Origin of the sequence: Streptomyces sp. NPDC048696 (genome assembly GCF_043198895.1) — a bacterium.
GTDB lineage: Bacteria > Actinomycetota > Actinomycetes > Streptomycetales > Streptomycetaceae > Streptomyces.
Genome location: NZ_JBICVJ010000012.1, coordinates 1 through 112,554 on the forward strand (window position 1 = coordinate 1; position 112,554 = coordinate 112,554).

The 112,554-nt window shown below is 69.9% G+C and carries 119 protein-coding genes, 1 tRNA gene, 1 pseudogene and 1 riboswitch; of the genes and pseudogenes, 85 read left to right on the forward strand and 36 right to left on the reverse strand.

The annotated features are described in order from the left end of the window. Positions 1-84, forward strand: a pseudogene (locus ACGFRG_RS24625) (IS5/IS1182 family transposase); the annotation flags it as partial. Positions 85-220: 136 nt separating this feature from the next. On the opposite strand, the gene ACGFRG_RS24630 reads toward ACGFRG_RS24625, so the two are convergent. After that, a complete protein-coding gene (locus ACGFRG_RS24630; protein ID WP_393267254.1) occupies positions 221-532 on the reverse strand; it encodes a hypothetical protein in 312 nt (103 codons plus the stop codon). A 599-nt stretch (positions 533-1,131) separates the two neighbouring features. Between ACGFRG_RS24630 and ACGFRG_RS24635 the strand changes: the two genes are divergently transcribed. The 21 genes from ACGFRG_RS24635 to ACGFRG_RS24735 all read left to right on the forward strand — a co-directional run bounded on the left by ACGFRG_RS24635 (position 1,132) and on the right by ACGFRG_RS24735 (position 20,565). Beyond that, complete coding sequence (locus ACGFRG_RS24635) at positions 1,132-1,557, forward strand: hypothetical protein (protein WP_393267256.1); 426 nt, start codon at positions 1,132-1,134, stop codon at positions 1,555-1,557. A gap of 29 nt (positions 1,558-1,586) precedes the next feature. Beyond that, positions 1,587-1,874 carry a hypothetical protein gene (locus ACGFRG_RS24640; protein WP_229851623.1) on the forward strand — a complete coding sequence of 96 codons (288 nt, stop codon included), beginning with the start codon at positions 1,587-1,589 and terminating at the stop codon, positions 1,872-1,874. A gap of 36 nt (positions 1,875-1,910) precedes the next feature. Then, the gene (locus ACGFRG_RS24645; RefSeq protein ID WP_393267259.1) at positions 1,911-3,236 is read left to right on the forward strand and encodes a terminase; all 1,326 of its coding nucleotides are present in this window, start codon (positions 1,911-1,913) and stop codon (positions 3,234-3,236) included. Between the two features lie 35 nt (positions 3,237-3,271). Further along, positions 3,272-4,696 (forward strand): phage portal protein, encoded by a 1,425-nt coding sequence (locus ACGFRG_RS24650; RefSeq protein ID WP_393267262.1) that lies wholly within the window; start codon positions 3,272-3,274, stop codon positions 4,694-4,696. Beyond that, positions 4,693-5,817, forward strand: a complete 1,125-nt coding sequence (locus tag ACGFRG_RS24655; RefSeq protein ID WP_393267265.1) for a hypothetical protein — start codon at positions 4,693-4,695, stop codon at positions 5,815-5,817. Before ACGFRG_RS24650 ends, ACGFRG_RS24655 begins: the two co-directional genes overlap by 4 nt. A 3-nt stretch (positions 5,818-5,820) precedes the next feature. Further along, a complete protein-coding gene (locus ACGFRG_RS24660; protein WP_393267268.1) occupies positions 5,821-6,321 on the forward strand; it encodes a hypothetical protein in 501 nt (166 codons plus the stop codon). 139 nt (positions 6,322-6,460) lie between these two features. After that, on the forward strand, positions 6,461-7,462 hold the full coding sequence (locus ACGFRG_RS24665; RefSeq protein WP_393267270.1) for a hypothetical protein: 1,002 nt from the start codon (positions 6,461-6,463) through the stop codon (positions 7,460-7,462). Positions 7,463-7,535: 73 nt separating this feature from the next. Beyond that, a complete protein-coding gene (locus tag ACGFRG_RS24670) occupies positions 7,536-7,991 on the forward strand; it encodes a hypothetical protein (RefSeq protein WP_393267273.1) in 456 nt (151 codons plus the stop codon). Beyond that, entirely contained in the window at positions 7,988-8,323 is a 336-nt protein-coding gene (locus tag ACGFRG_RS24675) for a phage head-tail adapter protein (protein ID WP_229851618.1), read from the forward strand. The genes ACGFRG_RS24670 and ACGFRG_RS24675 overlap by 4 nt, the downstream gene beginning before the upstream one ends. After that, a complete protein-coding gene (locus ACGFRG_RS24680; protein ID WP_393267276.1) occupies positions 8,323-8,706 on the forward strand; it encodes a DUF5403 family protein in 384 nt (127 codons plus the stop codon). Before ACGFRG_RS24675 ends, ACGFRG_RS24680 begins: the two co-directional genes overlap by 1 nt. Further along, positions 8,706-9,203, forward strand: coding sequence for a hypothetical protein (locus ACGFRG_RS24685; RefSeq protein ID WP_189295048.1), 498 nt, complete (start codon positions 8,706-8,708; stop codon positions 9,201-9,203). The genes ACGFRG_RS24680 and ACGFRG_RS24685 overlap by 1 nt, the downstream gene beginning before the upstream one ends. Before the next feature lie 77 nt (positions 9,204-9,280). Next, a complete protein-coding gene (locus ACGFRG_RS24690; protein ID WP_393267279.1) occupies positions 9,281-10,021 on the forward strand; it encodes a hypothetical protein in 741 nt (246 codons plus the stop codon). Positions 10,022-10,118: 97 nt separating this feature from the next. Further along, entirely contained in the window at positions 10,119-10,457 is a 339-nt protein-coding gene (locus tag ACGFRG_RS24695; RefSeq protein ID WP_393267281.1) for a phage tail assembly protein, read from the forward strand. A 65-nt stretch (positions 10,458-10,522) separates the two neighbouring features. Continuing rightward, complete coding sequence (locus ACGFRG_RS24700) at positions 10,523-10,834, forward strand: hypothetical protein (RefSeq protein ID WP_393267284.1); 312 nt, start codon at positions 10,523-10,525, stop codon at positions 10,832-10,834. Between the two features lie 3 nt (positions 10,835-10,837). Continuing rightward, positions 10,838-14,845, forward strand: a complete 4,008-nt coding sequence (locus ACGFRG_RS24705) for a hypothetical protein (protein ID WP_393267287.1) — start codon at positions 10,838-10,840, stop codon at positions 14,843-14,845. After that, positions 14,845-15,690, forward strand: coding sequence for a phage tail family protein (locus tag ACGFRG_RS24710; RefSeq protein WP_393267290.1), 846 nt, complete (start codon positions 14,845-14,847; stop codon positions 15,688-15,690). The genes ACGFRG_RS24705 and ACGFRG_RS24710 overlap by 1 nt, the downstream gene beginning before the upstream one ends. A gap of 22 nt (positions 15,691-15,712) precedes the next feature. Continuing rightward, on the forward strand, positions 15,713-17,884 hold the full coding sequence (locus ACGFRG_RS24715; protein ID WP_393267293.1) for a siphovirus ReqiPepy6 Gp37-like family protein: 2,172 nt from the start codon (positions 15,713-15,715) through the stop codon (positions 17,882-17,884). Between the two features lie 19 nt (positions 17,885-17,903). Continuing rightward, entirely contained in the window at positions 17,904-19,160 is a 1,257-nt protein-coding gene (locus tag ACGFRG_RS24720; protein ID WP_393267296.1) for a tail fiber domain-containing protein, read from the forward strand. Continuing rightward, the gene (locus ACGFRG_RS24725) at positions 19,150-19,503 is read left to right on the forward strand and encodes a hypothetical protein (RefSeq protein WP_189295034.1); all 354 of its coding nucleotides are present in this window, start codon (positions 19,150-19,152) and stop codon (positions 19,501-19,503) included. Before ACGFRG_RS24720 ends, ACGFRG_RS24725 begins: the two co-directional genes overlap by 11 nt. Before the next feature lie 76 nt (positions 19,504-19,579). After that, the gene (locus ACGFRG_RS24730) at positions 19,580-20,347 is read left to right on the forward strand and encodes a peptidoglycan-binding protein (protein WP_393267299.1); all 768 of its coding nucleotides are present in this window, start codon (positions 19,580-19,582) and stop codon (positions 20,345-20,347) included. Further along, a complete protein-coding gene (locus ACGFRG_RS24735; RefSeq protein WP_189295029.1) occupies positions 20,347-20,565 on the forward strand; it encodes a hypothetical protein in 219 nt (72 codons plus the stop codon). The genes ACGFRG_RS24730 and ACGFRG_RS24735 overlap by 1 nt, the downstream gene beginning before the upstream one ends. Before the next feature lie 49 nt (positions 20,566-20,614). Here the strand turns inward: ACGFRG_RS24735 and ACGFRG_RS24740 are convergent, their stop codons facing one another. From ACGFRG_RS24740 to ACGFRG_RS24750, 3 genes are all read right to left on the reverse strand, one after another. Continuing rightward, a complete protein-coding gene (locus ACGFRG_RS24740; protein WP_393267302.1) occupies positions 20,615-21,028 on the reverse strand; it encodes a hypothetical protein in 414 nt (137 codons plus the stop codon). Between the two features lie 72 nt (positions 21,029-21,100). Further along, complete coding sequence (locus ACGFRG_RS24745; protein WP_393267305.1) at positions 21,101-21,820, reverse strand: hypothetical protein; 720 nt, start codon at positions 21,818-21,820, stop codon at positions 21,101-21,103. Positions 21,821-21,868: 48 nt separating this feature from the next. Next, positions 21,869-22,744: a hypothetical protein gene (locus ACGFRG_RS24750; RefSeq protein WP_393267308.1), complete on the reverse strand. Its 876-nt coding sequence runs from the start codon at positions 22,742-22,744 to the stop codon at positions 21,869-21,871. A gap of 277 nt (positions 22,745-23,021) precedes the next feature. On the opposite strand from ACGFRG_RS24750, the gene ACGFRG_RS24755 reads away from it, so the two are divergent. The 17 genes from ACGFRG_RS24755 (at position 23,022) to ACGFRG_RS24835 (ending at position 31,403) form a co-directional block, all read left to right on the forward strand. Continuing rightward, positions 23,022-23,471, forward strand: coding sequence for a hypothetical protein (locus ACGFRG_RS24755; protein ID WP_393267309.1), 450 nt, complete (start codon positions 23,022-23,024; stop codon positions 23,469-23,471). 239 nt (positions 23,472-23,710) lie between these two features. Beyond that, positions 23,711-23,983, forward strand: coding sequence for a hypothetical protein (locus ACGFRG_RS24760; RefSeq protein WP_189295020.1), 273 nt, complete (start codon positions 23,711-23,713; stop codon positions 23,981-23,983). A gap of 101 nt (positions 23,984-24,084) precedes the next feature. Continuing rightward, positions 24,085-24,921, forward strand: coding sequence for a hypothetical protein (locus ACGFRG_RS24765; RefSeq protein ID WP_393267312.1), 837 nt, complete (start codon positions 24,085-24,087; stop codon positions 24,919-24,921). 49 nt (positions 24,922-24,970) lie between these two features. Then, positions 24,971-25,435, forward strand: coding sequence for a hypothetical protein (locus ACGFRG_RS24770; RefSeq protein WP_393267314.1), 465 nt, complete (start codon positions 24,971-24,973; stop codon positions 25,433-25,435). 166 nt (positions 25,436-25,601) lie between these two features. Further along, positions 25,602-26,039, forward strand: a complete 438-nt coding sequence (locus ACGFRG_RS24775) for a hypothetical protein (protein ID WP_393267317.1) — start codon at positions 25,602-25,604, stop codon at positions 26,037-26,039. 79 nt (positions 26,040-26,118) lie between these two features. Then, positions 26,119-26,985 (forward strand): AAA family ATPase, encoded by an 867-nt coding sequence (locus ACGFRG_RS24780; protein ID WP_393267319.1) that lies wholly within the window; start codon positions 26,119-26,121, stop codon positions 26,983-26,985. Between the two features lie 59 nt (positions 26,986-27,044). After that, positions 27,045-27,419 (forward strand): hypothetical protein, encoded by a 375-nt coding sequence (locus ACGFRG_RS24785; RefSeq protein WP_229851605.1) that lies wholly within the window; start codon positions 27,045-27,047, stop codon positions 27,417-27,419. Further along, positions 27,416-27,562 carry a hypothetical protein gene (locus tag ACGFRG_RS24790; protein ID WP_393267322.1) on the forward strand — a complete coding sequence of 49 codons (147 nt, stop codon included), beginning with the start codon at positions 27,416-27,418 and terminating at the stop codon, positions 27,560-27,562. The genes ACGFRG_RS24785 and ACGFRG_RS24790 overlap by 4 nt, the downstream gene beginning before the upstream one ends. Then, on the forward strand, positions 27,559-27,699 hold the full coding sequence (locus tag ACGFRG_RS24795) for a hypothetical protein (protein ID WP_393267325.1): 141 nt from the start codon (positions 27,559-27,561) through the stop codon (positions 27,697-27,699). The genes ACGFRG_RS24790 and ACGFRG_RS24795 overlap by 4 nt, the downstream gene beginning before the upstream one ends. After that, positions 27,696-28,112 carry a CHC2 zinc finger domain-containing protein gene (locus ACGFRG_RS24800; protein ID WP_393267328.1) on the forward strand — a complete coding sequence of 139 codons (417 nt, stop codon included), beginning with the start codon at positions 27,696-27,698 and terminating at the stop codon, positions 28,110-28,112. Before ACGFRG_RS24795 ends, ACGFRG_RS24800 begins: the two co-directional genes overlap by 4 nt. Positions 28,113-28,146: 34 nt before the next feature. After that, on the forward strand, positions 28,147-28,614 hold the full coding sequence (locus ACGFRG_RS24805) for a hypothetical protein (protein ID WP_393267331.1): 468 nt from the start codon (positions 28,147-28,149) through the stop codon (positions 28,612-28,614). Further along, positions 28,611-28,946, forward strand: a complete 336-nt coding sequence (locus tag ACGFRG_RS24810; RefSeq protein WP_393267334.1) for a hypothetical protein — start codon at positions 28,611-28,613, stop codon at positions 28,944-28,946. The genes ACGFRG_RS24805 and ACGFRG_RS24810 overlap by 4 nt, the downstream gene beginning before the upstream one ends. Then, on the forward strand, positions 28,943-29,149 hold the full coding sequence (locus ACGFRG_RS24815; RefSeq protein WP_393267336.1) for a hypothetical protein: 207 nt from the start codon (positions 28,943-28,945) through the stop codon (positions 29,147-29,149). Before ACGFRG_RS24810 ends, ACGFRG_RS24815 begins: the two co-directional genes overlap by 4 nt. Before the next feature lie 4 nt (positions 29,150-29,153). Further along, entirely contained in the window at positions 29,154-30,347 is a 1,194-nt protein-coding gene (locus tag ACGFRG_RS24820; protein WP_393267339.1) for a hypothetical protein, read from the forward strand. Continuing rightward, the gene (locus ACGFRG_RS24825) at positions 30,344-30,664 is read left to right on the forward strand and encodes a hypothetical protein (protein WP_393267342.1); all 321 of its coding nucleotides are present in this window, start codon (positions 30,344-30,346) and stop codon (positions 30,662-30,664) included. The genes ACGFRG_RS24820 and ACGFRG_RS24825 overlap by 4 nt, the downstream gene beginning before the upstream one ends. Next, positions 30,661-31,044, forward strand: a complete 384-nt coding sequence (locus ACGFRG_RS24830) for a hypothetical protein (RefSeq protein ID WP_393267345.1) — start codon at positions 30,661-30,663, stop codon at positions 31,042-31,044. Before ACGFRG_RS24825 ends, ACGFRG_RS24830 begins: the two co-directional genes overlap by 4 nt. Continuing rightward, complete coding sequence (locus tag ACGFRG_RS24835; protein ID WP_393267348.1) at positions 31,041-31,403, forward strand: hypothetical protein; 363 nt, start codon at positions 31,041-31,043, stop codon at positions 31,401-31,403. Before ACGFRG_RS24830 ends, ACGFRG_RS24835 begins: the two co-directional genes overlap by 4 nt. A 159-nt stretch (positions 31,404-31,562) precedes the next feature. On the opposite strand, the gene ACGFRG_RS24840 is transcribed toward ACGFRG_RS24835, so the two are convergent. Then, on the reverse strand, positions 31,563-31,778 hold the full coding sequence (locus ACGFRG_RS24840; RefSeq protein WP_189294990.1) for a hypothetical protein: 216 nt from the start codon (positions 31,776-31,778) through the stop codon (positions 31,563-31,565). Positions 31,779-32,118: 340 nt separating this feature from the next. Here ACGFRG_RS24840 and ACGFRG_RS24845 point away from each other — a divergent pair, with 340 nt between their 5' ends. From ACGFRG_RS24845 to ACGFRG_RS24890, 10 genes are all read left to right on the forward strand, one after another. After that, a complete protein-coding gene (locus ACGFRG_RS24845; RefSeq protein ID WP_189296139.1) occupies positions 32,119-32,346 on the forward strand; it encodes a hypothetical protein in 228 nt (75 codons plus the stop codon). Beyond that, entirely contained in the window at positions 32,324-32,836 is a 513-nt protein-coding gene (locus ACGFRG_RS24850) for a DUF6879 family protein (protein ID WP_189294988.1), read from the forward strand. Before ACGFRG_RS24845 ends, ACGFRG_RS24850 begins: the two co-directional genes overlap by 23 nt. 27 nt (positions 32,837-32,863) lie before the next feature. Next, positions 32,864-33,709 (forward strand): helix-turn-helix transcriptional regulator, encoded by an 846-nt coding sequence (locus ACGFRG_RS24855; RefSeq protein ID WP_189294986.1) that lies wholly within the window; start codon positions 32,864-32,866, stop codon positions 33,707-33,709. Positions 33,710-33,803: 94 nt separating this feature from the next. After that, positions 33,804-34,196, forward strand: a complete 393-nt coding sequence (locus tag ACGFRG_RS24860; protein WP_393267353.1) for a hypothetical protein — start codon at positions 33,804-33,806, stop codon at positions 34,194-34,196. Further along, the gene (locus ACGFRG_RS24865; protein WP_189294982.1) at positions 34,193-34,732 is read left to right on the forward strand and encodes an NUDIX domain-containing protein; all 540 of its coding nucleotides are present in this window, start codon (positions 34,193-34,195) and stop codon (positions 34,730-34,732) included. Before ACGFRG_RS24860 ends, ACGFRG_RS24865 begins: the two co-directional genes overlap by 4 nt. A gap of 392 nt (positions 34,733-35,124) precedes the next feature. Further along, positions 35,125-35,925, forward strand: coding sequence for a diaminopimelate epimerase (dapF, locus tag ACGFRG_RS24870; RefSeq protein ID WP_393267356.1), 801 nt, complete (start codon positions 35,125-35,127; stop codon positions 35,923-35,925). Further along, on the forward strand, positions 35,922-37,007 hold the full coding sequence (locus tag ACGFRG_RS24875; RefSeq protein WP_393267358.1) for an ATP-grasp domain-containing protein: 1,086 nt from the start codon (positions 35,922-35,924) through the stop codon (positions 37,005-37,007). The genes dapF and ACGFRG_RS24875 overlap by 4 nt, the downstream gene beginning before the upstream one ends. 43 nt (positions 37,008-37,050) lie before the next feature. Beyond that, positions 37,051-37,575 (forward strand): C39 family peptidase, encoded by a 525-nt coding sequence (locus tag ACGFRG_RS24880; protein ID WP_393267361.1) that lies wholly within the window; start codon positions 37,051-37,053, stop codon positions 37,573-37,575. After that, on the forward strand, positions 37,572-37,943 hold the full coding sequence (locus ACGFRG_RS24885) for a glutamate ligase domain-containing protein (RefSeq protein WP_189294973.1): 372 nt from the start codon (positions 37,572-37,574) through the stop codon (positions 37,941-37,943). Before ACGFRG_RS24880 ends, ACGFRG_RS24885 begins: the two co-directional genes overlap by 4 nt. A 9-nt stretch (positions 37,944-37,952) precedes the next feature. Beyond that, complete coding sequence (locus tag ACGFRG_RS24890; RefSeq protein WP_393267364.1) at positions 37,953-38,264, forward strand: DUF6087 family protein; 312 nt, start codon at positions 37,953-37,955, stop codon at positions 38,262-38,264. Positions 38,265-38,267: 3 nt separating this feature from the next. On the opposite strand, the gene ACGFRG_RS24895 is transcribed toward ACGFRG_RS24890, so the two are convergent. Both ACGFRG_RS24895 and ychF read right to left on the reverse strand, forming a co-directional pair. After that, positions 38,268-39,323, reverse strand: coding sequence for a hypothetical protein (locus tag ACGFRG_RS24895; protein ID WP_393267367.1), 1,056 nt, complete (start codon positions 39,321-39,323; stop codon positions 38,268-38,270). Positions 39,324-39,822: 499 nt separating this feature from the next. Further along, positions 39,823-40,911: a redox-regulated ATPase YchF gene (gene ychF, locus ACGFRG_RS24900; RefSeq protein ID WP_361422339.1), complete on the reverse strand. Its 1,089-nt coding sequence runs from the start codon at positions 40,909-40,911 to the stop codon at positions 39,823-39,825. A gap of 283 nt (positions 40,912-41,194) precedes the next feature. Between ychF and ACGFRG_RS24905 the strand changes: the two genes are divergently transcribed. After that, positions 41,195-41,791 (forward strand): DUF6542 domain-containing protein, encoded by a 597-nt coding sequence (locus tag ACGFRG_RS24905; RefSeq protein ID WP_393267370.1) that lies wholly within the window; start codon positions 41,195-41,197, stop codon positions 41,789-41,791. A gap of 190 nt (positions 41,792-41,981) precedes the next feature. Here the strand turns inward: ACGFRG_RS24905 and ppgK are convergent, their stop codons facing one another. Further along, entirely contained in the window at positions 41,982-42,722 is a 741-nt protein-coding gene (gene ppgK / locus ACGFRG_RS24910; protein ID WP_361422336.1) for a polyphosphate--glucose phosphotransferase, read from the reverse strand. Positions 42,723-42,800: 78 nt separating this feature from the next. Next, the gene (locus ACGFRG_RS24915) at positions 42,801-43,802 is read right to left on the reverse strand and encodes a 4-hydroxy-3-methylbut-2-enyl diphosphate reductase (protein ID WP_361422333.1); all 1,002 of its coding nucleotides are present in this window, start codon (positions 43,800-43,802) and stop codon (positions 42,801-42,803) included. A 210-nt stretch (positions 43,803-44,012) separates the two neighbouring features. Here ACGFRG_RS24915 and ACGFRG_RS24920 point away from each other — a divergent pair, with 210 nt between their 5' ends. From ACGFRG_RS24920 to ACGFRG_RS24935, 4 genes are all read left to right on the forward strand, one after another. Then, on the forward strand, positions 44,013-45,380 hold the full coding sequence (locus tag ACGFRG_RS24920; RefSeq protein WP_393267372.1) for an APC family permease: 1,368 nt from the start codon (positions 44,013-44,015) through the stop codon (positions 45,378-45,380). 141 nt (positions 45,381-45,521) lie between these two features. Then, positions 45,522-46,736 carry an exodeoxyribonuclease VII large subunit gene (xseA, locus tag ACGFRG_RS24925; RefSeq protein ID WP_393267375.1) on the forward strand — a complete coding sequence of 405 codons (1,215 nt, stop codon included), beginning with the start codon at positions 45,522-45,524 and terminating at the stop codon, positions 46,734-46,736. A 10-nt stretch (positions 46,737-46,746) separates the two neighbouring features. After that, on the forward strand, positions 46,747-47,037 hold the full coding sequence (locus ACGFRG_RS24930; protein WP_393267377.1) for an exodeoxyribonuclease VII small subunit: 291 nt from the start codon (positions 46,747-46,749) through the stop codon (positions 47,035-47,037). Between the two features lie 1,042 nt (positions 47,038-48,079). Beyond that, the gene (locus ACGFRG_RS24935) at positions 48,080-48,670 is read left to right on the forward strand and encodes a malonic semialdehyde reductase (protein ID WP_361422321.1); all 591 of its coding nucleotides are present in this window, start codon (positions 48,080-48,082) and stop codon (positions 48,668-48,670) included. 75 nt (positions 48,671-48,745) lie between these two features. Here the strand turns inward: ACGFRG_RS24935 and ACGFRG_RS24940 are convergent, their stop codons facing one another. After that, complete coding sequence (locus ACGFRG_RS24940; RefSeq protein WP_361422317.1) at positions 48,746-49,285, reverse strand: DUF4245 domain-containing protein; 540 nt, start codon at positions 49,283-49,285, stop codon at positions 48,746-48,748. Positions 49,286-49,421: 136 nt separating this feature from the next. Here ACGFRG_RS24940 and glpX point away from each other — a divergent pair, with 136 nt between their 5' ends. After that, complete coding sequence (gene glpX / locus ACGFRG_RS24945) at positions 49,422-50,453, forward strand: class II fructose-bisphosphatase (protein WP_361422314.1); 1,032 nt, start codon at positions 49,422-49,424, stop codon at positions 50,451-50,453. A 73-nt stretch (positions 50,454-50,526) separates the two neighbouring features. On the opposite strand, the gene ACGFRG_RS24950 is transcribed toward glpX, so the two are convergent. Then, positions 50,527-50,883, reverse strand: a complete 357-nt coding sequence (locus ACGFRG_RS24950) for a WhiB family transcriptional regulator (RefSeq protein WP_361422311.1) — start codon at positions 50,881-50,883, stop codon at positions 50,527-50,529. Between the two features lie 149 nt (positions 50,884-51,032). Further along, positions 51,033-51,749: a DUF1707 domain-containing protein gene (locus ACGFRG_RS24955; protein WP_393267382.1), complete on the reverse strand. Its 717-nt coding sequence runs from the start codon at positions 51,747-51,749 to the stop codon at positions 51,033-51,035. Between the two features lie 218 nt (positions 51,750-51,967). On the opposite strand from ACGFRG_RS24955, the gene ACGFRG_RS24960 reads away from it, so the two are divergent. Then, complete coding sequence (locus tag ACGFRG_RS24960; protein ID WP_393267384.1) at positions 51,968-53,638, forward strand: fumarate hydratase; 1,671 nt, start codon at positions 51,968-51,970, stop codon at positions 53,636-53,638. 588 nt (positions 53,639-54,226) lie between these two features. Here the strand turns inward: ACGFRG_RS24960 and ACGFRG_RS24965 are convergent. Continuing rightward, positions 54,227-56,938, reverse strand: a complete 2,712-nt coding sequence (locus ACGFRG_RS24965) for a GNAT family N-acetyltransferase (RefSeq protein WP_393267387.1) — start codon at positions 56,936-56,938, stop codon at positions 54,227-54,229. Between the two features lie 87 nt (positions 56,939-57,025). Beyond that, positions 57,026-58,567 (reverse strand): ricin-type beta-trefoil lectin domain protein, encoded by a 1,542-nt coding sequence (locus ACGFRG_RS24970; protein ID WP_361422302.1) that lies wholly within the window; start codon positions 58,565-58,567, stop codon positions 57,026-57,028. A 107-nt stretch (positions 58,568-58,674) separates the two neighbouring features. Here ACGFRG_RS24970 and ACGFRG_RS24975 point away from each other — a divergent pair, with 107 nt between their 5' ends. The 4 genes from ACGFRG_RS24975 (at position 58,675) to ACGFRG_RS24990 (ending at position 64,698) form a co-directional block, all read left to right on the forward strand. Next, entirely contained in the window at positions 58,675-60,066 is a 1,392-nt protein-coding gene (locus ACGFRG_RS24975) for a class II fumarate hydratase (protein ID WP_393267390.1), read from the forward strand. Between the two features lie 59 nt (positions 60,067-60,125). After that, positions 60,126-60,800 carry a DUF402 domain-containing protein gene (locus ACGFRG_RS24980; RefSeq protein ID WP_361422296.1) on the forward strand — a complete coding sequence of 225 codons (675 nt, stop codon included), beginning with the start codon at positions 60,126-60,128 and terminating at the stop codon, positions 60,798-60,800. 261 nt (positions 60,801-61,061) lie between these two features. After that, a complete protein-coding gene (locus ACGFRG_RS24985) occupies positions 61,062-63,116 on the forward strand; it encodes a SpoIIE family protein phosphatase (protein ID WP_393267393.1) in 2,055 nt (684 codons plus the stop codon). Positions 63,117-63,240: 124 nt separating this feature from the next. Continuing rightward, entirely contained in the window at positions 63,241-64,698 is a 1,458-nt protein-coding gene (locus ACGFRG_RS24990; RefSeq protein WP_393267396.1) for a catalase, read from the forward strand. 64 nt (positions 64,699-64,762) lie between these two features. On the opposite strand, the gene ACGFRG_RS24995 is transcribed toward ACGFRG_RS24990, so the two are convergent. Then, positions 64,763-67,156, reverse strand: a complete 2,394-nt coding sequence (locus tag ACGFRG_RS24995; RefSeq protein WP_393267399.1) for a transglycosylase domain-containing protein — start codon at positions 67,154-67,156, stop codon at positions 64,763-64,765. A gap of 259 nt (positions 67,157-67,415) precedes the next feature. Here ACGFRG_RS24995 and ACGFRG_RS25000 point away from each other — a divergent pair, with 259 nt between their 5' ends. The 5 genes from ACGFRG_RS25000 to ACGFRG_RS25020 are packed head-to-tail and all read left to right on the forward strand — an operon-like array spanning position 67,416 to position 74,067. Beyond that, entirely contained in the window at positions 67,416-68,147 is a 732-nt protein-coding gene (locus ACGFRG_RS25000; RefSeq protein ID WP_393267401.1) for an ABC transporter ATP-binding protein, read from the forward strand. Then, positions 68,144-70,486 (forward strand): FtsX-like permease family protein, encoded by a 2,343-nt coding sequence (locus ACGFRG_RS25005; RefSeq protein ID WP_393267404.1) that lies wholly within the window; start codon positions 68,144-68,146, stop codon positions 70,484-70,486. Before ACGFRG_RS25000 ends, ACGFRG_RS25005 begins: the two co-directional genes overlap by 4 nt. Positions 70,487-70,529: 43 nt before the next feature. Continuing rightward, positions 70,530-71,054: a PadR family transcriptional regulator gene (locus ACGFRG_RS25010; RefSeq protein ID WP_361422278.1), complete on the forward strand. Its 525-nt coding sequence runs from the start codon at positions 70,530-70,532 to the stop codon at positions 71,052-71,054. Beyond that, complete coding sequence (locus tag ACGFRG_RS25015; RefSeq protein ID WP_361422275.1) at positions 71,051-71,743, forward strand: ABC transporter ATP-binding protein; 693 nt, start codon at positions 71,051-71,053, stop codon at positions 71,741-71,743. The genes ACGFRG_RS25010 and ACGFRG_RS25015 overlap by 4 nt, the downstream gene beginning before the upstream one ends. After that, positions 71,740-74,067, forward strand: coding sequence for an FtsX-like permease family protein (locus ACGFRG_RS25020; protein ID WP_361422272.1), 2,328 nt, complete (start codon positions 71,740-71,742; stop codon positions 74,065-74,067). The genes ACGFRG_RS25015 and ACGFRG_RS25020 overlap by 4 nt, the downstream gene beginning before the upstream one ends. A gap of 275 nt (positions 74,068-74,342) precedes the next feature. On the opposite strand, the gene ACGFRG_RS25025 is transcribed toward ACGFRG_RS25020, so the two are convergent. Both ACGFRG_RS25025 and ACGFRG_RS25030 read right to left on the reverse strand, forming a co-directional pair. Further along, positions 74,343-74,471, reverse strand: coding sequence for a hypothetical protein (locus tag ACGFRG_RS25025; RefSeq protein ID WP_361428814.1), 129 nt, complete (start codon positions 74,469-74,471; stop codon positions 74,343-74,345). Between the two features lie 254 nt (positions 74,472-74,725). Continuing rightward, positions 74,726-75,292: a hypothetical protein gene (locus ACGFRG_RS25030; RefSeq protein ID WP_361428816.1), complete on the reverse strand. Its 567-nt coding sequence runs from the start codon at positions 75,290-75,292 to the stop codon at positions 74,726-74,728. A gap of 124 nt (positions 75,293-75,416) precedes the next feature. On the opposite strand from ACGFRG_RS25030, the gene ACGFRG_RS25035 reads away from it, so the two are divergent. After that, positions 75,417-75,920: a GNAT family N-acetyltransferase gene (locus tag ACGFRG_RS25035; protein WP_361428818.1), complete on the forward strand. Its 504-nt coding sequence runs from the start codon at positions 75,417-75,419 to the stop codon at positions 75,918-75,920. Between the two features lie 28 nt (positions 75,921-75,948). Here the strand turns inward: ACGFRG_RS25035 and ACGFRG_RS25040 are convergent, their stop codons facing one another. Next, on the reverse strand, positions 75,949-78,087 hold the full coding sequence (locus ACGFRG_RS25040) for a DHA2 family efflux MFS transporter permease subunit (RefSeq protein ID WP_393267410.1): 2,139 nt from the start codon (positions 78,085-78,087) through the stop codon (positions 75,949-75,951). Positions 78,088-78,236: 149 nt separating this feature from the next. Between ACGFRG_RS25040 and ACGFRG_RS25045 the strand changes: the two genes are divergently transcribed. Further along, complete coding sequence (locus ACGFRG_RS25045) at positions 78,237-79,292, forward strand: peptidoglycan-binding protein (protein ID WP_393267412.1); 1,056 nt, start codon at positions 78,237-78,239, stop codon at positions 79,290-79,292. A gap of 189 nt (positions 79,293-79,481) precedes the next feature. Beyond that, positions 79,482-80,147, forward strand: a complete 666-nt coding sequence (locus ACGFRG_RS25050; protein WP_393267415.1) for an HAD-IA family hydrolase — start codon at positions 79,482-79,484, stop codon at positions 80,145-80,147. Between the two features lie 237 nt (positions 80,148-80,384). On the opposite strand, the gene ACGFRG_RS25055 is transcribed toward ACGFRG_RS25050, so the two are convergent. Then, the gene (locus ACGFRG_RS25055; protein ID WP_361428826.1) at positions 80,385-80,966 is read right to left on the reverse strand and encodes a TMEM165/GDT1 family protein; all 582 of its coding nucleotides are present in this window, start codon (positions 80,964-80,966) and stop codon (positions 80,385-80,387) included. Between the two features lie 321 nt (positions 80,967-81,287). Next, the gene (locus ACGFRG_RS25060) at positions 81,288-82,031 is read right to left on the reverse strand and encodes an ABC transporter permease (protein WP_361428828.1); all 744 of its coding nucleotides are present in this window, start codon (positions 82,029-82,031) and stop codon (positions 81,288-81,290) included. Between the two features lie 139 nt (positions 82,032-82,170). Here ACGFRG_RS25060 and ACGFRG_RS25065 point away from each other — a divergent pair, with 139 nt between their 5' ends. From ACGFRG_RS25065 to ACGFRG_RS25075, 3 genes are all read left to right on the forward strand, one after another. Further along, a complete protein-coding gene (locus ACGFRG_RS25065) occupies positions 82,171-83,973 on the forward strand; it encodes an alkaline phosphatase D family protein (RefSeq protein WP_393267659.1) in 1,803 nt (600 codons plus the stop codon). Between the two features lie 251 nt (positions 83,974-84,224). Then, positions 84,225-84,707: a DoxX family protein gene (locus ACGFRG_RS25070; protein WP_393267417.1), complete on the forward strand. Its 483-nt coding sequence runs from the start codon at positions 84,225-84,227 to the stop codon at positions 84,705-84,707. 146 nt (positions 84,708-84,853) lie between these two features. Then, complete coding sequence (locus ACGFRG_RS25075) at positions 84,854-85,486, forward strand: VTT domain-containing protein (RefSeq protein WP_361428832.1); 633 nt, start codon at positions 84,854-84,856, stop codon at positions 85,484-85,486. Between the two features lie 49 nt (positions 85,487-85,535). On the opposite strand, the gene ACGFRG_RS25080 is transcribed toward ACGFRG_RS25075, so the two are convergent. Continuing rightward, entirely contained in the window at positions 85,536-85,772 is a 237-nt protein-coding gene (locus tag ACGFRG_RS25080; RefSeq protein ID WP_361428834.1) for a DUF2277 domain-containing protein, read from the reverse strand. Between the two features lie 90 nt (positions 85,773-85,862). Between ACGFRG_RS25080 and ACGFRG_RS25085 the strand changes: the two genes are divergently transcribed. From ACGFRG_RS25085 to ACGFRG_RS25095, 3 genes are all read left to right on the forward strand, one after another. Beyond that, complete coding sequence (locus tag ACGFRG_RS25085) at positions 85,863-86,306, forward strand: PaaI family thioesterase (RefSeq protein WP_361428836.1); 444 nt, start codon at positions 85,863-85,865, stop codon at positions 86,304-86,306. 66 nt (positions 86,307-86,372) lie between these two features. Then, positions 86,373-86,771 carry an RNA-binding S4 domain-containing protein gene (locus tag ACGFRG_RS25090; protein ID WP_361428838.1) on the forward strand — a complete coding sequence of 133 codons (399 nt, stop codon included), beginning with the start codon at positions 86,373-86,375 and terminating at the stop codon, positions 86,769-86,771. A 198-nt stretch (positions 86,772-86,969) separates the two neighbouring features. Then, complete coding sequence (locus tag ACGFRG_RS25095) at positions 86,970-87,254, forward strand: hypothetical protein (RefSeq protein WP_361428840.1); 285 nt, start codon at positions 86,970-86,972, stop codon at positions 87,252-87,254. Positions 87,255-87,362: 108 nt separating this feature from the next. Here ACGFRG_RS25095 and ACGFRG_RS25100 read toward each other — a convergent pair whose 3' ends face one another. Then, positions 87,363-88,133: a CbtA family protein gene (locus ACGFRG_RS25100; protein ID WP_361428842.1), complete on the reverse strand. Its 771-nt coding sequence runs from the start codon at positions 88,131-88,133 to the stop codon at positions 87,363-87,365. 18 nt (positions 88,134-88,151) lie between these two features. Continuing rightward, positions 88,152-88,376: a CbtB domain-containing protein gene (locus ACGFRG_RS25105; protein WP_361428844.1), complete on the reverse strand. Its 225-nt coding sequence runs from the start codon at positions 88,374-88,376 to the stop codon at positions 88,152-88,154. A gap of 36 nt (positions 88,377-88,412) precedes the next feature. After that, positions 88,413-88,560, reverse strand: a riboswitch (cobalamin riboswitch). 76 nt (positions 88,561-88,636) lie between these two features. Between ACGFRG_RS25105 and ACGFRG_RS25110 the strand changes: the two genes are divergently transcribed. Further along, a complete protein-coding gene (locus ACGFRG_RS25110; protein WP_361428846.1) occupies positions 88,637-89,200 on the forward strand; it encodes a histidine phosphatase family protein in 564 nt (187 codons plus the stop codon). A 67-nt stretch (positions 89,201-89,267) separates the two neighbouring features. Here ACGFRG_RS25110 and ACGFRG_RS25115 read toward each other — a convergent pair. Beyond that, positions 89,268-89,339, reverse strand: a tRNA-Val gene (locus ACGFRG_RS25115). A 185-nt stretch (positions 89,340-89,524) separates the two neighbouring features. On the opposite strand from ACGFRG_RS25115, the gene ACGFRG_RS25120 reads away from it, so the two are divergent. From ACGFRG_RS25120 to ACGFRG_RS25130, 3 genes are all read left to right on the forward strand, one after another. After that, complete coding sequence (locus ACGFRG_RS25120; protein ID WP_393267422.1) at positions 89,525-90,928, forward strand: hypothetical protein; 1,404 nt, start codon at positions 89,525-89,527, stop codon at positions 90,926-90,928. Positions 90,929-91,043: 115 nt separating this feature from the next. After that, positions 91,044-91,583: a DUF4383 domain-containing protein gene (locus ACGFRG_RS25125; protein WP_361428849.1), complete on the forward strand. Its 540-nt coding sequence runs from the start codon at positions 91,044-91,046 to the stop codon at positions 91,581-91,583. A gap of 39 nt (positions 91,584-91,622) precedes the next feature. Continuing rightward, positions 91,623-91,841: a zinc ribbon domain-containing protein gene (locus ACGFRG_RS25130; RefSeq protein ID WP_361428851.1), complete on the forward strand. Its 219-nt coding sequence runs from the start codon at positions 91,623-91,625 to the stop codon at positions 91,839-91,841. A gap of 216 nt (positions 91,842-92,057) precedes the next feature. On the opposite strand, the gene ACGFRG_RS25135 is transcribed toward ACGFRG_RS25130, so the two are convergent. The 4 genes from ACGFRG_RS25135 to ACGFRG_RS25150 are packed head-to-tail and all read right to left on the reverse strand — an operon-like array spanning position 92,058 to position 97,214. Then, a complete protein-coding gene (locus ACGFRG_RS25135; protein ID WP_361428853.1) occupies positions 92,058-92,717 on the reverse strand; it encodes a class I SAM-dependent methyltransferase in 660 nt (219 codons plus the stop codon). Positions 92,718-92,737: 20 nt separating this feature from the next. Continuing rightward, positions 92,738-93,589 (reverse strand): HAD family hydrolase, encoded by an 852-nt coding sequence (locus ACGFRG_RS25140; protein ID WP_361428855.1) that lies wholly within the window; start codon positions 93,587-93,589, stop codon positions 92,738-92,740. Continuing rightward, complete coding sequence (locus tag ACGFRG_RS25145; protein WP_393267662.1) at positions 93,586-96,012, reverse strand: phosphoribosyltransferase; 2,427 nt, start codon at positions 96,010-96,012, stop codon at positions 93,586-93,588. Before ACGFRG_RS25145 ends, ACGFRG_RS25140 begins: the two co-directional genes overlap by 4 nt. A gap of 38 nt (positions 96,013-96,050) precedes the next feature. Beyond that, positions 96,051-97,214, reverse strand: coding sequence for an HpcH/HpaI aldolase/citrate lyase family protein (locus ACGFRG_RS25150; RefSeq protein WP_393267425.1), 1,164 nt, complete (start codon positions 97,212-97,214; stop codon positions 96,051-96,053). Positions 97,215-97,440: 226 nt separating this feature from the next. Here ACGFRG_RS25150 and ACGFRG_RS25155 point away from each other — a divergent pair, with 226 nt between their 5' ends. Beyond that, positions 97,441-98,289 carry a TerD family protein gene (locus tag ACGFRG_RS25155; protein ID WP_361428859.1) on the forward strand — a complete coding sequence of 283 codons (849 nt, stop codon included), beginning with the start codon at positions 97,441-97,443 and terminating at the stop codon, positions 98,287-98,289. Positions 98,290-98,347: 58 nt separating this feature from the next. Here ACGFRG_RS25155 and ACGFRG_RS25160 read toward each other — a convergent pair whose 3' ends face one another. The 6 genes from ACGFRG_RS25160 to ACGFRG_RS25185 all read right to left on the reverse strand — a co-directional run bounded on the left by ACGFRG_RS25160 (position 98,348) and on the right by ACGFRG_RS25185 (position 102,808). Further along, on the reverse strand, positions 98,348-99,079 hold the full coding sequence (locus tag ACGFRG_RS25160) for a Tellurium resistance (protein WP_361428861.1): 732 nt from the start codon (positions 99,077-99,079) through the stop codon (positions 98,348-98,350). A 130-nt stretch (positions 99,080-99,209) separates the two neighbouring features. Next, on the reverse strand, positions 99,210-100,358 hold the full coding sequence (locus ACGFRG_RS25165; RefSeq protein ID WP_393267428.1) for a DUF475 domain-containing protein: 1,149 nt from the start codon (positions 100,356-100,358) through the stop codon (positions 99,210-99,212). Positions 100,359-100,445: 87 nt separating this feature from the next. Continuing rightward, entirely contained in the window at positions 100,446-101,021 is a 576-nt protein-coding gene (locus ACGFRG_RS25170; RefSeq protein WP_361428865.1) for a TerD family protein, read from the reverse strand. Between the two features lie 89 nt (positions 101,022-101,110). Further along, positions 101,111-101,686 carry a TerD family protein gene (locus tag ACGFRG_RS25175; RefSeq protein ID WP_361428866.1) on the reverse strand — a complete coding sequence of 192 codons (576 nt, stop codon included), beginning with the start codon at positions 101,684-101,686 and terminating at the stop codon, positions 101,111-101,113. 121 nt (positions 101,687-101,807) lie between these two features. Continuing rightward, complete coding sequence (locus ACGFRG_RS25180) at positions 101,808-102,266, reverse strand: peroxiredoxin (RefSeq protein ID WP_361428868.1); 459 nt, start codon at positions 102,264-102,266, stop codon at positions 101,808-101,810. Between the two features lie 119 nt (positions 102,267-102,385). Continuing rightward, positions 102,386-102,808, reverse strand: coding sequence for a DUF3052 domain-containing protein (locus ACGFRG_RS25185; protein WP_361428870.1), 423 nt, complete (start codon positions 102,806-102,808; stop codon positions 102,386-102,388). A gap of 393 nt (positions 102,809-103,201) precedes the next feature. Between ACGFRG_RS25185 and aceE the strand changes: the two genes are divergently transcribed. The 4 genes from aceE to ACGFRG_RS25205 all read left to right on the forward strand — a co-directional run bounded on the left by aceE (position 103,202) and on the right by ACGFRG_RS25205 (position 109,339). Next, entirely contained in the window at positions 103,202-105,949 is a 2,748-nt protein-coding gene (gene aceE / locus ACGFRG_RS25190) for a pyruvate dehydrogenase (acetyl-transferring), homodimeric type (RefSeq protein WP_361428872.1), read from the forward strand. 136 nt (positions 105,950-106,085) lie between these two features. Beyond that, positions 106,086-106,901, forward strand: a complete 816-nt coding sequence (locus ACGFRG_RS25195) for a potassium channel family protein (protein WP_361428874.1) — start codon at positions 106,086-106,088, stop codon at positions 106,899-106,901. A 233-nt stretch (positions 106,902-107,134) separates the two neighbouring features. Next, on the forward strand, positions 107,135-108,328 hold the full coding sequence (locus ACGFRG_RS25200; protein WP_361428876.1) for an alpha/beta hydrolase: 1,194 nt from the start codon (positions 107,135-107,137) through the stop codon (positions 108,326-108,328). 147 nt (positions 108,329-108,475) lie between these two features. Continuing rightward, on the forward strand, positions 108,476-109,339 hold the full coding sequence (locus ACGFRG_RS25205; RefSeq protein ID WP_393267434.1) for a DUF4429 domain-containing protein: 864 nt from the start codon (positions 108,476-108,478) through the stop codon (positions 109,337-109,339). 260 nt (positions 109,340-109,599) lie between these two features. On the opposite strand, the gene ACGFRG_RS25210 is transcribed toward ACGFRG_RS25205, so the two are convergent. Continuing rightward, positions 109,600-110,619 (reverse strand): aldo/keto reductase, encoded by a 1,020-nt coding sequence (locus ACGFRG_RS25210; RefSeq protein ID WP_361428880.1) that lies wholly within the window; start codon positions 110,617-110,619, stop codon positions 109,600-109,602. Positions 110,620-110,625: 6 nt separating this feature from the next. Continuing rightward, positions 110,626-111,087 (reverse strand): MerR family transcriptional regulator, encoded by a 462-nt coding sequence (locus tag ACGFRG_RS25215; RefSeq protein WP_393267436.1) that lies wholly within the window; start codon positions 111,085-111,087, stop codon positions 110,626-110,628. An 87-nt stretch (positions 111,088-111,174) separates the two neighbouring features. Here ACGFRG_RS25215 and ACGFRG_RS25220 point away from each other — a divergent pair, with 87 nt between their 5' ends. Together ACGFRG_RS25220 and ACGFRG_RS25225 are read left to right on the forward strand one after the other, a co-directional pair. Then, positions 111,175-111,645, forward strand: coding sequence for a GNAT family N-acetyltransferase (locus tag ACGFRG_RS25220; protein WP_361428884.1), 471 nt, complete (start codon positions 111,175-111,177; stop codon positions 111,643-111,645). 20 nt (positions 111,646-111,665) lie between these two features. Beyond that, on the forward strand, positions 111,666-112,475 hold the full coding sequence (locus ACGFRG_RS25225; protein WP_393267440.1) for a serine hydrolase domain-containing protein: 810 nt from the start codon (positions 111,666-111,668) through the stop codon (positions 112,473-112,475). Positions 112,476-112,554 lie beyond the last annotated feature (79 nt).

Here is a 112,554-nt window from a genome sequence, read left to right on the forward strand (position 1 = left end):
CGAATCTTCCGCCGGGCCCGCTGCAGCCCCAACCGCATGACCGCCATCGCCGCCGCAATCCTCACCCTGGAGCGTCAACGCTGAAAATGCTCAGTCAGGTGGAGAGCCCGGTCGCTGACCACGGGCAGGTCACACGAGTGGCCGAGTGCTGCGGCTCTCCCTCTGTCTCGACCACGAGCGGGCAACACCACCCGACCATCACTGCCCCTGCAAGCAGGTGTTACCGGCATTCGCTGGCGAGAGCCACCCGATCAGGTGAAGTCCTCCGCACGGCATTGCCATCGGCAGCCTGAGCCTCCCGGTCGGCCTTCCGCTGGGTCCGCTGGCGGCGCGGCTTCAGCTCCGTAGCGGCGGCCTCCGCCAGTTCCTCTTCGATCTCGTCGACTAGGTCGGCGGCCGGCTCGTCAACGATCTCTGCCAGTTCATCGCACCCGTTGGCGACGCCGTGGCTCTTCGAGACGAGCTGGCGGCCTGCCAAGTTGAGTGCCTCCGCCAGTTCGCCCGCCAGATAGGCCGCCGAGGGGCTTGCCACTTCGCAGAAGTACGTAAGGCGTCTTCACCAGGTGCCGCCCGGCAGGGCGGCCACTTCGTCTTCGCCGCTGGGCACCCTCCGGGTGCCTCGTCTCCTTCGCCGTCGCCTCACACGCGTGTGAGCACGATCACGCGCTTTCGTCTTTCCAAAAGCAAGACGTTTTTGCGACTTATAAGTGTAAGTACGTAAGTTGCAAGGCTTGAGCCCCTGCCGGGGCTCGCCTGATGAAGACGAAGTACGTACATACGTACTTCGCAAGGTGAGGTTTTCCATTCCTCATTGGAAGGACTCAGGCAGACGTGATCGCCTTCCGTCTGACTGGCCCAAGATTCGTCTTCGCATTCTTCGACGTGACGGCTATCGGTGTACCGAGCGCAACCAATACGGAGAGCGCTGTGCCGAGCCTGCTACGGACGTCGATCACATTCTCCCTGGTGATGACCATCGAGAAGCCAACCTACGAGCACTCTGCGGGTGGCATCACCAGGTCAAGTCCTCCCGTGAAGGGGCGGCGGCGCGGCATCGAGCCCGGCGCCGGCATGCGCAGAAGTTCCGCCGGACGGAGGCTCACCCCGGCTTGATCGAGTAGGAGGTGAGCCGTGCCCGGACCGGTACCCCATCGCGAGTCCGATCTCGCTCGCCCTCGTGAGCGCAAGGGCCTCGATGTGCAGCCGGTGACGCGAGGCGTCGCCCGGCCTGCCAAGGTTCCGAACGGGGATCGGAACTGGCACCCGATCGCAAAGCGCCTGTGGGACTCCCTGAAGGAATCCGGGCAGGCCGACTTCTACCAGGCGAGTGACTGGGCTCTCGCCTACTCCCTCTGCGAAGACCTCTCCTTCTACAAGAAGTCGGGGAAGCGGTCGGGTCAGATGCTCCAGACCATTTACAGCGCCTTCGAGCGACTCCTCGTCGCCGAGGGCGACCGGCGCCGCGTGCGTATCGAACTGCATGAGCCCGAGCCGGAAGAGCAGTCCGCGGCCGTGCTCGCCATCGCCGACTACAAGCGGGATCTCGGACTCGACTGACCGCAGCTCCCCCCGAGTTACCCGAGGGGGTGAGACCAATCGCAGCCCTGACCGCTGAAGAGATCGACGCCCTCGAACCGTCCTTCCTCGGCCCCACCTGGCAGCGCGAGCCGGACGGCTCGTGGACGCTGCCCGAGCACACCCTTGGGTGGCAGATCGCCGGGTGGTGCGCCGAGTACCTGAAGGCCGAGGACGGCGGACCCTGGCGCTTCACGCGCGAGCAGCTCCGCTTCGTCCTTCACTGGTATGCCGTTGACGAGTCCGGCCGGTTCACACACCGGAAGGGCGTTCTTCAGCGGCTTAAGGGCTGGGGTTGACCCGGCAAGGACCCGCTCCTCGCCGTCATCAGCCTGGTGGAGTTCGTCGGCCCCTCCCGCTTCTCCGGCTGGAAGGACGGGCAGCCGGTCGGCGTCCCGCACCCGCAGGCGTGGGTGCAGATCGCGGCCGTCTCTCGGGATCAGACGCGCAACACCATGACCCTGATGCCGAGCCTTATGAGCGACAGGCTCATCGAGACCTACGGCATCAAGGCCGGGGCCGAGCTGATCCGCGCGAACAGGGGCCGGCAAAGGCTCGAAGCGGTCACCAGCTCCTTCCGCGCGCTGGAAGGTGGCCGGGTCACGTTCACGGTGCTCAACGAGACGCACCACTGGGTGAGCGGCAACAACGGCGACCGCATGTACGAGACGATCGACGGCAACGCCACCAAGAAGGACAGCCGTTATCTCGCGATCACGAACGCTTTCCTCCCCGGCGAAGACTCCGTGGCCGAGCGGATGCGGGACGCCTTCGAGAAGATCCGCGAAGGCCGGGCCTCGGACATCGGCTTCATGTACGACTCGATCGAAGCGCATCCGGCAACGCCGTTGACGCCCGAGGCGATCCGGATCGTCCTGCCGAAGATCCGCGGTGACGCGGTATGGCTGCGGGTCGAGACGATCCTTCAGTCCATCCTCGACACGACGATTGCGCCCAGCCGCTCGCGGCGTATGTGGCTCAACCAGATCGTTGCATCCGAGGACGCCTTGTTCGGCCCGGCTCAGTGGGACGTGCTTCGGGACGACTCGAAGACTCTCCAGCCCGGTGACGTGATCACCCTCGGGTTCGACGGCGGCCTCCGCGACGACAGCACTTGCCTCATGGCGCTGCGCGTCAGCGACATGTGCGCCTTCGTGCTGGGCCTGTGGGAGAAGCCGGACGGCCCGGCCAGTAAGGACTGGGAAGTCCCCCGTGAGCAGGTAGACAGTGCTGTGCACGAAGCGGTTCGCACCTTCGACGTGCAGGGCTTCTACGCCGACGTCGCTCTCTGGGAGAGCTACATCAGTGAGTGGTCCGAGGCGTACGGCGAGGGCCTGGCGGTGAAGGCGCCGGGGAAGGACGCGATCAGTTGGGACATGCGTACCAGCCTGAAGGCGTCGACCCTGGCGAACGAGCGGCTCATGAGGAGCATCTTCGATCGCAAGCTCGCCCACGACGGCGACCTCAAGCTTCGTCGGCATGTCCTGAACGCCCGGCGCCGGACGAACAACTACGGCGTGAGCTTCGGCAAGGAGTCCCGGGAGTCGCCGCGCAAGGTGGATGCCTACGCGGCGCTGATGCTCGCGCACGAGGCCCTCTTCGATCTTCGTGCCCGTGGCCGGAAGGTCCGCAAGCGGACTGGTCGCGGCTATTTCCTCTGACCCACCTGTAAACCTGTAACTGAGGGCGGTGATCCATGGCCGACCCTTCCCCGCTGGCGCTCGCGCGACAGCTCCTGGCCATCCTGCATCGAGACGGCGATCGGCTGCGTCACATCGACGACTACCTCCACGGGCGCCACGCGGACCCCTATATGCCGGCCATGGCGGACGACGAGTACCGGCTCCTCGCGCGCCGTGCGGTATCGAACTGGCTGCCCTTGCTCGTCGGAACTCCGGCGCAGGCGCTGTACGTTGACGGCCACCGACCGGGCAAGGGCACTGAGTCAGCGTCCGCCCCAGACTCGGCTACCCCAGAGTGGGAGCACTGGCAGCGGTCCCGCCTCGACGCGCGGCAGGCGGCCGTCTACCGGGGAGCCCTGGCCTACGGGCACAGCTTCACTGTCACAGAGAGGAACCGGTCCGGCGCCATCGTCACCAAGGGCCTGTCGGCTCTCAAGACGAGCGCGCTCTACGAGGACCCGGCGAACGATGACACCCCGTACGCGGCGCTGACGGTGACGGCCTGGCCGAAGGACGACCAGCCGGGCTCCGCCCGGCTGTGGGACTCGCGCCGCGAGTACGCGGTCAGCTTCCTGTCCTTGGACGACGAGAAGTCGGTGCGCGTGCAGGCCGGTTCGCTCCACGGATCGGCCGAGTGTCCCGTGACCCGCTTCGCAGCCTACGTCGACCTGGAAGGCCGGACGCTCGGAGTGATCGAGCCGATGATCTGCCTGCAAGACCGGATCAACCAGACCGTCTTCGACCTGCTCATCGCCCAGACTTACGGCAGCACGAAAGTGCGGACCGTCACCGGCATGGCGCCGCCGATCCAGCGCAATCCGGAGACGGGCGAGCCGGTGCTCGACGAGTTGGGCAACCCCATCCCGCTGCGTGTGAACCACAACTCGCGCAGATTCCTGTTCGCTGAAGATCCAGACGTCCGCTTCGGATCGCTGGACGAGACGCCCCTCGGGGGCTTCATCGAGTCCATCGACATGTCGGTCCGCCACCTCAGCGCGCTCGCGCAGGTACCGCCCCATCACCTTCTGGGGCAAATCGCCAACCTGAGCGCCGAGGCCCTCCAGGCGGCCGAGGTGGCACTGAGCCGCAAGATCGCGGAGTTCCGGACGAGCTTCGGCGAGTCCTGGGAGCGAGTCTTCCGGCTTGCCGCCGAACTGGCCGGCAACGCCGCCTCCGCCGAGGACCACCGCGGCGAGGTCGTATGGCGCGACATGGAGTCGCGCTCGTTGGCGCAGGCCGCAGACGCTCTCGGAAAGCTCCGCGAACAGCTCGGCATCCCCGAACGCGGCCTGTGGCGGCGCGTACCCGGGGTCACGCAAACCGAGCTGGAGGACTGGGAGCAGATGCGCGAGGACGACGATTCGGTGGCACAGCTTGCAGGTGCCCTCACTCGGGCAACACCCGACGTCGAGGTCCCCGTCGAGAAGGTCGCGGCGTGACACGTCCCCCTCGGCAGGCCGAGACGGACAAGGTCTCTGCCGCCTTCCACGCAGCGCTGACGCAGATCGGCGCGCAGACGACTGCTGGTGCCCTGGCCCTGTGGGCGGACGTGCCGGCCGACCTGCGCGCCGCCACAGCCGGTGGCTGGCTTCGTCGAGCAATCACGCTCGTCGTGAGCCACAGGCGGCAGGCCCGGGACCTGGCCCGTGCGTACTACCGGCTCGCCAGGGCCCTTCAGACGGGTACGACGGTGGCCGATCCGTACCACCCGGAGCCGACGCACATCACGCTCGGCGACCTGCGGCGCGAGTTCTCTGCTCTGGCCGGCACCTACAGCCCGCGCAGCGGGGCGAGCGCGGACGAGGCCGCGACCGGCGAGTCCGGGGAAGCCTCAACCCGTCCGCCCGACGAACCACGCTCTGTGGATCGCGACGCCCCGACGGCACCCGGCGGCAAGGGCCAGGACCTCGACGATGACGCCGACGACTGGGAGAAGGTCCTCGTCGAAGAGTTGGAGGGGCTCCGCGAAGAAGAGGAACGGACGGAGCGCGAAGCCGAAGACGAGCTGCGCACCGTCCTCGACGCTCTCGGCACGCAGAACCTGAACCGGCGCCTGGCCGAAGTCGACGACCAGCAGCCCGCACGGGACGCCGACGCCGCTCGGGCCAAAGCTCACCAGCAAGCCGGTGCGCGGCAGGCAGCCGCAGCCTCCCGCGTGGCGATGAACGGCGCCCGGTCTTCGACCTGGACGCACATGCGCCGCGACCGGCGGGCCCTGGGGTACGTACGCCTCTCGCGCACGGGCACCCCGTGCGGCTGGTGCGCCATGTTGATCAGCCGAGGTCCGGTCTACAAGAGCTGGGCGTCCGCCACGTTCAACGACGGCGACAAGTACCACGACAACTGCCACTGCTACGCGATGCCGGTCTGGAGCTGGGGTCAGTACCAGTCGAGCGAACTGACCGCGCTATCGCGGCAGTACGAGGCCCTGTGGCCAAAGGTCACCAAGGGCCATACCGGCAAGGACGCGGTGTCTGTATGGCGCCGGTTCATCCGCCAAAAGCAACGAGCCGCAGCCCTGGAGGCGCGGCAGTCCACGAACACGACCCAGGAGGCGTGACCCGTGCCCGAAGAGATCAGCACCCCGGCCGAGGAGACCGCGCCCAGCGGGGAGCAGCCCCCGGCTGAGCAGCCGGCATCCGCCGAGACGACCGAGTCGTCCAGCGAAGACGCGCTGCCCGAGTGGGCGCGCAAGGAGCTGGCCAAGGTTCGCGGCGAGGCCGCGAACTACCGCACCCGGCTGCGGGACGCTGAGACGAAGCTCGGCTCCGCCAAGGGCCCCGAAGAGGTCGAGGCAGCACTTGCCGACCTCCGGACGCAGAACGCGGCGCTGGAGCGGTCGATCCTGCGAGCCACCGTTGCCCGCAAGTACGAGCTCCCCGACGACCTCGCGGACGCCCTGCACGGCGAGGACGAGTCCGCTCTTGAGGCGCACGCGAAGGTGCTGGCGAAGTACGTCCCGGTTCCCGGCCCTCAGTCGCTGGGCGGCGGCCTGACGCCTGATGACAGCGGAGACGGAGAGATGGACCCGCGCAAGCTGGCGCGGCTCTCTCGACGCTTTTAGCACATTCACAGAAACGTTCCCCCCTTGAACCCCCGAGCTGACTGGCCGGGGGTTTTATTATGCCCCGGAGTTGCACCACTTGCCCACTGTTCAGCATCAGGTAGTAAAGCCTCAGAAGCTCGTCAACACTGCGGTCGGAATGCTTGAGCAGGAGCTCATCATCCCGAACCTTTTCACCAAGCAGGGGATCGACGCCTTCAAGGGCGCCGAGAATGACACTATTTCCATGAAGGTGGAAGGGATTCTCCCTTTCCACGACTACGCATGGCGTAACGATCGAAGCTCCCCGATTCAGTTCGATGAGTATTCGGAACGAACCATCGCCGTTTCCTTCGGCGGCAACGTGTATTCGGCCGTCAAGCTCACGGACGAGCAGTACGACTTCGACATCGACGGCTGGGCGAAGCTCCTGCGCCCGCAGTCCAAGGCGATCGCCCGAGGTCTTCAGCGCCGCGCCGTCAAGCTCCTGACCGGCCAGAACTACAACGTGACCATCGGCAACGCCGCGAAGAACCTGCGCGGTGCGCTGATCGAGGCACGTCGCGTACTGAACGCCTTCCATGCTCCACGCGAGGGCCGCTACCTCCTGGTCGGCACGGAATTCGAGTCGGCACTTCTAACCGATCCGGCCCTGAATCTGGCACAGAATGTTGGCGACTCGGAGGCCGAGACAGCGCTTCGCACCGCCTCGATCGGTGAGCGCTTCGGCTTCAGGATCATCGTCGACCAGACGATTCCCTCCGATGCGGCGTACGCGTTCGCCAAGTCGGGCTTCATCTTCCTCTCCGGCGCCCCGAGCGTTCCTCAGTCCGTACCGTACGGCGCGACCACGAGTTTCGAGTCCATCGCCCTTCGCTGGGTGCGCGACTACGACTCGCTTTACATGCAGGACCGTAGCGTTGTGAACACCTACGCCGGTTTCCGCAGCGTTCCTGACATCCTCGTCGGCTGGGACGAGAAGAGCGAGAAGGAAGTCATCTCCTCCAAGGAGCATTTCGTGCGCGGGATCAAGCTCCAGCTCGACGGCAAGTCGGACTACCCGGAGGTCGGCTCGGAACTGGCCACCATCACCGGCATCTCGGCGGCGAAGGTCTGGACTCCGACCGGCCCCGCTGTTGAGACCGATCCAGCGAACGCCTGATCCACTCGGCGGCCGTGTAAACCTGTAACAAGGTGCTGCATGGCCGCCGACCCTTTCCACGGAAGGAGGCTTCTTGGCGTACGCCACACTCGACGACCTCAAGGCCCGCCTGGACTGGGACCTCGACGCGGACGAGCTGCGCATCGCGACCGGCGCCCTGGAAGACGCCTCAACGCTCGCCGCGGCCTACGGCCGTAACTGGCCGGAGGCCGTCGCCCCCCGGCTGGTGCGGACGCTGGTCCTCAAGGCCGCATCGCGGTACATGACCAACCCCAACGGGTACACGCAGTCGCGTGCCGGGGACGAGACGCTCGCCTGGTCGGACGTCGGCCACGACGCGGGCACGGTCTACTTCACCACCGAGGAGAAGCGACTCCTCGAAGGGCTGGCCGGCACCCGGCCCGGCCTGGCCAGCGTGATCGTCAGTTCCTGGGAGTCGAACACCCGGCGGTTCGACGGGGGGAGGGTCCCTGTCGACTACGGCGGCGACCGGTTCCCCCTGTACGGGGACGGGGTGAGCCCCTGGTGAGCGTCCAGCGTAGGCGCGGCCAACGGGCCCGGGTCTGGAGAACCGTCGAGGTCACCGACTCGCGCGGCAACACCGTGACCATGGCCGACCCGACCGGGTCCATCGAAGTCCGGGCCGCGTTCATCCCCCAACGCTCGGCCCGCGCCGAGGTCCCCGGTCAGCAGCAGATCAACGTGGTGAGGATGATCGTGGACCCCCACCTCGACGGCGTGAACCTCTGGTCCAGGGTCGAGTACGCCGGGCGCCAGTGGGACATCGTCTCCCCGCCCGCGTATCACCACGGCGACCGCAAGTCCCGGCACTGGTCGATCGACATTCGGGAGCGGCCCTGATGGCAAAGGTCTATCAGAGCATCGGCGGGCGTTCGATCGAAAAGGTCATGGCCGTCAACGACGGCGTACAGGCCGAGCTCACTGTCCGCGCATTCGAGATCGGCGTCCGCGCCGAAGAAATTCTCCTGCGGCACCGCGCGGACGGCCATGCCGAGATCGACATCGAAGCAGGCGACAACAACCGGTACGTCATCCTCTCCGACGATCGAGGCCAAAAAGCCGCCCTCGCCATCGAATACGGTCGCAAGGCTTCCGTTGTTGTCCGTGAGGACAAGTACGGCAAGAAGTACCTCGACGTGATCCCCGAGATGGACGGCCTTTACGTCCTCGCCACCGCCTCGAACCTCCCCAAGAAGAGGAAAGGCAAGGTGAAGCTCGACTAGTGGCCGGCATCCCCGATCACATCAAGGCCCTGGCCGAGCTCTCCCCCGTCGAAGACCTCCTGCTGGCAGTCCTACGTAAAGGGCTTCCCGGGGTCCGCGTAAAGTCCCTCATCGACCGGCACGAGCAATTCCCCCTCGTCCTGGTCCGTCGCGATCCGACGTTCGGTAGGTGGGCAGCTGATACGCGTTTCACCGACTCGGCGCGTGTGGTTGTGAACTGCTTCGCGTCGGACCCTGACGGCGACTCCGACGCCGCGATCCTCTCCGAGGCCGTGCGTGTCGTTCTGCGGGATGCGTGGCTCAACCAGGAAGTAATCCCAGGCCGGGGCCATATCACGCGGGTCGACATGAACTCGTCCCCACGCCGGGCCTCGGACTGGGCCACGGCCACCGGGCCGGTCCAGTATGCGGATCTACCTACTGGCGTGTGGCGCTACGAGTCGATTTTCGACATCCAGATCCGCAAACCGCGGCAGCGCCCCTTCCCTCTTCAGTAATCCATCCCGCACGCACCCCGATCTGCCACTGGAGCAGCCGGGGCCTCTGGCGTGCACATTAGGAGAAACGTTCTTCTTTGGCGCTTAACGACAATTCCACCCTTGTCGTCGGCTCCGGTAATTACCTGACCGCTCCGGTCGGTACGGCCATGCCCGATGACCTTCTCGTGCCCGTCTCCCCGTGGCAGAACGTGGGCCACACCTCGCTGGAAGACGTTTTTGGAATTACTTCCGAAGGCGGCGAGGCGACGACGATCGGCACTCTTCAGAACAAGTCCCTCCGCACCAAGTATTCGGCGCGTGTGGAGACGATGACCTTCACCTTGCAGCAGTTTGATACCGCTGCACTGCGGCTCTACTTCGGCGCGAATGCCCCCCTCCTTCCGGATGGGTCGATTGGCGTTCCCGCCGACCCGCAGCCTACCCAGTCAGCGTTCCTCGCCGTCTTCGTCGACGGTGAAAGCCATTTCGCTTTCTACGCCCCGAAGGCTGAGATTTACCGGGCCGACGACATGGCGATTGCCGACACGGAATCCCTTGCCGGCCTGCCGCTCGGAGTCAAGCCGATGGTCCACGGCAACAACGTCTGGACCTATGCGGTCACCCCGCTCGGCGGCACCCCCGCGACGGGGGCCAGCGCCGGTTCACCCGGCACCTTCACCCCCACGGGAGCAGTCGTCCCGGCCGACCTTGCCGCTCTCCGCTCGGTGATCGCGGCGCCGACCGCGAAGTGGACGACCGGCCAGCACGTCGTGCTCGGCGACGCCTCGAAGGCGCACTGGAACGGCTCCGCCTGGGCGGCCGGTACCGCGGCCTGACCTCAACTCCCGGCGCGAACGCGCGGACCCGTTCGCGCCGGGCCCTCCCCCTCCCTGGTCCGCCTCCTTGTTCTTCTATCCGGAGGTCCGCACCCCCATGGCTTCTTTCTCCCTCGACGACATCCGCACCGCCGCTGAGGCAAAGTACGGCTCGACCGACATCGAGCTGGGTGACACCACGATCCGCCTGCTCAACCCGCTCCGCCTGCCCAAGGCCGCACGTACGGAGCTTGCCCAGCTCCAGGACCGCATGGGCGGCGAGGACGCTGACCAGGAAGAGCTTCTGTCCGAGGCGATTCGTCTGGTCGCCGAGCACCCGAAGGCAGCTGACACGCTCCTCCAGGCCGTGAACGGTGATCTCGCCCTCCTCGCCGAGATCTTCGACCGCTACGGCCGGGCCACCCAGGTGGGGGAAGCCTCGGCCTCGCGCGACTGATCGACGACTACGGCGAGGGCCTCTACCCCGACCTGCTCTTCCATTTCGGCGTCGACCTCGCCGAGGTGATCGCAGGCCGGGGCCCCTCACCCGCGCTCTGTCTGCTCCTCGTCGCGAGGCTGCCCGACACCTCCTTGACCGTCGCCCTCGCGTCCGGCGGCAGGCACATCTTCGGCTGGGGTCAGGACCGGCACCTGGCCGCCGATCTCTACGACGCGATCAACAGCAACACCCGGGCGACCGGCCAGTGGGGCAAGGGCAAGGCCCCGAAGATCCCCGCCTTCCCGCGCCCGAAGGCCGCCAAGGCCCCGGCGAAGAAGGCCGGCAAGCAGCCCGCCACGGTGGCCGCCCTCTATCAGCACTTCCAGCGGAGGTAGCCCTTGTCAGCGGGCCAGATCATCGGCCGTGTCGCCGTCAAGGTCTCCCCCGATACCCGTGATTTCAGGCGGGAAGCGGAGCGGCAGCTCAACCGCATCGAGCAGCAGCTCGACGCCCTCAAGGTGTCGACGAAGATCGACATGTCCGGTGCCTCGCGCGAGTTCGTCGAGGAACTCCGGAAGATCAACCGCCGGAACAAGCAGATGGATGCGCGGAAGATCCGCTTCTACACGACCATCAGCACCGACGGCATGGCGACGGCCGTACGCAACGCCGCCCGCGAGCTTCAGCAGCGGGCCAACAGCCAGAAGGTCGACTTCAAGGTCAACGACCTCAAGGCCACGGGCAAGGTCGAGCTGGAGCTTGACCAGCAGTCCGCGGACCGCGTGAAGCACAAGCTCAAGGACTGGGCCAACGACCTCTCTCCGCTCAAGGTGAAGGTCGAGCTGGACATCGCCAACGGCACCGGGGCCCGGATCTCCGCCCGGCTCCAGATGCTGACCCGCCCGCGTACGGTCCCGATCATCCCGGACCTGGACAACGCGGCCGTGGCCAAGGTCGGTGCTGCGCTCGCCGCCCTGTCCGGCGCACGAGTGCTGAACAACATCTTCGAGAAGCTCAGCAACACGCTGCGCAACCTCGACAAGAACATCCCGGTCATCGGCTCGCTCGCTCTGGCGATTGCCGGCCTGGCCGGGTGGGGCCTCTCGGCCGCGAGCAACCTCGCCGCACTGTCGAGCTCTCTCGCCTCGATCGGCGCAGCGAGCCTTCTCCTGCCCGGCCTGTTCGGCGGCATGGCGGTCGGCCTCGGCGTCACCGTCGCAGCCTTCAAGGACTTCAACAAGGTCCTGCCCGAGGTCAAGGGCGCCCTGTCCGGTCTCCAGGACGCGATCTCTGCGAACTTCTGGGAGCAGGCTAAGAAGCCCATTCAGGAGCTCGTCGACGGGCTCCTTCCGAAGTTCACGGCGGGTGTCCGGCAGACCGCCACCGAGCTCGGCCAGTTCTTCGGCGCGTTCGCCAAGGGCCTCCAAGGCGCCCTTGACCCCGCGCTGAACCAGATGTTCACCGACCTGTCGCAGTCGATCGACATCGCGACGAACGGCACGGGCGCCTTCGCGAACATCATCGCCGTCCTCGGCAAGGTCGGCACGTCCTACCTGCCCTCCTTGGCGCAGTGGTTCGTCGACATCTCGACGCGCTTCTCGGACTTCCTCAACGCCACCGCGTCGGACGGCCGCCTCAAGGGCTGGATCGACGAGGGCATTCAGAACCTCCAGGACCTCGGCCGGGTCCTGAGCAACCTCGGCGGCATCTTCGCGGGCATTTCCCGCGCCGCCGAGGCGGCTGGGGGCTCCTCGCTCGGCATGATGGCCGACACCCTCGAACGTATCCACAAGACTGTGGACAGCGAGGGCTTCCAGTCCGGCCTGACTGACGTCTTCCGCTCGGCCCACGAGGCGATGAACAACATCGCCACCCAGTCGGGCCCGGCCGTCAAGAGCCTGTTCACTGAGCTCGGTCAGCTCCTGACCGAGGTCTTGCCACAGGTCGGCACAATCATCGGCACCGCCCTGAGCGCCATTGCCTCGGCCCTGGCGCAGCCCGAGGTAACCAACGGCGTCAAGGCGATGTTCGACGGCATTCAGGCTGCCGTCGTTGCCCTCGCCCCGGCGATGGCTCCGCTTGGCCAGGCGCTCGGCGCCCTGATGCAGGTCATCGGCGCGTTCGCGGCCATGCTCGGCCCGCTGGTGGCCGCTGCGCTGGTCCCGCTCGCCGACGCGTTCACAGCGCTGGCGCCGTCGATCATCCCGATCATTCAACTCCTGGGCGGCGCGCTCACCGGAGCGATCCAGGCCCTCGCGCCGATCATCGCTCAGCTCGTCCCGGTCGTTGGCGAGATGCTCGGGACGGCGTTCAGCGTCCTCCAGACGATTCTCCCGGTCGTCGCTCAGCTCTTCCAGCAGATCGTCACGGCGGTTGCCCCGCTGGTGGAGCAGCTCCTCGCGGGGCTGGCTCCGATCCTGCCGGTGATCGCCCAGTTCATCGCGCAGGTCCTGACGGCGATCACGCCGTTGGTCGCGATCCTGATTCAGATCGTGTCGGCGGTGATCACACCGCTGATCCCGATGCTTCAGTCGATCGTCGAGGCGGTACTGCCTCCGCTCGCGGAAGCCTTCACCCGCCTCGTCGAGGCGATCCAGCCGCTTCTTCAGGCGCTGCTCAAGGTCGTTGAGTTCCTGATGCCGGTCCTGGTACCGGTCATCCAGTTCGTCATCGAGATCCTGGCCGGCGCTCTGGTCGGCGCGATCAACGGTGTCGCGCTGGTGCTGGAAGGTTTCGTCGAGATCTTCCGAGGCGTCTGGGACGCCATCAAGGGAATCTTCGAGATCTTCTGGGGCCTCTTCGAGGGCATCTTCACCGGCAACTGGTCCACCTTCAAGCAGGGCTTCGTAGACCTGTGGAACGGCATCACGTCGTTCCTGAAGGGCATCTGGGACGTCATCGTCGGCGCGCTGGGGGTCTTCCTCAACGTCGGCATCCTGGGAACGGCCGGCAAGGTGCTGAGGGCTGTCGGTGCGCTGTGGAAGGCGGCTTGGGGCGGCATCCGCATGGCGGGCGTCGTCATTTGGGACACCATCAAGGGCCTCTTCTCCGGCTTCGGCTCGACCCTGTCCGGTCTCGGAAGCTCGATGATGTCCGGTCTCGGCCGCCTCTTCTCGGCAGGCTGGAACGCCATCAAGGACACCGCCAGTTCGGCGATGTCCGCGCTGGGACGTGCCATCTCCACGGGCGTCACCGAGACGATCAAGTTCGTCAAGGAGCTGCCCGGCAAGGCCAAGGACGCACTCAGCAATCTCGGCTCGACCCTGGTGGATGCGGGCAAGTCCCTTATCCGCGGCCTGATCAGCGGCATCACGTCCATGTTCGGTGCGGTGAAGGACAAGCTCGGCGAGCTCACGTCCAAGCTGACGGACTGGAAGGGCCCGGCCCCGAAGGACGCCGTGCTGCTGTACGACGCGGGACGGCTCATCATCCAGGGCCTCGTCAAGGGCCTGGAGAGTGAGTTCCCCAGCGTCAAGCAGGCCCTCAACGAGCTGACAGAGAAGATCCCGAACGACGCCTCACAGGGCCTGAAGGACCGGATCAACGCCGACCGGACCGCCATGCTCAAACTGGCCGCCCAGTGGGACGCCGGGGCCGACCGGCTCAAGGCCGCCCGCGACAAGCTCGACAAGATGCGCGAGGAGGCGGCCTCCTACGCGCAGAGGGTCACGGACCGGATCATCGACACCGGCGATGTGACCAAGGCGAAGAGCTCCTCCTTCAACGGGATCACGAGCGCCCTCCAGACGGCCATCGACAAGGCGAAACGCTTCGCCTCCGCACTCAAGAAGCTCAAGGACATGGGCCTTGGCCAGACGGCCATGGACCAGATCGCTTCGGCCGGACCCGACGCGGGCCTGGCGGCGGCTGAGTCGATCGCGGCGGCCGGCAAGAACGGCATCGCCGAGATCAACCGTCTTCAGGCCGAGCTCGCCAAGTACGCGGGCCAGGCCGGAGCCACCGCTTCGGATGCGATGTACGCCAACGGCGTCCACATCGCCGAGGGCATCGTGAAGGGCCTACAGAGCCAGCAAGCGGCGATCGAGAAGCAGATGCTCCAGATCGCCGACTCGATGGTGGCGGCGATCAAGAAGAGCCTCGGCATCCACTCTCCGAGCCGGGTGTTCGCCGAACTCGGCACTTACGTCGGACGCGGCTTCGCGAAGGGCATCGAGAGTGAAGCCGACCGCGTGGCGGCTGCGGTCGATGCGATCACCGACCGGCCCAGCACGGCGGACTACACCACTGCCGCCCGCGCCGCCTCGGCAGCCGTCTCAAGCGGCCTCAGCACGACAGGCGGCGGCGTGACCCGGGTCCTCAACTACTACGCGGCGCCGAACAGTTCGCTCGACTCGCAAGAGGAACTGTTCGCCGCGGCAAGCCGATCACGAATGGTGGGGTGGTAATGACATCGCTCCTGTTGGAGACCGAGCGCGACGTGCTCGACCTCGCCGGGCAGGCAATGACAGGGGTCGGGTATCAGGCCACGGCCGGGATGACTGGCCGTGGCCTGCCGGCCGTGGATGTCCAGTGGCTCAGCGGCGCCGGAGACGGCGCCCGCTGGCGCGGCCAACGCGTACAGCCGCGAGACTTGGACATCCCGCTCGACATCCTCGGCCGCAACCGCAGCCACCTGTCCGAGTTGGTCTCCCGGCTCGCGCAAGCGGTCGCAGGCGAATGCCAACTCGTCCTGGTCGACGATCAGGGTGTCCGGTGGTCCACGTCCGTCTACCGCACCGGAGGCGGCGACCTCACCGACGACGGTGGCACCAGCCTTCAGACAGTGATCAGCTTTCGGGCGCCGGACCCCTACTTCGTCGCGTCGAGCGTCTCCACCCAGTCGGTCGGCGGCGACCCCGGCAAGAAGCCGTTCCTGTCCAACTTGGCAGCACTGCCGCTTGCGGCCTCACAGGCAATCGGTGACGTGCAGCTCGACAACTCCGGCGACGTTGCCGCCTACCCAGTCTGGGAGGTGTACGGACCGGGCCGGGACCTGACGGTGACGGCACCGACCGGCGAGACCCTGCGCTGGCAGGGCAGTCTCCCGGCGGGCGAACGACTGATCGTCGATACCCGTAACGGCTCGGTGCGGGACGGCAAGAACGCCAACCGGTATGCCGACCTCGCGGCGGCGCCGCGCTTCTGGACAGTGCCTCCCGGCACCTCGACCGCGAGCGTAAGCCTGCTCGACACCACTGCGGATTCCCGCATCGTGTGCTCCTGGCGCCCCCGCAAATGGATGGTGATCTGACCTGCGCCTGCAAGACCTGACCGTGGAGGTCCGGGACAAGAACCTCACCCGGCTCGGCCTGATACGCCCCGAGGATCTCTCCCTGGAGCTCACCGACACCTTCAACAACGTCGGCACCTGGAAACTGGTCCTCGCCAGCGAGCATCCGCTCGCCGACACCCTGCGCACCCCCGGTTCGGGCCTGATCATCACCGGGCACGACGACGTGCTCATGTCCGGGCCCGTCGTCTCCTCCGAGTACGCGGCCACCCCCGAGGACCGGCGCGGAAGCATCGCCTTCGAGGGCGTCTCCGACACGGTCATCCTGTCCGACATGCTCGCCTGGCCCGAGCCCACCAACCCCGACGTGAGCAAGCAAAAGGCCGGGCACGACGAGCGAACCGGACCGGCCGAGACCTTGATGCACGCGTACGTCACCGCGAACTGCGGTCCGTCCGCCCCACCCGCTCGTCGCAGGGCAGGGCTCGTGATGGGGCCGAACCAGGGCCGGGGCCCGATGGTCAAGAAGAGCGCGCGATTCCCCGCACTGGGCGAACTGCTCACCGAGATCGCGAGCGTGGCCGCGCTCGGCTTCCGCATTGTCCAGCGCGGCAACCAGCTCGTCTTCGAGACGTACGCGGTCGCGGACCGCACGCGGGAGGTACGCCTTGACGTCCTGGCCGGCACGCTCGCCGGACAGCGCGTCTCTGTGTCGACGCCCGGCGCGACCCGCGTCATCGTCGCGGGTCAGGGCGAACAGGAAGACCGGACGCTCGTCCCCGTCGACAACACCACCTCCATCGGCGCCGAAGCAGACTGGGGGCGCCGCATCGAGAAGTTCGTCGACCAGCGCAACACCGACGACGAGAAGGAACTCACCCAGGCCGGCAACGAGGTCCTGGCCGACGCGGGCAGGACCTCAACCGCCGTACAAGCGGTGCCCGTTGAAGATTCGACGATGGAATTCGGCGTCGACTGGCGACTGGGCGACCGCGTGACCGTCGTCGCGGGGGGCCAGGAACTGACCGCACCCGTTACGGGTCTGGTCATCAAGGCCAGCGAAGACGGCTTCCACGTCGGCACTCTGCTCGGCGACCCGAGTTCCTTCGACCCCAACGCGGCAGCCACCGCGCAGGCGGCCACCACCCAGTCGCGAGTCTCCGCCCTGGAGCGAACAGCCGAGGCGTCTCCGCCTGGGCCCAGAGAAGTTTGGCCGGAGATCTTCACCCAGGCCAGTCCGCCCACCGCCTATCCAGACGGCGCCAGCGTCATGTTCCTGTCCGCCGAGCAGGCCACGGCGGGCGGCTGGGACTTCGGCGGGAAGTACGGGCACGTCACCACCCGCAAAGAGTCGTGGGGCGACGCCTCCCAGACATGGAGTCGCGTCCACGCCGCCACCACCCCGCACGAGGAGTGGGTACGGGGAGGCAACGCCAAAACCGGCTGGTCTCCCTGGCGCATGATCACGTACAAGCAGATCCTCTCGCCCGACACCATCACCCAGGCCACCGACCCGGCCGCCTATCCGTACGAGGACTCACGCCTGTACCTCGACTCGGCCGCGTCCAAGGCCGGGGGCTGGAGCTTCGCTCCGATGGGCGGCTACGTGTGGACCACCGGCACGACGACCGGTTACACCACCCAGCGCTGGTCCCGCACCCATGGCGGCGCCGAGCCGCATGAGGAGTGGGTCCGCGGTGGCTCCCCTTCGTCTGGCTGGTCACCCTGGCGCCAGACCGCCTTCCGCGACAACACCGCGCGCGGCCTGGTCGCCCTCGCTCCCCTGAGCGCCTCCGCCTACGTGGGCGACACCCCCGCCCTGATCTACTACTGGACCTTCCCAGCCGAAGCCCGTCGCCTGTACCGCTTCGGGCTGCGCATCACCTCGGTCGACACCGACGGCACGGGCGACTCCGGGTCGGGCACCCGGTACGCGAAGCAGTCTGGATACACGGCCGTGCGATGGGCCTCCGGAACCTCCGTCACCGCATCCAGTCCCGCACTCGGCGACATGCTGACCACGACCTTCAACGACGACTCGGACTCCTCCAGCGGCCTGTCCGCCACCTTCCACCTCAACGGACCGCCCGCCGGAATGACCACCATCGGCGTCTTCTTGAACGCCCGACGCTCGGCGGCCACCTACGGGCAGGTCCGCTACCTCACCGGGGCCGGGTCGGAGCTGTTCATCGAAGACGTGGGTCCGGCCTTCTGACACAAAGGAACACCTCTTCTTGGCAATCACGTCCTTCCCCTTCGACTCCCAGGCCGTCACGGAGAGCCAATATGGCTACCTCTTCCGGGAGTTCCAGGACTCCGGCGTCGTCGCCGCGTACGACAGCCCCGGCTTCCATGTCAGCGCAGGCAACGGCATGACCGTGACCGTGCAGCCCGGTCTCGCGATCCTGCGCGGTCACATGGTGCAGTCCACCGCGACCGAGACGCTGGCCATACCTGCGGCCGGCACGAACACCCGCGTCGACCGGGTAGTCCTGCGGCTCGACCCCGCCTCCAACTCGATCACCTTGGCCGTCAAGGCGGGCTCGGCAGGGTCGTCCACTCCCTCAGCCCTCAGCCAGACCGACACCGGCATCTACGAGATGGCGCTCGCCAACGTGGCCGTGTCCGCCAGCGTCACGACGATCACGAGCGCGGATGTCTCCGCGACTCGGCCCGTGGTCGGCCACCGGGTCGGCGTCTGGGCCACGTCCACCCGCCCGTCCTCTCCGCGCAAGGGGCAGCTCGGCTTCAACAACACCCTGGCTCGGTGGGAGTGGTGGGACGGCTCAGCCTGGGCCGATCTGGCACCGACCGTCTCGTGGGCGTCCCTCACGGGCAAGCCCTCCACGTTCGCGCCGTCTGCCCACTCGCACGCGTGGGGGGACATCACCGAGAAGCCCGTGGTCTTTCCCGTGGCCGAGCACGGCCACCATTGGGAAGGCGTCTATGGCAAACCGTCGTACTTCCCCCCGACGTCCCACAGCCACTCATGGGGACAGATCTCCGACAAGCCCGGGTCGTATCCCCCGTCCGGACACTCGCACGGTGAGTACCTCACCTCCGGCAGCACGATCTCCTGGGCCAACGGCTCGAAGATGCCGCACAACAACAGCGCGAGCGGCTCCGGTACTTGGTACGCGGTGTGGGTGGAGGGGGACGGGACGTTCTGCCGGAACACGTCCTCCATCCGTTACAAGGAAAACGTCCGGGACATCGGAATTGACCCGGCCGCCGTCCTCGCATTGCGTCCCCGCGTTTACGACCGGAAGCCGACCGAGGACAAGCCGCAGTCACGCAAGGACGAGTACGGCCTGATCGCGGAAGAGGTCGCAGAGACACTTCCCGAGATCGTCACGTACGACGAGGAGGGACGTATCGACGCCCTCCGGTACGACCTGCTTGGTGTTGCCCTGCTGCCGGTCGTTCAGGACCAGGCCCAGCGAATTGAGCGCCTGGAGGCCCTCGTCGAGGAACTTGCCCGTGCAGCTTGAGCCCTCCGTGCAGGTGGCTCTCGTCTCGGCTGGCGGCGCTGTCGTCGCAGCCCTCGTCGGAGTCCTCGTCGAGCTCGTACGGAGACAGGGCACCGCTCTGGCCGAAGTGCGCGAGCACGCGCAGGAGGCGCGCGAGCAGGTCTCCAACGACCACTCGACGAACCTGCGGGACGACGTGGACCGCGTGATTCGGGGACTCGATCGCGTCCTCGACGGCCAGGCCCAGCACAGCCGGGACATCGCTGCCCTGCGTACAGACCTCGCCCACGAGAGGACAGAACGCCTCGTGGTCGCCGAGCGACTCGATGCGCACATCACTACTTCTGTCCCCAACCCCATCTGAGTCAAATCCCCTGCATTTGGGCCCCGTTCCGCACTTGCGGACGGGGCCTTCGTCATGTCCCGAAGGAGTAAGTCACTTGGGCAACGCCCAGACCGTTATCAACATCGCCAAGGCTGAGGTCGGCTATCACGAAGGCCGATCCAATGGGCACTGGAACAACTGGCAGAAGTACAGCCCGGCCGTCCCCGGCCTGGAGTGGAGCCAGAACCAGGCGTGGTGTGCCACGTTCGTTTCCTGGTGCGCCATGAAGGCCGGCCTCTCCGGCCTGTACCCGCGTACCGCCTCGTGCTCCACGGCCGTCGACTGGTTCAAGAGCCGCAACCGGTGGAGCGCCTACCCGGCGGTCGGCGCCATGGTCCTGTTCGGGGCTGGGGGCGGCACCCACACCGGCATCGTGTACGCCTACGACTCCACGTACGTCTACACCATCGAAGGCAACACCAACGACTCCGGCAGCGCGGAGGGCGACGGCGTGTACCTGAAGAAGCGCGAGCGCCGCAGCTCGTACGTTTACGGGTACGGCTACCCGGCCTTCGCCGAGGGCATCGACTCTGCGGACCCCGCCTGGAAGAGCAGCAAGGACCAGGGGGACAACACCCCGTTCCCTGGCCGGCAGGCGTTCCGTCTCGGCCAGTCCCACCCGGCCGTGACCGTCCTCGGCAAGCGGCTCGTCGCGCACGACTTCGGCCGCTTCTACTCCGAGGGGCCGGGACCGCGCTTCACCGAGGCGGACCGCAAGGCGACCGAGGCGTTCCAGCGGGCGCAGGGTTGGAGCGGCTCGGACGCGGACGGCTATCCGGGCCCGTCGACCTGGGCCCGCCTGACGGCTCCGGCAGGTCGCTGATGAGCAAGATGCAGATGCCCGGTTCCAAGCCCATCTCGCTGGTGAGCCTGCTGCCCGTCCGCTACCGCACGCGCGTCGGTGCGGTGCTGTCCGCGGTGGGTGTCGCGGTGTCCATCGCCGCCATCGTCTACGCCGACAGTCCCGAAGTCGCCGTCATCGTGCAGATCCTGACGGCGCTGGGGGTGGTCGCTCCGAGCGATGACGACACCGAGGAGTAACCGAATCCCCCCGCTGACCCGTGTGGTCGGCGGGGGGATTTCCTGCGTTTCAGCTACCGTCCTTGGCCCGTGCTGCGGCCTTCTCTGCTTCGATCTGCTCCGGGGTCAAGGTGCGGGCACCGAGACTCTTCCGACGGGTGGCCGTCTTCTTAGCCGTCGTCTTCTTCGCGGTGGCCTTCTTCGCTGGCGCCCTCTTGGCAGCCGCCTTCTTGGCCGGGGCCGCCGGTTCGCGTGCCGGCCGGGCCGTCTCCCTATCGTGCCCTTGCGGCCCGTCGAGGGTCACCGCGGCTTCCGGGGCAGCGGCCTCGGGCTCGAAGAAGAGCGCGACGACCGGGGCAGCGTCTTCGACGCAGAGATCCTTACGGACGGGCTCCGTGTCCCCCACGGCGAGCAGGTACTTCTGCGCGGGCCTGTCCTGTCGCTTGCAGACATCGCAAACAACCATGGTCACTGTTACTTCCACTTCTCCGCGTCTCCTCGCCGTGCGGGACTCATCGTGAGGATTGTCCCGCACGGCGAAGGTTGGCGGCGTTGATCAGCCGGTCGGGGCGTCGTTGAGCATGGCGAGGTAGCGGGAGCCCTGGCGGCGGTGCCGTCCCATGGCCTTCGCGAGATTGGGGCCGTTCACTTCCTCGCCCTGGGCTCGGAGGGTCTCGGCGGCCTTCTTCAGATCCTCGATCGAGGGCCCGGGGCGTCCGGGGCGGCGCCGGGCGCGGGCCTGGGCCACCTCGTCGACGGGGACCTCGATGTCAAGGGCCTCCTGCTGGGGCTCCTCCTGCGGCTCGTCCGGCCGGGGCTCGTGCGACACCTCCTCCAGGTACTCGCTCGCGTGCGTGTCGAGCTGCGGCTCGACGACGGCTTCCTGGCGGGCGGCCCGGATGATCATGTGGGCGACGTGGCCGACAACGATCGCGGGCACCGAGGAGACGGCGGCGGTCAGCGCCATGGAGGACTGCATGTCTCCGGCGGCGATCCAGTGGGCCACGACCTGACCGGACAGTGTCATCGTCAGCGCGCAGATCGCCCCGACGATGGCCGTGCCTCGGCCTTTCTCGCCCTTGCGCCTGGTCTCGACGAACCAGACGGCGAAGGCCGTGTAGACGGACATGCAGACCGGCATGCCGGCCGCGACGAGTTCGCCCCATCCGGCGACGCGGGCGAGCTGGTACTCACCGGGGGCCGACATCATCAGGGCGACGACGAGGACCAGGCCGCCGAGGACGTAGGCGTACCAGGGCAGGCGGGAGCTGGGCATTGGGTGTTCCTATCGGGGTGCGCGGTGAGAGGTGTGCGGGGGCGCTGGTCAGGCGCGGGCGGTCTTGCGGGCGCGGATGGCGGCGATCAGTTCGGCCCCAGCTCCGGTGACGTGGCCCAGGAGGTCGCCGTCAGGCTCGGCGTCACGGGCGAGCTCAGTGAAGAGCGGCGGCGGCGCGATGCCAGCGCAGACGGCGCAGATGCCGGAGTCCTGTCCTGCGGGCAGGAGTCGGCCGCAGCCGTCCGCGCAGTCGGCGTAGGTCTTCCACTGGCGGCGCGGCTCGGGCATCTTGCGCTGAAGCCGGTCGGCGACGAGCTTCGCGGCGGAGTACACGCGCTGCGGGAGGCCCTGGGTGGTGGCGTCGGTGATCTCGGCGATGGTGGCGCCACGGCTGAGCCATTCGGCCGCAAGGGGTGCGAGCGCGGTGGTCTGCTTGGTGGTGAGCTTCAGGCGGCTGTCGACGGAGCCGAGGCGGGCCAGGAGCCGTACGGCCTCTCGTGTGTGCTGCGCGCCCCCTTCCCCGCGGTCAGCCGGAGCGCCCTCGGGCTCAGCGTCCGGGGAAGCGGGAGGGGTCTTGTCTTCGTTCTTAGAGACAAGATCCTTAACTCCCGAAGGGAGGCTTCCCGCAGGGCCAGGCGTCGGGGCGCCGGTTCCCGGCATGGCGGGAGTCGGAAGGAAGGTCTCCTGCGGCGTGTCGAACACATAGGTGTCCGTACGTACGCGGCCTCGATCGTCCCGGTAGGTGTGCCGGAAGTAGTAGCCCTTGGAGATCAGCTCGTCCACGGCGTCCCGGATGCCTTTGCGGCCGATCTTGGGGTTCTTGTCGGCGAGCTTGCGTACGTCTTCGTCGGCGCCGTCGGGAAGGCTCAGCAGGTAGCCGAGGATGCCTCGGGCTGTGAAGGACAGCTCACGGTTGCGGAGCACGTCATTGCCCACGATCGTGAAATGGGCACGTCGAGGGGTACGCTGAATACGCACTGGGAGCTCATATCTCCTGGTGTAGTACCCGAAAGCGTTCGCGCGCTGCCGGGTAGAGGCCCCGGACAGCGTTGGAGCGCTGACCGGGGTCATTTCTGTGTGCCGTCAGCGTTGGAGCGCTGACGATCATGGTCTTGTTACAGTTTGACAGCTCAAAGACCGCTGCGCAACTATGTAACAAGAGTTGGACCCTGAGCAGGACTTCACCTGAGACGAGAGACCAGTGGGAGCCAAGAAGATCGTCGACGAGTCCGAGGTACTTCGCTGGTTCGAGGAGAACCGCACGTACGACTGGATGATCGAGACGTACGAGAAGAAGTACGGGATCGAGACCACCCGAGGCATGTGGGCGACGTTTCGCCGTCGTCGCGGGCTGGACCGTCGCAATGTTCGAGATGACGAACTGATCCCCTGGAAGGTGAACGAGGAGCATCGGTACGCGTACCCCGTACTGATGCTGCGCGCCGAGGCGCGCCGGAAGGCCGGCAAGGAGCTGACCCCGGAGGACACCAAGCGCCTAGCCTCCTGGAAGGCCGACCTGAAGGCGGAGGACGTCGTTGTCCACTACGACCCGGAGCACCCGGACGGCTGGTTCTACGTGCCCCGCACCGAAGGCGACGCGGAGCTGATCCATCCGCCCGCAACGAAGACGGGCAACAAGGCGCAGGACTGATCCTGTCGTACTCGAACGAATGTTCGCATCATCCCCCTGTCGGAGATCCGGCGGGGGGCTTCTCGTTCTCGGGGTGGACATCGGACGTAGTCCTTCCGTATAGCCTTAAGTCGCCCTTAAGGGGCAGGTCAGGGGCGTGTGGGGGATCACAGACTAAACGCAGAAATCCGACTTGACGGAAATTTTCCCTAGACATAGAACTGGGTTAGTTACAGATTTACAGAAGGAACATAGCTGCCATGAGCGCAACTGTGTCCCGGGGGGACACTTCGCGCGTCGCCGAAGGCGCCGTGCTGTACGTCAACGAAGAAGAGTGGGACTACCACCTCACCTTCGACCAGGACGTGACGACCACTGTGGTGCGCTCAGCTCTCGAAGCCATCCGAGCCCGCGGCCTGGAGCCTCTCGACGAGAGCGAGGGTGAGCCGTTCTTCCTTGGTGACGGGCGTATCCGCATGGACCTCGCCCGATGCGTTTTCGATCAGGACACCTACCTCGAAGGAGCCGCTTAACCATGAGGTTTGTCGACATCATCGCTCCTTCCCCAGGGGTACCCCGCGACGGCTGGGACCGCCCGCTCGTCGTCCCCAAAGGGGGTGGGAAGCCAACCGCCTTGACCCGGACGACCACCTTCATCGACGCGATCGAGGACAAGAGCTCCTTGACCGCCTGGGGCAAGCGCATGACCCTCGTGGGCGCCGCCCGACAACCCTCCATCCTGAACGCCGTACGCGACCTCAACCCCGACGACGCAGCCGACAAGCGGCAGCTCAACGCACTGACCGAGCGGGCCGTCAGCCTTTCCGGCGCCAACGCCAAGCGCGAGCGCGGAACCCACCTCCACACCTTGTCCGAGTACGTTGACCGCGGGGACCCTCTGCCCGCCGCCACCTCGGAACTCGACCTGCGGGACATGTCCGCCTACATGGCCGCGACAGTCGACTTCGACATCCGGGGCGTCGAACAGTTCGTCGTGGTACCCGAGTTGGCCGTCGGCGGCACGTTCGATCGACTGCTGTCCTACAGCGGGCCCGGCCCGGACGGCGAACCCCTCGACGGGCTCTTCATCGGCGACCTGAAGACGGGCTCCGTCCAGTACGGCGCACTGAAGATGGCGTCCCAGCTCGCGGTGTACTCGCACGGCGAGTTCTACGACCACACCCTCTTCCCCGTGGACAACTCGGACCGCAAGGCGCTGGCGGCCTGGAAGAAGGCGTCCGTGCCGGCCGAGGAGGCAGTGACGGCGTACGCGCCACTGCCCGAGGTATCGCAGCAGTGGGGCATCATCATCCACCTGCCTGCGGGCTCTGGCGAATGCACCCTGTACTGGGTGAACTTGGAGATCGGTTGGCGTGCCGCCAAGCTGTCCCGCGACATCCGGCAGATGCGTGGTGTGCGCGACGCCATGCGCCCCTGGGTGACCCGGATCACGCACTCCACGGCCGCTTGACTCGACCACAGGTGTTAACCTGTAACAGAAGATTGGAGAGAACGACGGAGTGAGTGAGTCGCACGAGTACGGCATCGCCGTAACGATCAAGTACGGCAAGGGCTACGAGGACACCTGGGCAGTCTTCCGCGGACCCTCGGAGGTCGTCCGCAAGCAGATCATCGACTACTTCGGGTTCGAGTGTGAACCTGTTACTAGCCTAACGCTCAGCGAGTTGGTCGTCGAGGCGACGAGCATCGCGCACAGCACCGGCAACATTGCCGGCCTGCTGGGCGGGCGGATCGTCGCCACCGAGGCCCCTTTGGGTGAGGACGACCCGTGGGCGGCTGCAAGTGCCACACCGGCGCCAGCGGCGAAGGAAGAGCCGAACGGCTGGATTCTCGGCGAGATCGCCAAGCAGACCAGCGTGGCCGACCTCCAGAAGGTGTGGGCCGCCAACCAGTCGTTCTTCGCCGACCCGGCTGTCATGACCGCCTACAAGGCCAAGGGCCGGGCGCTGAAGCAGGTCGAGTGAGAGCCGCTCGCCCCGCCCTCGCCGTGACCATCGCCGCAGCCTTGCTCGCGGCATCCATCTGGACCTGGGTCGCAGCCCCATGCGGGCTGTGCACCCCCCTGAAGGCGGGCGACGTACCCGCCCGCTGCATCAACGAGTGAATCCCCAGAACCAGGAGACAGACTTAGTGACTCTGAACTTCATCGACATCCCCACCCAGGGCGGCGGCTGGTTCAAGCCGAAGGACAACGTGGACGCCATCGCGATCCTCGTTGAGGTGAACTCCTTCGACCGGCAGCGCCCCACCCCGAACGGGCCGAAGGACTCGGCCCTCTGCGACATCTCCGTCTTCAAGTCCCGCGAGCAGCTCGCAGCGCTCAGCCCCGAGATCACCAAGGGCACCCGCGTGGAACAGACGCTCCTCGCCCGCGACCTTGAGACCGTCGTCGGTGGCGCGACCATCGTCACCGTGACCCAGGTGCCCCCGAAGCGTCCGGGCGCACATCCGGCATGGGTCTGGCGTCCGGTTGCGGACGCCTCGGTCCGCCAGGCCGTCATCGACTACGCCACGAAGCGCGAAGCCGCGGTAGCCGAGGCCGTCGCCGACGCGCCCGACTTCGACTGACACCGCGAGGTGCGGGGGCTGACCTGCGGGTCGGCCCCCTCTCGCCCCTGGTCCTACTTCCCGAGAGGAGAGCTCCGAATTGCTCACCCCAGCAAGGTCACTCGCCCTCCATGCCGAGTCCGGCAAGGAGCTGCCGCGCGTCGAGGCGTTCGAGGCCCTGTATGCGATGGGCTGCCGCCCCCGGCATGGCGAAGTCATCATGATCGCCGGAAGGTCCGGTACCCAGAAGTCGGGCTTCGCGCTGTACTGGGCGGCCCAGATGAACGTGCCCACGTTGTACTTCAGCGCCGACATGTCGGCCTTCACGGCGAGTTCGCGCCTGGCGAGTATGGCGACCGGTGACACGACGGAGATGGTGGAGGCCGGGATGGCGGCCGGTGGCCGGCATCGCCAGGAGTACCTGTCCTCACTCGCGGGCTCGAACATCACCTTCTCCTTCGGTAGCCCGATCACCTGGAGGTCGGTGGACGAGGAGCTGGAGGCGTTCATCGAGCTGTGGGACGCCTTTCCGCAGCTCTTCGTCTTCGACAACCTGATGGATTTCGAGGGCGCAGAGAGTGATTACACCGAGCAGATGGCGGTGATGTCGGGGCTGACCGAGTTGGCCCGTGCGACCGGAGCCACGGTCATGGTGCTCCACCACGCCAGCGACAAGTCGTGGGAGGCGAAGAGCGACCCGTGGGCTCCGCCCAGCCGGGATCAGGTCAAGGGCGGCTTGAGCGAAAAGCCCGAGCTGTCGCTGTCCGTGGCGCTCGATCCGACCTCGCACGAGTACCGCGTCGCGGTGATCAAGCAAAGGATGGGGCCCTGCGACCCGACAGCGAAGCGGTACGCGTCCATGCGTTGCCACCCGGAACTGACCCGGTTCTCCAAGCTGGAGACGCGCATCCCCGTCGCGTCGCCCTCCCAGCCCTGGTCGCCGACGAAGATCCTCAACGCCGCCTAACGTGTTAACCTGTATCGAGCCCGCAGAAGCGGGCATTTCTTTGACGGAGATGTAAACCTGTGACTGAGATAGCGATGCGCAACAAGGCCAACCGGCGCAAGGGCGCCGTGTGGGAGACGGATCTGCGGGAGGGCCTGCGGGCCCTCGGGGAGGACGTCGAGAGCCTGCGCCTGGCCGGCATCGAAGACGAAGGCGACATGGTCATCCGCGAGGACGATGGCCGCTTCCTGGTGATCGAGGCCAAGAACGCGAAATTCGAGCCCGGCCCCTTCCTCGACGAGGCGATGCGCGAGCGCGAGAACTTCGCCAAGCACCGCGGCCTGGACGCGGACCTCGTCGATTCCGTGGTCGTCGTCAAGCGGCGCGGGAAGTCCTGGCGCAAGGCTTTCGTGCTCACCACGGTCGAGGAGTATTTCGACCTGGACCCCGAGTGATCACGTACGAGGAGGAAGCCGAGCTGGTGCGTATGGCCAAGGAGCTAGGCGACCTGTTCCTCGAATTCGCACAGCCGCAGGGACTCGGCGACCTTGGCTATGACACCATCGGCGGCTTCTTTCGGGGGGAGCAGATCGCGTGATCCCGGCCGAGGAAGCATGCGGCTTCGACGCCTTTCTCGACTGCCTCAACGACCCCGAGTTCGACGGGCAACTCCTGGTGGAAATCGAGGAGTTCTATGACGTTCCGATGGCTGACCTGGACTGGATGCTGCTATGAGCTTCAGCGAAAACCACGACGCGAAACCGACGCTCGAAGCCGTCTTCGAGCACTACGACGTCGACTACAACGCCGAACGGTCCATCGGTATGACCCGCTGTCCGCTGCACGAGGACAACACCCCGTCGTTCTCGTACAACCTCACCCGGCAGCTGTGGAAGTGCCACTCCTGCCAAGCGGGCGGTGACAGCTACGAGTTCCTCATCCGCTACGCCACAACCGTCCTTGAGAAGGAGATGACCTTTGTCGGAGCGAAGTCCCTTGCAGCCTCTCTCGGACTCGCAACGCAAGACGCTGGAGGAGGCGACAGCCACCTATCAGGCAGCGCTTACGGCGGACGCCGCCAGGTACCTGCTGGATCGCGGGATCGGAAGGGCCGAAGCGGCTACGTACCGGCTTGGCGTCGTCGGTGACGACGCCTTCCCTGGACACGAGCGATTCCGCGGGATGCTCGCCATCCCCTACCTGGGGCGTGCCGGCCAACCGCTGACCATCCGCTTCCGGTGCCTGCTGGAGCACGATCACCGCGCGCACCACCACGGCAAGTACAACACCATCACCGGGGACCCTCCGAGGATGTACGGCGTGGATTCCATCCACGCGGCCGGGGACACCATCGACGTGACCGAGGGCGAGCTCGACAGGGTCGTCCTGCGCATGCTCGGCCTGCATGTCGTTGGCCTTCCTGGCGCTTCCCTCTGGCTGCCCCGCCACCGCCGGATGCTCGCGGGTTTCAACGTCGTGCGCGTCTGGGGCGATCCGGACGATGCCGGCGCGGAGTTCACCTCGAAGGTCTGCCGTTCTCTTCCTCGCTCCGCGCGAGGCATGCGGCTGCGGATCGGCGACGTGTCCGAGACCTACAAGCAGGGAGGCACTCAGTCCCTACTGAACGTGATCAAGGAGAGTGAGAAGTGACCGAGTTGAGGACGAAGCGGCCGGCGCCCGTGACAGCGATCCTGGCCGAGGTCCGCGCAGCCCGGAAGTCCGTCGAGGACCGCACCGTTCCCGTGGCCGGAGGACATCGCCCCCACAAGGGCCGAGCTCACCACCTGCATGAGGCGAGCCGGTGGCGGACGATCAGCGCCAGCCGGGACCTCGACGGAGTACCCGGTTGGGATTCGACTCTCCTCGCCGCGGCCTTCGGCACCCTCGCCGAGCAACGGCCGGAGGACGCACGTGCCGGGCTCGTCCACCTGGCCGCCCTCGCTGTGGCGGCCGTCGAGTCGATCGACAGGGAGGCCGCGTGAGCGAGGCACTGCCCGGACAGCCCGGCCCAACCCTCCAGCGCATCTATGACGAACTGGGGCCCGACGAGCGCGAGTCGGTGGTGATCCGGCTCCTCGACGGCTCCTCCGCAGAGCGGCTCGCGCTCGTTCTCCGCAAGCACGGACACCGCGTGTCCGCCTCCACCATCCGCACGTACCGCCGATCCCTTCAGGAGGATGTGTAAACCTGTGACTGACACTCTGCTGGCCGACCTGCTCGCCACGCCGACCCCGCCCCCTGTATCCAGCCGTCAGGCCGATCCCGAACGCGACTACACCCGACAGATTGAGGTCTCCGGCGACGCGGCCGAGGTCACCGTGCGAGGCCCTGCCGAGATGGACCCCGACTCCTCGGCCGCCGACGTGCTCCGCGCTCATCACCTTGACCCTGCCGACTGGGACGTGAAGGCGTTCCGAAGTTCCGAGTGGACGATGCCGAACGGCGAGCTCGGCGTCTCCACCCGCTTCACCTTCGCGCGACGCCAGTCCGTAGAAGCACAGCGGCCGAGCCTGGACGAGCTCCTGGCCCAGGTCGACCAATACGACCCGCCCCGCCTGCTGACCGCCCAGCGACAGGGCGACCACACCCTGATCATCGCGCTTGGAGACATGCAGTTCGGGAAGGCGGATGGCGACGGAGTGGCCGGCACGCTCCAGCGCACAATCTCCTGCATTGACAAGGCCGCCGACCTGCTCGCCGAGTACCGCAAACGCTTCTCGATCGGGCACGTCCACCTCGCCTGGCTGGGCGACCACATCGAGGGCTACCAGTCGCAGAACGGCGCGAACGCATGGCGGACCGCCCTCACGTTGACCGAGCAGATCCGTATCACCCGCCGGGTGATGGCGCACGCGGTGCTGCGTCTCGCGCCGCTCGTCGAGCGCCTCACCGTCGCGGCCGTACCGGGCAACCACGGCGAAGCCGTCAGGTTCAACGGCAAGGGCGTCACGAGGTACGACGACTCCCACGACACCGATGCCCTCGTCGCCGTCCAAGAGGCCGTCTCGCTCGCCCCGGACGAGTTCGGCCACGTCGAGTTCTTCGTGCCCGACACGGACGAGCTGACTGTGGTCGTCGAGTGCTCAGGAACCATCGTGGCGCACGCCCACGGGCACCAGTGGCGCAGCGGAAAGCACTTCGAGTGGTGGAAGGGCCAGAGCTTCAACAAGGCCAGCGCCATGCACCAGGCCGATGTCCTCCTTGCTGGCCACCTCCACCACGAGTTCGTGGACACGGACGGACCGAGGACGTTCATCCAGATTCCGGCCATGGAGTCCGAGTCGACGTGGTGGCGGCACCGCACCGGCACGGTCGGCGCCCCCGGACTGATGCTCCTGATCACCCGGGACGGCGAGGTCCCCGTGAAGGAGGTGGTCCGGTGAGCGAATCCGCGGACTGGTCAGTCCTCTCCCCCGACGTGATGGCCGTCGCTGGCCGTGCCGCCCGGCGCATCGCGGACGGCTACGAGGACCGGCTCACGATGGAGTACGACGACGCCTTCCAGGAGGCCGTCCTCATCCTGGCGACGAAGGCCGCGATGGTGCGCGAGTGCCTGAACGACCCGGGCCTCGGACTCGGCGTGCTGCACCACCGGCTCGTGCTCGACCTGACGGACAAGATCAAGACGCAGGCCCGGCACCGAGCCCGGCACACCTCGTACGAGGCGGCCTGCGAGCGTGTCGGCGCGGGTGAACGATGAGCGGCTACGACCGGCGCCTGGTCGAGCACCTGTTGCCGGCCGTGTGGGACGTGGAAGCGGCCTACGGCATCCGCAATCCCCAGGCTCCGGACGCCGATATGCCGAAGGGCACCGTCGACAAGAAGGCCGCGGGCATCCTGTTCGCCCACCTCGCCGACATCCGACAGGCGTGGAGGACGTGCGAGCTGTCACTCGGCGAGCGCCGGGCGCTCTTCCTGCGGTACTCCCTCGACTGGCCCGACAGCCTGATCGCCGCCCGTGACGGCGTGACTGACCGGGCCGTGCGGTACCGGCTCGAACGCGGCGTCGGCAAGATCGCCGCCCACCTCAACGGCACTGACTACGTGGATGGCTACGACCAGATGGAGGCTACGGCTTGAGCGAGCTTATGCCCGAAGGGGCGATCGAGTATTGGGACGTCGCCACCCGCACGTACTACGAGCGCCGCGAGGACGGGACGGCCCTCTCGCGGCCGTACAACGAGGCGGAGAACGCGCAGGCGGATGCCCAGACGAACCGGCGGGCGCTAGTTGATCGGGTGCTCGCGGCGTCGCGGGCCACCGCAGACGACATCGCCGAGAACGCGGTGTTCCTCACCAGGTGGGAGCCGACGAGCGCTGAGATCCTCCAACAGGTCCAAGCTCTGACGCGGCAGAGCACACGACAGGGCGAAGGGCTGTCGGACCTGACTCGGCTCGCGCTCAGTCGGCTGGGGTCAACCGCGCTGGTGGTCGAGTAACGAGTCGCCGCCCGCTAGCTCCGAGGCGGCTAGGGCCTGTCCGATGGGTCGCGTGGCAGGGTGGAGAGGGAGTCGTTCCGTCCGGCATGGGGCGGGATGTGACAGGGGTGGGGTGGGCTTACTTGGCTTGCGCCCGCAAGCGTCAGCCGCGCGACCTGATCACGGCACGTCGATGTGCCCGACGGGCGATCCGACATTGTCTCCGATGTTGTGCTGCCTCCAGGCAGCGTCGACCTCGTCCTTGGTGATGTTGTCGGCGCCCGGGGATTCCTTGCGCGCCTTTTCGAGCGCCGCGCCGGTGGTCATCCCGCCCTGCGTCATGTAGCTGATGGCCTTGGCGATGATCGCCGCCAGCTGTTGCGTCTTCGTTGCCATGGTGCAGCCCTCTCGCTCGTCACTGATTGTCACGAGTAAATCACGGAGAGGAGTCGCTTGCCTATCCGCTGCACCCATTCAGGTGACAGCCGGACCCGCCGGGCAGGCCTTAGGGGGCGGCGTACCTGGCTTGATCAACTCGCGGCTGCGAGAGCATCAGTGATCCGGCCACGGCTGCAAGAACGCGGCTGATCTTCATCTCCCTCTCATGCCGCAGGGCTCATAGCCTGCTGCCTTCAACACCGCCGCCCTGGCAAGTTCTGGCAAGTTTGTCGCCTGTCACCAGAGTTAGGGGCAAGCTCTGGCACATCGATCGTTACCTTCAACGGAGGTGGACATCATGGCCCTGCGTAAGCTCGGGAAGGACCCGGAGAGTCCGAGCGGCGGCTCGCCCACGGTCTATCTGGATGACGTGAAGAACACGTACCTCGTCCAGGGGCTGAAGGTCGAAGACGCCGAGCGTCTCAAGCAGATGGACATTCCGGGCCACGAGTCGGTGGTGGAGATTCCCCGGCGCATGGTGCAGTTCTTCTTGGAGGTGAAGGGTGACGAAGATCCCGACGTTTGAGGAGCTGTTTCGCGACTGCCAGCGGACAGCGGTCCACCTGGAGATGCGCGATTCGTACATGCGGTCGGACCCGGCCTTCGTCGACTGGAAGGCCGGAGTGGCACTCGACCCGGCTGAGCGCTGGGCCGACTGGCACACCATCGTCACGGAGGCAACGTCACGTGGCGTCGAGGTTCGACGCGCCCGTATCGTTTCAACACCAGTCAGCGAGTACATCCGCTTCGAGTACGACGTGACGGACGGGCTGAACATCGCTGCCGGCGAAAACGTGCGGTGGCTCTCGCGACGCCAGGCGACCGACATCGCGCTTCCGGGCAACGACTTCTGGGTGTTCGACTCCAGCCTCGTTCTCGTCAACTACTTCGACGGCGAGGGCGAGAACATGGAGCTCGAACTCACAGAAGACCCAGAGGTAGCGAAGCTCTGCGAGTCGGCCTTCGAGGCCGTGTGGAAGCGGGCAACTCCGCACGTAGAGTTCGAGTTGGCCTGACAACCCGAACTGCACTGTCACACTGACATGACATCGCCATCTTCGAGCGTCCAGGAAGCCCGCAAGGCGCTCGGACAACGCATGGCCGAGATCCGGCAAACAGCCGGACTTACCAAGCGTGCGCTGGCCCACAACCTGGGTTGGCATGAGTCGAAGGCATCGCGCTTCGAGAGCGGCACCCGTGCCCCCTCGGAGCGCGACCTTCGTGATTGGTGTTCCGCATGCGGCGCGGATGGTGAGGCCGAGGATCTCATCACCACAGCCCGCGGGATTGAGGGCATGTACGTCGAGTGGCGCAAGATGGAACGCCACGGCCTCAAGTGGGCGCAGGAGTCGGTTGTTCCCCTCTGGGAGCGCACCCAGCGGTTCCGCATCTACTCGCCGTGGCTCATCCCCGGCCCCGTACAGACGTCCTCGTACATCAAGGCGCTCCTGACCTCCATTCGCGACCGCCGGGGACTCGTCGACGACGTGCCGGCGGCTGTTGCCGTGCGCATGGAGAAGCAGAAGGTCGTCTACGGCAACCACAAGTTCGCCATCCTTCTCGAAGAGAGCGTTCTGCGCTGTCGCATCGGCGGCTCGGACGTACTGGCTGGCCAACTCGGTTATCTGCTCAGCGCCATGGCGCTCCCCTCCGTGAGCATCGGCATCATCCCCCAGGACGCGGACCGCTCAAATCTCTGGCCTGTCGAGGGGTTCTTCCTCTATGACGACGAGATCGTGAACGTCGAGCTCGTCTCGGCCCATCTCACCGTCGTCCAGAAGCACGAACTTGCCATGTATGCCAAGACGTTCAGCGACCTGGCGGAACTTGCCGTCTATGGCGTCGCCGCCCGTGAACTCATCACCGCAGCCATCGATTCTCTAGGGTGAACGCCTGGCAAGTTCAGGCACGTTCGTGGAGCACTCTCTACCCCCCTTCTTAGCTTGATTAGCACCGCTCAAAACTTGCCCGAAGGGGGCAGTGATGGCTTTGGCAAGTACCGGCAAGGCGCTAGGGACGGCCGGGGGCGCTGCGGTCGGCAACCTCAACCTCCCCATCGATGTCGAGGGGATCTCCTCGCGCACCGAATCCGTCCTCGCCATGCGGATGGACACCACGACTCGCGCGGCCATGGACGGCGCCACCCCGGCCATCGTGGGTCACCTGAACCTCCTGCTTTGTGAGGAGCTCGGCGCGAACGAGGATCAGGACGTAGAGGTACTGGTCCGCAAGGGATACAGCCTGATCGACTACACGCGCCGACCGTCCGAGAGCACCCCCACCTTCGGCGCGTACATCTACATGCGGGACGCCGCCCTTCTAACTCGACGGCTCCTGTGGATCTACACGCAGCGCAACGGGCTGGGTGCGCCGTGAGTGTCGGGGAGGATCAGATCGTTCGGGAGCTCAATCGCTACATCCACAGACACCCGGAAGATCAGATGGCCTTGATGCCGGCCTACGACGCAGCCCTCGACCACTCGCGCCGTCAAGCCTGCACCCACAGCCAGCGCTGCCCCCTCGTCATGGCGGCTGCCGTCGTCGTCGACGAACAGGATCGCGTCCTGTGCTTGCGGTACGAGAGGGGCTTTGCCCTCGCAGAAGCTGAGCCGGAAGACGAGGACAACTCCCTTGCCGAAGCGGCTCTCCGCCTCTTGGCTGAGGAGGTCGGCATCCGGGACGTGTGGACGCAGCCCGCCGACGAGGGCCCCTTCTTGGTCGACGTAACGGAACCGAGACGACACACGTACGGGCCACGCCTGCGCGTTGGGTTCCGCTACCTCTTCCGAGCGCACTCGGGTGCGGTCTTCCCCTCGGCTATCGAAACGGGCGCGGCGTCCTGGGTGCCTCTCGCAGAGATCGGCATCACGTCACTGCGAAGCCGCCTGGAAAGCCTTCTGATCGGAATCTGATGAGTCACCGAAACCACCAACTCGCGTACGTCCTCAGTCTCGTAGTTCTCGGCGGGGCCCTTTTGCTGGGCATCTGGAGGGGCTGAGTGTACGAGCGCAGGACCGAGGAGCAGCCCGCCATCCCTCCTCCGCCCGTCGGAACGGTGAAGGCAATGAGGCCGCCAGCAGATGTCCGCGTTGGCGACTTCATCTACCTCGACGGCAAGTACCAACGGGTCCAGGACATGCGGTCGGCCGGCACCGCGGCCCACCGTGTCCTGCTCTTCGCTGGACGCCCCCCGTGGACCATGCGACGGGCCCAGGACACCTTCCGTCCCGCGTCGCCTCACTGATCGCGGCTCACCAGGGCTTAGCGCCATCCGTCTCACCCCCATCACGCGAGGAGCTTCGCCATGCGCTTCCGCAAGATCCATGGAGCGGGGAACGACTTCATCCTCCTCTCCGACCCCGAGCCCGGCAGCCAGAAGGACTGGCCGAAGGAGGCTGAGCGCCTCTGCGCCCGACGAACTGGTGTCGGCGCGGATGGTCTCGTCATCAGCAGCCTGATCAGCAAGGCGCCCGCGCTTCTCGAAGTCGAGTGCTTCAACGCCGACGGCTCGATCGCCACGATGTGTGGCAACGCTCTCCGGTGTACCGCCTGGGCCGCCCATCGCGACCACGGCTTCGGAGAGATGGGCCTGCGCATGGCGGGAGTGACGCACGAGGCGCTCGTCAAAGACGACTCCATCTGGGTCACCGCCGAGGTCGGCGTGATCCAACCCCGGCGAGTGCACACCGTCATCCATGGCAAGCCGACCTGGTTCGACAGTGCCCACACAGGCACCGAACACGTGGTCGCCGTTGTCGACGATGTAGAGGCCATCGACGCGGTCATGGTCGGGCGCCTTGTCCGCCACCACGCCGACCTGGCCCCTCTGGGGACGAACGTCAACTTCGTCCAGGCCCTCGGAAACCAAGCCCTCAAGATCCGGACGTACGAGCGCGGGGTAGAGGAAGAAACCCTCTCCTGCGGCAGCGGAGCCGTTGCGGCCGTCGTCATCGCCACTATGCGCGGGCTCGTGGCACCGCGCGCCGTCACCGTTCACAACCGTGCCGGGGAGCCGCTCACGGTCCGGCCGCACAGCAACCGACCCCACCGGACCCAGTGGGTCGGAGGTCCAGTCACCAACACCTTCGAAGGGGTGCTCGCATGACTCTCTTCCTCACCTCCAGTTCGGAACGCGCGGTGCAGAAGGCCGCCACTTCCCTTCGCGACTGGCAGCGCGACCGACAGGGGCTCCACGTCGCTCTGATCTACGGACCGGTGTCTGCCGAGGACCGGCTCTACCACTCGAAGTGCCCCGTGGACCAGCGCTCCGTGACCGCCCTGTCCGAGGCCCTGGACGACATCGGAACCCAGTGGAAGGTACTGAACCCCTGCGAGCCCGACTTCATCACGGAACTGGCCGCATACGACGTGGCCCTGTCCAACCTCCACGGCCCCTTCGGCGAGGACGGCCGGTTGCAGGGCCTTCTCGACTACTTGCGCGTGCCCTACTGCGGCAGCGGGGTACAGGCATCCGCAGTGGCCGCGGACAAGATCCTCTGCAAGCGAGTGATGCTGACCCTCGGCATCCCGACCCCCGCGTGGCGCGTCTGGTCGGGCGGCCCGGCGAACTGGAACGGCCGCCCCGTGATGGTCAAGCCTCCCTCCGGCGGGTCCAGCGTGGGCATGAGCCTCGTACGCGACCCGTTGGACCTGCCCCGAGCTCTGGCGGACGCTGTCGGCACGGAAGGCGGCGAAGTGCTCGTCGAGGACTACGTGACCGGCACACCGCTGACGGTGGGTCTTCTGGAGCTGCCGGGAGGCCCGGTCGTCGTCTTCCCGCCGCTGACCACGGAGGCGACCGAGGCCGACTTCTACGACGCCGACACCAAACTCGACGTGAACTCCAAGGGCGCCGTCGCCGTGCGGGCCGCAGAGCTGTCGCCTGATGTGCTCGACAAGATCACCAGCGACGCCCGCGTCCTGTGGGACGGGATCGGCCTGCGCGGCTCGGCACGCATCGACTTCGTCCTCACCGAGATGGGTGAGCCGTACGTGCTGGAGGTCAACAGCACGCCGGGCATGTCCCGAGACAGCAACTTCGCGGTAGGGGCAGCGATGGTCGGGCTCACGCACACGGACGTCGTGCTGGCCATGCTCCACGAAGCCCTTGCCCGGCCGCCGTACGATGTGCCCCTGCCCGCTCCCGTATTCGCCCGCTCGACTTCGGTACGGGAGGCTGCTGCCTGACCCGTAGGAGTCCGCCGCTGTGCCGCGCGTCCACGAAGTCCCCATGTGTCGTCAGCTCATCACCTCTCCGGAGTGGGTTTTCCACGGGGGGTGGGCTCTGGGAGACAGGATCGAATGGTCCAACCGGGCGTGCGGCCTAGCGTCGCTGAGAATGGTCCTGCTCGCCTATGGCCGCGAGGCACCCACCGTCACCGAGCTGCTGAAGCTCGCGGTCAAGCACGAGGTTCTGACGCCCCGTGGAGCACTCCACGCCGGGATCGCGAGCCTGGCCACTGACCTCGGAGTCCCATCCACCGCTGAGCCCATTCCCGTCGAGGAGCTGCCGGCACGACTCGACTCAGCACCACTGATCGTGTCCGTGACCGAGCAGCTCCCCGACGACGGCCGCAAGGGCGGCCACCTGATCATCCTTCGCGGCTACGAGGGTGGCCCAGATCCGACCATCCACTTCCGCGACCCATCGGCCTGGGGCCAGGAGCACGACCACGTTCCGCTCAGCCGCCTGGCCCACTCGTACACCGGCCGCGCGATCACCTTCGCGCCCCTGAACGACGGAGAGTCTCGATGACCGAGGCAGACGGCGGAACGCCCCAGGCCGAAGGCGGCCGGACGATCGCCGTACTCGGAGAGATGCTCGAACTGGGCGACGAGGCTGTGGAGGCACACCGCAAGGTCGGACGCATGGCCGGTGAACTCGGCGTCGACATCGTGATCGGCGTTGGCGGCGACATGGTGAAGCAGCTCGTTCTCAGCGCGGGCGAGGCCGGTGTGGAACAGCTCGCGCTGGTCGCCGACAACGCGACCGCCGCCGACTTCCTCGAAAAGATCCTCCTCCCCGGCGACAAGGTGCTCGTCAAAGCCTCACGAGGCGGGATGTTGTGGCAGGTCGCCCAGCGGCTCACTGGACAGCCCGTCACGGGGCTCGGGGACCACTAGGTTGGCAGGATGGACGACGAACCACTGGAGGAGTGGGCGGAGCGCCGAAAGGCGAAGATCGGCCGTCTACGCGCAGTTCCTATCGTCTCGGGCTACGGCCCCAAGGGCTCGCATCTGAATCCGAATACTCCCCGCGTCATCGAGCGGTGGAATGGGCACGCCTGGGAGCCGTGCGCGTTCGCGGCCAACCTCGCTGAGACAAAACGCATCCTGTACCCCGAGGCCCAAGAGCCGCCAACTCCGGGTCCGGCGCCGAAGCCCCTTGGCTCAGGCACCGGCAAGCACCGGAAGCCCCAGGCGCCCAGGTCTGACCGGCGCTGACCTTCACGGGCGCCCCGGCCCGTCCGCTCCCCCTGTGGCGGACGGCCGGGGCCTCCCCGCCTCCGGAAGGGTCTCCCGGGCCTTGTCGGCGCCCTCGACTACCTCGTCCTTTACTTCCGCTTCCCCGGGCTGGACGTTGTTGTCCGTGGCAGCGGTGACGACGGCCTCAACGACCTCGCCTATCGCAACCCGCGGAATGTCGTCGTGGCCCTCAACGGTCTGCGTTTCGGTCGCGACGGTCACGGTGTCCGTCTGGGGGTCCGTGACAGTTACCGAGACCGTGGAAGGCGGAGCATCGGGGGTCTCCTCGACGGGCGCCTTGACCTCGACGGTGACGATCATGCTGTCGGTCATCTTCGATTCGGCGGTGACGGTGACCATCCCGTCTTCCGGCTCGGACACCATGAAGGTCGGCGCGCTGCCGGGCGCGCTGATCGCCTTCATGTACGACTTAAACGGCAACAGGCGACCCACGAGGTCTTCGACGGGCCCTTCGATAGCGTCCGGGAGGATCGCGTCAGCCGACCTCTTGAGGTTCTCCTTAAAGCCCCTACTCTGCGGCTTGCCCGACTCCTCCTTGCCTGGCTTCTCGGCATCGCGCCGGCCGTACGTCTGGGGTGCAGACGAGCCGTCGTCATTCGGCAGCGCGCCTTCGCCTCCCGAGCCATCCCCGGACTTGCCCATCTCCGCCGGGGCGATTTCGCGGTAGACCGGTCCGGCTGCCAAGACGGTGGAGCCACCGAAGGTGGGTGACTTCGCTTCCGGCTCCGCGTCCGGAGTGGACACGTTCGACTCTCCGTACGCAAGGGAGTGAGCGTCCTCGGCCGAAACGCCGCGCCGCAGGGCTTCCTTCACGACCGCTGCCCGTTGCTCCTCGGTCAGCTGCACTCCGGCGATGCCGCCACGCCCGTCAAAGTACGTCGGAACGTACCCCTGCTTCGGCTTGCGGCGGTACACGTCACCCGCGTCCGGGTCTGCGTCGGGCAGCGCTTCGGCGGGCCCCTTGGCCGCTACCGATTCATCGGCGGTCTGCGCAACGCTGAAGGTGCCCGTGAACACGACGGCAGTGGCGAGGATGCCGTACCCAAGCTGGGCCGTCCGCCTCTGAGGCGCCCCCTTCGGCGGCAACGCAAGGGCCCAAGACACAGGCGTACGACGACGAGACATGGGCAGGTTCCTTCCCCCTGAACAACTGGTTCCGCTTACTTTTAACATGGAACAGCAGTTCGAGGACAAGGGGTATTTATTGGATCTTCCGGCTCCTCCTTGAGGCTGATTAGGTCCAACCCTTGGGGTGGACGACACGAGCCATTCACCCCGTTACCGGCGGGTAAGACAGCGCGCACCCCGGGGCGCCGGAGCAGCCCCATGCCGCGCGACACGCATCCAGCACCGATCCAGCACGGTACGGATGAAGAGGGGCGATGAGAGGTGACGAGGCGTCAGATTATCCAGCACCGATCCAGCACGGGAAAAACTAAGGGGCCCACCCCCGGAGGAGTGGACCCCTTCTGACCTGCATGTTTGCCAGATCAGCGATGTGGTGATATGTCAGCCGCTAAACGTTGAAGCGGAACTCCACCACGTCCCCGTCCTGCATCACATACTCCTTGCCTTCCATCCGCGCCTTGCCCTTCGCGCGGGCCTCGGCGACCGAACCCGTTTCGATCAGGTCGTGGAAGGAGATGACCTCCGCCTTGATGAAGCCCTTCTGGAAGTCGGTGTGGATGACACCGGCCGCCTCGGGGGCCGTGGCGCCCTTCTTGATGGTCCAGGCGCGGGCTTCCTTGGGGCCGGCCGTCAGGTAGGTCTGCAGGCCCAGGGTGTCGAAGCCGACGCGGGCGAGGGTGGCCAGGCCCGGCTCCTCGGCGCCGACGGACTGGAGGAGCTCCAGGGCGTCCTCCTCGTCGAGCTCGGCGAGGTCCTGCTCCAGCTTGGCGTTGAGGAAGATCGCCTCGGCCGGGGCGACCAGCGCGCGCTGCTCGGCCTTGAAGGCGTCGTCGGTCAGCTCGTCCTCGTCGACGTTGAAGACGTACAGGAACGGCTTCGTCGTGAGGAGGTGGAGGTCGTGGAGGAGCTCCGCCTTCTCCGAGCCCTGGAGGATCCCGGCCGAGAACAGCGTGTCGCCCTTCTCCAGGATCTCCTTGGCCGCCTCGACCGCCGCCACCTTCGGGGCGACGTCCTTCTTGATCCGGGACTCCTTCTGGAGGCGCGGCAGGACCTTCTCGATCGTCTGGAGGTCGGCGAGGATCAGCTCGGTGTTGATCGTCTCGATGTCGTCCTTGGGGGACACCTTGCCGTCGACGTGGACAACGTTCTCGTCCTTGAAGGCGCGGATGACCTGGCAGATCGCGTCCGACTCGCGGATGTTCGCGAGGAACTTGTTGCCCAGGCCCTCGCCCTCGCTGGCGCCGCGCACGATGCCGGCGATGTCGACGAAGTCGACGGTGGCGGGCAGCTGGCGCTGCGAGCCGAAGACCTCGGCCAGCTTGCCCAGGCGCGGGTCCGGGACGCCGACGACGCCGACGTTCGGCTCGATGGTGGCGAACGGGTAGTTGGCCGCCAGCACGTCGTTCTTGGTCAGGGCGTTGAACAGGGTCGACTTGCCGACATTCGGCAGACCGACGATTCCGATCGTGAGCGACACGTTGGCGACTTCCCGGTACGAGGGTGATGGTCCGTCCGCCCCCGGGCCGGGGGCCGACGCCCCCGCGGATGGGGGCCGACTCACCAGTTTACGGGCGCGCCGTGCCGTCAGCGACGGCCCTCACCACGCCGGAGGCGAGGTGGCACCGCGGCGGCGTCGCGGCCGCCCCGAGGGCTTCCATTACCGCCTCCAGGGGCGGTTTCGCGTCGAACGCAACGCCAAGCTCACCCAAAGGGCGTGTCCCATGGGTGGTTCCTCCCCTGTGTCGACCTACGTTGGTCCGGTGGAGCAATACAGGACGCACACCCCGCAGCCCGGACAGCGAGCCCGGACGGCCGGCGGGCCGTCGGGACGTACGCCCGCAGGCGCGCCCGGACGTACGCCCCGGCGCGCGCCGCTGGGGCCGCAGGCCGGCGGGGAGGCGGCCGCCGTGTACCGGGTCGCGGCCCGGCCCGCCCCGCCGTTCGTGCTCGCCCTGCGCCGACTCCCCCAGCCCCGGCTCACCAGCCTCGGCGGTGGGCTCTTCGCCGCCGCCGTCATGTTCCTGCTCGGCTGTCTGGACTGGCTGATCTTCGACGGCTCGCCGGCCGTGTACGGCGTACTGTTCCTGCCGGTCAGCGCCGTCACCGCGCTCTGGGTGCGCCCCGCCGACCTGGTCAGTGCGCCCATCAGTGTCCCGATCGCCTTCGCCTTCGGCATCGTCCCCATCGCGGACGGCACCGGCGGCGTCGGCGGCCAGGCCATGGCCGTCGTCACCGCGCTCGCTCTGCACGCCGGGTGGCTGTACGGCGGAACGCTGGTGGCGGGTGTGATCGCGAGCGTGCGGAAGGTACGGCTGATGGGGCGTCGCCGGGCCCGGCCCACCGCGCCCCGGCGCTGAGCGCTCCGCTGAAGGTGCGGTCATTGGCTGCGGACCGTGCGTGGCTGGTCGCTCCCCCAAGTTCTCGGCTCCGCTCGAACAGGGGGGACCCCCATCGCGGCAGAGCCGCACAATGGCACAGCCCCGCGCCCCTTCCGGGGCGCGGAAGCGCATCGGGCCGCCACGAGTCCTTCAGGGCGCCGAGGCGCCCCTACCGCCGTCCCGCCGTCATCGCCGCCCCGACGATCCCCGCGTTGTTCTGCAGCTGTGCCGGGACCATCTCCGCCCGGATGCCCTCGATCAGGGGCAGGAACTTCTCGGCCTTGCGGCTCACCCCGCCGCCGATGATGAAGAGCTCCGGCGAGAACAGCATCTCGACGTGCGCCAGGTACTTCTGGACGCGGTGCGCCCAATGGGTCCAGGTCAGGTCCTCGTCCTCCTTGGCCTTCGTCGACGCGCGCTTCTCCGCGTCGTGGCCGTGCAGTTCGAGATGGCCCAGCTCGGTGTTGGGGACGAGGCGGCCGTCGAGGAAGAGCGCGCTGCCGATGCCCGTGCCGAACGTCAGCAGGATCACCGTGCCCTTGCGGCCCCGGCCCGCGCCGAAGTTCATCTCGGCCACGCCCGCCGCGTCCGCGTCGTTCATGACGGTCACGGGCAGGCCGCCGAGGCGGGCGCCGAGCAGCCGGGCCCCGTCCACGCCGATCCACGCGGCGTCCACGTTGGCCGCCGTCCGGATCGTATTGCCCGTGACGACACCCGGGAACGTGATGCCGATCGGGCCCGACCAGCCGAAATGGCTGACGACCTCCGCGACCTTGCCCGCCACGCCCTCGGGCGTCGCGGGCTGCGGGGTCAGGACCTTGTACCGCTCCTGGGCCAGGTCTCCGCGCTCCAGGTCCACGGGAGCGCCCTTGATCCCGGACCCGCCGATGTCCACTCCGAACACGTTCATGGACACCACGTTACGGGTGGGCACTGACAGTCACCTGGAGAACGGCTCGCGGGGCGCCCCGCCCGACCCCTTCGACGGCTACTCCGCCGACGGCTTCCCCGACAGCTCCGCCGCCTCCGCGCGCAGATCGCGGCGCAGCTCCTTCGGCAGCGAGAACGTGATCGACTCCTCCGCCGCCTTGACGATCTCGACGTCCTCGAAGCCGCGCTGGGAGAGCCATTCCAGTACGCCCTCGACCAGCACCTCGGGAACGGAGGCGCCGGACGTCAGACCGACCGTGTTCACGCCCTCCAGCCAGGCCTCGTCGATCTCCTCGGCGAAGTCCACCAGATGGGCGTCGCGCGCGCCCGCGCCGAGGGCGACCTCGACCAGGCGTACCGAGTTCGAGGAGTTCTTGGAGCCGACGACGATGACCAGGTCCGCGTCCGCGCCCATCTGCTTGACCGCCGTCTGGCGGTTCTGCGTGGCGTAGCAGATGTCGTCGCTGGGCGGCGAGATCAGCAGCGGGAACTTCTGCTTCAGCGCGTCGACCGTCTCCATGGTCTCGTCGACCGACAGCGTCGTCTGGGAGAGCCAGACGACCTTCGACTCGTCGCGGACCTCGACACCGGCGACGTCCTCGGGGCCGTCGACCAGCGTGATGTGCTCGGGGGCCTCGCCGGAGGTGCCGATGACCTCCTCGTGGCCCTCGTGGCCGATCAGGAGGATGTCGTAGTCCTCGTTGGCGAACCGCACGGCCTCCTTGTGCACCTTGGTGACCAGGGGGCAGGTCGCGTCGATGGTGGCCAGCTTCCGCTCGGCCGCCTCCGCGTGCACGGTCGGCGCCACGCCGTGCGCGGAGAACATGACGATGGAGCCCTCGGGGACCTCCGCCGTCGCGTCGACGAAGATCGCGCCCTTTCGCTCCAGGGTCTGCACGACGTACTTGTTGTGGACGATCTCGTGCCGGACGTAGATGGGCGACCCGTACTGCTCCAGGGCCTTCTCGACGGCGATCACGGCGCGGTCGACACCCGCGCAGTAGCCACGGGGCGCGGCGAGCAGGACACGGCGGGCAGGCGTAGCAGTCATGCGGTCCATGGTACGGCCGGGCCGCGACAGCCCCGGGTGCGCCCGGCCCGTCGCGGGCGGCCGGGTACGCCCGGCCCATGGCGGGCGCCACGCGCGCGTGGCCGTCGAGCGGTGCGGGGCGCGGGGCGCCGGAGAAGGAGCGCGACTCGCGCGCGTGGGGCACGACACCCCTGACCCGTCCGGCGGGCCAAAGATCGTCCGGGCCGTGAGACTGGCCGCATGAGCGCGCACAGCACCGAGGAGAGCGAGCGGCCCGCGGAGGCGGGTGAGCTGCGGCGCAGCCTCGGCTTCCGTGACCTGGTCGTGTACGGGCTGCTGTTCATCGCCCCGATGGCGCCCGTCGGCATCTTCGGCACGCTGGACGCGAAGTCGCACGGCGCCGTGGCGCTGGTCTACCTCGTGTCGACCGCCGCGATGGCGTTCACCGCTCTGAGTTACGCGCAGATGGTGCGGGTAGCCCCGCAGGCGGGTTCCGTCTTCGCCTACGCGCGCGCGGGGCTCGGCGAAGGCGCCGGGTTCATCGCCGGATGGATGGCGATGCTCGACTATCTGCTGATCCCGGCGGTCGCGTATCTCTTCTCCGGCATCGCCATGAACTCCCTTGTCCCCTCGGTCTCCCGGTGGGTGTGGACCGCGCTGGCCGTGGTGATCACCACGGCGCTGAACCTCTGGGGCGTACGGGCGGCCGCGCGCGTCGGGTTCGCGGTGCTCGCGATGGAGATCGGCGTGCTGCTCGTCTTCCTCGTCTCGGCGGTGGTCGTACTCGTACGGGACGGGGCGCAGCGCGACTGGCTCTCGCCGCTGACCGGGGACGCCGGGTTCTCGCTGTCGGCGGTGCTGAGCGCGGTCTCGGTGGCGGTGCTCTCGTATCTCGGCTTCGACGCGATCGCCGCCTTCGCGGAGGAGGTCACCGGGGGTTCCGGCAAGGTCGCGCGCGCGGTGCTGTTCTGCCTGGCGCTCGCGGGGGTGCTGTTCGTGGCGCAGACGTATCTGGCGGCGCTGCTCGAACCCGTGCCGTCGGCGCGGCTGGCCGCCGAGCCGGCCAGGCAGGGGTCGGCGTTCTACGACACGGTCGAGGCGTCCGTGGGCACCTGGCTGCACGATCTGGTGGCGGCGAGCAAGGCGATCGGGGCGGCGTTCGCGGCGCTGGCCGGGCAGGCGGCGGCCGGGCGGCTGGTCTTCGCGATGGCGCGCGAGCGGCGGCTGCCGACGCTGCTGTCACGGACCTGGTCGGGCGTACCGCGCGCGGCGCTGCTGGGCTCGGCCGCGGTGACGCTGGTGGCGGCGATCTGGGCGGCCCGGCGCGACGACGGCATGGACAAGCTGGTCTCGGTGGTCGACATGGGCGCCCTGACGGCCTTCCTGCTGCTGCACGCGTCGGTGATCGGCTGGTACGCGGTACGCCGCCGCGAGGGCGCGCCCGACTGGCTGAGGCATCTGGTGCTTCCGCTGCTCGGCGCTGCGGTGATCGTGGCGGTGATGTGGGAGGCGACGCGCTCGGCGCAGGTCGTGGGGTTCGTGTGGCTGGTGCTGGGGGTCGGGGTGCTGATGGTGCAAGGGGCGGAACGGTTCGGCCGGGCGCCGTAGTGGGGTTGTGCGGAGGGTCGGGCGATGGGCCGGGCGGCGGGCTTGGCGGCGGTCGGACGCTGGGCCGGGTGGTGGCCGGGCGCGCGCCGCTTCGGCCGTCGCGTCGGGGGCGGTGTCAGTGGGGGCCGTTAGCCTGCGTACATGGGTCTGAATACGAGTGCCGAGGCGCCGCTGCCGGTCGGTGAGGTGTCGCGCCTCATCGGCGGGTGGATCGACCGGCTGGGGGCGGTGTGGGTCGAGGGGCAGATCACCCAGCTCTCGCGGCGGCCCGGCGCCGGGGTGGTGTTCCTGACGCTGCGTGACCCGGCGCACGACATCTCGGTGTCGGTCACCTGTTACCGGCAGGTGTTCGACGCGGTGGCGGACGTCGTCGCGGAGGGCGCGCGCGTGGTGGTCCACGCGAAGCCGGAGTGGTACGCGCCGCGCGGGCAGCTGTCGCTGCGGGCCGCGGAGATACGGCCCGTGGGGATCGGCGAACTGCTCGCCCGCCTTGAGCAGTTGAAGAAGTCCCTCGCGGCGGAGGGTCTGTTCGCGCTCGACCGCAAGCGGCCGCTGCCGTTTCTGCCGCAGCTCGTCGGGCTGGTGGTGGGCCGCGCCTCGGCGGCCGAGCGGGACGTCCTGGAGAACGCGCGGCGGCGCTGGCCCGCGGTGCGCTTCGAGGTGCGGAACGTGGCGGTGCAGGGGGTGCACGCGGTGCCGCAGGTCGTGGCGGCGGTGAAGGAGCTGGACGCGCTGGCGGACGTCGACGTGATCATCGTCGCGCGCGGTGGCGGCAGCGTGGAGGATCTGCTGCCGTTCTCCGACGAGCGGGTCGTGCGGACGGTGTCCGAGTGCCGTACGCCGGTGGTGTCGGCGATCGGGCACGAGCCGGACTCGCCGCTGCTCGACCTGGTCGCGGACCTGCGGGCGTCCACGCCCACGGACGCGGCGAAGAAGGTCGTCCCCGACGTCGGGGAGGAGCTGGACCGGGTCCGGATGCTGCGGGACCGCGCGCGGCGGCATGTGGTCGGGCTCGTCGACCGGGAGGAGCGGGGGCTCGCCGGGATGCTCGCCCGGCCCTGGATGGAGCGGCCGCACCGGATGGTGGACGACCGGGCGGACGAGGTGGACGCGCTGGTCCACCGCTCGCGCCGGGTCCTCGGCCATCTGCTCGACCGGGCCGACTCGGAGCTGTCGCACACCCGCGCGCGCGTGGTCGCGCTGTCGCCGGCGGCGACGCTGGAACGGGGGTACGCGGTGCTTCAGCGGGCCGGCGGGGCCGTGGTGCGGTCCTCGTCGGAGGTCGCCGGGGGCGAGGAGTTGCGGGCCAGGGTGGCCGAGGGTGAGTTCACGGTTGTCGTCGGGACGGATGCGTAGGGTGACGGGTATGGGTGCGAAGGATGTGGCGGGCGCGGGTCCGGATTCGGGTTCGGGTTCGGGTTCGGGCGAGGCCGGTTCGGGGGGCGTCTCCGGGGCGTCGGCGTCGTCCGAGACGCTGGGATACGAGCAGGCTCGGGACGAACTGATCGACGTGGTACGGCAGTTGGAGGCGGGGGGTACGACGCTGGAGGAGTCGTTGGCGCTGTGGGAGCGGGGGGAGGCGCTGGCGAAGGTGTGCGGGCGGTGGCTGGAGGGGGCGCGGGCACGGTTGGACGCGGCGCTGGAGGCCGAGCGGTGACGTCCCCCACCCCGCCCCTCCCCTAAACCCTCCGGGGGTGGGTGGGGGTGAAGGTGGTCCCCCGGGGGCTCCGCCCCCAAACCCCTGGCGGGGCTCCGCCCCCTGCACCCCACTGCGACTGGAGGGGAGGTTGAGGGGGCTCCGCCCCCGGACCCCGCCGGGGCCTGCGGCCCCTGCACCCGCCCTCGGGGCTCCGCCCCGGACCCCTCGCGGGGGCTGCGCCCCCTGCACCCCGCTCCGGCTGGGCTGAGGCTGAGGAGGGGACTCCCCTGGGCTCCGCCCCCCGGACCCCTGGCGGGGCTGCGCCCCATCCACCCCCACTCCGGCTGAGGTGGGAATCACGGGCAGGGGTTTCCCCGGAGGCTCCGCCCCCCGGTCCCCCGAGCGGGGCCTGCGGCCCCTGCACCCGGCTTCTGGGCTCCGCCCGGGCCTGGGCGGGGGCGGCCAAGCTGGCGTTTTCCACCCTCTGCACCCCCGGCGGGACCTGCGGCCCCTGCACCCCGCTTCTGGGCTCCGCCGGGGCCTGGGCGGGGCCGTCCCAAGCGGGGGCTTCCACCCTCTGCACCCCCTGCACCCCGCTTCGGGGCTCCGCCCCGGACGCCCGTGGGGTGGGTGCGCACGCGCGACTCCGCCCATGCGGATGGGGGGTGGCAGCGGACTCCGCTCCCCCTAACTCCCCCCAAGGACCACGTCCAGGGACCCCCCGTGGCTGGATTCACCCCCACCGCCCAGGGGCGCGGGAAACTGCGCGACCAGCCCCCACCGGGCCGCAGCCGACGAACGAGCCCGGGGGGCGAAGCCCCGGGAAAGCCCGCCTCCACCCGCCACCCGGCCGCCCGTCCAGGCCACGCGGCGGAGCCGCAAAATGTCACAGCCGGGAAGGGGCGGGGTGGGGGGCCACCTGGCTGAAAAGCGACCATTTCTGTGAAGCCCATCACCCCGCCCCCCATTTAGTTGAAAGTTAACCTAACGCCGTCGTACCGTGGCGACACCGCTTGATCCCCCACAAGCGGACCCCGTAAGTCCGGAAGGTACGTACGTAATGTCTCTCGCCCTTGACCCCACCGCCCAGGACCTCCTCTTCCGTGAGGCCCGTACCGCCAACACGTTCACCGACGAGCCGGTGACCGAGGAGCAGGTTCAGGCGATCTACGACCTGGTCAAGTACGGGCCGACCGCCTTCAACCAGACGCCGCTGCGGATCGTCCTGGTGCGGTCGGCCGAGGCCCGCGAGCGGCTCGTGGCGCACATGGCCGAGGGCAACCAGGCCAAGACCGCCGCCGCCCCGCTGGTCGCGATCCTCGCCGCGGACAACGAGTTCCACGAGGAGCTGCCGAAGCTCTTCCCGCACTTCCCGCAGGCCAAGGACGTGTTCTTCAGCGAGCGCCCGGTCCGCGAGAGCGCCGCCGGCCTGAACGCCGCCATGCAGGCCGCCTACTTCATCGTCGGCGTCCGCGCCGCCGGGCTCGCCGCCGGTCCGATGACCGGGTTCGACGCCGCCGGTGTCCAGAAGGAGTTCCTGGACGGCGACCACACCCCGCTGATGGTCGTCAACATCGGCAAGCCGGGCGAGGGCGCCTCGTTCCCGCGCAGCCCCCGCCTCGCCTTCGACGAGGTCGTCACCACCGTCTGAGCCGTACCCAGCACCAACGACGAAGGCCGTCGCACCGATTTGTCGGTGCGACGGCCTTCCGTCATCACAACCTCTTCATGACGACTTCTTCAGCTCCAGCGCCGCCGCCACCTTCTCCAGCTGCGCGAACGACGCCGTACCGGTCACCACCGTCGTGGAGCCCTTGTCCTCGCGTACGAGCGCGTCGTACTTCGAGCCCTCCCAGCGGCGCCACGTCGCGCCCGCGATCTGCTGGGTGTGGTCCGTCTTCGTCGCCTTCTTGGCGACCGACTTCACGAACTTGTCCCGGTCCGGCGCCGAGGACTGCTCGATCCCGACGTACTCGGTCTCGGGGTCCAGGAAGCCCAGGTGCCAGGCGTTGTTGTCCTGGCGGTCGAAGGTGACCGAGGTCGCCTTCCACTTGGCCTCGTCGGGGAGCCCGACCGGCGCCGCCACCGGGTACGGCGCGGCGCGCCGGGCCGTCAGGAGTTCGACGCGGTAGTCGATCGCCTTGACGTTCGGGTCCTTCTTGTCGTCGTGCGGGACGAACATGTAGATCACAGCCACGGCGATACCGATCACCGCCAACGACTGCAGCATGTTCCGCACACTCTGCTTGCCACGCGTTCCTGCCACGCACCCATGGTCTCAGGTCATGTCGCTGCTCATACGTGGCCCCCTCTGCTCATTTTGTCGACGTACCGATAGAGTCGGGGCACCCTCTTTTCTCCGGCTTTTCCCCGGCCGTCGCCGTACAGAAAGGTGCGCTCCGATGACCGAGCACAACCTGCCGCCCCAACTTGAGGTCTCGCCCGAGGCCCCCGACCGCAACCTCGCCCTGGAGCTGGTCCGGGTCACCGAGGCCGCCGCCATGGCAGCGGGCCGGTGGGTCGGTCGCGGCGACAAGCTCGGCGCGGACGGCGCCGCGGTCAACGCCATGCGCACCCTCGTCTCCACCGTCTCGATGAACGGCGTCGTCGTCATCGGAGAGGGCGAGAAGGACGAGGCCCCGATGCTCTACAACGGGGAGCGGATCGGCGACGGCACCGGCCCCGAGGTCGACATCGCGGTCGACCCGATCGACGGCACCACGCTCAACGCCAAGGGCATGCCCAACGCGATCGCCGTGCTCGCCGCCGCCGACCGCGGCACCATGTTCGACCCGTCGGCCGTCTTCTACATGGACAAGCTCGTCACCGGGCCCGAGGCCGCCGACTTCGTCGACATCAACGCCCCCGTCTCGGTGAACATCCGCCGGGTCGCCAAGGCCAAGAACTCCTCGCCCGAGGACGTCACGGTCGTCATCCTCGACCGCCCCCGCCACGAGGGCATCGTCAAGGAGATCCGCGAGACCGGCGCGCGCATCAAGTTCATCACGGACGGCGACGTCGCCGGTTCGATCATGGCCGTGCGCGAGGGCACCGGCGTCGACCTGCTCATGGGCGTCGGCGGCACCCCGGAGGGCATCATCTCGGCCTGCGCGATCAAGTGCCTCGGCGGCACCATCCAGGGCAAGCTGTGGCCCAAGGACGAGGCCGAGAAGCAGCGCGCGCTCGACGCGGGCCACGACCTGGACCGCGTGCTGATGACCAACGACCTGGTCTCCGGCGACAACGTCTTCTTCGTCGCCACCGGCATCACGGACGGCGAGCTGCTGCGCGGTGTGCGCTACCGCGGCGAGACCGCGACCACCCAGTCGCTGGTCATGCGCTCCAAGTCCGGCACGATCCGCCAGATCGACTCGACGCACCGCCTCTCGAAGCTGCGCGCCTACAGCCAGATCGACTTCGACCGCGCGAAGTAGCCACGAGGCAGCTTCGCGTACGTACGTGAAGGGGCGCCCCCGTTGTGCGGACGGGGGCGCCCCTTCGCGTGCGTCAGGCGGCCGACGCGGCCTTCTTGAGCTCGACCTCGCGCCGGCGCCGCCGGGCCAGCACCACACGCCGCTCCGCCGCCGTCAGCCCGCCCCACACCCCGTACGGCTCGGGCATGAGCAGCGCGTGCTCACGGCACTCCACCATCACGGGGCAGCGCGCGCAGACGCGCTTGGCCGCCTCCTCGCGCGACAGCCGCGCGGCCGTCGGCTCCTTCGATGGGGCGAAGAAGAGTCCCGCCTCGTCCCGGCGGCAGACCGCCTCCGTGTGCCACGGGCCCGCGCCATCCTCCCGTACTGGGCCGCGCTGCGGCGTGACGGCGGCGGCGACCTGCAGGGACTGATGCGGCGGATGCAGCACGGCCAACTCCTGACGACGGCTGACGACGGCTTCGCGAGCGTAGCGACGATGCGACAGTCCCTACCCGCTGTGCGCGTGCCTATGCACTGAGTTCCCTTGGCGAAACTCCGATCGTATGCCGGTGTCCGAAAATGTGCGGCTGCGATGCGTCAGGAGTCGAGGCGTTTGCGCAGGCGGTCGTGGAGGTCGGCGATCCGCTTACCGCGCTTGGGCTTGGCCTCGATGTTGCCGAATACCGAGTACCCGTTCACGACCACGACCGGCGCCTCGGGGTGCTCGGCCTCCAGCGTGTCCACCTCGAAGTTGCCGAAGACGCCGGTGCCGCTGCCGCGCAGGGTCAGGTTCTCCGGGACCCGGACCTCCACGTTGCCGAAGATCGAGGTGGCGTTGATGACGGAGAGGCGCTGCTCGAAGTACGCCTCGGTGAGGTCGATCTCGACGCTGCCGAAGAGCGCGAACGCGTTGGTCCGGCGCCCGATGCGCCAGCGGCCCTTGCGGGTGGAGCTGGAGAAGACCGCCACCAGGTTCTCGGCGGCGACGGGACCCGCCGCCTCGTCCTCGGCGTGTGCGCTCGCGTACGAGGGCGCCGGGGCCGGGGCGGCGAAGCGGGGCGCGCCGCCGGCGGCCGCGGGCAGGTCCCGTACCAGCGGCTCCAGTTCGCTCATGGTCTTCGCGCGGTACACGCCGTCGACGCGCTCGGCGTGCTCCTCCGCGTCGAGCCGCCCCTCGGCCAGGGCCTCGCGCAGGATGTCGGCGACCCGGTCGCGGTCGGCGTCGGAGGCACGCAGGGCCACGGCGGCCGGCGCGGGCTCCGCGGGCCGCGGCTGCACGGACTGCGGCGAGGGGGCGTGCTTTTCGAGATCCACGGATTCAGCGTACCGAAACGCGATAGATCGCGACTAGGGGGCGAAAGCCGGTTCAGGGGCGGATCAGGGTTCGAGTCAGGGTCGGATCAGGGGCAGGACGAGCGGACCTGCCAACTGAGCCTTACCTCACAGAATCCCCACCGCGTCGGCCGCATACGCTTGAGGGTGCTGTGCCAATGGAGGTTCAGTCGCTGTCTGCCGAGTGAGGAATGGCCGTAATGCCAGAGTTTGCGTACTCCGATCTGCTCCCTCTGGGCGAGGACACCACGCCGTATCGCCTGGTGACCGCCGAGGGTGTCGCCACCTTCGAGGCCGACGGCCGTACGTTCCTCAAGGTCGAGCCCGAGGCGCTGCGCAAGCTCGCCGCCGAGGCGATCCACGACATCCAGCACTATCTGCGCCCGGCCCACCTGGCCCAGCTGCGCAAGATCATCGACGACCCCGAGGCGTCGAGCAACGACAAGTTCGTGGCGCTCGACCTGCTGAAGAACGCGAACATCGCGGCGGCGGGCGTGCTGCCGATGTGCCAGGACACCGGCACGGCGATCGTGATGGGCAAGCGCGGCCAGAACGTGCTGACCGAGGGCGGCGACGAGGAAGCCCTCTCGCGCGGCATCTACGACGCGTACACGCAGCTCAACCTGCGCTACTCGCAGATGGCTCCGCTCACCATGTGGGAGGAGAAGAACACCGGCTCGAACCTGCCGGCGCAGATCGAGCTGTACGCGACGGACGGCGGCGCGTACAAGTTCCTCTTCATGGCGAAGGGCGGCGGCTCGGCCAACAAGTCGTTCCTCTACCAGGAGACGAAGGCCGTCCTGAACGAGGCCTCCATGATGAAGTTCCTGGAGGAGAAGATCCGCTCGCTCGGTACGGCGGCGTGCCCGCCCTACCACCTGGCGATCGTGGTCGGCGGCACGTCCGCCGAGTTCGCGCTGAAGACCGCGAAGTACGCGTCCGCGCACTACCTCGACGAGCTGCCCACCGAGGGCTCGGCGACCGGGCACGGCTTCCGTGACCAGGAGCTGGAGCAGAAGGTCTTCGAGCTGACGCAGAAGATCGGGATCGGGGCGCAGTTCGGCGGCAAGTACTTCTGCCACGACGTACGCGTGGTGCGACTGCCCCGGCACGGCGCCTCGCTGCCCGTCGCCATCGCCGTGTCCTGCTCGGCGGACCGCCAGGCGGTCGCGAAGATCACGGCCGAGGGTGTGTTCCTGGAGGAGCTGGAGAAGGACCCGGCGCGGTTCCTGCCGGAGACGACGGACGAGCACCTGTCGTCGGGGGCGGACGATGTGGTGAACATCGACCTCAACCAGCCGATGGACGACATCCTCGCGGAGCTCTCCAAGTACCCGGTCAAGACCCGGCTCTCGCTGACCGGCCCGCTGGTCGTGGCGCGCGACATCGCGCACGCCAAGATCAAGGAGCGGCTGGACGCGGGGGAGCCCATGCCGCAGTACCTCAAGGACCACCCGGTGTACTACGCGGGTCCCGCCAAGACGCCGGAGGGTTACGCGTCCGGGTCGTTCGGCCCGACGACGGCCGGGCGTATGGACTCCTACGTGGAGCAGTTCCAGGCGGCGGGCGGGTCGAAGGTGATGCTGGCGAAGGGGAACCGGAGCAAGCAGGTCACCGACGCGTGCGACGCGCACGGCGGCTTCTACCTGGGCTCGATCGGCGGGCCTGCGGCCCGGCTGGCCCAGGACTGCATCAAGAAGGTCGAGGTCGTCGAGTACGAGGAGCTGGGGATGGAGGCGGTGTGGAAGATCGAGGTCGAGGACTTCCCGGCGTTCATCGTGGTCGACGACAAGGGCAACGACTTCTTCCAGGCTCCGGCCGAGCCGCCGACGTTCTTGAACATCCCGCTTCGGGGCGCTGCGCAGGCGTGACCGGGGGGTGAGCCCCCACCCCGCCCCTTCCCCAAACCCTCCGGGGGTGGGAGGGGGTGAAGGGGGTTTCCCGGGGGCTACGCCCCCGGACCCCGGGGCGGGGCTGCGCCCCTGCACCCCCTCGGGGACTCCGCCCCCGGCCCCCGGCGGGGGCTGCGCCCCCTGCACCCCGCTGCGGGGCTCCGCCCCTGCGGGTGGGTGGGTCGCGGGGCTCTGCCCCGGACCCCTGGGCGGGGCCTGCGGCCCCTGCGCCCCGGACCCCGCTTTCGTCTGCGGACCGTGCTGGGTTGCTCGCGCCCACGCGGCGGAGCCGCACAATGTCACAGCCCCGCGCCCCTAAGAGGGCCCTCCGGGCCCATCTCGGAGGGCCCGCAGGGCCCATCAAGGGGCGCGGGGAACTGCGCGACCAGCCCCAGACGGCCCGCACCCGACCGACGGCCCGCTTTTAGGGGCGCGGGGCTGTGACATTTGCGGCTCCGCCGCGTGGGCGCGAGCAGGCGCCACCGGGTCGCAGCCGACGGGCAGGCCCCGCTCAGGGGGGTCGGGGGTTCCCCGGCAAGCGACCCGCCCGGCCGCCCGCCCAGGGCTTCAGGGAACGGGCGGGGTGGGGGGCGTCTCCCGGGTCAAGAACGCCAGGCGCGCTCGTTTCTCCGGCTTCTCCACCTCCGCCCCGAGGACGAACCCCGACCGCACCATCCGCGCGATGGACTTCTCGTTGCGGACATCCGGCTCGACCACCAGCCGCAGATGCCCCGGGTCCGAGAACGCGTACGCCGTCAGGACCGACATCAGCACCCCCGTGAACCCCGGCCGGGGCGAGGACGCCGGGGCCACCAGGATGTGGACCCCCCAGTCGCCCGGCCGCACCTCGTAGCACTCCCCCACCGGATCCGCCGCCGGATCGTACGTCTGGAACAGCGCGACCGGCTCATCGTCCAGGTGCACCAGGTACGCGTGGTGCGTGGCGAGTGACGCCACGTACTCGTATGTGGCGCGGACGTCCTCCAAGGACGCGTCCCGCATGCCCCAGAACTCCGCCCGTTCCTCCGTCACCCAGCCATGGACCACCTCCGCGTCCCCCGCCGGATCCAGCGGCAGCACCCGGACCGTTCCGAAGCCCTCGACCTTCTGCTCGTACACGCTCGCCCGCTCCACGCCCGCTTCTCTCCTCAGTGCGTTCCAGTCCGTCACCACCGGCGCCAACTCCCCCGCCCGCCACAGCGGGAGCTGGTCCCGGTGGTGGGGGCTCCCGGGTGCTCCCGACGCGCCCAGCGGGACCACCCACAGGCTCTTCTCGCGGTCCGCCAGGTCCCAGACGTACCGCGCGGCCGGACCACGGGCGCTGAGGTGCGTCACGCCCGGCACGCTGCTCGTCGACAGGACGCAGTCGTGGTCACCCGCGAGGCCCGGCCACTCCTGCGTCCCCGGCAGCGCCTGCCAGGGGGCGAGCCGGTGCGCCTCGCCCCAGGAGCCGAACTCCCGGCCCTGACCCGCCACTTCCTCCAGCGCCGCCCGCACCGCCCCCGCCCGGTCCAGATCCGGCAGCATCCGCGTCGCCGTCAGGATGGTCTCCAGGGCGAACGCGATCCTCGGGACGAGCGCCAGCCAGGGCAGGAACAGGTCCGGCAGGGGCGGGAGTTCGGTGAGGTCCGCGAAGTCGGGCGCCGCCGCCAGGTTGCGTACGACCGCCGCCCGGACCGTCGCGTACGCCATCGCGTCGCTCGAATCCGCCTCCATCCGGCGGTCCCAGGCCAGGAGGCGGGTCCGCAGCTCCTCCGCCGCCGGGCTCAGGCCCGTCAGCGAGCCGACCAACGACAGGAGCGGGGCCGCCGATTGGAGGTGGGTGTCCATGTGGATCGCTGTCATGGCGGATGCCGTCCAGGCCGTCCTCGTCGACAGCAAGTGGGCTATCCGGTCCGCCCTGTACGGCGGCGCGAACTCCACCCCGAGCGGCTCCGCCAGGCCCCGCTGGTTCGCCATCACCGCCGTCCCGGACACCTCCGCGCGCGGCATCCGCGCCCAGCCCGTCCACTCGTGCCCGGACTCCCACGCCGGTACGACCCGTACGCGGTTGTCGCCGTGGCGCAGCGGCACGCGGCCCGCCACCCGGTGCAGCACGCCGCCGCCCGTGTCCGCCGCCTGGACGACGTTCACCGGCTCCACCCAGGCGTCCACCGCCCGGTCCACGTCGTGCACCGTCCGCGCGCGGAGCAGGGCCGGGAGCGCCGCGAAGCCCAGGTCCGCCGTCACCCGTGGCGGGTGGCGCAGGCTGATCGCGTCCGACGCGTCGGGGCCGCCGATGATCACCGGGCCGCGGTCGGTCTCGATCACCTCGACCGTGACCGGGGCCGCGCCCGCCACCTCGATCGTCTCCGTGTGGGCGGGCGCGGGGCGCCAGCCGTCGGGGCCCAGCGCCTCCACGCCCGTACCGGCGCGGCGCAGGCGTTCGCGGTAGAGGTCCTGGTAGTCGGCCATGGCGTTGGTGATGGCCCAGGCGGCCGAGCCGGTGTGGCCGAAGTGGGCGATGCCGGGGACGCCGGGCACGGCGAGGCCGACGACGTCGAACTCCGGGCAGGCCAGGCGGATCTGCTGGTAGACGCCCGGGTCCTCGATGAAGCGGTGCGGGTCGCCCGCGATCAGCGCGGCGCCGGTCGCGGTGTGCTCGCCGGTGACGAGCCAGCCGTTGGAGCCGGAGGTGCCGGGGCCGTCGGTGGCGAACAGGTCCACCGCGTCCGGCCCCAGCAGGGCGAGCGCGCGCTCGCGCCACAGCTTGGCGGGGAACCCGGCGAACAGGATGTGGGTGGAGAGCCAGACGCCGAGCGGGGTCCACGGCTCCCAGCGGCCCGGGGCGAGCCCGACGGCCGCGAACTGGCCCTGGTGGCCGATCCCTTCGACCCCGCCCGCTCCGGACCCGGCGGCCGCGGACCCGCCCCCTCGACCAGCGCCTTCGGCGAAGCCCGCGCCGCCCCCGACTGTCGCGGACTCGCCCGCAACCTCCGCCAGCCCCGCGTTGACCCCCGCCACATACGCCGTGACCCAGTCCGCCGTCTCCGGGTCCAGTGCCTCGAAGCACCGCCGGGCGGTGTCGGCGAGGCGGCTCTGGCGGGCGAAGCGGTCCCAGGCGAGTGCTTCGGGGCCGAGGAAGGCCGCCGTGGTGCCCTGCACCCGGTGCCGTTCGACCTCGATCTGCCAGGCCCGGTCAAGGGCCGTGACCCGGCCCTGTGCGTACGCCAGCTCGCGGGCGTCGGCCGCCCGCAGGTGCGGGACGCCCCAGGTGTCGCGATAGACCTCGGCACTCACGCCCGATCCCCTCCCTGTAAGTTAGGACAGCCTAACCTAAAGGGAGGGGCCGGTTACGAGGGGACGGTCATGCGGAGGTCATCGCCGTCACGCGAAGCTCTGGCCCGCCGAGCCGTCGCACGCCCTCAGCGTCAGCGGGTCCTTCGCCGCCGACAGCGTGGCGCACAGGCCGGTGGCCGCCGCCGGGCGCAGGGTGGAGCCGTCCCGTACGAACTCCTGATTGGCGCCGCCGTGGCAGTTCCAGATGATCAGCTGGGCGCCGGCCGTGTAGTTCGCGCCGGGCACGTCCAGGCAGCGGTCCTGGGTGAGCTGGGTGTGCAGCGACCTGCGGTCGGTGTCGTACCACCAGCCCTGGTTACGGCCGCCGTGGCAGTCCCAGCCGATGACGGCGGTGTTGTTCGCGCTGCTCGCACCCGTCACGTCCAGGCAATTGCCGGTGGCCGCGTTCCTCAGCGGCTGGTAGGCGTCGTCCCAGGCGAGCGGGTAGAGCACCGGCGAGCCGGTGGACGCGGGGTCGGCGCAGCTGCCCTCGCGCACGTCCGCGGCGTAGATCTGGGTGAGGCAGGAGGCGAAGGCGCCGTGGCCCCGGTAGTTGGGGTGGAAGGACTGGCGGACCGAGTTGGAGTCCGGCAGGCCCGGCTTGGAGAGGTCGATGTAGAGGCCGCGCGCCCAGGTGTCCTCCATGCACACCTCGTGGCCGTTGAAGAGCCGCGAGTTGTCGAGGAAGACCGCGCCGGTGTCGGCGGCCGCCTTGCGCATCCCGCGCTCGAAGGCGGGGACGGCGGTGTTGCGGCCCCAGACGGTGTCGGAGTCGTAGCCGAGGCCGCCGCAGGCGAGCTTGCCGGGGAAGTTCGGGTTGTCGTGGAAGTCGGGGCCGATCGGGCTCGGGTAGCCCATCACGACGAGCTTGTAGTCGCCGTCCGCGTACCCGGCGTCGCGCATCACGCTCTTGAGGTCGTTGACGGTCGCCTCGACCTTGGGCACCAGGCCGTCCACCCGGGCCTGCCAGCCGGGCGCGTACTTGGACTCGCACGGGCCCTGGAGCAGCAGGTACCGCTCCACGCAGTCCGTCATCACCGGGCCGAACTGGAGGTCGTCATTGGCCCCCGCGACCAGCAGCACCATCTTGATCCGGGTGTTGCGGGCCTTGATGGCGAGGCTGTCGCTCTGGACGAGTTCGTCGGCGTACTGCTTGGTGCCGCCTATCCGGATGTTGCCGGTGTACGCACCGGAACACGCCACGTTGTACGTCTCGTCGGCGGGGATGCCGGTGCGGTGGATCGCGGAGTCGGGCGCGCGGTGGCACCAGTTGTCGGGGCCGTTGGTGCCCGCCTCGTAGGTGCCGACGCCCTCGCCGGAGATCTCGCTGTCGCCGAGCGAGATGAGCCCCGTCCTGCGCTCGTCCATGGGCCGCTCGGCGGAATCCCCGTACAGCTTCACCGCCTCGGCGGCGCGGATCTTCTCCAGGTCGGGCGAGAGGGGGGTCGACTGTGGCGTCGCCCCGTTCACGGCCGTCCCGGCCGGCGCCGCGTGTGCGGTCACCGCTGTCGCCGTCATGCCGCCGAACGCGGCCGCCGCGGCCACGGCGGCCGCGAACGTGGTGCGAAGTCTGTGCCTGGTGCGCCTCATTGCGCCTCCCCGGTGGGTTGTTACCACCGGTATTTACCGGCCAGTAGGGCGCAGAGGGAATAGCTGGAACAAGACAACTGCTCATCTTTGCCAGGAGGTTCATCGACATGAACGACATTGCGTACCGCATCGAGCACGACTCCATGGGCGAGGTGCGGGTCCCCGCGCACGCCAAGTGGCGGGCCCAGACCCAGCGCGCGGTGGAGAACTTCCCCGTCTCCGGGCAGCGCCTGGAGCGCGCCCACATCGAGGCGCTGGCCCGGATCAAGGCGGCCGCCGCCAAGGTCAACGCCGAACTGGGCGTGCTCGACAAGGACATCGCGTGCGCGATCCAGGAGGCGGCCGCCGAGGTCGCCGAGGGGCGCTGGGACGAGCACTTCCCGGTCGACGTCTTCCAGACCGGCTCGGGCACCTCGTCCAACATGAACACCAACGAGGTCCTGGCGACGCTGGCGAGCGAGAAGCTGGGCCGGGACGTCCACCCCAACGACCACGTCAACGCCTCCCAGTCGTCCAACGACGTCTTCCCCTCCTCCATCCACATCGCCGCCACCGCCGCCGTCACCGGCGATCTGATCCCGGCCCTGGAGCATCTGGCGGGCGCCCTGGAGCGCAAGGCCGCCGAGTTCGCGGACGTGGTGAAGTCGGGACGTACGCATCTCATGGACGCCACTCCCGTCACCCTGGGACAGGAGTTCGGCGGCTACGCGGCGGCGATGCGCTACGGCGTGGAGCGGCTGCGGGCCTCGCTGCCCCGGCTCGCCGAGCTGCCGCTGGGCGGCACGGCCGTGGGCACCGGCATCAACACCCCGCCCGGGTTCTCGGCGGCCGTGATCGCCGAGGTCGCGCGCGCCACCGGGCTGCCGCTCACCGAGGCCCGCGACCACTTCGAGGCGCAGGGCGCGCGGGACGGCCTGGTGGAGACGTCCGGCCAGCTCCGCACCATCGGCGTCTCGCTCACCAAGATCTCCAACGATCTGCGCTGGATGGCGTCCGGGCCGCGCACCGGATTGGCCGAGATCAGCCTTCCCGACCTCCAGCCGGGCTCCTCGATCATGCCCGGCAAGGTCAATCCGGTCATCCCGGAGGCCGTCCTCATGGTCGCCGCACAGATCACCGGCAACGACGCCACGGTCGCGGCGGCTGGCGCGGCCGGCAACTTCGAGCTGAACGTGATGCTTCCGGTCATCGCCCGCAACCTGCTGGAGTCGGTGCGCCTGCTCGCGGCCGCCTCCCGGCTGCTCGCCGACCGCACCGTCGACGGGATCACCGCCAACCGCGAGCGGGCCCGGGAGTACGCCGAGTCCTCGCCGTCGGTCGTCACTCCCCTCAACAAGTACATCGGGTACGAGGAGGCCGCGAAGGTCGCCAAGAAGTCGCTGGCCGAGCGCAGGACGATCCGCGAGGTGGTCCTGGAGGGCGGTTACGTGGAGCGCGGCGACCTCACCGAGGCGCAGCTCGACGAGGCGCTGGACGTCCTGCGGATGACGCGCCCCTGAACAAGCAGGTCGTGACCTGCATCGCAGCGCCCTCTTGACCGTGCTCCTAAGATCTGCGCATGACAGGTACCGGAGGCATGCACCACTGGGCGCCGGGGGACCAGATCCTCTGGCGCTACCGCGACCATGCCCCGGGCCCCAAGCCGCAGTTCCACATCTGCCGCCCGGTCACCGTCGTCCAGGACACCGAGGACCTGCTCGCGGTGTGGATGGCGCCCGGCACGGAGTGCGTCAAGCCGGTGCTCGCCGACGGCACGCCGGTGCACGAGGAGCCGCTGGCGACCCGGTACACCGCCCCGCGCACGACGGAGCGCGCGCGCTGGTTCGGCACCGGCGTGCTCAAGCTCGCGCGCCCCGGCGAGCCCTGGTCGGTGTGGCTGTTCTGGGAACGGGGCTGGCGCTTCAAGAGCTGGTACGTGAACCTGGAGGAGCCGCGCACGCGGTGGTCGGGCGGGATCGACTCCGAGGACCATTTTCTCGACATCTCCGTCTACCCGGACCGCAGTTGGCAGTGGCGGGACGAGGACGAGTTCGCGCAGGCCCAGCGGGTCGGGCTGATGGACGCGGCCCGGGCCCGGCGGGTCCGGGCGGCCGGGGCGGCGGCGGTCGATGTCATCAAGGCGTGGGGCGGGCCGTTCTCCCAGGGATGGGAGCAGTGGCGGCCCGATCCGCGCTGGCCTGTTCCGGTACTTCCGGCGGACTGGGATCGCACCCCGGCGCATATGCCGTCGTGAGACCCTTGATGCGCCCCCGGGGTTCAAACGTAGGATCGTCCTCCGCAAGGCTGCGCATCGGCAACGAGGGAACCCAGGGCGCAAATTGACCGTATGTCACTTCAAGGGGGGTCGAGACGTGACCGGTGTCGCGGCCGCCCGGCGAATGGGGCCGTCCCCGCTCCCGGGGATGGGTATACCGCGTGAAGCGACTGCCTCGCGCATCCAAGACCTGCCCCCAGCACGGTGGATGTCTCACTCCGGACGGACGGAACCCGACGCGTGACGGAGCACCAGCCCACTTCGCACGAGAGCCGGCAGCAGGACCAGCTGGCCCGGCCGCCAGAGGCGGCCCGACCGCGCCCGGACGAGCCGGGCGCGGGCTCCGCCGCGCCCGTCGCCGGGGCCGCGGACCGGGCCGGCGTGCGGCGGGGTACGGCCCGCGCGGCCACCGCGTCCGTCTCCGTGCCCGGCCAGCCCGACCCCGGCGCCCGGGACGTCGCCCGCGACTCCGGATCGGGCGCCCCGGCCGGTCCGGGCTTCTCGGGCGGCACGCCCGGGGGCACCGGAGGCAGCGGCAGCGGCGGCAGCGGGACCCCCGGCGGCGGCGAGAGCGCGGCCGTGGCCCGCCGCGAGGGCGACCGGCTGCGGTTCGTGGGCGCCGCCACCCGGCGCATCGCGCGCGGCATCGACCTCGACGAGATCGTCCTCGGGCTGTGCCGGGCCACCGTGCCGACCTTCTCCGACGCGATACTCGTGCATCTTCGCGACCCGCTGCCGGTCGGTGACGAGCGTCCAGCCAGCCCCTTCGTGCTGCGACTGCGCCGTACCGACCGGCTGCGTTTAGTCGATGAATCGCTTCAGGAGCCGGAGGCGATCGACGCCCTGTCGCTCCTGAACGCGCAGACGGATCTGACCCCGGCCGCCGAGCTCTGCGAGGTCCGCACCGGCGGCGCGCTCGCCGAGGTGCTGCGCGGGGTGCGGCCGGTCTTCGGCGACTCCGTGCCCGCCCGGCTCGCGCTGGCCGAGCTCCTGGGCCCGGACCGGCCGGTCCCGGCGGGCCACCGGACGATACTCGCCCCGCTCCGGGGCCGGCGCCGCGTCATCGGCGCCGCCGTCTTCGTACGCGGCCTTGAGCGGCCCGCCTTCGAGGCCAACGACCTGCTGGTCGCGGCGCAGCTGGCGACCCACACGGCCCTCGGCATCGACAAGGCCGTCCTGTACGGGCGCGAGGCGTACATCGCCGACGAGCTCCAGCGGACCATGCTGCCCGACTCGCTGCCCCAGCCGACCGGCGTCCGTCTCGCCTCCCGCTACCTGCCGGCCGCCGAGACCGCCCGGGTCGGCGGCGACTGGTACGACGCCATCCCGCTGCCCGGCAGCCGGGTCGCGCTCGTCGTCGGCGACGTCATGGGCCACTCGATGACCTCGGCCGCGATCATGGGCCAGCTGCGCACCACCGCGCAGACGCTGGCCGGGCTCGACCTGCCGCCGCAGGAGGTGCTGCACCACCTCGACGAGCAGGCCCAGCGGCTCGGCACCGACCGCATGGCGACCTGCCTGTACGCGGTGTACGACCCGGTCGCGCACCGCATCACCATCGCCAACGCCGGACATCCGCCGCCGGTGCTGCTGCACCTGGGCGGGCGCGCGGAGGTGCTGCGGGTGCCGCCGGGCGCGCCGATCGGCGTGGGCGGGGTCGACTTCGAGGCGGTCGAGCTGGACGCCCCGGCGGGCGCCACGCTGCTCCTGTACACGGACGGGCTCGTGGAGTCCCGGCTGCGGGACGTGTGGACCGGCATCGAGCAGCTGCGCGAACGGCTCGCCGCCACCGCCCAGCTCACCGGCCCGGACCACTCGCCGCCCCTTGAGGCGCTCTGCGACGACGTCCTGGACATGCTGGGCCCCGGCGACCGCGACGACGACATCGCGCTGCTCGCGGCCCGCTTCGACGGAATCGCGCCGTCCGATGTGGCGTACTGGTTCCTGGACCCGGAGGACTCGGCCCCCGGCCGGGCCCGCCGCCTGGCCCGCCGGGCGCTGGAGCGCTGGGACCTGGGCGAGCTCACGGACTCGGTGGAGCTGCTGGTCAGCGAGGTGGTCACCAATGCCGTGCGGTACGCGGAGCGGCCGGTCACGCTGCGGCTGCTCAAGACCGACGTCCTGCGCTGCGAGGTCGGCGACGACTCCCCGCAGCTGCCCCGCCAGCGCCGGGCGCGCGACACCGACGAGGGCGGGCGCGGGCTTTTCCTGGTGAACCGGCTGGCCAGGCGGTGGGGCGCGACCCGTCTTTCGGGCGGCAAGGTGGTCTGGTTCGAGCTGCCCACCCGTACGTAAGGCCGCTTTCCGTACTCAGGCCAGGACTGGACCGGGTCCAAGTGTTGCCGACACCCCGTCGGCGGAGTTGACTGGCGTCGTGGACGAAGCGACCTCATAGACCCCACGCGACGGGAGAACGCTCGTGTCGGACGCACCCCAGACCCCGTACACGACCAACAACGCCGGTATCCCGGTGGAGAGCGACGAGCACTCGCTCACCATCGGGGACACCGGACCGATCCTGCTCCAGGACCACTACCTCATCGAGAAGATGGCCCAGTTCAACCGGGAGCGGGTCCCCGAGCGGGTGGTGCACGCGAAGGGCGCGGGGGCGTACGGGACGTTCGAAGTCACCAATGACGTCAGCCAGTTCACCAAGGCCGACCTCTTCCAGCCGGGCCGCCGCACCGAGATGCTGGCCCGCTTCTCGACGGTCGCCGGGGAGCAGGGCTCGCCCGACACCTGGCGCGACCCGCGCGGCTTCGCCCTCAAGTTCTATACGGAACACGGCAATTACGACCTGGTCGGCAACAACACCCCGGTCTTCTTCGTCCGCGACCCGCAGAAGTTCCAGGACTTCATCCGCTCGCAGAAGCGCCGTCCGGACAACGGCCTGCGCGACCACGACATGCAGTGGGACTTCTGGACCCTGTCCCCCGAGTCGGCGCACATGGTGACCTGGCTGATGGGCGACCGGGGCATCCCGAGGAGCTACCGCCATATGAACGGGTACTCCTCGCACACCTACCTCTGGGTCAACGGCGGCGGCGAGCGGTTCTGGGTCAAGTACCACATGAAGACCGACCAGGGCATCGAGTTCTACACCCAGGCCGAGGCCGACGACATGGCGGGCCGCGACGCCGACGTCCACCGCCGCGACCTGTACGACTCGATCAGCTCCGGGAACGCGCCGAGCTGGACGATGAACGTGCAGGTCATGCCGTTCGACGACGCGGCGGACTACCGCTTCAACCCGTTCGACCTGACCAAGGTGTGGCCGCACGGCGACTACCCGCTGATCGAGGTCGGCCGGATGACCCTGAACAAGAACCCCGAGGACTACTTCGTCCACATCGAGCAGGCCGCCTTCGAGCCGTCCAACATGGTGCCGGGCATCGGCCCGTCCCCGGACAAGATGCTGCTCGGCCGGCTCTTCTCCTACCCGGACACCCACCGCTACCGGATCGGCCCCAACTACGCCCAGCTGCCGCCCAACCGGGCCCGCTCGCAGGTCAACTCGTACGCCAAGGACGGGCCCATGCGGTACGAGCCGGCCAACACCGCTCGGCCGTACGCGCCCAACTCCTACGGGGGTCCGGCCGCCGCCGAGCGGTTCGGCGACATCGCCGGGTGGCAGGCGTCGGGCGAGATGGTCCGCGAGGCGTACAAGCTGCACCGCGAGGACGACGACTGGGGCCAGGCGGGCACCCAGGTCCGCCAGGTGCTCGACGACGCCGCGCGCGAACGGCTGGTGGGCAATATCGCGGGCCACCTCAAGGACGGCGTGAGCAGGCCCGTCCTGGACCGCGCGATCCAGTACTGGCGCAATGTCGACAAGGCGCTCGGCGACCGGGTCGCGACGGCGGTCAACGGCGCCTGACGCCCCCTGATACGAGGACGGCCCCCGCCGGGGAAGGCGGGGGCCGTCGTCGTGTCCAGGGGCGCTAGGGCAGTGTGCCGCCGCCCTGGGTCGGGTCGGCCGTGCCGCCGCCCGGCCCGGCGGTCGTGCCGCCGTTGGCCTGGCCGGTGCTCGTACCGCCGTTGGCCTGGCCCGTACTGGTCCCGCCGTTGGCCTGCCCGGTGCTCGTGCCTCCGTTGGCCTGGCCCGTACTGGTCCCGCCGTTGGCCTGCCCCGTGCTCGTCCCGCCGGTCGTGGGCGACTTGGTCGGGGTGTGGGTGGGGCTGTGCGTGGGGGGCTTGGTCGGATCCTTGGTCGGGGTGTGCGACGGCGTGTTGGCCGGGGTGTGCGACGGCGTGTTGGAGGGGACGACCTCGTCCGGCTGGACGGCGGCGCCCTGGTCGGTGTTCAGGTCGAACTTGGAGTCGTCGCTGCCGACCGCGTCGAAGGTGTACGCGGACCAGATCTTCGCCGGGATGGAGCCACCGGCGATACGGTTGCCGGCCTCGCCCTCATAGCCGGTGGCGCCCGCGATGGACACCTGGCTGCCCTTGCCGACCGTGATCTCCTTGCCGTCGGCCTTGATCGTGCGCGGCGCGGCGGCCTCGCCCCACAGGCCGACCGAGGTGACCAGGGACGGGGTGTAGCCGGTGAACCAGGCCGACTTGTTGTCGTCGGAGGTACCGGTCTTGCCCGCGACCGGCTGCCCGTCCCGGTTGGGCGCGTCCCGCACCGACTTCTTGGCCGTACCGTCGTCGACCACGCCGGTGAGCACCGAGGTGACGGAGTCGGCCGCCTCCCGGCTGATCACCTGGTCGCCGATCGGGTCCGGCTTGTTGTACTTGGCTTCCTTGTGCTGCGCCGACTTGATGATGGACGGCGTGACCTTCTTGCCGTGGTTGTCCAGCGTGGCGTACGCGGCGGCCATCTCCAGCGGGCTCGCGCCGTAGGAGCCCAGCGTCATGGCGGGCTCGGCGGAGACGTCCTTCATGTGGGTGAGGCCGAGCGCGACGGCCGTGTCCCGCAGCTTCGTCAGCCCGACGTCCACGCCCATCTGCGCGAAGACGCTGTTGACGGACTTGTTCATGGCCTGCTGGACGGTGATGGGGCCGTAGCTGATGTCGTCCTCGTTGGGCGGGTTGTAGCCCTTGCCGCCGTCGCCCTTCACCACGCGCTTGCTGTCACCGTTGTAGATGGTGCTGGCCTTGATCTTGTTGCCGTCCTGCGTCTCGGAGTTGTTGTTGAGCGCGGCGGCGAGGATCAGCGGCTTGAAGGTGGAGGCGGGCTGGTAGGAGTGCGTACCCGCGTTGCTGATCTGGTGCTTCTGATAGTCCTGGCCGCCGTACAGGGCAACGATCGAGCCGGTCTTCGGGTCCACCGAGGCGGCACCCGCCTGGATGTCCTGGTCGACCTTGCGCTTCTTGTCGAGCTTGCTGGTCAGCTCCTGCTTGACCGCGTCCTCAAGGAGCTGCTGCTTCTTGGGGTCGATGTTGAGCGTGATGGTCCAGCCGCCCTTGGCCAGGTCCGACTCGCTGACGCCGTTGCGGATCATCTCGGCCTTGGCGGCCTGCACCAGGTAGCCGGTCTGGCCCTCCATGCCGGGGTCGGGCTTGGGCTCCATGGGCGTCGGGAACTTCATCCCCGCCCGCTGGGCCGGGTCCAGCTCCTTCATCTTGACCATGTTGTCGAGCACGTAGTTCCAGCGGGCCGTCACCAGCTTCTTGCCGGTCTCCGAGGCCACCGCCCAGTCGTACTGGCTGGGCGCCTGGAGCAGCGCCGCCAGGTACGCGCCCTGCTCGGTGGTCAGCTTGGACGAGTCGACCCCGTAGTACGCCTGCGCCGCGGCCTGGATGCCGTAGGCGTTCCGGCCGTAGTAGCTGGTGTTGATGTACCCGGCCAGGATCTCCTTCTTGTCGTACTTCTGGTCGACCTTGAGGGAGATCACCAGCTCCTTGAGCTTGCGGGTGACCGTCTGGTCCTGGCTCAGGTAGAAGTTCTTGACGTACTGCTGGGTGATGGTCGAGCCACCCTGCTTGCCCTTGCCGGACAGGGTGTTGAGCAGACCTCGGGCGGTGCCCCTGAAGTCGACGCCGGAGTCCTTGTAGAAGGACATGTTCTCGGCGGCCACGAAGTCCAGCTGGACCTTCTCGGGGATCTTGTCGAGCCCGACGACCTCACGGTTGAGCTGCCCGGTGCGGGCGATGATCTTGCCGTTGGAGAGCTTGTAGACGTTGCTCTCCAGCTGCGCCGCCGCGTTCGCCTTCGGGATCGGCGTCATCAGATAGATGATGTAGAAGCCGCCCATGAGCAGCAGGACGAGCCCGAAGAACGTGCCGAGCATCTTCTTCCAGGTGAAGAGCCTGCGTATCCGCCCGCCCTTCTTCTGCTGGTCCCGGCGCGCACCGCGCTGCCGGGCCCGCCGCTCTTCCGCTCGGCCCATAACCTCAGTCGCTCGCCTTCTTGACTCGCCAGATCAGCTCAGAAAACTAACACCGCACGTACGGACAAAGAGGAGCCGATCACGTCTTTTCCGTACGTGAGAATCAGCACCCGGTCCATGGGAACCGACTGCCAAACCGTGCTCAAGGTTGCCAGAAGTTTGGATCCTGCCCGTTTTTGCCAGGGAATGTCATGCTCCCCGGGCAGCTATGCACCAGGGGTATACACACCACGTATACCCAGTGCGTATAGTCGTCGTCATGTCATACGGCTCGTCATCCGGACCTCTGCTCGCGGCCACCGGGCTGCGCAAGGCCTTCGGCTCCACCCAGGCGCTCGACGGCGCGGACTTCGCCATCGCGCCCGGCGAGATCGTCGCCGTCATGGGCCCCTCGGGCTCCGGCAAGTCCACGCTGCTGCACTGCCTGGCCGGGATCGTGCCGCCCGACGAGGGGACGATCACCTACGACGGCCGTGAGCTGACCGCGCTGAACGACGCCCGGCGCTCCGCGCTGCGCCGCTCGGACTTCGGCTTCGTCTTCCAATTCGGCCAGCTCGTCCCGGAGCTGACCTGCGCCGAGAACGTGGCCCTTGCGCTGCGGCTCGACGGGGCGCGGCGCAGGGACGCCGACCGCACGGCCCGGCAGTGGCTGGAGCGCCTTGAGGTCGCCGAGCTCGCCAGGCGGCGGCCCGGCGAGATATCCGGCGGCCAGGGCCAGCGCGTCGCCGTGGCCCGCGCCCTGGCCACCTCGCCCCGCGTGGTCTTCGCGGACGAGCCGACCGGCGCCCTCGACTCGCTCAGCGGCGAGCTGGTGATGCGGCTGTTCACCGAGGCCGCCCGCGAGTCCGGGGCGGCCGTGGTGCTCGTCACCCATGAGGCCCGGGTCGCCGCCTACTCCGACCGCGAGATCACCGTCCGGGACGGAAAGTCCCGCGACCTCACGCTCGTCGGCAGCGGAACCGGGAGCGGAACCGGGAGCGGCGCCCGATGACCCGCCGTCTGCACGAGCTCGCCCTCGGCGCCAAGTTCGCCGTCACCGGCGGCCGCGAGGGCTGGGTGCGCACCGTCCTCACCGCGATCGGGGTCGGCCTCGGCGTCGCCCTGCTCTTCGTCGCCGCCTCGATCCCGCACGTCAACGAGGCCGGCAACCTGCGCGCCGACGCCCGGGTGCCCGCCGCGTCGGGCTCCGCCAAGGGGTTCGCGCGCACCGACGCCTCGGTGCTCTTCGCCCCCGTCTACACCGAGTACCACGACGACGGCATCAGCGGGCTGCTGCTGCGCCCCGAAGGCCCGCACCCCGCCGTGCCGCCCGGCCTGAGCGCCCTGCCCGGACCCGGCGAGATGGCCGTCTCTCCCGCCCTGCGCGCTCTGCTCGGCTCCCCGTCCGGTGAACTGCTGCGCAAACGGCTCCCGTACAAGATCACCGCGTCGATCGGCGACGCCGGTCTGCTCGACCCGAACGAGCTCTTCTACTACGCGGGCAGCGCCACCCTCTCCCAGGCCGGCGGCGCCGCCCGCACCAACGCCTTCGGCGGCCATCTCGACAAGGTGCCGCTGACGCCGGTCCTGGTGGCGCTCACCGTGGTCAGCTGTGTCGTCCTGCTCACCCCGGTCCTGATCTTCATCGCCACCGCCGTACGGTTCGGCGGCGAGCGGCGCGACCGGCGGCTCGCCGCGCTGCGCCTGGTCGGCGCGGACACCGCGATGACACGCTGGATCGCGGCCGGGGAGGCGCTCGCGGGCTCGGCGCTCGGGCTCGGGCTCGGGGTGGCCTTCTTCCTCGGCGGCCGGGAGCTCATCGGCGGCGTCCAGCTGTGGAGCTTCGCCGCCTTCCCCGCCGACTTCACCCCGGCCCCGGCGCTCGCCGCCCTGGTGCTGCTCGCGGTGCCGCTGGCCGCCGTCGTGGTCACCCTGTTCGCGATGCGCGCGGTGAGCGTGGAGCCGCTGGGCGTCGTCCGGGCGAACAGGCCGCGCGGGCGCAGGCTCTGGTGGCGCCTGGTGCTGCCGGCCCTCGGTGTCTCGGTGATCACCCTCTCCCCCACCGGCGGCCTCGACCGGGTCACGCCCGACCCCGACCTCGTCGCCTTCGGCACGATCCTCACCCTGATCGGGCTGGCCGCGCTGCTGCCCTGGGTGGTGGAAGCGGCGGTCGCCCGGCTGCACGGCGGCCCGGTCGCCTGGCAGCTGGCCGTGCGCAGGCTCCAGTTGAGCGGCGGCACCGCGAGCCGCGCGGTCGGCGGGATCACCGTCGCCGTGGCGGGCGCGATCTCGCTGACGATGATGTCCGCCGGGCTCCACGACGACTTCGTCCGGATGAACGACCACGATCCCGGCCGCGCCCAGATCGACGTGGTGTCCCAAGTGCCCAGCGGCGAGCGGGCCCAGCGGATGATCCGGGAGTTCCGCGGGACCACCGGCGTCAAGTCGGTGATCGGCACCGTGGAGACCTACGCGACCAGGCCCGGCACCGTCCCCAAGGGCGGGATCCGGCCCACCACCACCCTGACCGTCGGCGACTGCGCCACCCTCACGGAGCTCGCCCGCGTCGGCTCGTGCACGGACGGCGACACCTTCGTCGTCCACCCCACCGACGACAAGCGGCAGGCCGCCTGGATCGACCAGGCCGCCCGCCCCGGCGAGGCGGTCAACCTCGACACCAGAACGGACTACGACTCCTCCATCAAGCCGCTCCTGTGGACCCTGCCGAAGTCGGCCCGCACGGTCGACTCCCGCCCCGACCCGATGGGCGAGCAGCGCTCCGGCATCTTCGCCACCCCGGGCGCGGTCGACGTCACCAGGCTGCCGTCGGCCGAGACGAAGGCGATGGTCAAGGTCGACCCGGACGTGCCGGACGCCGTCGAGTACGTACGCAACACGGCGGCCGCGATCGACCCGGCGATGACGGTGCGTACCATCAGGAACGTCGAGCGCGACAAGAACTACGCCAGCATCCAAAAGGGCCTGCGGGCCGGGGCGATCGCCACGATGCTGCTGATCGCGCTGAGTCTGCTCGTCTCCCAGATCGAGCAACTGCGCGAGCGCAGACGGCTGTTGTCGGTCCTGGTGGCCTTCGGCACCCGGCGCTCCTCGCTCGGCCTGTCGGTGCTGTGGCAGACCGCCGTGCCGGTCGTCCTCGGCCTCGCGCTCGCCGTGGCGGGCGGGACCGCCCTGGGCGCGGCCCTGCTGCACATGGTCGACAAGGAGATCACCGACTGGTGGACGTTCGTGCCGCTGGCCGGGACGGGCGCCGCCGCGGTGCTCGTGGTGACCGTGCTCAGCCTGCCGCCGCTGTGGCGGCTGATGCGGCCCGACGGACTCCGCACCGAGTGACCCCCACCCGTACGCAGACTTGACCTTCAGAAAGGCTCGGAGCATGTCGATCGGCCACACCCTCCTCGGACTCCTTGAGTCGGGCCCGCGCCATGGGTACGACCTCAAGCGCGCCTTCGACGAGAAGTTCGGGCACGACCGCCCGCTGCACTACGGGCAGGTCTACTCGACCATGTCGCGCCTGCTCAAGAACGGCCTCGTCGAGGTCGACGGCGTGGAGGCCGGCGGCGGTCCCGAGCGCAAGCGGTACGCGATCACCGCGGCCGGCATCACCGATGTCGAGGCGTGGCTCAAGCAGCCGGAGAAGCCCGAGCCGTACCTCCAGTCGACCCTCTACACCAAGGTCGTACTAGCCCTGCTCACCGGCCGCAGCGCCGGTGACCTGCTCGACACCCAGCGCGCCGAGCATCTGCGCCTGATGCGCATCCTCACCGACCGCAAGCGCCGGGGCGACCTCTCCGACCAGCTGATCTGCGACCACGCCCTGTTCCATCTGGAGGCGGACCTGCGCTGGCTCGAACTGACCGCCGCCCGTCTCGACCAGCTCGCCACGGAGGTACGCGCATGACGCCCGCCGGTTCCCTGCTGATCGCCAAGGACCTGCGCAAGGCGTACGGGCCGACGCCCGCGCTCGACGGCGCCGAGTTCTCCATCCACCCCGGCGAGGTCGTCGCGGTGATGGGCCCGTCGGGCTCCGGCAAGTCCACGCTGCTGCACTGCCTGGCCGGGATCGTCACCCCGGACTCGGGGACGATCCAGTACGACGGCCGTGAGCTCTCCGCGATGAAGGACGCCGAGCGCAGCGCGCTGCGCCGCTCCGAGTTCGGCTTCGTCTTCCAGTTCGGCCAGCTCGTCCCGGAGTTGACCTGCACGGAGAACGTGGCCCTGCCGCTGCGGCTGACCGGCGTGCGGCGCAAGGAGGCCGAGCGCACGGCCCTGAAGTGGATGGAGCGCCTGGAGGTCGACGACCTCGGGCACAAGCGGCCCGGCGAGGTCTCCGGCGGCCAGGGCCAGCGCGTGGCGGTCGCCCGCTCGCTGGTCACCTCGCCCCGGGTGATCTTCGCGGACGAGCCGACCGGCGCCCTCGACTCGCTCAACGGCGAGCGGGTGATGCAGCTGCTGACCGACGCGGCCCGGTCCGCCAACGCGGCGGTCGTCCTGGTCACCCACGAGGCCCGGGTCGCCGCCTACTCCGACCGCGAGATCGTCGTACGCGACGGGAAGTCCCGCGACATGATGCTGGAGCACTCCGTATGAACCGCCTCCGGGATCTCGCCCTGGGCGCCAAGTTCGCGCTCACCGGTGGCCGTGAGGGCTGGACCCGCACACTGATGACCGCGCTCGGCGTCGGCCTCGGGGTGGCGCTGCTCCTCGGGACGACCGCGCTGCCCGGCGCGCTCGGTGCCCGCGACGCGCGCGACAACGCGCGCAACGACTTCGGCGCCGGGGTCGAGTCGGCCGCGGCCGCCGACACCATGCTGATCGCGCGCACCGACACGGTGTACCGGCACGACGACATCCGGGGCCGTCTGGTGCAGCCCGAGGGCGACCGGGCGCCGGTGCCGCCGGGCCTGTCCGAACTGCCCGCGGCGGGCACGATGGTGGCCTCGCCCGCCCTGCGCGACCTGCTGGAGTCCCCGGCCGGCGCGATGCTGCGCGAGCGCGTCCCGTACCGGATCAGCGGCACGATCGGCGACGAGGGCCTGCTCGGCCCGCATGAACTCGCCTACTACGCGGGCAGCGACGCGCTCAAGGCCCGCAAGGCGCACAGCCCGGACCAGTCCGACGTGCAGCGGATCAGATCCTTCCCCAAGAAGGCGCCGGGCGAGAAGATGGACCCGATCCTCGCCCTTCTCGTCGTGATCATCTTCGTGGTGCTGCTGCTGCCGGTCGCGGTCTTCATCGCGGCGGCCGTACGGTTCGGCGGCGAGGGGCGCGACCGGCGGCTCGCCGCGCTGCGCCTGGTCGGCGCGGACTCCGCGATGACGCGCTGGATCGCGGCGGGCGAGGCCCTCGCGGGCTCGGCGCTCGGCCTCGGGCTCGGCGCGGTGTTCTTCCTGATCGTGCGGCAGTACGTCGGTGACATCACCATCGCGCGGCTCAACGTCTTCCCCTCCGACCTGACCCCGAGCCTGCCGCTGGCGCTGCTCGTGGGGGCGGCGGTCCCGGCGGCGGCGGTCGGCGTGACGCTGTTCGCGCTGCGCGGCGTGGTGATCGAACCGCTGGGCGTCGTACGGAAGTCGGCGCCGCGCGGGCGGCGGCTGTGGTGGCGGATCCTGCTGCCGGTGGTGGGCCTGGGCCTGCTCGCGCCGATGATGGGCAAGGGCCGCGACAGCGGCTTCTACAACCAGTCGCAGGTGATCGGCGGCACGGTGCTGCTGCTCGTCGGCGTCACCGCGCTGCTGCCGTGGCTGGTCGAGACGGTGGTGCGGCGGCTCGGCGGCGGCGGGGTCGGCTGGCAACTGGCCGTCCGCAGGCTCCAGTCGAACTCCGGCGGCGCCGCGCGCCTGGTCAACGGCATCGCGGTGGCGGTGGCCGGGGCGATCGCGCTGCAGATGCTGTTCAGCGGCATCGAGGGCGATTACGTGACGTCGAGCGGCGAGGACACGGCGCGGGCGCAGATGTACGTGCCGATGGGCAGCGGCGTCTCGCAGGCGGAGCAGCAGCGCCGCGTGCGGATCCTCGGCTCCACGCAGGGCGTCACGGGCACGACGACGCTCGGCCAGGCGAACCTGGGCAACCGGCCGAAGGACCCGGACCAGTACGCGCAGGCGACGATCGGCGACTGCGCGGCGCTGCGGGAGGTCGGCGAACTGCCGTCCTGCAAGGACGGCGACGTGTTCGTCACCACCGGGCCCCGCGACGGCGCCGAGGTGGTGAAGCCGGGCACGACGATGTACTTCGAGCCGTCGTACGCCGACGTCAAGGGCCTCGGCCTCGCCTACCCGGTCCCGCGCGACGCGAAAACGGTCCCCGCCCGCCCGGACCCGATGGGCGCCTACCGGGGCGGCCTGCTGGCCACGCCGGGCGCGCTGAAGGGGTTCGAGCGGGTCCCGGTGCAGTACGCGACGTACGTGACGCTGCGGCCGGGCGACGACAAGGCGGCGGACCGTGTCCTGAACGCGTCGTGGGCGGCCGACCCGCTCACCGACGCGCGGGCGCTCAACGACCGGAAGACGGCGACGAAGTTCGCGGGGGTGCGGCGCGGGCTGTACATCGGGGCGGCGGCCGTCCTGATGCTGATCGGCACCAGCCTGCTGGTCTCGATGCTGGAACAACTGCGCGAACGCCGCCGCCTGTTGTCGTCCCTGGTGGCCTTCGGCACCCGCCGCACCACCCTGAGCTGGTCGATCCTGTGGCAGACGGCGGTCCCGGTGGCCCTGGGCCTGACCCTGGCCACCGGGGTGGGCCTGGGCCTGGGCGCGATGCTCCTGCGCATGGTGGGCCATCCCCTGCACGTGGACTGGCCGTCGGTGCTGGGGATGGTGGGGATCGGGGGCGCGGTGGTGTTGATGGTGACGGCGTTGTCGCTGCCGCCGATGTGGCGGCTGATGCGGCCGGATGGGTTGCGAACGGAGTAGGGGGCGCGGGGGTCGGCTGCGGCCCGGTGGGGGCCGGTCGGCGGTTTTCCCCACCCCGCCCCTTCCCGAAAGCCCTTGGCGGGCGGCCGGGTGCTTCGCCTGCGGGTGGATGGGGGCTGGGCGCGCAGTTCCCCGCGCCCCGAAAGGAGGGCCCGAAGGGCCCATCTAAGGGGCGCGGGGAACTGCGCGAGCAACCCGGCACGGTCCGCAGACGACAACTTCCCTCGGAGAGTTTCGGGAAGGGGCGGGGTGGGGAAAACACCCCGCCGCGGAGCCTAGAGCTCCAACAACCGCTCCGTGAGCGACCGGCACTCGCGCAGAGCCAGCCGCAACTCCTCCGTGTCGGCCTTGCCGGACGACGCCACGGCCCGCCGCTCCCGCACGAGATCGGGAATCCGAGCCACAACCTCCGCCAACACCGCGTCCGCCTCGTCCACAGCCTGCCGAGGCTCATCGACAAACCCGTTCACCGCCCGGTGCAACCGAAGCGCCCACTTGTCCCGCTCCTCCGTGGGCAGCAACGCAACGGGCCCGGGCTCCGCGGGCGGAGGCGGCACGGGCGGACTCCCCGAAGCAGAGCCCGACGCCGAGCCCGAGGCCGACCCCGAGGCCGACCCCGACGCCGACACCGGCACGGCTCCGAACGACTCACCCCCCATCACGCCGCACCCCGCTTCGCATGCCGCTGCCGCGCCCCCGCCGTCAGCAGTTCCTCGAACAGCGTGCGCGCCTCGATCATCGCCTCGCGCATCTCCTCCGTGTCCGCCGCGCCCCGCGCCGCCCGGTGCACCCGGCGGTAGCCGTCGAGGCGGCCGGCGTGGTGCACCGACAGCGCCGCGATCTGGTCGTCGTACGCCTTCGCCGCCGGGAACCCGCGCTCCTCGGCGAGCCGGGCCATCAACTTGTCGGCCTCCTCGGTGGCATGGCGCGGCGAGTCGACGAACTGCTCCTGGATGCCCGCCCAGCGGACGAGGTAGTGCTCGCGCACCTCGGCCGGCATCGGCCGCTCGGTGAGCGAACCGTGCCGCTTCAGCCGCTCGCCGAGCTCGCGTTCGGCCGCGCGGCGGTCCCCGTCGTGCAGGACGACCGCCCGCTCGTACTCGGGGCCGAAGCGCCGCCGCAACCCGCGCCCGCCGCCCGCCGCACCCCGTACGACGAGGAGCGCGACGGCGGCGAGTACGACGACGAGCACCGCGATCAGAACGATGATCACGATCGTGGACATGACTACCCTCCGGTGAGTGCGTCCGTACGTACGCGAAGTGGGTTCGTACGCGAAGTGCGTCCGCATGCCCGGGTCACCAGGAAATCGGTGGCCAAACAGCTCCGCGTTCGGGTAGGCAGGCGCCATGAGTTGGATCATGATCCGCGAGCCGTACGACACCCCCGACGCGACCCTCCTGCGCCGCGACTACTACGACGAGGTGGCGAGCCGCTGGTACGGCCGACCGGCCACCGCCGAGGAGATCGAGCAGGGGCTTCACGACGACGGGGCCGAGCGACTGCGGCCACCGCTGGGCGACTTCGTCGTCGGGCGCCACCACGGCGAGCCCGGCGCCTGCGGCGGCATCCAGCTCTGCGAGAGAGCCCCCGTCATCGACGGCACCGCCCCGGCCACCGCCGAGCTGACCCGCGTCTACGTACGCCCGAAGCTGCGCGGCACCGGCGGCGGCGCGGCCCTGCTCTGCGCGTTGGAGGACGCCGCCCGCCGCCTGGGCGCCCGCCGCCTCGCCCTGGACACCCGTCACGACCTGGTCGAGGCCCGCGCGCTGTACGCGCGCAACGGCTACCGCGAGATCCCCGCCTACGCCCGACGCCCGTACGCGGAACGGTGGTTCGCGAAGGAGCTATGACCACTACCATCCACCACCGGCCGACGGCTCACCGCGCGTGGTCGCGGCGCAGCTCCGGGCCCCGGGGCGACTCGCCGTCCGAGCCGGACATCTCCGCCGTCAGCTCCTCCACCAGCTTGGCCAGGTCGGTGGGGCGGTCCGGGCCCCACCAGTCGCCGAGCAGTTCGCCCAGGGACTCCTCGCGCGCCGAGGCCAGCCGGACCGCCGTCTCGCTGCCGGGCCGCGTGGGGACGAGCGCGATGCCCTCGCGGCGGGCGAGGCCCCGCTCCTCCAGCTGACGGCCCGCCGCGGTGATCACCGTGAGGGGTACGGGCACGCGCTCGGCCAGGAACGCCGGTTCGGCGGAGCCGTAGCGGTGGATGCGCAGCAGCAGCCAGCTCGCCGCCGGGAGCAGGTCGAGACCGGCCCGGGCGGTGATCCGCTCGTACAGATCGCGGCGGCCCTCCCGGCTGCCGAGGACCGACAGCGCCCGCGCGCACTCGTCGTACGACGAACGCTGAACCGGGTTCGAGGCCACGGTCTCGCTGACGTCGGGCGCGGTGACGGCGCCGCGCAGCTTGTCCTCCCGCAGGAACCAGGCGACCACGAAGGCGACCAGCGTCACCGGGACCGCGTAGAGGAAGACGTCCGTGATCGACTGCGCGTACGCGTGCAGGACCGGGGGGCGCAGCGCGGGTGGCAGGGCCCCGATCGTCCGTGGGTCGGCGGCCAGTTGGGACGGGCCGGTGCCCGCCGGGAGCGGGCGGCCCGCGAGCGCGTCGGCGAGTTTGCCGTTGAGGCGGTTGGTGAAGATGGTGCCGAAGATCGCCACGCCGAACGACGCCCCGATCGAGCGGAAGAACGTCGCCCCGGACGTGGCGACACCCAGGTCCCCGTAACTGACGGCGTTCTGCACCACCAGGACCAGGACCTGCATCACCAGGCCGAGGCCCGCGCCGAAGACGAAGAAGTACACGCTCATCTCCCACGTCGGGCTCGACTCGGTGAGGCGGTGCAGCAGCATCAGGCCGACCGTCACCACCGCCGTACCCGCGATCGGGAACACCTTCCAGCGGCCGGTGCGCGACACGATCTGGCCCGAGGCCGTCGACGTCAGCAGCATGCCGAACACCATCGGCAGCATGTGCACCCCGGACATCGTCGGTGTCACACCCTGCACGACCTGCAAGAACGTCGGCAGATACGTCATCGCGCCGAACATCGCGAAGCCGACGACGAAGCTGATGACCGCCACGAGCGAGAACGTACGGATACGGAACAGCTTCAGCGGGAGCACCGGCTCCACCGCCTTGCGCTCCACCGCCACGAAGCAGACGAGCAGCACCGCGCCCAGCACCGCGAGCCCGATGATCTGGCCGGACCCCCAGGCCCAGGTCGTGCCGCCCAGCGAGGCCACCAGGACGAGGCAGGTGGCCACGGACGCGATCAGGAGCGTGCCGAGGTAGTCGATGGTGTGGCGGGTGCCGTGCACCGGGATGTGCAGCACCGCGGCGATGACGATCAGTGCCACCACGCCGACCGGCAGATTGACGTAGAACACCCAGCGCCAGCTGAGGTGTTCGGTGAAGAGGCCGCCGAGCAGCGGCCCCAGCACGCTCGTCGCGCCGAAGACCGCGCCGAACAGGCCCTGGTAGCGGCCGCGTTCGCGGGGCGGCACGATGTCGCCGACGATCGCCATCGACAGCACGATCAGCCCGCCGCCGCCCAGGCCCTGCACGGCCCGGAAGGCGATCAACTGGGCCATGTTCTGGGCGACTCCGCACAGTGCGGAGCCGACGAGGAAGAGGACGATGGCCGCCTGGAACAGCTTCTTGCGCCCGTACTGGTCGCCGAGCTTGCCCCACAGCGGGGTCGCGGCGGTGGAGGCGAGCATGTACGCGGTGACGACCCAGGACAGATGCTCCATCCCGCCGAGGTCGCTGACGATGGTCGGCAGGGCCGTGGAGACGATGGTCTGGTCGAGGGCGGCGAGCAGCATGCCGAGGAGCAGCGCGCCGATGGCGACGAGCACGGTCCGCCGCTCCTGTCCGGCACCGGGAGGTATCGCGCCGGGGGGTATCGCGGTGGGGTCGGTGAGGTTGGTGGGGTCGGTGGGGTCCGTGGATTGCTTGGAACCCCTGGGGTCCCGGGGGTCCCTGGGGGCCGTATCCCGAGCTTCCTGAGCCATGGCCGCCCCTCTCTGTCTCCTTCTTCCTCCATCCTGATCGCAATGTCCGGATATGGCCTGCCGGGGTCGGCGGGGGCCGGTGATCGGGCGGCGCGGGCCCTGCGGCGAGCCTGCATAATCGCAGGCAGCTCAAGGGGAGGGGACCCACGATGAGGGCACACGTATGTCCTGAATGCGGTACGGAACGCGAGCACGACGGCAGACCCGGCTGCCCGTGCGCCGCCCGCGCCGAGCGCTCGGCCGAGATAGCCGCGAGCGAGGACTTCGACCCGCTGCGCCTGCGCCCGTACGTGACGCTGGAGAACGTGGGGGCGGATCCGGCGCCGGGCGCGGGGGCCGTGCCGGCCGGTGACCCGTCGGCCACGATGCCGCTGCGGGCGGTTCCGGGGGAGCCGGTGGCGGGCCCGGGCGCCGGCCCGGCGTTCGCGGCCGCCGCCGAGGGCGGCACCGTGGCGTTCGCGGCCGTGCCCGGCCCGGTGGCCACCGGCGGGAGTGGCGAAGGTGGCGCCTACGCCGACACGTACGTGGATCCCGAAACCGACCCCCGCGAGCCCGTACTGCGCCCGGCCCACACCGCCACCACCTCGTCCCGCTCCCACTCCCTCCGTCGCCGCCCCCTCCTCCTGGCCTCGGTCGCCGCCGCGGCCATCCTCGCCGTCGGTACGGCGGCCTTCGCGGGCGGCGGGCTGCTCGGCGGCGGGCACGACGACTCGGCGGCGCTGCCCGACACGACCGTCTCCACCCTCCCGTACGGCGACACCCCCTCCGCGGACTCCCCGACGCCCTCCCCCACCGCGTCGCAGTCGAGCCACGGCACCCCGAGCGCGAGCCCGTCGCCGCGCAAGAGCTCCCCCTCGCCGAGCCGCACGGCCGGGCCCTCCCCCCGCCCGTCCCGCAAGTCCGCCTCCCCCACGCCCTCCCCGTCGAAGGCCACCGGCACCGTGGACAGCACCACGGCCCCGGCCGACCGGCCCGCCACCGCGCCCGTACTGCGCCGGGGCGACAGTGGGCCCGAAGTGGCCGAACTCCAGGACCGGCTGGCCCAGTTGACGATCTACGACGGGAACGCCGACGGCCGGTTCGGGTCGAAGACGGAGCGCGCCGTCAGCACGTACCAGTCGTACATGGGTCTCGACGCCGACCCGCCGGGCGTCTACGGCCCGGAGACCCGCCGCGCCCTGGAGGCGCAGACGTCCCAGCCGTAACCGGAAATCCGACCCCGTCCGTCACCGCCGCCCCCGCCGAACCGTCCGCAGTCGAACGGTTCGGCGGGGGCGGTTGGCGTATTCGGCACCACGTTTTGTATCGTGGAGGAACAAAGTGGCTCCGCCCGTATTCCCTGACCGGCGGGCGGGGCCGCTTGTGTCTCTGCTCCCGCACCCAGGAGTCCGCCGATGACGGCCACGCCCACCACCCTGACCGCCCGCGCCCTCCTGCTCGACATGGACGGCACGATCGTCAACTCCGACGCCGTGGTGGAACGCTGCTGGCGCGCCTGGGCCGTCGAGCACGGGCTCGACCCCGACGAGGCGCTGAAGGTCGTCCACGGCCGCCAGGGCTACGCCACCATGGCCGTCCTGCTGCCGGACCGCCCCATGGAGCAGAACCACGCCGACAACCGCGTGATGCTCGCGCAGGAGACCGCGGACACCGACGGCGTCGTCCCGGTCCCCGGCGCCCCCGCCTTCATGGCCGCCCTGGCCGGACTCCCGCACGCCCTGGTCACCTCGGCCAACGAGCCCCTGGCCCGCGCCCGCATGACCGCGGCGGCCCTCCCCATGCCCGCCGTCCGGGTAACCGCCGAGCGGGTGGGCGCCAGCAAGCCCGACCCGGAAGGCTTCCTCAAGGGCGCCGCGGAACTGGGCTTCGCCCCATCGGACTGCATCGTCTTCGAGGACTCGGAGGCAGGCATACGCGCAGGCAAGGCGGCGGGAATGCGAGTAATCGGCGTAGGCCCCCGAGCAGCGGAACACGCTCCGACGGCCCACGTCCCTGACCTGACGCACGTAACGGTGACGCCACAGGCCGACGGCACAATCCGCCTGACGATCACGCCCTGAGTACCCAGTACCTCCTAGGGGCGCGGGGAACTGCGCGAGCAACCCAAGACGACCCGCAGCCAAACGACAGGATGCCCCGAAGGGGCGCTTTTAGGGGCGCGGGGAACTGCGCGACAAGCCCCCACCGCCCCGCAGCCAAACGGAACGGCTCGTGCCGCGATCGCCCCGAAGGGGCGCTTGAGGGGCGCGGGGAACTGCGCGACAAGCCACAGACACCCCGCGCCCGAACAACCCGCCTCAGCCGGCCACAGCCTCAAACAGGCTGAACCCCGCCAACGCGGCCATCAAGCACGCCGCGATCTTCGTGATCAACTTCAGCGGCACGTACTTCATCAACGTCCGCCCACCCAGAATCCCCAGCCCCGCAACGGCCCAGAGCCCCAGCACCGCCCCCACACCCACCGACAGCGGGCTGTCATACCGGGCCGCCAAATTCGCGGTCATGATCTGCGTGAGATCACCGAACTCCGCGACCAGGATCAACATGAACCCCGCCCCGGACACCTTCCAGAACGACTGATCCGCCGGCGCCGCGACGTCCTCGTCGTCATCGTCCTTCTTGAACAGCAGCATCGCCGCCCCCGCCAGGAACAGCACGCCCACGATGGCCTGCAGCAGCCGATGCGGCAGCAGCGTCAGCACGCTCCCCGCCGCGATGGCGAGCGCGACATGGACCAGGAAGGCCGCGGCGACACCGACGAACACGTACGACGCCTTGTAGCGGGTGCCGAGCATCAGACCCGCGAGCGCGGTCTTGTCGGGGAGTTCGGCAAGGAAGATCACGCCGAACGTGATCGCGACGATGGTGAAGCTGAGCACGGAAAAGGTTCCTCAATCGGTCGGGCACGGCCGTACCGAGAGCGTTTCACGAAGAAATTCCGGGGTCGCTTCGGCACGGCAGCGCCATGAACGGTCATGGTCACTGCGGCCGAAGGTCTCGCTGGCCGACCCTCGCGGGCCTGCCTCCGGGCGCCGGCTGGGCTCTCCCTGGGGAGGTTCCAGCAGTATGTCGACGGTCCGGCGAAGAGCTACTCCCCTTCTGCTCCGTACAGAATACGGGACGCGCCCGCACCCCGGGCAGGGACTTTGGTCCCACGCCGAACTCCGCGCCGAACTCCCCCGCCGCCCGACGGCCCGGCCTCACCCCGCCACATCCCGATGCACCCTCCCCCGCGCCACCAGCTCAAGCACCACCGACACCGCCGTCGCCTGCACCGCCATCAGCGCCACCAGGACGAACAGCTGCACCGCGCCCGCCTGCACCGGTGACGCACCGCCGAGCAGCATGCCGACGAACGCGCCCGGCAACGTGACCAGGCCCACGGTCCGGGTCTGGTCGAGGCCCGGGAGCAGCGCGTCGGACGCGGCCGTCCGGGCCACCTCCATCCGCGCGTCCCGGTCGAGCAGCCCGAGCGCCATCGCCGCCTCCACCTCGCCGCGCCGCGCGGTCAGCTCGTCCAGCGCGCGCCGCCCGCCGAGCACCGTCGCGGTGAGCGCGCCGCCGATGAGGATGCCGGTGACGGGGATGAGCGCGATGCCCTTGACCGGCACGAGCCCGGTGAGCAGCAGCGAGGCGACGACCGGGGTGACCCCGGCGGCGATCGGCACCGCGGCCCACCACCAGGTGCCGTTGGCCGTCATCCGCCGCCCGGCCGTACGGACCGCCACCGCGTACATCAGCAGCAGGAAGCCGAGCAGCAGCGGCACCGACCCGACCACCCAGCGGATCGCGCTCGCCACCACCGCGAGCTGAACGGCCGCGCGCACCCCGGCGACCAGGATCTCCCGGCCCCGCCCGAGCTGCGCGACCGCCGCGACACCGGCCGCGGCCAGCAGCAGTACGGCGAGGACGACCCCGAGCGTGACGTTGACGGGCAGCAGCACGCGCCCACGGTACGCCGCCGCAGGTACGCCCGGATGCGGGTGGATGCGCGGCACCGCCGCGAGCGCCGGCGCGACGCGCCGACGGCACTATCTGGGCCCTCCGTCGTTCCGTACCGTACGGAACGACGGAGGGGACGACATGGCCGGACTGCGCCTGGGACCGCTGCTGCGCTACGTCGACGGGGAGTCCGGCACCTCGGCCACGGTTTGGGTGGAGACCGACCGCCCTTCGACGGTCCGGGTGCGCTGCGGCGGGGTCGACCCGGACACCGCTTCCGGCTCCTCCCGGCACGGCGACGGCGCCCCGGACACCCCTTCCGGCTCCGCCCGTACGTTCCAGATCGCCGGGCACCACTACGCGCTCGTCCCCGTCACCGGCCTCGCCCCCGGCGCCGCCACACCGTATGAAGTGCTGCTCGACGGCCGGCGCGTGTGGCCGCCCGAGCACTCCCCCTTTCCCTCGCCCGTGATCCGTACGCCCGCGCCCGGCGCGCGGGAGCTGCGCGTCGCGTTCGGATCCTGCCGGTGGGCCGCACCGCCGGAGCGCGAGCGTGACCCTGTGGGGCCCGACGCCCTCGACACCCTCGCCGTGCGCCTCACCGCCGACCCCGGCGCCGAGCGCCCCGACGTCCTGCTGCTGCTCGGCGACCAGGTGTACGCGGACGCCGTCTCGCGGGCGACCCGGCGCTGGCTGGCCGCGCGGCGCGATCTGCGCGATCCGCCGGGGGCGCAGGTCGGGGAGTACGAGGAGTACACCCGGCTCTACGACGAGTCGTGGGGCGACCCCGAGGTGCGCTGGCTGCTCTCCACCGTGCCGAGTTGCATGATCTTCGACGACCACGACGTGGTCGATGACTGGAACACCAGCGCCGCCTGGCTCGCCGGGATGCGCGGCACCGCGTGGTGGCCGGAGCGGCTGGCGAGCGGGCTCATGTCGTACTGGGTCTACCAGCACCTGGGCAATCTCTCCCCGGCCCAGCTGGCCGCCGATCCGCTGTACGCGGCGGTCCTGGCGAGCCCCGACGGGACGGAGGCGCTGCGGCGGGGCTGCGCGCCGACCGCTTCTTCCGCCGGACCGCGCTGGAGCTACCGCCGCGACTTCGGGCGGGTGCGGCTGCTGATGGTGGACACCCGCGCGGCCCGCGTCCTGGACGAGGACGAGCGCGCGATGCTCGACGAGCCGACGGCCGACTGGCTCCGGGAGCAGGCGCTCGACGGGCCCGGTAGCTACGACCACCTGCTGATCGGCAGCTCGCTGCCCTGGCTGCTGCCGCCGCTCGTCCATGACACGGAGACCTGGAGCGCGGCGCTGTGCCGTGGCGTGCGCGGCGCGCGCTGGGCGCGGCTGGCCGAAAAGCTGCGCCGCCGGGCCGATCTGGAGCACTGGGCAGCCTTCCCCGCCTCTTTCGCCCGGCTCGCCGAGCTGATCGCCCGCGTCGCCTCGGGCCCCGCCGCCCCGGCCACCGTCTGCGTGCTCTCGGGCGACGTGCACCACGCGTACATCGCCGAGCCCGAGCGGGCCGACGGCCTTCCCGACGGCCCTGCCAACAGCCGTTCCGACGCGCGGGTGTTCCAGCTCACCTGCTCGCCCGTGCACAACGCGGTGCACGCCGTGATCCGGGCCGGGTTCCGGTTCGGCTGGAGCCGGGCGGGGCGCCGCCTCGGCCGCGCGCTGACCCGGCACGGCCGCACCGGACGGCCCCCGGTGCGATGGCACCGCACGGCCGGCCCCTGGTTCGGGAACCAGCTGATGACACTGACCCTGCGCGGCCGCTCCGCACGGCTGCGGCTCGACCAGGCCCGCACGGGCCGCGCGCGCGGCCCCGCCCGCCTGGTCACGGTCTTCGACCGCAACCTCACGGCCGAACAGGCCGAACAGGCCGAACAGGCCGAACAGGCCGAACAGGCCGAACAGGCCGAACAGGCCGAACAGGCCGAGTAAGCGGAGTAGTCGGAGTAGGTCGAGCAGCCCGAGCCGCCCCCGCACTCCGCGTAAACCCCACACGCCACGTAACCCTGCGTTCCGACACATTCGCTTTACGTCCATGTATGCCCCCCGTAAAGGCGATTTCCAGCCGACCATAAGCGGAATCAGGTCACCTACTTAAACTTGAACTTGCAAGCACTAATCAGGTCTACCTAACCTTGAGACTTCAACGACCCCTTCCCCCACCCCGAAGGAGCCCGTCCCCCATGGCCTCCCCCACGCTCCCCTCCGCTCTCGACACCGAGCGCGCCAAGCCGTACGTGCTCGGCCTCTTCCGCGTCGTCACCGGCTTCCTCTTCGCCTGCCACGGCGCCGCCTCGCTCTTCGGCTGGTTCGGCGGCGCGGCCGGCACCGGCGGCGCGCTGGCGGCCGGCACCTGGCCCAACTGGTACGCCGCCGTCATCCAGTTGGTCTGCGGCCTGCTGATCATGGCCGGTCTGTTCACCCGCTCCGCCGCCTTCCTCGCCTCGGGATCCATGGCGTACGCGTACTTCGACGTCCACCAGTCCGGCGCGCTGCTCCCGCTCCAGAACGGCGGCGAGGCGCCCGCGATGTTCTGCTGGGCCTTCCTGCTGCTCGTCTTCACCGGCCCCGGCGCGCTCGCCCTCGACCAGCTGATCGGCGGCCGCCGTACCGCCGGACTCCCCGAGACGGCGCCCGCCACGGCTCCTGCGGGGGCGTCACGCTGACCCGGGGCCACGGCGGTTCACCGGCTCGCCGGTGACACCTCACCCCCGAACGGAAACCCCATGCGCCCCAGGCGTACGCTGTACGGCTGTACAGCGTCCCGGCCGCGGAACAGCGGGAGCGGGGCGCATTCCGTTCGGGGGTCGCAGTGCTGGAGAGTGTGGGGTCGCTGACCGGCAGCCCATGGATTTACGCCGTGGTGACGGTCTCCGTTCTCCTGGACGTGTTCCTCCCGGTCCTGCCCAGCGGGGTCCTGGTGATCACCGCCGCGACCTCGGCGGCGGCCGGTTCGACCACCGCCGCGGGCGCCCCGCACGCCATACGTGACGTACCCGATCTGCTGCTTCTCGCCGCCTGCGCCGCCGCGGCCTCCGTGGCCGGTGACCTCGTCGCGTACCGGCTCGCCTGGCGCGGCGGTGCACGGCTGGACCGGGCCATCTCCCGCTCGCGCCGCCTCACCCGCGCACAGGAACGTCTCGGCGCCGCGCTGAGCCGGGGCGGCGGCGCGCTCGTCGTCATCGCCCGGTTCGCCCCGGCGGGCCGGTCCGTGGTCTCCCTGGGCGCGGGCGCGGCGCACCGCACCCCCAGGGAGTTCCTGCCCTGGTCCGCCCTCGCGGGGATCGCCTGGGCCGGGTACAGCGTCGGCCTCGGCTACTTCGGCGGGCGCTGGCTCGGCGCGACCTGGCTCGGCACGGGCATCTCCGTCCTCGCACTGTTCGCCGCGGGCTCCCTCGCCGCGTACGTCATGCGCCGCCCGGAACCGGCCACGACGGCCGCCTGACCGGGCACACCACGAGCCACCACGGCACGGCGCACCGCGAACCGCCGCGCTACGCCGACGCCGGTGTCCTGACCGGCACTCCCCGTATCTCCAGCCCCTCCAGCAGCCGGGCTGTCGCCTCGGCCATCTCGTCCACCGCGCGGTCGAACACCTCGCGGTTGTGCTCGGCGGGCGCCCGGAAGCCGGACACCTTGCGCACGTACTGGAGCGCGGCGGCGCGGATGTCCTCGTCGGTGGCCTCCTCGGGGAGGGCCGGCGGCCTGAGTGTCTTGATGCTTCTGCACATGCCCCCAGTGTGACGGGTACCACTGACAACGGACCCGGGGATCTTCGCGGACCGGGTCAGTTCTCTTTTCAAACTGATAGCTTCGATCCCATGACGACCGTTGACTTCTCCGCCATGTCCGGCCTGGAACTGCTGCGCTGGGCCCAGCGCGAGCCCGGCCGGGTGCCCTCCATCGGCAAGCTCATCGGCATGACCTTCGACGAGATCGACGAGGGCCGCACGGTGATGTCCCTCGACCCCCGGCCCGAGTTCTCCAACCCGCTCGGCACCGTCCACGGCGGCATCGCGGCCACGCTGCTCGACTCGGTGATGGGGTGCGCGGTGCACACCATGCTCCCGGCGGGCGTCGGCTACACCACCCTCGAACTGAAGGTGAACTACATCCGCCCGGTCGCGCTCGACGCCGGACGGCTCACCGCCGAGGGCACCACGATCCACGTCGGGCGCCGCACCGCCACGGCCGAGGGCAAGGTGCTCAGCGCCGAGGGCAAGCTGGTCGCGCACGCCACCACGACCTGCCTGATCATCCGCTAGCGGACTTCCGCCGTACTCGTACCGGATCCGGCTCCAGCACGCGGCGGTGAGTCTAGAGTCGGGGGCATGGCGGCAGCAGACGAGGTGAAGGCAGCGGGCTCGGCGGGGCCGGTACGGATCGACGCTTGGATCTGGTCCGTACGGCTCACCAAGACGCGCTCCGTGGCGGCGACGGCCTGCCGGGCCGGTCACGTCCAGCTCAACGGCGAGCGCGTGAAGCCCGCGCACACCGTGAAGGTCGGCGACGAGGTACGGCTGCGACTGGAGGGGCGGGAGCGGATCGTGGTCGTCTCGAAGATCATCCGCAAGCGGGTCGGCGCGGCGGTCGCGGTGGAGGCGTACGTCGACAACAGCCCGCCGCCGCCCCCGCGCGCGGACGTGCTGGCCGCGGGCGTGCGCGACCGGGGCATGGGCCGCCCGACCAAGCGCGACCGCCGCGAGATGGAGCGCCTGCGCGGACTCTGAGCGCACGCGCGCGTCACCGCCCGAAGGCCGGGCGGGACACCGACCGGGGGACGATCCCGGGTACGACATCGGCCGGATACGGCTCCGCGCGCGGCGTTGGCCGGAACGTAACTCGGAGGCCAACTCCCGCCGTACCGGAGTAACTTGGAGGGCGCGGGGGCCAGGGGAGCCCCCGAACCGTCCCCAGAGGAACACGCCATGATCCTGTGGATTCTCGTCCTGGCGCTGGTCCTGTACGGCTTCGGCTTCAGTCTCGGCGGCATAGTGCTCTGCGTCGCCGTGGTGGCCGTACTCTTCAGCGCCCCACGCCGTGGCCGCTCCACGGCACCGTCCGGCGGCTCGTCCGGAGCCGGCGGCTCGGGCCGTGGCGTCGACACGGACTACCGGTCCTATCGTGACCGCCGGGACCGTATGGCCCGGTGGGAGCGGCGTTACCGCAGGGAGCGGCAGAGCCGCTTCTTCTCGCTGCGCCGCCCGGACTGAACGAGCGCCATCAGCACCACCCGACAGTCAGCACCACCCACGCGCGCGAGGGCCCCGGACCGTCGAACGGTCCGGGGCCCTCGTGCGTGCCTTCTGTGGCGATAAGCGTCAGTGCGCGGACGCCGCCGTGGTGTTGGCGGACGTACCCGCCGGGCGCTCGGCCTTCGCGGGCGCGGGCACCAGGAGCCGTTCGGCGAGGTGGCCGAAGAGGAGACCGAAGCCGGCCCACAGCGTGACCTGCATCGCGAGGGCCGCCAGGCGGAACTGCCAGAGCAGCGTCGCCGGGAAGTCCTTCGGCACCTCGTTGACGGCGGGCAGGAACGCGTACGCGAGCCCGACCGCGACCAGGAAGGCGGCCGACGCGGCGACGGACGCGTTCCAGTTGCCCAGGCGCGGCGCGAGCCGGCGGCCGAGGATCACGGCACCGACGGCGAGCAGCACGCTCAGCGCGATCATCAGGAAATACAGGGCGGTGCGTTTGCCGATCGTGTCGGGGTCCCCGACGGACGGCGGGTTCGCCGGGTACTTGAGGAACGGCACCACGTAGACGGTCAGCAGCGCGCCCATGGACACGAACGCCGCCGTGGCGCGCGGCCCGAACCGGCCGAGGCGGCCGAGTGCGACGCAGAACGCGAGGGCGGCGATACCGCCCACCGCCACGCCGAACACCAGCACACCGGTGGCGAGACCGCCGGTGGACTGCAAGGTGCGGCTGAAGACCTCTTCGCCGTGTTCGTGCGCGTGCGCGTCCTCGAAGGCGATGGCCGAGTCCACCCGGGGCTCGCCCAGGAAGTACGCCACGGCGAGCGCCAACGCGCCGGCCACCAGACCGGCGAGCATGCCACGCACCAACAGCGCCCTGACGGACAGGGAGTTCACGAGTCGGTACCCCGGGTCTCAGTGGCAGGGGAAGCCGAGGAGGTGGCGCCCGTCGTGCAGCCACTCGTGGACGTTCTCGCCGGAGAAGACGCTGGTGGCGCCCTGCTCGGAGCCGACGAAGTAGAGCAGCACGAGCATGAGGATGCCGAAGAAGAGGGCCCAGGGGGCGATCGCCTTCAGGGAGATGGGAGTGATCGCGGGGGTGGCTGGTGCGCTCGGCGCGGGGGCAGCGGAAAGTGCCATGGCAGAACCTCCTGGGGAACACGCGTCCCGGTCGTTGGTGCCTTTGTCGACGGTGGTGGGTCTGACTTCCCCGTCTTCGCTCCCTCTTCGAGGGAGCTCGCCGGGTTCACAGTGGCGCGACCGTGCCGGAGTTCCACCGGGCTTCCTTCACACCGTCTTTATGTCCACGAGACCGTACCGCGTGACGGTCCGCGCCGCTACGGCGCGCGGGAGCACAACCCCCGCGCCAAGTGCGTGAACGCCCGTGTTCTGCTTGCCTCATGACCGTACGCGTGATGTTGATCTCACCGCCGGCCGACCGCTACGCGCGCGAGGCGCGGGTCGGCGACGACACCGCCGCCCCGGACGACGCCGCCGTGCGCCGGGTCCAGGACGCGGCGGCGGCCCTGCCGGTGCCGGGGCGTCGGCTCAAACCGCCGTCGTCGCTCTACGAGTTGGCGCGGGGGCTGCCCACCTGTTCCGAACCGGCCCTGGCCGCCTGGGATCTGGGCACCTGGCGCGGGCGGCGGCTCGACGAGCTGAGCGGCGCGGACCCGGCGGGGGTGCGTGCCTGGCTCACGGATCCGGCGGCCGCGCCGCACGGCGGGGAGAGCCTGCTCGCGCTCGTCGCGCGCGTGGGCGCGTGGCTGGACACGCTGCCCGCCGAGGGCGGCCGGGTGCTGGCGGTCGCGTCCCCGGCGGTGATCCGCGCGGCGACCACGCACGCGCTGACCCTGCCGCCCCCGGCGTTCTGGCGCCTGGACGTGGCCCCGCTGACCGTCACCGAGCTGTCGGGCCGCTCGGGCCGCTGGAACCTGCGCTGCGGGCGTCCCCTGGAGAGCTGAGGAACGGACGAGGTCAGGGGGTACGGCGAAGGCCCCCGCCGGGAACGGCGGGGGCCTTCGTCAAGGGTGGGCATGGACGGTTTCGAACCGCCGACATCTGCTTTGTAAGAGCAGCGCTCTACCACTGAGCTACACGCCCGTGACACATCCGTGGAAGGGATCCGTGGATGAGGGAACAGCGTACATGCCTCCCCGGGCAGAGCTGCAAACCCGTTCTTTGGGATGATCCCGCGGGCCGGGTGAGCGCGAACTAAACGACCGGTGTGTTCGTCATTACCAGGTGGGAGAATGAACCGGCAGGCGGACACGGCACGGGAGAGGGATGTGACGGCGACACACGCGCGGCCGTACAGCAGAGCGGGTGCCATCGTCCCCGGTGTCGTAGTGCGGGCCGCCGGGGTGCGGCGGCAGCTGCGCGATGTGCTGGCGCTCGCCGCGCTGCCGCTGGTCGTCGGGGTCGCCGTGCTGCCCGGGGCGTTCGCCGGGGGCGGGACGCGGCGGTGGTTCGGCGGGCGCGGGGAGAGCGTGCGGGCCGACGCGCAGGCCGCCAAGGACGCGGCGGCGGCCGCCTTCTACGAGCTGGACACCGCCCAGCGCGATCTGCGGATCTCCATCGAGACGATCACGGCCGTGGACAGCTCGCCGGGCGCCCGCAAGGCCGTGGACGACTTCGCGGCGCTTGGCCGGCGTATCGACGAGGTCAGCAACGACTACATCACCACGGTCGACGCGCACGACCTGGACCGCGACGGCCTGGAGGCCTCGGCGGCCGCGCGGGCCCGGGGCGAGCTGACCCGGGCCAAGGACGAGCTCGTACGGGTCAAGGGCGAGCTCGACCGGTTCGAGCAGGGCCTGGGGCCGCTCCTGGCCACCGCCGAGACCCAGCTGGCGCGGCTCGCGCCCGCCGTCGAGCGCGCACGGCAGGCGCTCCTCGCGGCGAGCACCGCTCTCGACACGGTGCGGGCGTCCGGGCTGCGGGCCGACGAGCTCGCCGCCCGCCTGGCCGCGCTCGCCCCGGAGCTCACCAAGCTCAACCAGGGCGCCGGTCAGCACGGCGTGACCGAGACGCTCCAGCGCGCCGACCGGGTGCTGCGGGAGGCCGAGGTCGTGCGGACCGAGGCGGCGCGGCTGCCCGAGCGGGCCGCCGAGATCGACCACCGCCTGGTCTCGCTGCGTACCCGCGCGCAGGCGCTGACCACCCGCGCCGGCAGCGTCGACCCGGTCCTGAGCGAGCTGCGGCGCCGGTTCTCGGCCGCCTGCTGGCAGGACCTCCAACACGTACCGGACCAGGCGCTCGCCGACGTCAGACAGGCCGAGCAGAAGCTGAAGGAGGCGGCCACCGCGCGCGAGGAGCAGCGCTGGGCCGACGCGACGTCCCGGCTGAGCACGGTCAGGGCGCTGCTCAACTCCACGGACGAGGCGGTCTCGGCCGCCGGTGACCGGCTGCGGCGGCTCGACGCGGTCGCGAAGGACCCGCAGCAGGAGATCGAGCGCACCCGGTTCGCGCTGCGGGACGCGCAGCGGCTCGCGATGTCCGGCCGCGCCACCCCGGACCCGCGCCACGCCCGCCCGCTCGACGACTCCGTGGAGCGCCTGGAGCGCGCGATCGCGACGCTGGAGGGCCGCCACCCCGACTACTGGCATTTCCTCACGGAGACGGAGGCGGTCCGGGCGACCGCCGCGCGCGTGGTGGCGCAGATCCGCGAGGAGCGCGGCCAGGGCGCCTGACGGGCCCCTCCCTCGGCCCCCCCGGCCCGGCCCCGGTCCCGGTTGTCGTGTCGGCACTGCGGGCCGATGCTGGGAGTACGTATGGACACGTACGTACCGAACGAGGAGGCCACGCATGGCCACCCATATGCTGCACTCCACCCTCGCCCACCGCGTCTCGCTCGACGAGCATCTTCCCGTCGACCACCGGCTGAGCAAGGTCTACCGCGTCGGGGCCGGGCTCGTCGGGCTCTTCCTGGTCGTCTTCGGCATCCTGGGGCTCACCCACAACATCGGGTTCTTCGACACCGGTGGCAAGGAAGTCGCCGGGCTGAGCACCAACGGCACCCTGAGCGTGATCTCGATCGTGGTCGGCGCGCTGCTCTTCTACGGCATGGTCAAGGGCGGCAACTTCGCCTCCTGGCTGAACATGTCGCTCGGCGTTCTCTTCCTGATCAGCGGGTTCGTGAACCTGGCCCTGCTCGACCGGGGCTCGGCCAACTTCCTCGCGTTCAAGATGCAGAACGTGATCTTCAGCTTCATCGTCGGGCTGGTGCTGATGGTCTTCGGGATGTACGGGAGGGTCGGCGCGCATCTGCCGCACGACAATCCGTACTGGAAGGCGCGGCACGAGGATGCGGCGGAGGAGGGCACTCCGCATCGGCCTCTGCGGTAGCCGTACCCGCGCTCCGGGCGGGCCCGCTAGCCTGGGCGTATGCCTCGCTATGACTTCCGCTGCCGGTCCTGCGGCGACACGTTCGAGCTCAGTCGGCCCATGGCCGAGTCGTCCGCGCCCGCGACGTGCCCTGCGGGGCATGCGGATACGGTGAAGTTGCTTTCCACCGTGGCGGTGGGGGGTGCGTTCCGGGACGCGGCGCCGTCGCCTTCCGGCGGGGGTGGCGGCGGTTGCTGCGGCGGGGGCTGCTGCGGCTGAGCCCTGGGGGCGTTGTCGTCTGGCTGCGGGCCGGTGGGGGCTGGTCGCTCCCCCAAGTTCTCGACTCCGCTCGAACAGGGGGGACCCCCATCGCGGCGGAGCCGCACAATGTCACAGCCCCGCGCCCCTGAAAGGCAGGGCGCGTCGCGGAAAGGCAGGGCGCGTCGCGCCTGAAGATCGGGCGCGTCGCAGCCGGCCAGGCCGGCCGCCATCAGCTCACCGCTTCCTCGACAGCGTCAGACCGTCCGCCACCGTCAGCATCACGCTGTCCATGTGCTCGTCCCGTCTCACATGGTCGTTGAAGCGCTGGATCGCGGCCGCCGGCCCCGTTGCCGCCGGGTCCACGACCTTGCCCTGGAAGAGGACGTTGTCCACGGCGATCATGCCGTTCGGGCGCATCCGGGGGACCAACTCCTCCCAGTACGCGATGTAGTTGTCCTTGTCCGCGTCCAGGTAGGCGAAGTCGATGTGCGGCACGTCGGGCATCGCCTGGAGCGTGTCCAGGGCCGGGCCGATGCGCAGGTCGACCCGGTCGGCGACGCCCGCCTTCGCCCAGGCCTCGCGGCCGTACGCCGTCCACTCCTCGGAGATGTCGCAGGCGATCAGGCGCCCGTCCGCCGGGAGCGCCTGGGCCATGGCGAGTGCGGAGAAGCCGGTGAACGTGCCGACCTCCACGACGTGCCGGGCGCCCACGAGCCGTACCAGGAACGCCAGCAGCGGTGCCTGCTCCTCGGCCGACTGCATGCCCGCGTGGTCGGGCAGCCGCGCGTACGTCGTCTCGACCAGCTCGCGCTGCACCGCGTCCAGCGGCGGGTTGTGCGCCAGCATGTACCCGTACAGCTCGTCTGTGATCTTGGTCGTGTTTCCCTTGGCCATACGGGCGAGTATGGGGTGGATTACGCCCGCACGGCCGCACCCGGGGTCGTGTCGGCCGAGGCGCGCGCCACGCGCGCGACGAACCTGCGCACGATCTCCTCGCCCGCCACCACACCGCGCTCCTCAAGCACGCCGACGTGCGGCGCGGCCCAGCCGGAGTCGGCGAGTTCGCCGTGGCCCGGGCGCCAGCCCTGGTCGGCGGCGAGCAGCAGATCGGCGTCCAGGAGCGAGTCACCGGCGGCCAGGGTGAGATCGGCGCCGGTGCGCCGGGCCACCTCCCGTACGGCCGCGCTCTTGGTCAGCGGCTTGGGGACCGCGTAGATCTTGCGGCCCTGGAGCGAGACCGTCCAGCCCCGGGCCTCTGCCCAGGCGCCGAGCTCCTCGACCCAGTCCTCGGGCAGCAGCGCGCGCTCGACGACGAGATACGCGAACAGGTCCTCGGCGACCCGTTCCTTGCGCAGCCACACGGGGTCGGCGGTGGCCGTGATGTGGGCCCGGACCTCGTCGAGCGTGGCGCACTCGGCGGCGATCCGCTCGTCCACCCGGCGCCGCCAGCCGAGGTCGGCGACCCCGTCGACGAGCAGTTGCCCGCCGTTGGCGCAGATCGCGAACCGGGCGGGCGGGCCCGGGAGCTGGATGCGCTGGTACTGCTTGCGGGTCCGGGTCGTGGTGGGCACGAAGACGGTGGCCGGATCCGCCTTGAGCCCGGCGAGCAGGGCCGCCGCGCGCTCGGTCATGAACGAGAGCGGCCGGTGCTCATGGATCTCCACGCAGAGCAGCCGGGGGGCCCGGGGATCGGGCATGGTCAGGTCCAGGGCCGCCGCCGAGTAGATCAGCGTACGGTCCAGGTCGCTGGCGATCAGGGTGCTCATCGGGAGGCCACGGCCTTTCCGTCGGCGCCGGTCGCCCCGCGCGTGTACTGGGGGTGGATCAGTCCGACACAGCTGTACGGCAGGTCGTCGACGTACTCCACCGGCACCCCCCGCTGCTCGGCGAGCAGGCGTACGTGGTCGAGGTCGGCCCCGGCGCCCCGGTGGGCCAGGATCTTCCAGGGGACGCGGCGCAGCAGGACGCGGGTGGTCTCGCCGACGCCGGGCTTGACGAGGTTGACGTCGTGGATGCCGTACTCCTCGCTGATCCGCTCGACGGCGGCCCAGCCCTCCCAGGTGGGGGTGCGGTCGGCGGCCTGGAGCGCCTTGACCTCGCGGTCCACGTCGGCGCCGACCTCGTCGAAGCGGGCGGCGACGGCGTCCAGGAAGTCCACCGAGACGTCGGCGTCGGCCAGTTCGCGGTAGAACTTGGCGCCGTGGAAGTCACCCGGCCCGATCAGGTCGCGGCGCAGCACGGTCCGCGATATCAGCCCGGACACGGTCGAGTTGAGGCACGCGGACGGGATGAGGAAGTCCTCGCGGGTGCCGTACGTACGCACGCACGAGCCGGGGTCGGCGAGCACCGCGATCTCCGGGTCGAACCGGTCAACCCCCGAGGATTCAGCGAACTCCCGTATCGCGGCGGCCAGTTCACGGGTGATGGCGCCCTTGCCGGTCCAGCCGTCGACGAAGACGACGTCGGCGGGGTCGTGGTGGGCGGTGAGCCAGCGCAGCGCGTTGGGGTCGATGCCCCGGCCGCGCACGATGGAGACCGCGTAGTGCGGCAGGTCGAGCCCGTGCCGGTGCTGTGCCCAGCGGCGCATCAGCACCCCGACCGGGGTGCCCGCGCGGGCCAGCGAGACCAGCACCGGGCGGGGCGACCGCTCGGCCAGGACCGTCTCCGTCACGATGCCCACGGCACGGGCGATGCGCTCGGCCGAGGAGTCGAGCGCGGCGCGGAACAGCTCCTGGTACTGGGGCGAGGGCTGGTACTCGACCGGCAGCGACTCGGCGTAGTGGGCGCCGCCGCTCTGGATCGCCTCCTCGCGCTCCTCGGTCGGCGCCTCAAGCTCGACGCCGGACAGGTCCTTGAGCAGCCAGCCGACCTCGTCCGGCGCGTACGAGGAGAAGTCGGGACCGCGCAGCGGCTCGGGCATGGGGGCACCTTCGGGTACGTACGAGGGGACGACGACGGGGACGACGTGCGGGATGTGCGCGGCGAGCTGGGCCAACAGGCCGTCGGGGGCGTGGAGTTCGGGGGTGTCGGCGGTGGAGTCGACGACGGCGACGACCGTGTCGAAGCCGGCACCGGCGACGTTGTAGGCGTAGCGCTCGCCGGGGCCGTCGGCCGGGGCGTCGTGGGCGGGGAAGGCGATGCGGGTGCGGATGGCGTAGCCGGGGTCGTCGACGGGGAGGACCGGCGAGCGGGTCGTCGTCGAGTATCGGACGTCCAGGCCCGCGTGCTCCAGGGCGAGGGCGAGGCGCAGGGGGGTGTACATCAGCTCTTCGAAGCCGAGGACGAGGATTTTGCCCGGGGTGGCGCCGAGGCGCGCGGCTATTCGGTCGGCCATGGCGGGGAGCGCCGCCTCCAGGCGGGTGCGGTGCGCCGGGGTGAAGCCGTGGCGGGCGCCGTCGGGGAGGCCGTCCGGCCAGGCGAGGTCGACCGGGACGACGCCGTCGGGCGGGGCCGTGGCCGGGGTCGAGCGAGCGGGGCCCGGGGCCGGGGTGCCGCTGTACTGCGCCACCAGCGCCTGGCCCCGTTCCAGTACCCCCTCCGGGAGGTGAACCGTTCCTGCCGCCAGGGTCACCAGGTCCACCCGGACGCCCAGCTCCGTCGCGAACGCGGACAGGCGGGCGTGGTCCGCCGGGGAGCGCATGTCGACCAGGGCCACCACCACGTAGCGCTCACGCGGGTACCGGGCGTGCAGCGCCCGGATCGTGTTCAGCACCGTGTTCCCGGTCGAGAACTCGTCGTCGACCAGCACCAGCGGCCCGTCCCCGGCGAGCAGCGCGGGGTCCTCGGGCAGCAGCAGGTGCGAGGTCGCGTGCGAGTGGGACTCCTCGAAGCCGCCCGCCCGCGCGACGCCCGCGACCGGGCGCCGGGTGGAGTGGAGGCAGGGCGCCACGCCGATGCCGTCGGCGACCGCGTGGCCGAGGCCCGTCGCCGTCTCCGCGTAGCCGAGCACGACCGCCCGCGCCGACTCGTCGGCGCCGAGCAGCGCCCGTACCTCCTCGCCGAGACCGAACCCCGCCCCGTACACCCGCGAGGGCCGCTGCGGCACATGCTTGCCCAGCACGTTCGAGACCAGCAGATGCGCCCGCTTGGGGTTGCGGCGCAGGGCCAGCCCCAGCAGGGCGGGCAACCGCTCGTCACCCTGGAGTTCGACCCCGAGCCGCTCCGCGACCCACGTTCCCGACCAGACCACCACGTTCGCTACGTCCTCTAGTTGTTCGCTGGTTGTTCTCAGCCGGACAGACCGGCGGTCAGCAGCTCCACGAAGCCGGTGTCCTCGCGCGCGACGCCGAACACCTCGGCGCGCTGCAGGGTCCGCTCGGCCCAGGCGCGGTGCGGCTTCACCTCGTTCATCTTGTTCGTGTACGCCGAGCGCAGCACTCCTCCGCCGCCCCGCTCGGGACGCAGGATGTCCTGCGCGTCGCTGTACTCCTCGTGGCTGACCACGGAGAGCGCGTGCACCGGCACCACGTGCGAGGGGTGGATACAGGTCTTGCCGAGCAGTCCGTTGGCGCGGTCGAGCTCGATCTCGCGCAGCAGGCCGTCTATGTCGTGCTCGATCAGCGCGTCGCGCAGGTCCTCGGCGCGGCCCTCCAGGAAGGGGCTGCGGCGCAGCTGCGGCTTGAACATCCGCTCCTGGAGCCGGAAGTACTCCCAGACCGGGCCGGTGATGGTGAAGCCGGTGCCGTCCGCGCGGCCCAGCACGTTCACCACGTCCGCGATCACCCCGGCCACGATCTGCACGTCGTACGCCGTCATGTCGGGCGAGCGCCGCAGCCCGTACGCGGAGCAGAAGTCGGTCACGCCGAGCCGCAGCGCGAGGACCCGCTCCCGGTACTTGTCGACAGTGCGGGCGATCCCGGTCAGCGTCTCGCAGCGGGATTCCAGATGCAGCAGCTCGGGTGATTCGAGCACCGGCATCGCGAACAGCCTGCGCCCGCTCGCCGCCTCGGCCACGGCCAGCGCCTCCAGGAACGGCACCCCGCGCTCCTCGGTGAACTTCGGCAGCACGAACCCGGAGAGCAGCCGCGCGCTGTCGCCCAGGCGCTCCACCAGGTCGGGGATCTGGGCGGGCTCGCGGACCCGGATGAAGAGCAGCGGGGGCTCGGCGCCGCGCGCGTCGAGGTCGGCGAACTGGCGGACCAGATTGGCCTCGGCCCCGGCCACCTCGGCGTCGTCGATCGAGTCCTCCAGGCAGAGCACCATGGACACGACACCCCGGCGCGCCTGCTTCAGGACGTCGTCGGCGAGCGTGGGCCGGGTCGCCGGGCTGTAGAGCGTGGCCCCCAGGGCGACGGACAGCAGGCGCGCCGGTGAAGCCGGGCTGAACTCGGCGGGCTCCCGATGGAAGAGATCCTTCCGAGCAGCAGGCGGAACGTGTCCGAAGTGACGCATGTGGATTCCCCTGAACTGCAACGATGGCCCGGACTGACGTAAGAGTGGCCGGTAATAGTACGTAGGAACACATGTCCCGAGTTCCCCACCCGTGTGAAATCCAGGTAACCCGCCCACCCCCCTCCCGCGTGGTGTGCGTACGCGGTACGTAAGGTACGTACCGCTCATCTGCGGGACAAGGCCCCCGCGTTGTCCGGGCGGGCGGCGGGAAGGCAGGATGGCGAACATGACGCACGCGATGCTGAAGGGATCGAACGTCCCGCTGGACGCCATGGCCGTACGGGCGGTGCTCCGCTGGACGCCCGGCGCCGACGTGCCGGACGTGGACGCCTCGGCGCTGCTGCTCGCCGCCGACGGCCGGGTGCGTTCCGACGAGGACTTCGTCTTCTACAACCAGCCGCGCCACCCCTCGGGCCTGGTGCGGCGGCTGCCGAAGAAGCGGGTCGCCGAGGCCCTGACCGACACCATCGAGGCCGATCTGGCCGCGCTCGACCCGTCCGTCGACCGCGTCCTGGTCACCGCGTCCTCGGACGGCGCGACCTTCGGCTCCGTGCGCGACCTGCGGGTCCTGCTGTACGACGCGGGGGCGGGCGGGACCGAGCCGCTGGCCGTGTTCGACGTACGGGCGGAGACCGGCGAGGAGACCGCGATCATCTGCGGCGAGCTGTACCGGCGTGCGGACGCCTGGAAGTTCCGCGCGGTGGGGCAGGGGTATCCGACCGGTCTGGTGGGGCTCGCCACCGAGTACGGGATCTCGGTGGACGAGGACGCCGAGGACGCGACGGCCGACCCGGCCGCGCCCGAGCCGGACCGGCCGGACTTCCCGGCGCACGCGCAGACCTCGGCCCAGCCGCCGACCCAGCAGTACCCGCCGCCGCCCGCGGCCTCGCCGTCGTACGGGTATCCGCAGCCCGCGCCGCCGCAGTACCCGCCCGCGCGCCGGCCCGCCTACGGCTATCCGCAGCCGGCCTCCGCGCAGCCCTCGTACGGCTATCCGCAGCCCGCGGCCGCGGCCTTCGCGCCGGACCCGGACTTCGTGCTGCCGCCGATGGGGCCGCAGTTCATACGGCAGTGAGGTGTGCCTGTGCCGGGACCCGGGCGGTGGGCCGCCCGGTCCCCTCACGCGCGCGCTCTCATGCCTTCGACTTGTAGCCGCGGCCCCACTGCAGCCCCCATCCGTACAACCGGTCCAGCTCGGCCTGGAAGCCGTATACGAACTTCACCTCGCGCCGCACGACCATGTCGCCCTTGATGTTCTCGATGGTCACCACCGCGCAGGAGCGCGCCTGCGGGGCGTGCTCGTCGAGGTCGATCTCGATGCGCGGGCCGTTGCTCGGGAAGAGCGTGACCTTGGCGTGCGTACGGTCGAAGGCGGGCGTCTGGTCGTAGATGTAGACGAACACCAGCAGCCGCTTGATGGACTCACGGTGGTCGAGGTTGACGTATATCGTCTCGCCGGACGGCGAACCGAACCTGTCGTCGCCGCTGAGCTGGACGTACGGTGGCGCGTTGGTGGCGCCGAAGAGGCTGCCCAGCGGCTGCACCACGCCCTTGGAGCCGTCGGTCAGCTCGTACATGCACCCGAGGTCGAGGTCGACGTTGACCACGCCCTGGGTGTGCGCCTGGACCACCTCGGGCTTGAAGAGCTTGAACGGGTGCCGCAGCACGCTCGGCTGCGAGCGGCCGCCGAAGTCGGAGGTGCGCATCCGCCACGACAGGTTGACGCGCAGACTGCCCCCGTTGGCGCCCTGCTTGCCGAGCGAGACCACCGGGTGCCGTTTGGTCAGCTCGATGGAGCCGCTCGCGGCGCCCGTGTCGAACTGTGCTGAGGGCCTGCCCCGCAACAGGCTGTCCCAGAAGGCCATCTGTCCCCACCCCTATGCAAAGAGAACGGCGGGGCGGTCAAAGGCATTGGACCTCATGACCGCCCCGCACAGAGCGTTCCGCAATCGTCGGCCGATCACACCACGCGGATGGTGATCACGCCGGGGAGATTCAGGCTCCCGTGACGGCTTCCGCCTTCTCGCTGCCGGCCTCTTCGCCGCCCTCGGCCGCCAGCCGCCTGTTGCGGCGGACCGAGGACCAGAAGGACCAGGCGATCAGGACGACGCCGACGAGGCCGGTGATGACCTCGTTGATCTCGTACCGGATGGTGACCAGCAGGATCACGGAGAGGGCGCCGATCGCGTAGTGCGCGCCGTGCTCCAGGTAGACGTAGTCGTCGAGGGTGCCCTGGCGGACCAGGTAGACGGTGAGCGAGCGCACGTACATGGCGCCGATGCCGAGGCCGAGCGCCATCAGCACGATGTCGTTGGTGATGGCGAAGGCGCCGATGACGCCGTCGAAGGAGAACGACGCGTCCAGGACCTCCAGGTAGAGGAACATGAAGAACGCGGCCTTGCCGGCGAGCAGGACCGCCGAGGCGCCGCCCCGGCCGCTCTTCCTGGCCTCTTCCTCGGCCTCCAGCTCGCGCTCCTCGTCCTCCTCAAGCCGGTCCTCGAAGTAGCCGGAGAGACCGCCGACGATCATGTACGTGATCAGACCGGCGATGCCGGAGATGAGGACCGTCTGCCCCTTGTCCGCGTGCGCGCCGCCGTGCAGGTGCGCGTGGGTCGCGAACGTCATCGACGAGATGAGCAGGACGATGAGGGCGACGCAGACCGAGAGCATGTCGATCTTGCCGAGCTTGGCCAGCGGCCGCTCGATCCAGCGCAGCCACTGGATGTCCCGGTCCTCGAAGACGAAGTCCAGGAAGATCATGAGCAGGAACATGCCACCGAAGGCGGCGATCGACGCGTGCGCGTCGGTCACGAGCTCCTTGTAGTGCTCCTTCTCGTTCAGCGCGAGGTTGACGGCGTCGATGGGGCCGATCTTGGCGCTGATGGCGACGATCACGACGGGGAAGAGGAGCCGCATGCCGAAGACGGCGATCAGGACGCCGACCGTGAGGAAGATCTTCTGCCAGAAGACGTTCATCTTCTTCAGGATCCCGGCGTTGACCACGGCGTTGTCGAACGACAGCGAGATTTCGAGGATGGACAGGATCGCCACGATCCCGAAGGCGGTCCAGCCGTCGTAGAGCACCGCGAGCGCGAGGCCCACCGCGGTGATCACGAATGACCAGCCGAAGGTTTTCAGAATCACTGACTACCCCATCTAGCTCATGGGGGTCCCCCAGACCAGGTCTGGGGGAGAGTCTCCCCCCGTGCCGCGCACCACTTGGGCACAGCTTTACGAAACATTGACCCCGAAGTCTAGAGCGATGCCCCGCAGTCCGGACGCGTACCCCTGTCCCACCGCTCGGAACTTCCACTCGCCGCCGTAGCGGTAGAGCTCGCCGAAGATCATCGCGGTCTCCGTGGAGGCGTCCTCACTCAGGTCGTAGCGCGCGAGCTCCTGGCCGTCGGTCTGGTTGACCACGCGGATGAACGCGTTGGCTACCTGGCCGAAGGACTGGCCGCGGTTCTCCGCCTCGTGGATCGAGACCGGGAAGACGATCTTGTCGCAGGCGGCGGGCACCTTCGTGAGGTCGACGATCAGCGACTCGTCGTCACCCTCGCCCTCACCCGTCAGGTTGTCCCCGGTGTGCTCGACCGAGCCCTCCGGGCTCTTCAGGTTGTTGTAGAAGACGAAGTACTCGTCCCCCAGGACCCGGCCCGAGGCGCAGAGCAGGGCGCTGGCGTCGAGGTCGAAGTCCGCACCGGTGGTGGAACGCGCGTCCCAGCCGAGGCCGACCAGCACCTGGGTGAGGTTCGGTGCGGCCTTGGAGAGGGAGACATTGCCTCCCTTGGCGAGCGTGACGCCCATGATCTGAATCCTCCCCTGGATGGTGAAGCGTTGGGTTGAGCGCGTCCGGCGCCGCACGAGGTGCGGCGCCGGACGAGGGAGAGCGAGGCTCAGACGTTGACGCCGAAGTCCTGCGCGATGCCGCGCAGACCCGACGCGTACCCCTGGCCGATGGCGCGGAACTTCCACTCCGCGCCGTTGCGGTACAGCTCGCCGAAGACCATCGCGGTCTCCGTCGAGGCGTCCTCGCTCAGGTCGTAACGGGCCAGCTCCGAGTTGTCCGCCTGGTTCACGACGCGGATGTACGCGTTGCGGACCTGGCCGAAGGACTGCTGGCGGCTCTCGGCCTCGTAGATCGAGACCGGGAACACGATCTTGGCGACGTCGGCCGGCACGCCGGCCAGGTTCACCTTGATCACCTCGTCGTCGCCCTCGCCCTCACCCGTGAGGTTGTCCCCCTGGTGCTCGACGGAGCCGTCGGGGCTCTTGAGGTTGTTGAAGAAGACGAAGTTCGAGTCGTTGGCGACCTTGCCCTGGTCGTTGGTCAGCAGCGCGCTGGCGTCCAGGTCGAAGTCACCCCCGGTGGTGGTACGAGCGTCCCAGCCCAGACCCACGATGACCGCGGTCAGGTTGGGGGCGGCCTTGGTCAGCGAGACGTTGCCGCCCTTGCTGAGGCTGACTCCCACGAGTCCTCCCAATGGTGTGAGGGGCCGGCTTGGTCAGCGTCCCCGTCCGTACGTTGTATCGGATCAACGTCTGGATCCTAGTGACCGGTTCCCGCCTCAAACAGGCGATTCGACCGAAGGATCACAGGGTGTCGAGCGCCTTCACGTAGTCATTGAGGTCGCGGGCGTCCGGAAGGCCGTTCATGACGGTCCAGCGCACCACGCCCTCCTTGTCGATCACGAAGGTGCCGCGCACCGCGCAGCCCTTCTCCTCGTCGAAGACCCCGTACGCGCGCGAGACCTCGCCGTGCGGCCAGAAGTCCGAGAGCAGCGGGTACTCCAGGCCCTCCTGCTCGGCGAAGACGCGCAGGGTGTGGATGGAGTCGTTCGAGACGGCGAGCAGCTGGGTGTCGCGGTCCGTGAACTGCGGCAGGTTGTCGCGCAGCTCGCACAGCTCGCCCGTGCAGACGCCGGTGAAGGCGAACGGGTAGAAGAGGAGCACCACGTTCTTCTCGCCGCGGAAGTCGGAGAGCTTCACGGTCCGGCCGTGGTTGTCCTTCAGCTCGAAGTCCGGGGCCTTGGTGCCGACCTCGATCGCCATGGAAACGCCATCCCTTCTGTGGGCCCCGGCACAAGGCGCCATGGGCCGTTCTGGTGGCCCCCACCCTACGCAAGGGCCCCCGCCGACGTGCGTCGGCGGGGGCCCTGAGAAGCGGAAGATCAGCGCTTGGGCGCGACCAGACGGGTGCCCGTCCAGTCCTTCGCGACGCTGATGCTCTTGGTCTGCGAGAGACCGGCGGTCTGCGCGGCGTCGCTCATGTCGCTGGGCTCGATGTATCCGTCCCGGCCTGTCTTGGGAGCCAGCAGCCAGACGACGCCGCCGTCCTCCAGGAGGCCGATGGCATCGACCAGGGCGTCCGTGAGGTCGCCGTCCTCGTCGCGGAACCACAGCAGCACGACGTCGGCGACGTCGTCGTAGTCCTCGTCCACGAGTTCCTGGCCAATGATGGACTCGATGCCTTCACGGAGATCGTGGTCGACGTCGTCGTCGTAACCGATCTCCTGGACCACCTGTCCGGGCTCGAACCCCAGCCTGCCGGCCGGGTTGGTCCGCTCCTCCGCGTGGTCCGCGGTCGCGCTCACGGCTTGCCTCCTGATCTTGATTCGGTAAGTTCTGCAGCCCTCGCGTACGCGAGGCTTGTGGGCGTAGTCCACACGGGCGGGACGAATCGCGCAAGTACCAGGCCCCCGAACCCGCCCTTTGGGGTGCAGTGTGCCCCCACTCAGGGGCGCGCGCTCTCCCGCCGGTGATTCATCCCACACCCTTGCAGATAGTTTGCATGCTTCTGCGCCCTGCGTACGCCAATCGTGGTCACGCCCCCTTTGGGGAACACGCTGACGGCTTGGGCGTAAGGTTGCGATTTGGGCTGCCGTACATCCCGTTACCCCTCGGTAGAGATGACGTTTGCGTCCCCGCGGTCCACGATGGGATGCGGCGCACCACACCCGCACGCCCCCCGACAGCGAAGGAACAGCGTGGCTTCCGGATCCGATCGCAACCCGATCATCATTGGCGGCCTTCCCAGCCAGGTCCCGGACTTCGATCCGGAGGAGACCGAGGAATGGCTCGCCTCCCTGGACGCGGCGGTCGACGAGCGGGGCCGTGAGCGCGCCCGCTATCTGATGCTCCGCCTCATCGAGCGCGCCCGCGAGAAGCGCGTGGCCGTGCCGGAGATGCGCAGCACGGACTACGTCAACACCATCGCCACCAAGGACGAGCCGTTCTTCCCCGGCAACGAGGAGATCGAGCGCAAGGTCCTCAACGCGACCCGCTGGAACGCCGCGGTCATGGTCTCGCGCGCCCAGCGCCCGGGCATCGGGGTCGGCGGCCACATCGCCACCTTCGCCTCCTCGGCCTCCCTGTACGACGTGGGCTTCAACCACTTCTTCCGGGGCAAGGACGACGGCAAGGGGGGCGACCAGATCTTCTTCCAGGGCCACGCCTCCCCCGGCATCTACGCGCGCGCCTACCTCCTGGACCGCCTCTCGGAGCAGCAGCTCGACGCGTTCCGCCAGGAGAAGTCCAAGGCGCCGTACGGCTTGTCGTCGTACCCGCACCCGCGCCTGATGCCGGACTTCTGGGAGTTCCCGACCGTCTCGATGGGCCTCGGCCCGCTCGGCGCGATCTACCAGGCCCGGATGAACCGCTACATGGAGGCGCGCGGCATCGCCGACACCTCCGACTCGCATGTGTGGGCGTATCTGGGCGACGGCGAGATGGACGAGCCGGAGTCGCTGGGCCAGCTCTCCATCGCCGCCCGCGAGAACCTGGACAACCTGACCTTCGTCGTCAACTGCAACCTCCAGCGCCTCGACGGCCCGGTGCGCGGCAACGGCAAGGTCATCCAGGAGCTGGAGTCGCAGTTCCGGGGCGCCGGCTGGAACGTCATCAAGCTGGTCTGGGACCGCTCCTGGGACCCGCTGCTCGCGCAGGACCGCGACGGCATCCTGGTCAACAAGCTGAACACCACGCCGGACGGCCAGTTCCAGACGTACGCGACGGAGACCGGCGGATACATCCGCGACCACTTCTTCGGCGGCGACCACCGACTGCGGGCCATGGTCGAGAACATGACCGACCAGCAGATCCAGCACCTGGGCCGCGGCGGTCACGACCACAAGAAGGTGTACGCGGCGTACGCGGCGGCCAAGGCGCACAAGGGCCAGCCGACCGTGATCCTCGCGCAGACCGTCAAGGGCTGGACGCTGGGCCCCAACTTCGAGGGCCGCAACGCGACCCACCAGATGAAGAAGCTGACGGTCGAGGACCTCAAGCGCTTCCGCGACCGGCTGCACATCCCGATCACGGACGCCCAGTTGGAGGCCGGCGCGCCGCCGTACTACCACCCGGGCCGCAACTCCGAAGAGATCCAGTACATGCACGACCGCCGCAAGAGTCTGGGCGGTTACGTCCCGACCCGTGTGGTGCGCGCCAAGCCCCTGCCGCTGCCCGAGGACAAGACGTACGCGGCCGCGAAGAAGGGCTCGGGCCAGCAGTCGATCGCCACCACCATGGCGTTCGTCCGCATCCTGAAGGACCTCATGCGGGACAAGGAGATCGGCAAGCGGTTCGTGCTGATCGCGCCGGACGAGTACCGCACGTTCGGCATGGACGCGTTCTTCCCGAGCGCGAAGATCTACAACCCGCTCGGCCAGCAGTACGAGGCGGTCGACCGCGAACTGCTGCTCGCCTACAAGGAGTCGCCGACCGGCCAGATGCTGCACGACGGCATCTCCGAGGCGGGCTGCACGGCGTCGCTGATCGCCGCGGGATCGGCGTACGCCACGCACGGCGAGCCGCTGATCCCGGTCTACGTCTTCTACTCGATGTTCGGATTCCAGCGCACCGGCGACCAGTTCTGGCAGATGGCCGACCAGCTGTCGCGCGGTTTCGTCCTGGGCGCGACCGCCGGGCGTACGACGCTGACCGGTGAGGGCCTGCAGCACGCCGACGGCCACTCGCATCTGCTCGCCTCGACCAACCCGGGCTGTGTCGCCTACGACCCGGCGTTCGGCTACGAGATCGCGCACATCGTGCAGGACGGTCTGCGCCGGATGTACGGCCCGACCGCCGACGGCAAGCCGGGCGAGGACGTCTTCTACTACCTCACCGTCTACAACGAGCCGATCCAGCACCCGGCCGAGCCGGCCGACGTCGACGTGGAAGGCATCCTCAAGGGCATCCACCGCTACTCCCAGGGCACCGCGGGCACCATTCCGGCCCAGATCATGGCGTCCGGCGTGGCCGTCCCGTGGGCGATCGAGGCGCAGCGCATCCTCGCCCAGGAGTGGAACGTACGGGCCGACGTCTGGTCCGCGACGTCCTGGAACGAACTGCGCCGCGACGCCGTCGAGGTGGAGGAGCACAACCTGCTCCACCCGGAGGAGGAGCAGCGCGTCCCGTACGTCACCCGCAAGCTCTCCGGCGCCGAGGGCCCGTTCGTGGCCGTCTCGGACTGGATGCGGGCCGTGCCGGACCAGATCTCGCGCTGGGTGCCGGGCACGTACACCTCGCTGGGCGCCGACGGGTTCGGCTTCGCCGACACCCGGGGCGCGGCGCGGCGCTTCTTCCACATCGACGCGCAGTCGATCGTCCTCGCGGTGCTGACCGAGCTCGCCCGCGACGGCAAGGTCGACCGCTCAGTGCTCAAGCAGGCCGTGGACCGCTACCAGCTGCTCGACGTCACGGCGGCGGACCCGGGCACGGCGGGCGGAGACGCGTAGCCCTGGCGGGCGGCAGCGAGGACACGGAGGGCGGCGGGGACCGGCGACGGTCCCCGCCGCCCTCCGGCGTTGGCCCACTTGCCCCGCGCACGCCCACAGCTCCGCACGCCCGCGTCGCCGCTTTTACGATGCCCACATGACCCAACTTCCCGCGCAGACGCGGTGGGAGCGGCGTACCCAGTGGCCGCTGCTCGCGCTGGCCGTCGCCTTCGCCCTGGCCTACACCGTGCCCGTCGTCCACCCGGGAGCCGGGCTGGGTGTGCAGGAGGCCTGCTTCGGCGTGGAGTGGGCGGTGTGGGGCTCGTTCGCCTGCGACTACGTGGTGCGGCTCGCTCTGTCGGGCCAGCGGCTGCGGTTCGTCCGTACGCACTGGCTCGATCTGCTGGCGGTGGTGGTGCCGCTGGTCCAGCCGCTGCGGCTGCTGCGGGTCGTCTCCACGCTCGCCCTGGTGGGACGGCGGGCGCGGATGGCTCCGCAGATACAGCTGACGGTGTACGTCGGGGGCGCGGTGGTCGGGCTCTTGATGTTCGGCTCGCTGGCCGTGCTGGAAGTGGAACGCAACGCCCCGGGCGGGAACATCAAGACCCTGGGCGACGCGGTGTGGTGGTCGTTCACCACGATGACCACGGTCGGGTACGGCGACCACGCCCCGACCACCGGGCTCGGGCGGCTGATCGCGGTGGGCCTGATGCTCTCGGGCATCGCCCTGCTCGGTGTGGTGACGGCGAACATCGCCGCCTGGTTCATCTCCCGGTTCGAGCGCGACGGCGAGGAGGAGCGCCGCCAGACCGCGCTCCTGGAGTCGCTGGCCCAGGAGGTGCGGGCACTGCGCACCCAGGTGTCGGCGCTGTCGGGCGGGGCGGCGGAGCACGACTGCGAGTGCGGCACCCGCGGCACGCCCCTGCCCTCGACGGCCCCCTCGAACGACGACCGACACGCCCGATCGTGGTGAGCGTCACCCCGCCACGTCCCGGCCGTGGCGCGGATCACCGCATGACCCGACGGGGCCCCGAAAGCGCACGTCAGGGCGCGTGGAACGCCCCGTGCGCACCCGGCGCGCGCCGTACGGAGTGTGCGCCCGCGCGCGCGGTCGGTGACACCTCCCCAACCTCCATGATCCGTTCAAACGTGATCTGAGTCACTGTCACCCCAGTGGACCTCGCGGGCCTCCTACTCTGTACCGCAGTGACTTCCTTCGACTCCTCCCCCACACTCAACGTCTGGCGCGCGCTCCTGGCGCTCGCCGTCGTGTTCGTGATGCTCGGGACCTCGGGATGGACCGCCGTCCGCGGCCACCAGGGGTCGACCGAGCCGCGCGCCGTCGCCCTGTCCGCCTGGGCGCGGGGCACCGTCAACGGCGAGAAGCTGCCCGACCCGGACGCCTCCGCGCACCGGATCAGCCGCTTCTTCGCCTCCCTGACGGCGACCGAGCGCACCGATCTCGTGCACCGGTACCCGCTGGTCGTCGGCAACCTCAACGGCGCGCCGATCCCGCTGCGCTACGAGGCGAACCGGCAGGCCCTCGCCGAGGCGCGGGACATCGAGCGGGCCCGTACGCACGACAGCCGGCTGTCCACCGACGGCCGCCGGCAGGCGAGCCGCCGGATGCACCGGTTCGAGTCGCTGCTCGACGGCGACCGCCAGATCCTCGCGTTCGACCCCTCGGACAGCGGCCGCGTGGCCGAGGTCTTCGGCGATCTCGAACACGCCGAGCGGGTCTCGGTGATCATCCCGGGCGTCGACACCGACGTACTGACGTTCGAGAAGAGCAACCGCAAGTACACCGCCCCGGTGGGCATGGCGCAGTCGCTGTACGCGGCGGAGCGCGCGGCCGGTCCGCGCACCCGCACCGCGGTGATCGCGTGGGCCGACTACACGACACCGGTCGGGCTCGGCATCGACTCCGCGATCGGGCGGCTCGCCGAGGACGGCGCGGTCCGCCTGGACGCGCTGGTCCGCGCGCTGCCCGGCAACGCGCCGGTCTCCCTGTTCTGCCACAGCTACGGCTCGGTGCTGTGCGGCGTGGCCGCGCACCGGCTGCCGCCCCGGGTCGTGGACATAGCGGTCGCGGGCAGCCCCGGCATGCGGACGCAGAGCGCGTCCCACCTGGGCACCTCGGCGCGGGTGTGGGCGATGCGGGACCGGGACGACTGGATCTCCGACGTACCGCATCTGGATGTCGCGGGGCTCGGCCACGGCGCCGACCCGGTGTCCGCCGGGTTCGGGGCGCGGGTGCTCTCGGCGGCCGGCGCGGTCGGCCACACCGGCTATTTCGAGCCGGGCACCACATCTCTCGCCAACTTCGCCGCGATAGGCGTGGGTTCGTACCAGTCCGTGAGCTGTGCAAGCGCCGACTCGCTCTGCGCCACGGCCGCCTGAGCTCCCCGAAAGAGCCCGGGAAACGGATTTTCCGGCGGCGCCGGGGCCTTACGCGCGTAGAAATCGGCCCCGGCGCGACCGTCCGCACGGCATCGCGGCGGGCGCCGAGGGGGGACGCGCGGGCGTGCGCCGCCTACGATGAGGCGCATGGGTGATGTGCTGGCCGGAATTCATGCCACCTGGGAGTTCGAGCCCGACTCCGTACTCATCCGCTTCGAACGGGGGATCCGCGCGCCGAAGCTGTTCCAGGCGCTGCGCGAACGACGCATCCCCCACGAGGCGTTGGAGTCGGTGACGCTGACCCCGGGCAAGCGCGGCACGGTGGTGCTGCACGCGGTGCCGAGACCCGGCGCCGATCCGCTGATGGAGGCTGCGGCGGGACAGCTGAAGGACGGGTGTGACCCGTACCGCCTGGTGCTGCCGGCGGAGCGCGAGACGCTCGCCGAGTACTACGCGGACGAGCTGCGCGCGCTGCTGCTGTCCGATGCCGCCGAACCGTCGGAGCGGTACCTGGTGGCCGCTCCCGAGCTGCCGCAGAACTTCAAGGCGTACGACGGCAGGGCGTCCTTCGACGGGCGGCAGGTGTCGTTCCGCTGGTTCTGGACGGGCGCCTCCTCGGCGAAGTGGAAGGCGGGCGACCAGACGTTCCCGGTGGCGTCGCTGTGCGGCGTCGAGTGGCGCTCGCCCGAGGTCTTCGACGGGTATCTGCGGCTGCTGCGGCGCGGAACGGACGACTCCACCCCGCCCCAGGCCGACCAGGACCCGGCCGCGGTCGTCTTCGGCCTCGGCTACGGGCCGGTCCACGAGTCGCTGCCGTTCGCCGCGGCCGTCCTCCAGGCGGTACGGGGCGCGGCCGCCGTGCCCGTACCGGCGGCCCGGACCGCCCCCGGCCTGCGCGACCCCGCCGACATCGCCGAAAGGATCCGCCACCTCGGTGAACTGCACCAGGCGGGCCTGGTGACGGACGCGGAATTCAGCGCGAAGAAGGCGGAGTTGCTGGCGCAGCTGTGAGGGGTGGGGGTGCCCGGGGGCGCGTGTTCGGCTGCGGGCCGGTGGGTGGCTGGTCGCGCAGTTCCCCGCGCCCCTGAAAGCGGGCGGTCAGTTCGTCTGCGAGCCGTCTTGGGCTTGGCGCGCCCACGCGGCGGAGCCGCAAATCGACACAGCCCCGCGCCCCTACAGGAGGGCCCGAAGGGCCCATCTAAGGGGCGCGGGGAACTGCGCGACCAGCCCCCACCGGGCCGCAGACGAACACGCGCCCCCGAACGCGGCGTTTACGCCTCTCGGTTCACCGCCGTGAAGTTCATGTTCTCGTAGCGGTCCCCCGCGACCCGCCCCGCCAGCGGCTCAAGGAGCGCCAGCTCGTCGGGGCTGAGCGTGATGCGGGTCGCGCCCGTGTTCTCCAGGAGCCGGCTCCGCTTGCGGGTACCCGGGATCGGGACCACGGCCAAGCCGTGGACCTGGGCCCGCTGCTGCACCCACGCGAGCGCGATCTGCGCGGTGGTCGCCCCGTGCACCGCGGCGATCTTGTGCAGCGGTTCGAGCAGCGCCGCGTTCGCCTTCGCGTTCTCGTCCGAGAAGCGCGGGTGCGTACGCCGGATGTCGTCGCTCGCCAGCCCCTTGCTCACGTCGGCGAAGCTGCCGGTCAGCAGGCCGCGCCCGAGCGGCGAGTACGGCACGAAGGTCACCCCGAGGTCGGCGGCGGCGCCGACCGCGCTGCGTTCGACGTCCCGGCTGAAGACCGACCACTCCGACTGGAGCGCGGCGATGGGGTGCACCGCGTACGCGTCGCGCAGCTCGGGACCGGTCACCTCGCTCAGGCCCAGGTACTTGACCTTGCCCTCCTGGACCAGCTCGGCCATGGCGCCGACGGTCTCGACGAGCGGCACCTGCGGGTCGCGGCGGTGCATGTAGTAGAGGTCGATGACGTCGACGTTCAGACGGCGCAGGCTCGCCTCGACGGCCGAGCGGATGTACGCGCGGCCGTTGTTGAAGCCCCGGTAGTGCGGGTCGTCCGCCCGGCGCTCCAGGCCGAACTTGGTCGCCAGGGTGATCTCGTCGCGGTGCGCGGCCACGAACGGCGCCAGGAACTCCTCGTTGGCGCCGAACCCGTACACGTCGGCCGTGTCTATCAGGGTGACGCCCGCCTCGACGGTCGCCTCCAGGGTGTCGCGGGCCGCCGCCTCGTCCGTGTCGCCGTAGAACTCGCTGATGCCCATGGCGCCGAAGCCCTGGACACCGATCAGCGGGCCGTCGTTGCCCAGTCGTACGGTGGCGATCTTCTCGTTGCTCATAGCCGTTCAGGCCCTCTCCGACGCCCGCCGGGCGTCCGCGTAAAAGTTGATCTTGTGATCGAGGACGGCGAGCGTGTCCTGGAGCTCCGCCATGCGCGAGACGACGTCGCGCCGGGTCTGCTCCAGGAGTTCCTGGCGCGCGTCGAGGGTCTGCTCCCCCTCGCGCACCAGCTCCGCGTACCTGACCATGTCCGCGACCGGCATGCCGGTCAGGCGGAGCTTGGACACGAAGGCCAGCCAGTCGAGGTCCTTGTTGGTGAACCGCCGCTGCCCGGTGTGCGACCGGTCCACGTGCGGCATCAGGCCGATCCGCTCGTACCAGCGCAGGGTGTGCGCGGTGAGTCCGCTGAAGGCCGAGACCTCGCTGATCGTGTAGCGGTCCTGGCCGTCGGGGCGGGGGTGCGCGGGGTAGGTCTTGCACAGGCCCACCGGCACCGGCTTCACAGGAATGCTCTCGATCACCGTCATGACCACCAACCTAGAACGTTGGAGTGCACTCCAAGCAAGCAGATAATGCGGGGGAGTTCACCGCGCGCTCGACTAGGGTCCAGCCTCATGAGCCTCGCACGCCCCGCCCTGCCCGAAGACGCCGAAGAGCTGGTACGCCTGCGCAAGGTGATGCAGGACTCGATGCTCGGCGCCCCGCACCCGGACGTCAGCTGGCAGCCCGCCGCCGTCGCGACCCTGCGCCGCAAGCTCGCCGAACCCGACGGGGACCTGACCGCGTTCGTGGTCGACCGGCCGGACGGAGGGGGCCTCGCGGCGTCCGCGGTCGGCACGATCGAATACCGTCTCGGCGGCCCGGGCAACCCCTCGGGCACCACCGGTTACGTCTTCAGCGTCGCCACCGACGAGAGCATGCGCCGCCGCGGCTACTCGCGCGCCTGTATGGAGGGCCTGCTCGGCTGGTTCCGGGAGCGCGGCGTCCACAAGGTCGACCTGCGCGCCTCCGCCGAGGGCGAGCCGCTGTACGCCTCGCTCGGCTTCGTCCGCACGCCGGATCCCGCCATGCGGCTGTCCCTGTAGAAGCGTTTAGGCTCGTACGCATGAAGAGCCTGGCGCTGATCGAGAACTGGCCCGTGCCGCACGCGGCGGCCGCCGTCGTCCGTGCGGACGGCACCGTCGCCGGGACGCACGGCCCCACCGGGCAGCGCTTCCCGCTCGCCTCCGTCACCAAGCCGCTCACGGCGTACGCGGCGCTCGTCGCGTACGAGGAGGGCGCCGTCGAGCTCGACGAGCCCGCCGGGCCCGAGGGCTCGACGGTCCGCCATCTGCTCGCGCACACCTCGGGGCTCGCGTTCGACGAGCACCGGGTGATGGGGGCGCCGGGCGAGCGGCGGCTCTACTCCAACGCCGGGTTCGAGGTCCTGGGCGACCACATCGCCAAGGCCACCGACATCCCGTTCGCGGAGTATCTGCGTCAGGCGGTCCTCGAACCGCTGGGCATGACGTCGACGTCGCTCGACGGCTCGCCCGCCAAGGACGGCGTCTCGACCGTCGAGGACCTGGCGCGGTTCGCGGCGGAGGTCCAGGCGCCGCAGCTGCTGCACCCGATGACGGTCGCGGAGGCGATGACCGTGCAGTTCCCGGGGACGAAGGGGGTGCTGCCGGGGTACGGGCACCAGAACCCCAACGACTGGGGGCTCGGCTTCGAGATCCGGTCCGCCAAGTCCCCGCACTGGACGGGGCGTTCGTCCTCGCCGCGCACGTTCGGCCACTTCGGCCAGTCCGGCACGTTCCTGTGGATCGACCCGGAGGCGTCGGCGGCGTGCGTGGCCCTGACGGACCGGGCGTTCGGCCCGTGGGCGGTCGAGGCGTGGCCTGCGTTCACTGACGCGGTGCGGGCGGAGCTGTAGCCGGTTCACCTGCGGGCCGGTGGGGGCCGGTCGCGCGGCTTTCCCCACCCCGCCCCTTCCCGAAAGCCCTGGGCGGGCG

Bases quoted from the DNA above. Each gene is read 5' to 3' on its own strand.
- ACGFRG_RS24650 (WP_393267262.1), top strand. From the start codon at position 3,272: ATGGCCGACCCTTCCCCGCTGGCGCTCGCGCGACAGCTCCTGGCCATC.
- ACGFRG_RS24665 (WP_393267270.1), top strand. From the start codon at position 6,461: ATGCTTGAGCAGGAGCTCATCATCCCGAACCTTTTCACCAAGCAGGGG.
- ACGFRG_RS24680 (WP_393267276.1), top strand. From the start codon at position 8,323: ATGGCAAAGGTCTATCAGAGCATCGGCGGGCGTTCGATCGAAAAGGTC.
- ACGFRG_RS24695 (WP_393267281.1), top strand. From the start codon at position 10,119: ATGGCTTCTTTCTCCCTCGACGACATCCGCACCGCCGCTGAGGCAAAG.
- ACGFRG_RS24710 (WP_393267290.1), top strand. From the start codon at position 14,845: ATGACATCGCTCCTGTTGGAGACCGAGCGCGACGTGCTCGACCTCGCC.
- ACGFRG_RS24735 (WP_189295029.1), top strand. From the start codon at position 20,347: ATGAGCAAGATGCAGATGCCCGGTTCCAAGCCCATCTCGCTGGTGAGC.
- ACGFRG_RS24745 (WP_393267305.1), bottom strand. From the start codon at position 21,820: ATGCCCAGCTCCCGCCTGCCCTGGTACGCCTACGTCCTCGGCGGCCTG.
- ACGFRG_RS24760 (WP_189295020.1), top strand. From the start codon at position 23,711: ATGAGCGCAACTGTGTCCCGGGGGGACACTTCGCGCGTCGCCGAAGGC.
- ACGFRG_RS24800 (WP_393267328.1), top strand. From the start codon at position 27,696: ATGAGCTTCAGCGAAAACCACGACGCGAAACCGACGCTCGAAGCCGTC.
- ACGFRG_RS24805 (WP_393267331.1), top strand. From the start codon at position 28,147: ATGCTCGCCATCCCCTACCTGGGGCGTGCCGGCCAACCGCTGACCATC.
- ACGFRG_RS24830 (WP_393267345.1), top strand. From the start codon at position 30,661: ATGAGCGGCTACGACCGGCGCCTGGTCGAGCACCTGTTGCCGGCCGTG.
- ACGFRG_RS24840 (WP_189294990.1), bottom strand. From the start codon at position 31,778: ATGGCAACGAAGACGCAACAGCTGGCGGCGATCATCGCCAAGGCCATC.
- ACGFRG_RS24845 (WP_189296139.1), top strand. From the start codon at position 32,119: ATGGCCCTGCGTAAGCTCGGGAAGGACCCGGAGAGTCCGAGCGGCGGC.
- ACGFRG_RS24855 (WP_189294986.1), top strand. From the start codon at position 32,864: ATGACATCGCCATCTTCGAGCGTCCAGGAAGCCCGCAAGGCGCTCGGA.
- ACGFRG_RS24860 (WP_393267353.1), top strand. From the start codon at position 33,804: ATGGCTTTGGCAAGTACCGGCAAGGCGCTAGGGACGGCCGGGGGCGCT.
- dapF (WP_393267356.1), top strand. From the start codon at position 35,125: ATGCGCTTCCGCAAGATCCATGGAGCGGGGAACGACTTCATCCTCCTC.
- ACGFRG_RS24875 (WP_393267358.1), top strand. From the start codon at position 35,922: ATGACTCTCTTCCTCACCTCCAGTTCGGAACGCGCGGTGCAGAAGGCC.
- ACGFRG_RS24880 (WP_393267361.1), top strand. From the start codon at position 37,051: ATGTGTCGTCAGCTCATCACCTCTCCGGAGTGGGTTTTCCACGGGGGG.
- ACGFRG_RS24885 (WP_189294973.1), top strand. From the start codon at position 37,572: ATGACCGAGGCAGACGGCGGAACGCCCCAGGCCGAAGGCGGCCGGACG.
- ACGFRG_RS24890 (WP_393267364.1), top strand. From the start codon at position 37,953: ATGGACGACGAACCACTGGAGGAGTGGGCGGAGCGCCGAAAGGCGAAG.
- ppgK (WP_361422336.1), bottom strand. From the start codon at position 42,722: ATGAACGTGTTCGGAGTGGACATCGGCGGGTCCGGGATCAAGGGCGCT.
- ACGFRG_RS24915 (WP_361422333.1), bottom strand. From the start codon at position 43,802: ATGGACCGCATGACTGCTACGCCTGCCCGCCGTGTCCTGCTCGCCGCG.
- ACGFRG_RS24920 (WP_393267372.1), top strand. From the start codon at position 44,013: ATGAGCGCGCACAGCACCGAGGAGAGCGAGCGGCCCGCGGAGGCGGGT.
- xseA (WP_393267375.1), top strand. From the start codon at position 45,522: ATGGGTCTGAATACGAGTGCCGAGGCGCCGCTGCCGGTCGGTGAGGTG.
- ACGFRG_RS24930 (WP_393267377.1), top strand. From the start codon at position 46,747: ATGGGTGCGAAGGATGTGGCGGGCGCGGGTCCGGATTCGGGTTCGGGT.
- ACGFRG_RS24935 (WP_361422321.1), top strand. From the start codon at position 48,080: ATGTCTCTCGCCCTTGACCCCACCGCCCAGGACCTCCTCTTCCGTGAG.
- glpX (WP_361422314.1), top strand. From the start codon at position 49,422: ATGACCGAGCACAACCTGCCGCCCCAACTTGAGGTCTCGCCCGAGGCC.
- ACGFRG_RS24960 (WP_393267384.1), top strand. From the start codon at position 51,968: ATGCCAGAGTTTGCGTACTCCGATCTGCTCCCTCTGGGCGAGGACACC.
- ACGFRG_RS24970 (WP_361422302.1), bottom strand. From the start codon at position 58,567: ATGAGGCGCACCAGGCACAGACTTCGCACCACGTTCGCGGCCGCCGTG.
- ACGFRG_RS24975 (WP_393267390.1), top strand. From the start codon at position 58,675: ATGAACGACATTGCGTACCGCATCGAGCACGACTCCATGGGCGAGGTG.
- ACGFRG_RS24980 (WP_361422296.1), top strand. From the start codon at position 60,126: ATGACAGGTACCGGAGGCATGCACCACTGGGCGCCGGGGGACCAGATC.
- ACGFRG_RS24995 (WP_393267399.1), bottom strand. From the start codon at position 67,156: ATGGGCCGAGCGGAAGAGCGGCGGGCCCGGCAGCGCGGTGCGCGCCGG.
- ACGFRG_RS25000 (WP_393267401.1), top strand. From the start codon at position 67,416: ATGTCATACGGCTCGTCATCCGGACCTCTGCTCGCGGCCACCGGGCTG.
- ACGFRG_RS25005 (WP_393267404.1), top strand. From the start codon at position 68,144: ATGACCCGCCGTCTGCACGAGCTCGCCCTCGGCGCCAAGTTCGCCGTC.
- ACGFRG_RS25010 (WP_361422278.1), top strand. From the start codon at position 70,530: ATGTCGATCGGCCACACCCTCCTCGGACTCCTTGAGTCGGGCCCGCGC.
- ACGFRG_RS25015 (WP_361422275.1), top strand. From the start codon at position 71,051: ATGACGCCCGCCGGTTCCCTGCTGATCGCCAAGGACCTGCGCAAGGCG.
- ACGFRG_RS25020 (WP_361422272.1), top strand. From the start codon at position 71,740: ATGAACCGCCTCCGGGATCTCGCCCTGGGCGCCAAGTTCGCGCTCACC.
- ACGFRG_RS25030 (WP_361428816.1), bottom strand. From the start codon at position 75,292: ATGTCCACGATCGTGATCATCGTTCTGATCGCGGTGCTCGTCGTCGTA.
- ACGFRG_RS25035 (WP_361428818.1), top strand. From the start codon at position 75,417: ATGAGTTGGATCATGATCCGCGAGCCGTACGACACCCCCGACGCGACC.
- ACGFRG_RS25040 (WP_393267410.1), bottom strand. From the start codon at position 78,087: ATGGCTCAGGAAGCTCGGGATACGGCCCCCAGGGACCCCCGGGACCCC.
- ACGFRG_RS25045 (WP_393267412.1), top strand. From the start codon at position 78,237: ATGAGGGCACACGTATGTCCTGAATGCGGTACGGAACGCGAGCACGAC.
- ACGFRG_RS25050 (WP_393267415.1), top strand. From the start codon at position 79,482: ATGACGGCCACGCCCACCACCCTGACCGCCCGCGCCCTCCTGCTCGAC.
- ACGFRG_RS25065 (WP_393267659.1), top strand. From the start codon at position 82,171: ATGGCCGGACTGCGCCTGGGACCGCTGCTGCGCTACGTCGACGGGGAG.
- ACGFRG_RS25070 (WP_393267417.1), top strand. From the start codon at position 84,225: ATGGCCTCCCCCACGCTCCCCTCCGCTCTCGACACCGAGCGCGCCAAG.
- ACGFRG_RS25080 (WP_361428834.1), bottom strand. From the start codon at position 85,772: ATGTGCAGAAGCATCAAGACACTCAGGCCGCCGGCCCTCCCCGAGGAG.
- ACGFRG_RS25085 (WP_361428836.1), top strand. From the start codon at position 85,863: ATGACGACCGTTGACTTCTCCGCCATGTCCGGCCTGGAACTGCTGCGC.
- ACGFRG_RS25090 (WP_361428838.1), top strand. From the start codon at position 86,373: ATGGCGGCAGCAGACGAGGTGAAGGCAGCGGGCTCGGCGGGGCCGGTA.
- ACGFRG_RS25095 (WP_361428840.1), top strand. From the start codon at position 86,970: ATGATCCTGTGGATTCTCGTCCTGGCGCTGGTCCTGTACGGCTTCGGC.
- ACGFRG_RS25105 (WP_361428844.1), bottom strand. From the start codon at position 88,376: ATGGCACTTTCCGCTGCCCCCGCGCCGAGCGCACCAGCCACCCCCGCG.
- ACGFRG_RS25110 (WP_361428846.1), top strand. From the start codon at position 88,637: ATGACCGTACGCGTGATGTTGATCTCACCGCCGGCCGACCGCTACGCG.
- ACGFRG_RS25125 (WP_361428849.1), top strand. From the start codon at position 91,044: ATGGCCACCCATATGCTGCACTCCACCCTCGCCCACCGCGTCTCGCTC.
- ACGFRG_RS25130 (WP_361428851.1), top strand. From the start codon at position 91,623: ATGCCTCGCTATGACTTCCGCTGCCGGTCCTGCGGCGACACGTTCGAG.
- ACGFRG_RS25135 (WP_361428853.1), bottom strand. From the start codon at position 92,717: ATGGCCAAGGGAAACACGACCAAGATCACAGACGAGCTGTACGGGTAC.
- ACGFRG_RS25140 (WP_361428855.1), bottom strand. From the start codon at position 93,589: ATGAGCACCCTGATCGCCAGCGACCTGGACCGTACGCTGATCTACTCG.
- ACGFRG_RS25150 (WP_393267425.1), bottom strand. From the start codon at position 97,214: ATGCGTCACTTCGGACACGTTCCGCCTGCTGCTCGGAAGGATCTCTTC.
- ACGFRG_RS25155 (WP_361428859.1), top strand. From the start codon at position 97,441: ATGACGCACGCGATGCTGAAGGGATCGAACGTCCCGCTGGACGCCATG.
- ACGFRG_RS25160 (WP_361428861.1), bottom strand. From the start codon at position 99,079: ATGGCCTTCTGGGACAGCCTGTTGCGGGGCAGGCCCTCAGCACAGTTC.
- ACGFRG_RS25170 (WP_361428865.1), bottom strand. From the start codon at position 101,021: ATGGGCGTCACGCTCGCCAAGGGAGGCAATGTCTCCCTCTCCAAGGCC.
- ACGFRG_RS25180 (WP_361428868.1), bottom strand. From the start codon at position 102,266: ATGGCGATCGAGGTCGGCACCAAGGCCCCGGACTTCGAGCTGAAGGAC.
- ACGFRG_RS25195 (WP_361428874.1), top strand. From the start codon at position 106,086: ATGACCCAACTTCCCGCGCAGACGCGGTGGGAGCGGCGTACCCAGTGG.
- ACGFRG_RS25205 (WP_393267434.1), top strand. From the start codon at position 108,476: ATGGGTGATGTGCTGGCCGGAATTCATGCCACCTGGGAGTTCGAGCCC.
- ACGFRG_RS25210 (WP_361428880.1), bottom strand. From the start codon at position 110,619: ATGAGCAACGAGAAGATCGCCACCGTACGACTGGGCAACGACGGCCCG.
- ACGFRG_RS25215 (WP_393267436.1), bottom strand. From the start codon at position 111,087: ATGACGGTGATCGAGAGCATTCCTGTGAAGCCGGTGCCGGTGGGCCTG.
- ACGFRG_RS25220 (WP_361428884.1), top strand. From the start codon at position 111,175: ATGAGCCTCGCACGCCCCGCCCTGCCCGAAGACGCCGAAGAGCTGGTA.
- ACGFRG_RS25225 (WP_393267440.1), top strand. From the start codon at position 111,666: ATGAAGAGCCTGGCGCTGATCGAGAACTGGCCCGTGCCGCACGCGGCG.